At 34.9% G+C, this 115,343-nt stretch carries 103 protein-coding genes, 5 pseudogenes and 2 CRISPR repeat arrays (2 of these 110 cut by a window edge); of the genes and pseudogenes, 101 read left to right on the plus strand and 7 right to left on the minus strand.

What is annotated here, in order from left to right; genetic code table 11:
• From WMO38_RS03860 to WMO38_RS03890, 7 genes and pseudogenes are all read left to right on the plus strand, one after another.
• Positions 1 to 1,040: the 3' portion of an aldo/keto reductase gene (locus tag WMO38_RS03860; RefSeq protein ID WP_349161559.1), read on the plus strand. The gene continues 1 nt to the left of window position 1, outside the view; 1,040 of the gene's 1,041 nt are visible here — the last part of the coding sequence; its start codon straddles the left edge of the window (only 2 of its three bases are visible, at positions 1 to 2); its stop codon occupies positions 1,038 to 1,040.
• A gap of 12 nt (positions 1,041 to 1,052) precedes the next feature.
• Positions 1,053 to 1,817 carry a carboxymuconolactone decarboxylase family protein gene (locus WMO38_RS03865; protein WP_349161560.1) on the plus strand — a complete coding sequence of 255 codons (765 nt, stop codon included), beginning with the start codon at positions 1,053 to 1,055 and terminating at the stop codon, positions 1,815 to 1,817.
• Between the two features lie 120 nt (positions 1,818 to 1,937).
• On the plus strand, positions 1,938 to 2,144 hold the full coding sequence (locus WMO38_RS03870; protein WP_349161561.1) for an aldo/keto reductase: 207 nt from the start codon (positions 1,938 to 1,940) through the stop codon (positions 2,142 to 2,144).
• 62 nt (positions 2,145 to 2,206) lie between these two features.
• A complete protein-coding gene (locus WMO38_RS03875; protein WP_349161563.1) occupies positions 2,207 to 2,677 on the plus strand; it encodes a flavodoxin in 471 nt (156 codons plus the stop codon).
• A 10-nt stretch (positions 2,678 to 2,687) separates the two neighbouring features.
• Positions 2,688 to 3,359: a flavodoxin gene (locus WMO38_RS03880; protein WP_349161564.1), complete on the plus strand. Its 672-nt coding sequence runs from the start codon at positions 2,688 to 2,690 to the stop codon at positions 3,357 to 3,359.
• Positions 3,360 to 3,492: 133 nt separating this feature from the next.
• A complete protein-coding gene (locus tag WMO38_RS03885; RefSeq protein WP_349161565.1) occupies positions 3,493 to 3,804 on the plus strand; it encodes a hypothetical protein in 312 nt (103 codons plus the stop codon).
• Between the two features lie 31 nt (positions 3,805 to 3,835).
• Positions 3,836 to 3,934: pseudogene (locus WMO38_RS03890) on the plus strand (MmcQ/YjbR family DNA-binding protein); the annotation flags it as partial.
• 224 nt (positions 3,935 to 4,158) lie between these two features.
• On the opposite strand, the gene WMO38_RS03895 reads toward WMO38_RS03890, so the two are convergent.
• Positions 4,159 to 5,016, minus strand: a complete 858-nt coding sequence (locus WMO38_RS03895; protein WP_186836583.1) for a helix-turn-helix domain-containing protein — start codon at positions 5,014 to 5,016, stop codon at positions 4,159 to 4,161.
• A gap of 217 nt (positions 5,017 to 5,233) precedes the next feature.
• Here WMO38_RS03895 and WMO38_RS03900 point away from each other — a divergent pair, with 217 nt between their 5' ends.
• The 46 genes and pseudogenes from WMO38_RS03900 (at position 5,234) to WMO38_RS04125 (ending at position 46,278) form a co-directional block, all read left to right on the plus strand.
• The gene (locus tag WMO38_RS03900) at positions 5,234 to 6,604 is read left to right on the plus strand and encodes an MFS transporter (protein ID WP_349161567.1); all 1,371 of its coding nucleotides are present in this window, start codon (positions 5,234 to 5,236) and stop codon (positions 6,602 to 6,604) included.
• Positions 6,605 to 6,668: 64 nt separating this feature from the next.
• A complete protein-coding gene (locus tag WMO38_RS03905; protein ID WP_349161569.1) occupies positions 6,669 to 8,570 on the plus strand; it encodes a glycoside hydrolase family 2 TIM barrel-domain containing protein in 1,902 nt (633 codons plus the stop codon).
• Positions 8,554 to 9,507, plus strand: a complete 954-nt coding sequence (locus tag WMO38_RS03910; protein ID WP_349161570.1) for a beta-galactosidase small subunit — start codon at positions 8,554 to 8,556, stop codon at positions 9,505 to 9,507. The genes WMO38_RS03905 and WMO38_RS03910 overlap by 17 nt, the downstream gene beginning before the upstream one ends.
• A 26-nt stretch (positions 9,508 to 9,533) precedes the next feature.
• The gene (locus tag WMO38_RS03915) at positions 9,534 to 10,811 is read left to right on the plus strand and encodes a galactokinase (RefSeq protein WP_349161571.1); all 1,278 of its coding nucleotides are present in this window, start codon (positions 9,534 to 9,536) and stop codon (positions 10,809 to 10,811) included.
• A 190-nt stretch (positions 10,812 to 11,001) separates the two neighbouring features.
• Positions 11,002 to 11,802, plus strand: coding sequence for an AraC family transcriptional regulator (locus WMO38_RS03920; protein ID WP_349161572.1), 801 nt, complete (start codon positions 11,002 to 11,004; stop codon positions 11,800 to 11,802).
• A 19-nt stretch (positions 11,803 to 11,821) separates the two neighbouring features.
• A complete protein-coding gene (locus tag WMO38_RS03925; RefSeq protein WP_349161573.1) occupies positions 11,822 to 12,001 on the plus strand; it encodes a hypothetical protein in 180 nt (59 codons plus the stop codon).
• A gap of 249 nt (positions 12,002 to 12,250) precedes the next feature.
• Positions 12,251 to 12,460: a helix-turn-helix domain-containing protein gene (locus WMO38_RS03930; RefSeq protein ID WP_022262498.1), complete on the plus strand. Its 210-nt coding sequence runs from the start codon at positions 12,251 to 12,253 to the stop codon at positions 12,458 to 12,460.
• A gap of 39 nt (positions 12,461 to 12,499) precedes the next feature.
• Positions 12,500 to 12,859 (plus strand): hypothetical protein, encoded by a 360-nt coding sequence (locus WMO38_RS03935; RefSeq protein ID WP_349161575.1) that lies wholly within the window; start codon positions 12,500 to 12,502, stop codon positions 12,857 to 12,859.
• 99 nt (positions 12,860 to 12,958) lie between these two features.
• Positions 12,959 to 14,275 (plus strand): AAA family ATPase, encoded by a 1,317-nt coding sequence (locus tag WMO38_RS03940; protein ID WP_349161576.1) that lies wholly within the window; start codon positions 12,959 to 12,961, stop codon positions 14,273 to 14,275.
• Between the two features lie 3 nt (positions 14,276 to 14,278).
• Complete coding sequence (locus tag WMO38_RS03945; RefSeq protein WP_349161577.1) at positions 14,279 to 14,956, plus strand: HNH endonuclease family protein; 678 nt, start codon at positions 14,279 to 14,281, stop codon at positions 14,954 to 14,956.
• Between the two features lie 488 nt (positions 14,957 to 15,444).
• On the plus strand, positions 15,445 to 15,816 hold the full coding sequence (locus WMO38_RS03950) for a helix-turn-helix domain-containing protein (RefSeq protein WP_349161578.1): 372 nt from the start codon (positions 15,445 to 15,447) through the stop codon (positions 15,814 to 15,816).
• A 31-nt stretch (positions 15,817 to 15,847) separates the two neighbouring features.
• The gene (locus tag WMO38_RS03955) at positions 15,848 to 16,858 is read left to right on the plus strand and encodes a hypothetical protein (RefSeq protein ID WP_349161579.1); all 1,011 of its coding nucleotides are present in this window, start codon (positions 15,848 to 15,850) and stop codon (positions 16,856 to 16,858) included.
• Between the two features lie 23 nt (positions 16,859 to 16,881).
• On the plus strand, positions 16,882 to 19,212 hold the full coding sequence (locus WMO38_RS03960) for a hypothetical protein (protein ID WP_349161580.1): 2,331 nt from the start codon (positions 16,882 to 16,884) through the stop codon (positions 19,210 to 19,212).
• 76 nt (positions 19,213 to 19,288) lie between these two features.
• The gene (locus WMO38_RS03965; RefSeq protein WP_349161581.1) at positions 19,289 to 20,545 is read left to right on the plus strand and encodes a hypothetical protein; all 1,257 of its coding nucleotides are present in this window, start codon (positions 19,289 to 19,291) and stop codon (positions 20,543 to 20,545) included.
• Between the two features lie 15 nt (positions 20,546 to 20,560).
• Positions 20,561 to 21,070 (plus strand): hypothetical protein, encoded by a 510-nt coding sequence (locus WMO38_RS03970; protein WP_349161583.1) that lies wholly within the window; start codon positions 20,561 to 20,563, stop codon positions 21,068 to 21,070.
• Between the two features lie 276 nt (positions 21,071 to 21,346).
• The gene (locus WMO38_RS03975; protein ID WP_349161584.1) at positions 21,347 to 21,904 is read left to right on the plus strand and encodes a hypothetical protein; all 558 of its coding nucleotides are present in this window, start codon (positions 21,347 to 21,349) and stop codon (positions 21,902 to 21,904) included.
• Positions 21,905 to 21,925: 21 nt separating this feature from the next.
• On the plus strand, positions 21,926 to 22,300 hold the full coding sequence (locus tag WMO38_RS03980; protein ID WP_349161586.1) for a hypothetical protein: 375 nt from the start codon (positions 21,926 to 21,928) through the stop codon (positions 22,298 to 22,300).
• A gap of 49 nt (positions 22,301 to 22,349) precedes the next feature.
• Entirely contained in the window at positions 22,350 to 23,033 is a 684-nt protein-coding gene (locus WMO38_RS03985) for a metallophosphoesterase (protein WP_349161587.1), read from the plus strand.
• A gap of 86 nt (positions 23,034 to 23,119) precedes the next feature.
• The gene (locus WMO38_RS03990) at positions 23,120 to 24,325 is read left to right on the plus strand and encodes a WYL domain-containing protein (RefSeq protein WP_349161589.1); all 1,206 of its coding nucleotides are present in this window, start codon (positions 23,120 to 23,122) and stop codon (positions 24,323 to 24,325) included.
• Between the two features lie 35 nt (positions 24,326 to 24,360).
• The gene (locus WMO38_RS03995; RefSeq protein WP_349161590.1) at positions 24,361 to 25,269 is read left to right on the plus strand and encodes an AAA family ATPase; all 909 of its coding nucleotides are present in this window, start codon (positions 24,361 to 24,363) and stop codon (positions 25,267 to 25,269) included.
• A 36-nt stretch (positions 25,270 to 25,305) separates the two neighbouring features.
• Positions 25,306 to 26,346, plus strand: coding sequence for a hypothetical protein (locus WMO38_RS04000; protein ID WP_349161592.1), 1,041 nt, complete (start codon positions 25,306 to 25,308; stop codon positions 26,344 to 26,346).
• Complete coding sequence (locus tag WMO38_RS04005; RefSeq protein ID WP_349161594.1) at positions 26,328 to 26,582, plus strand: DNA gyrase subunit A; 255 nt, start codon at positions 26,328 to 26,330, stop codon at positions 26,580 to 26,582. Before WMO38_RS04000 ends, WMO38_RS04005 begins: the two co-directional genes overlap by 19 nt.
• 24 nt (positions 26,583 to 26,606) lie before the next feature.
• On the plus strand, positions 26,607 to 26,759 hold the full coding sequence (locus WMO38_RS04010) for a hypothetical protein (RefSeq protein ID WP_349161595.1): 153 nt from the start codon (positions 26,607 to 26,609) through the stop codon (positions 26,757 to 26,759).
• A 9-nt stretch (positions 26,760 to 26,768) separates the two neighbouring features.
• The gene (locus WMO38_RS04015) at positions 26,769 to 27,794 is read left to right on the plus strand and encodes a WYL domain-containing protein (protein WP_349161596.1); all 1,026 of its coding nucleotides are present in this window, start codon (positions 26,769 to 26,771) and stop codon (positions 27,792 to 27,794) included.
• A 17-nt stretch (positions 27,795 to 27,811) separates the two neighbouring features.
• Positions 27,812 to 28,402, plus strand: coding sequence for a metallophosphoesterase (locus tag WMO38_RS04020; protein WP_186836608.1), 591 nt, complete (start codon positions 27,812 to 27,814; stop codon positions 28,400 to 28,402).
• A 32-nt stretch (positions 28,403 to 28,434) separates the two neighbouring features.
• Positions 28,435 to 29,172, plus strand: coding sequence for a metallophosphoesterase (locus tag WMO38_RS04025; RefSeq protein ID WP_186836609.1), 738 nt, complete (start codon positions 28,435 to 28,437; stop codon positions 29,170 to 29,172).
• Positions 29,173 to 29,403: 231 nt separating this feature from the next.
• Entirely contained in the window at positions 29,404 to 30,396 is a 993-nt protein-coding gene (locus tag WMO38_RS04030; RefSeq protein ID WP_186836610.1) for a helix-turn-helix transcriptional regulator, read from the plus strand.
• Between the two features lie 151 nt (positions 30,397 to 30,547).
• Positions 30,548 to 31,840 carry a hypothetical protein gene (locus WMO38_RS04035; RefSeq protein ID WP_349161598.1) on the plus strand — a complete coding sequence of 431 codons (1,293 nt, stop codon included), beginning with the start codon at positions 30,548 to 30,550 and terminating at the stop codon, positions 31,838 to 31,840.
• Between the two features lie 212 nt (positions 31,841 to 32,052).
• The gene (locus WMO38_RS04040; RefSeq protein ID WP_186836771.1) at positions 32,053 to 32,322 is read left to right on the plus strand and encodes a hypothetical protein; all 270 of its coding nucleotides are present in this window, start codon (positions 32,053 to 32,055) and stop codon (positions 32,320 to 32,322) included.
• A 26-nt stretch (positions 32,323 to 32,348) separates the two neighbouring features.
• A complete protein-coding gene (locus WMO38_RS04045; protein ID WP_243204252.1) occupies positions 32,349 to 32,810 on the plus strand; it encodes a hypothetical protein in 462 nt (153 codons plus the stop codon).
• Between the two features lie 90 nt (positions 32,811 to 32,900).
• Positions 32,901 to 33,101, plus strand: a complete 201-nt coding sequence (locus WMO38_RS04050; protein ID WP_186836611.1) for a hypothetical protein — start codon at positions 32,901 to 32,903, stop codon at positions 33,099 to 33,101.
• A 331-nt stretch (positions 33,102 to 33,432) separates the two neighbouring features.
• Positions 33,433 to 34,155: a CRISPR-associated endoribonuclease Cas6 gene (gene cas6 / locus WMO38_RS04055; RefSeq protein ID WP_186836612.1), complete on the plus strand. Its 723-nt coding sequence runs from the start codon at positions 33,433 to 33,435 to the stop codon at positions 34,153 to 34,155.
• A gap of 88 nt (positions 34,156 to 34,243) precedes the next feature.
• Positions 34,244 to 36,022 (plus strand): Cas8a1 family CRISPR/Cas system-associated protein, encoded by a 1,779-nt coding sequence (locus WMO38_RS04060; RefSeq protein WP_186836613.1) that lies wholly within the window; start codon positions 34,244 to 34,246, stop codon positions 36,020 to 36,022.
• Positions 36,023 to 36,901 (plus strand): type I-B CRISPR-associated protein Cas7/Cst2/DevR, encoded by an 879-nt coding sequence (gene cas7i, locus WMO38_RS04065; RefSeq protein WP_186836614.1) that lies wholly within the window; start codon positions 36,023 to 36,025, stop codon positions 36,899 to 36,901. It begins immediately after the preceding gene.
• Positions 36,885 to 37,610, plus strand: a complete 726-nt coding sequence (gene cas5, locus WMO38_RS04070) for a CRISPR-associated protein Cas5 (protein WP_186836615.1) — start codon at positions 36,885 to 36,887, stop codon at positions 37,608 to 37,610. Before cas7i ends, cas5 begins: the two co-directional genes overlap by 17 nt.
• A gap of 78 nt (positions 37,611 to 37,688) precedes the next feature.
• Entirely contained in the window at positions 37,689 to 40,109 is a 2,421-nt protein-coding gene (gene cas3 / locus WMO38_RS04075; RefSeq protein ID WP_349161601.1) for a CRISPR-associated helicase Cas3', read from the plus strand.
• A gap of 76 nt (positions 40,110 to 40,185) precedes the next feature.
• Positions 40,186 to 40,655, plus strand: a pseudogene (cas4, locus tag WMO38_RS04080) (CRISPR-associated protein Cas4).
• Between the two features lie 26 nt (positions 40,656 to 40,681).
• Positions 40,682 to 41,674, plus strand: a complete 993-nt coding sequence (gene cas1b, locus WMO38_RS04085) for a type I-B CRISPR-associated endonuclease Cas1b (protein ID WP_186836617.1) — start codon at positions 40,682 to 40,684, stop codon at positions 41,672 to 41,674.
• Positions 41,675 to 41,757: 83 nt separating this feature from the next.
• A complete protein-coding gene (gene cas2, locus WMO38_RS04090; protein ID WP_186836618.1) occupies positions 41,758 to 42,036 on the plus strand; it encodes a CRISPR-associated endonuclease Cas2 in 279 nt (92 codons plus the stop codon).
• A gap of 193 nt (positions 42,037 to 42,229) precedes the next feature.
• A CRISPR array of direct repeats spans positions 42,230 to 43,571; the repeat unit is 30 nt; unit sequence GATTTAATAGAAACATAGTGGAATGTAAAT.
• A 113-nt stretch (positions 43,572 to 43,684) separates the two neighbouring features.
• Entirely contained in the window at positions 43,685 to 43,885 is a 201-nt protein-coding gene (locus tag WMO38_RS04095; protein ID WP_186836619.1) for a hypothetical protein, read from the plus strand.
• A gap of 19 nt (positions 43,886 to 43,904) precedes the next feature.
• On the plus strand, positions 43,905 to 44,297 hold the full coding sequence (locus WMO38_RS04100) for a pyridoxamine 5'-phosphate oxidase family protein (protein ID WP_186836620.1): 393 nt from the start codon (positions 43,905 to 43,907) through the stop codon (positions 44,295 to 44,297).
• Positions 44,297 to 44,677 (plus strand): DUF4186 domain-containing protein, encoded by a 381-nt coding sequence (locus WMO38_RS04105; protein WP_186836621.1) that lies wholly within the window; start codon positions 44,297 to 44,299, stop codon positions 44,675 to 44,677. Before WMO38_RS04100 ends, WMO38_RS04105 begins: the two co-directional genes overlap by 1 nt.
• Positions 44,674 to 45,045, plus strand: a complete 372-nt coding sequence (locus WMO38_RS04110) for a VOC family protein (protein WP_186836622.1) — start codon at positions 44,674 to 44,676, stop codon at positions 45,043 to 45,045. The genes WMO38_RS04105 and WMO38_RS04110 overlap by 4 nt, the downstream gene beginning before the upstream one ends.
• A gap of 23 nt (positions 45,046 to 45,068) precedes the next feature.
• Positions 45,069 to 45,542 carry a YaiI/YqxD family protein gene (locus tag WMO38_RS04115; protein WP_186836623.1) on the plus strand — a complete coding sequence of 158 codons (474 nt, stop codon included), beginning with the start codon at positions 45,069 to 45,071 and terminating at the stop codon, positions 45,540 to 45,542.
• Positions 45,529 to 45,747, plus strand: coding sequence for an aspartate dehydrogenase (locus WMO38_RS04120; protein ID WP_186836624.1), 219 nt, complete (start codon positions 45,529 to 45,531; stop codon positions 45,745 to 45,747). The genes WMO38_RS04115 and WMO38_RS04120 overlap by 14 nt, the downstream gene beginning before the upstream one ends.
• 3 nt (positions 45,748 to 45,750) lie before the next feature.
• Positions 45,751 to 46,278, plus strand: a complete 528-nt coding sequence (locus WMO38_RS04125; RefSeq protein ID WP_186836625.1) for an O-acetyl-ADP-ribose deacetylase — start codon at positions 45,751 to 45,753, stop codon at positions 46,276 to 46,278.
• A gap of 39 nt (positions 46,279 to 46,317) precedes the next feature.
• Here the strand turns inward: WMO38_RS04125 and WMO38_RS04130 are convergent.
• A pseudogene (locus tag WMO38_RS04130) lies at positions 46,318 to 46,500 on the minus strand (IS4 family transposase); the annotation flags it as partial.
• 195 nt (positions 46,501 to 46,695) lie between these two features.
• Between WMO38_RS04130 and WMO38_RS04135 the strand changes: the two are divergent.
• From WMO38_RS04135 to WMO38_RS04145, 3 genes and pseudogenes are all read left to right on the plus strand, one after another.
• Positions 46,696 to 46,959 (plus strand): annotated as a pseudogene (locus tag WMO38_RS04135) (GGDEF domain-containing protein); the annotation flags it as partial.
• A 234-nt stretch (positions 46,960 to 47,193) separates the two neighbouring features.
• Positions 47,194 to 48,912 (plus strand): methyl-accepting chemotaxis protein, encoded by a 1,719-nt coding sequence (locus WMO38_RS04140; RefSeq protein ID WP_349161604.1) that lies wholly within the window; start codon positions 47,194 to 47,196, stop codon positions 48,910 to 48,912.
• A gap of 46 nt (positions 48,913 to 48,958) precedes the next feature.
• Positions 48,959 to 50,650: an EAL domain-containing protein gene (locus WMO38_RS04145; RefSeq protein ID WP_349161606.1), complete on the plus strand. Its 1,692-nt coding sequence runs from the start codon at positions 48,959 to 48,961 to the stop codon at positions 50,648 to 50,650.
• Between the two features lie 51 nt (positions 50,651 to 50,701).
• Here WMO38_RS04145 and WMO38_RS04150 read toward each other — a convergent pair.
• Positions 50,702 to 50,833 (minus strand): annotated as a pseudogene (locus WMO38_RS04150) (flavodoxin family protein BilS); the annotation flags it as partial.
• Positions 50,814 to 51,116, minus strand: coding sequence for a hypothetical protein (locus WMO38_RS04155; RefSeq protein WP_186836629.1), 303 nt, complete (start codon positions 51,114 to 51,116; stop codon positions 50,814 to 50,816). The pseudogene WMO38_RS04150 and the gene WMO38_RS04155, both read right to left, overlap by 20 nt.
• A gap of 431 nt (positions 51,117 to 51,547) precedes the next feature.
• Between WMO38_RS04155 and WMO38_RS04160 the strand changes: the two genes are divergently transcribed.
• The 24 genes from WMO38_RS04160 to WMO38_RS04275 all read left to right on the plus strand — a co-directional run bounded on the left by WMO38_RS04160 (position 51,548) and on the right by WMO38_RS04275 (position 78,484).
• The gene (locus WMO38_RS04160; RefSeq protein ID WP_349161609.1) at positions 51,548 to 55,276 is read left to right on the plus strand and encodes a MucBP domain-containing protein; all 3,729 of its coding nucleotides are present in this window, start codon (positions 51,548 to 51,550) and stop codon (positions 55,274 to 55,276) included.
• A 194-nt stretch (positions 55,277 to 55,470) separates the two neighbouring features.
• On the plus strand, positions 55,471 to 57,378 hold the full coding sequence (locus WMO38_RS04165) for an OPT family oligopeptide transporter (protein ID WP_349161610.1): 1,908 nt from the start codon (positions 55,471 to 55,473) through the stop codon (positions 57,376 to 57,378).
• Positions 57,379 to 57,482: 104 nt separating this feature from the next.
• Positions 57,483 to 57,839, plus strand: a complete 357-nt coding sequence (locus WMO38_RS04170; protein WP_021866336.1) for a PqqD family protein — start codon at positions 57,483 to 57,485, stop codon at positions 57,837 to 57,839.
• A 31-nt stretch (positions 57,840 to 57,870) separates the two neighbouring features.
• On the plus strand, positions 57,871 to 59,316 hold the full coding sequence (locus tag WMO38_RS04175; RefSeq protein ID WP_349161613.1) for an aminoacyl-histidine dipeptidase: 1,446 nt from the start codon (positions 57,871 to 57,873) through the stop codon (positions 59,314 to 59,316).
• A 44-nt stretch (positions 59,317 to 59,360) separates the two neighbouring features.
• Entirely contained in the window at positions 59,361 to 59,825 is a 465-nt protein-coding gene (locus WMO38_RS04180; RefSeq protein ID WP_021866334.1) for a NanQ anomerase/TabA/YiaL family protein, read from the plus strand.
• A 121-nt stretch (positions 59,826 to 59,946) separates the two neighbouring features.
• Entirely contained in the window at positions 59,947 to 60,504 is a 558-nt protein-coding gene (locus WMO38_RS04185; RefSeq protein WP_349161615.1) for an NUDIX hydrolase, read from the plus strand.
• Positions 60,494 to 61,510 (plus strand): DUF3878 family protein, encoded by a 1,017-nt coding sequence (locus tag WMO38_RS04190; RefSeq protein ID WP_349161773.1) that lies wholly within the window; start codon positions 60,494 to 60,496, stop codon positions 61,508 to 61,510. Before WMO38_RS04185 ends, WMO38_RS04190 begins: the two co-directional genes overlap by 11 nt.
• A 67-nt stretch (positions 61,511 to 61,577) precedes the next feature.
• Entirely contained in the window at positions 61,578 to 61,871 is a 294-nt protein-coding gene (locus WMO38_RS04195; protein ID WP_349161774.1) for a UvrD-helicase domain-containing protein, read from the plus strand.
• A gap of 11 nt (positions 61,872 to 61,882) precedes the next feature.
• Complete coding sequence (locus WMO38_RS04200) at positions 61,883 to 62,230, plus strand: 3'-5' exonuclease (protein WP_349161616.1); 348 nt, start codon at positions 61,883 to 61,885, stop codon at positions 62,228 to 62,230.
• Positions 62,231 to 62,274: 44 nt separating this feature from the next.
• Entirely contained in the window at positions 62,275 to 62,841 is a 567-nt protein-coding gene (locus WMO38_RS04205; RefSeq protein WP_349161617.1) for a 2'-5' RNA ligase family protein, read from the plus strand.
• A gap of 78 nt (positions 62,842 to 62,919) precedes the next feature.
• On the plus strand, positions 62,920 to 63,639 hold the full coding sequence (locus WMO38_RS04210) for a phosphatase (RefSeq protein WP_349161618.1): 720 nt from the start codon (positions 62,920 to 62,922) through the stop codon (positions 63,637 to 63,639).
• A 14-nt stretch (positions 63,640 to 63,653) separates the two neighbouring features.
• On the plus strand, positions 63,654 to 64,064 hold the full coding sequence (locus WMO38_RS04215; RefSeq protein ID WP_349161620.1) for a peptide deformylase: 411 nt from the start codon (positions 63,654 to 63,656) through the stop codon (positions 64,062 to 64,064).
• Between the two features lie 127 nt (positions 64,065 to 64,191).
• Positions 64,192 to 64,677, plus strand: a complete 486-nt coding sequence (locus WMO38_RS04220; RefSeq protein ID WP_349161622.1) for a GNAT family N-acetyltransferase — start codon at positions 64,192 to 64,194, stop codon at positions 64,675 to 64,677.
• Positions 64,678 to 64,742: 65 nt separating this feature from the next.
• Entirely contained in the window at positions 64,743 to 65,282 is a 540-nt protein-coding gene (locus WMO38_RS04225; RefSeq protein ID WP_349161623.1) for a nitroreductase family protein, read from the plus strand.
• Positions 65,283 to 65,411: 129 nt separating this feature from the next.
• Positions 65,412 to 66,044 carry a methylated-DNA--[protein]-cysteine S-methyltransferase gene (locus tag WMO38_RS04230; RefSeq protein WP_349161624.1) on the plus strand — a complete coding sequence of 211 codons (633 nt, stop codon included), beginning with the start codon at positions 65,412 to 65,414 and terminating at the stop codon, positions 66,042 to 66,044.
• Positions 66,045 to 66,133: 89 nt separating this feature from the next.
• Positions 66,134 to 69,751 (plus strand): HD domain-containing phosphohydrolase, encoded by a 3,618-nt coding sequence (locus WMO38_RS04235; protein WP_349161625.1) that lies wholly within the window; start codon positions 66,134 to 66,136, stop codon positions 69,749 to 69,751.
• The gene (locus tag WMO38_RS04240; RefSeq protein WP_349161626.1) at positions 69,738 to 70,979 is read left to right on the plus strand and encodes a BMP family ABC transporter substrate-binding protein; all 1,242 of its coding nucleotides are present in this window, start codon (positions 69,738 to 69,740) and stop codon (positions 70,977 to 70,979) included. The genes WMO38_RS04235 and WMO38_RS04240 overlap by 14 nt, the downstream gene beginning before the upstream one ends.
• Before the next feature lie 319 nt (positions 70,980 to 71,298).
• Entirely contained in the window at positions 71,299 to 72,663 is a 1,365-nt protein-coding gene (locus tag WMO38_RS04245) for a site-specific integrase (RefSeq protein ID WP_349161628.1), read from the plus strand.
• Between the two features lie 120 nt (positions 72,664 to 72,783).
• Positions 72,784 to 72,906: a hypothetical protein gene (locus tag WMO38_RS04250; protein ID WP_349161629.1), complete on the plus strand. Its 123-nt coding sequence runs from the start codon at positions 72,784 to 72,786 to the stop codon at positions 72,904 to 72,906.
• 69 nt (positions 72,907 to 72,975) lie between these two features.
• The gene (locus WMO38_RS04255) at positions 72,976 to 74,511 is read left to right on the plus strand and encodes an RNA/DNA-binding domain-containing protein (protein WP_349161630.1); all 1,536 of its coding nucleotides are present in this window, start codon (positions 72,976 to 72,978) and stop codon (positions 74,509 to 74,511) included.
• Between the two features lie 331 nt (positions 74,512 to 74,842).
• The gene (locus WMO38_RS04260; protein WP_186836760.1) at positions 74,843 to 75,829 is read left to right on the plus strand and encodes a diaminopimelate dehydrogenase; all 987 of its coding nucleotides are present in this window, start codon (positions 74,843 to 74,845) and stop codon (positions 75,827 to 75,829) included.
• 35 nt (positions 75,830 to 75,864) lie between these two features.
• The gene (locus WMO38_RS04265) at positions 75,865 to 76,464 is read left to right on the plus strand and encodes a hydrolase (protein ID WP_349161631.1); all 600 of its coding nucleotides are present in this window, start codon (positions 75,865 to 75,867) and stop codon (positions 76,462 to 76,464) included.
• Positions 76,451 to 77,080 carry an MBL fold metallo-hydrolase gene (locus WMO38_RS04270; protein ID WP_349161633.1) on the plus strand — a complete coding sequence of 210 codons (630 nt, stop codon included), beginning with the start codon at positions 76,451 to 76,453 and terminating at the stop codon, positions 77,078 to 77,080. The genes WMO38_RS04265 and WMO38_RS04270 overlap by 14 nt, the downstream gene beginning before the upstream one ends.
• 123 nt (positions 77,081 to 77,203) lie before the next feature.
• Complete coding sequence (locus WMO38_RS04275) at positions 77,204 to 78,484, plus strand: O-acetylhomoserine aminocarboxypropyltransferase/cysteine synthase family protein (protein ID WP_186836642.1); 1,281 nt, start codon at positions 77,204 to 77,206, stop codon at positions 78,482 to 78,484.
• A gap of 112 nt (positions 78,485 to 78,596) precedes the next feature.
• Here WMO38_RS04275 and WMO38_RS04280 read toward each other — a convergent pair whose 3' ends face one another.
• Positions 78,597 to 79,631 (minus strand): FUSC family protein, encoded by a 1,035-nt coding sequence (locus WMO38_RS04280; RefSeq protein ID WP_349161634.1) that lies wholly within the window; start codon positions 79,629 to 79,631, stop codon positions 78,597 to 78,599.
• 384 nt (positions 79,632 to 80,015) lie between these two features.
• Between WMO38_RS04280 and WMO38_RS04285 the strand changes: the two genes are divergently transcribed.
• On the plus strand, positions 80,016 to 81,164 hold the full coding sequence (locus WMO38_RS04285) for a Gfo/Idh/MocA family protein (RefSeq protein WP_349161635.1): 1,149 nt from the start codon (positions 80,016 to 80,018) through the stop codon (positions 81,162 to 81,164).
• Positions 81,165 to 81,186: 22 nt separating this feature from the next.
• On the opposite strand, the gene WMO38_RS04290 is transcribed toward WMO38_RS04285, so the two are convergent.
• Complete coding sequence (locus tag WMO38_RS04290; RefSeq protein ID WP_349161637.1) at positions 81,187 to 82,581, minus strand: MATE family efflux transporter; 1,395 nt, start codon at positions 82,579 to 82,581, stop codon at positions 81,187 to 81,189.
• A gap of 31 nt (positions 82,582 to 82,612) precedes the next feature.
• Positions 82,613 to 84,022, minus strand: a complete 1,410-nt coding sequence (locus WMO38_RS04295) for a methyl-accepting chemotaxis protein (RefSeq protein WP_349161639.1) — start codon at positions 84,020 to 84,022, stop codon at positions 82,613 to 82,615.
• Positions 84,023 to 84,269: 247 nt separating this feature from the next.
• Between WMO38_RS04295 and WMO38_RS04300 the strand changes: the two genes are divergently transcribed.
• The 20 genes from WMO38_RS04300 to csn2 all read left to right on the plus strand — a co-directional run bounded on the left by WMO38_RS04300 (position 84,270) and on the right by csn2 (position 115,087).
• A complete protein-coding gene (locus WMO38_RS04300; RefSeq protein WP_349161640.1) occupies positions 84,270 to 85,031 on the plus strand; it encodes a formate/nitrite transporter family protein in 762 nt (253 codons plus the stop codon).
• 283 nt (positions 85,032 to 85,314) lie between these two features.
• Positions 85,315 to 86,652, plus strand: coding sequence for an ATP-binding protein (locus tag WMO38_RS04305; protein WP_349161641.1), 1,338 nt, complete (start codon positions 85,315 to 85,317; stop codon positions 86,650 to 86,652).
• Between the two features lie 75 nt (positions 86,653 to 86,727).
• Complete coding sequence (locus tag WMO38_RS04310) at positions 86,728 to 88,257, plus strand: GH25 family lysozyme (protein WP_349161643.1); 1,530 nt, start codon at positions 86,728 to 86,730, stop codon at positions 88,255 to 88,257.
• 83 nt (positions 88,258 to 88,340) lie between these two features.
• On the plus strand, positions 88,341 to 88,643 hold the full coding sequence (locus WMO38_RS04315; protein ID WP_021865140.1) for a Dabb family protein: 303 nt from the start codon (positions 88,341 to 88,343) through the stop codon (positions 88,641 to 88,643).
• A 4-nt stretch (positions 88,644 to 88,647) separates the two neighbouring features.
• Complete coding sequence (locus tag WMO38_RS04320) at positions 88,648 to 89,814, plus strand: VanZ family protein (protein WP_349161644.1); 1,167 nt, start codon at positions 88,648 to 88,650, stop codon at positions 89,812 to 89,814.
• Positions 89,815 to 89,833: 19 nt separating this feature from the next.
• Positions 89,834 to 91,090 (plus strand): extracellular solute-binding protein, encoded by a 1,257-nt coding sequence (locus WMO38_RS04325; protein ID WP_349161645.1) that lies wholly within the window; start codon positions 89,834 to 89,836, stop codon positions 91,088 to 91,090.
• Between the two features lie 54 nt (positions 91,091 to 91,144).
• Complete coding sequence (locus WMO38_RS04330; protein ID WP_349161646.1) at positions 91,145 to 92,878, plus strand: methyl-accepting chemotaxis protein; 1,734 nt, start codon at positions 91,145 to 91,147, stop codon at positions 92,876 to 92,878.
• A gap of 90 nt (positions 92,879 to 92,968) precedes the next feature.
• Entirely contained in the window at positions 92,969 to 94,375 is a 1,407-nt protein-coding gene (locus WMO38_RS04335) for a uracil-xanthine permease family protein (RefSeq protein ID WP_349161647.1), read from the plus strand.
• A gap of 50 nt (positions 94,376 to 94,425) precedes the next feature.
• On the plus strand, positions 94,426 to 95,073 hold the full coding sequence (gene upp / locus WMO38_RS04340) for a uracil phosphoribosyltransferase (RefSeq protein WP_349161648.1): 648 nt from the start codon (positions 94,426 to 94,428) through the stop codon (positions 95,071 to 95,073).
• 141 nt (positions 95,074 to 95,214) lie between these two features.
• On the plus strand, positions 95,215 to 97,275 hold the full coding sequence (locus tag WMO38_RS04345) for a putative bifunctional diguanylate cyclase/phosphodiesterase (RefSeq protein ID WP_349161650.1): 2,061 nt from the start codon (positions 95,215 to 95,217) through the stop codon (positions 97,273 to 97,275).
• A 177-nt stretch (positions 97,276 to 97,452) separates the two neighbouring features.
• Complete coding sequence (locus WMO38_RS04350; protein WP_349161651.1) at positions 97,453 to 97,860, plus strand: YbaN family protein; 408 nt, start codon at positions 97,453 to 97,455, stop codon at positions 97,858 to 97,860.
• Between the two features lie 340 nt (positions 97,861 to 98,200).
• A complete protein-coding gene (locus WMO38_RS04355; RefSeq protein WP_349161652.1) occupies positions 98,201 to 99,376 on the plus strand; it encodes a BMP family ABC transporter substrate-binding protein in 1,176 nt (391 codons plus the stop codon).
• A 23-nt stretch (positions 99,377 to 99,399) separates the two neighbouring features.
• Positions 99,400 to 101,100: a methyl-accepting chemotaxis protein gene (locus tag WMO38_RS04360; protein WP_349161653.1), complete on the plus strand. Its 1,701-nt coding sequence runs from the start codon at positions 99,400 to 99,402 to the stop codon at positions 101,098 to 101,100.
• Positions 101,101 to 101,322: 222 nt separating this feature from the next.
• Positions 101,323 to 102,693: an MATE family efflux transporter gene (locus WMO38_RS04365; protein ID WP_349161654.1), complete on the plus strand. Its 1,371-nt coding sequence runs from the start codon at positions 101,323 to 101,325 to the stop codon at positions 102,691 to 102,693.
• Between the two features lie 245 nt (positions 102,694 to 102,938).
• The gene (locus tag WMO38_RS04370; protein ID WP_349161655.1) at positions 102,939 to 106,349 is read left to right on the plus strand and encodes a pectinesterase family protein; all 3,411 of its coding nucleotides are present in this window, start codon (positions 102,939 to 102,941) and stop codon (positions 106,347 to 106,349) included.
• 482 nt (positions 106,350 to 106,831) lie between these two features.
• The gene (locus tag WMO38_RS04375; protein WP_349161657.1) at positions 106,832 to 108,895 is read left to right on the plus strand and encodes a hypothetical protein; all 2,064 of its coding nucleotides are present in this window, start codon (positions 106,832 to 106,834) and stop codon (positions 108,893 to 108,895) included.
• A gap of 22 nt (positions 108,896 to 108,917) precedes the next feature.
• On the plus strand, positions 108,918 to 113,234 hold the full coding sequence (gene cas9, locus WMO38_RS04380) for a type II CRISPR RNA-guided endonuclease Cas9 (RefSeq protein WP_349161658.1): 4,317 nt from the start codon (positions 108,918 to 108,920) through the stop codon (positions 113,232 to 113,234).
• A gap of 22 nt (positions 113,235 to 113,256) precedes the next feature.
• Positions 113,257 to 114,066, plus strand: coding sequence for a type II CRISPR-associated endonuclease Cas1 (gene cas1, locus WMO38_RS04385; protein ID WP_349161775.1), 810 nt, complete (start codon positions 113,257 to 113,259; stop codon positions 114,064 to 114,066).
• A gap of 11 nt (positions 114,067 to 114,077) precedes the next feature.
• The gene (gene cas2 / locus WMO38_RS04390; protein ID WP_186836667.1) at positions 114,078 to 114,383 is read left to right on the plus strand and encodes a CRISPR-associated endonuclease Cas2; all 306 of its coding nucleotides are present in this window, start codon (positions 114,078 to 114,080) and stop codon (positions 114,381 to 114,383) included.
• Positions 114,380 to 115,087 carry a type II-A CRISPR-associated protein Csn2 gene (gene csn2 / locus WMO38_RS04395; protein ID WP_349161660.1) on the plus strand — a complete coding sequence of 236 codons (708 nt, stop codon included), beginning with the start codon at positions 114,380 to 114,382 and terminating at the stop codon, positions 115,085 to 115,087. Before cas2 (WMO38_RS04390) ends, csn2 begins: the two co-directional genes overlap by 4 nt.
• Before the next feature lie 82 nt (positions 115,088 to 115,169).
• Positions 115,170 to 115,343: direct repeats of the CRISPR family, unit length 36 nt; unit sequence ATTTTAGGAGTATGTTATTTTGAATGGTAACAAAAC (it continues 126 nt past the right edge of the window).

Here is a 115,343-nt window from a genome sequence, read left to right on the forward strand (position 1 = left end):
TGGAATATGTGAATTTAGGAAAATCTGATTTAAAGGTTTCACGCATATGTATGGGTTGCATGGGCTTTGGAAATGCAGCAACAGGTCAGCATAGCTGGACAGTTGATGAAGAAATATCCAAATCTATTATTAAAAGAGGCCTGGAACTGGGAATCAATTTTTATGATACAGCAATTGCATATCAGGCCGGTACAAGCGAGGAATATCTTGGAAAGGCAATCAGAGAATATGCAAAAAGGGATGAAGTAGTCATTGCTACAAAGTTCCTTCCAAGATCACAGGAGGAAATCGCAAATGGAATTTCCGGAAAGGAACATGTGCACAGCAGTTTGGATGCAAGCCTTTCCCATTTGGGAATGGATTATGTAGATTTATATATCTATCATATGTGGGATTGGAATACTCCTGTAGAGGACTATCTTGCCGGTATGGCAGAAGGAGTAAAGGTCGGGAAAATCAGACAGATTGGTATCGCAAATTGTTTTGCATGGCAGTTGGCAGAGGCTAACGCAATTGCAAAAGAAAATGGATGGCCGGAATTTGTTTCCGTTCAGAATCACTACAATCTTATTATGCGTGAAGAAGAGCGGGAAATGAATGTATATGCAGCTGAAAGAAATATAGCACTCACGCCATATAGTGCCCTTGCAGCAGGTCGCTTATCTAAAAGACCGGGTGAGATATCAAAGCGCTTAGAGCAGGATGCATATGCAAAGCTAAAATATGATGCAACTTCTGATAAAGATGCAAAGGTAATTGCAAGAGTTTGTGAAATTGCGGATGTGCATGGTGTTTCCATGACAGAGGTTTCCTTGGCATGGCTGCTTACAAAAGTATCATCTCCTGTTGTAGGAGCGACAAAGATCAGCCATGTGGAAGGAGCTGCAAAAGCTGTGGAATTGAAACTATCTGATGATAAAATAAATGCGTTAGAAGAACTCTATGAACCACATTTCCTGTCAGGTGTCATGGCACAAAATACACCAGCGGCAAGAAATATTGAACAGGTATGGATTAAGAATGGAAAATACAGAAAGTAGTGAGGCGACAGAATGAAAATAGTACAGACAGCAGGCAGGGCTGCTCTTGGCGAATTTGCACCGGAGTTTGCTCATTTTAATGATGATGTTTTATTTGGTGAGAACTGGAACAATCAGGATATTGATGTAAAGACAAGAAGTATTATTACAGTAGTGGCACTCATGTCATCAGGAATTACAGATTCATCCCTTAAGTATCACTTACAGAATGCAAAAGCTCATGGTGTTACGCAGAAGGAAATTGCAGCAATCATTACACATGTTGCATTTTATGCAGGTTGGCCAAAGGGATGGGCAGTGTTTAACCTGGCCAAAGAGGTATGGAAGGCTGACGAAGGAGAACTTCCTTACGAAGACGAAGCAATGAAGGTGCATGCAAAGAAAATGGTATTTCCAATCGGAGAACCAAATAATGCCTATGCAAAGTATTTTGTTGGACAGTCATATCTTGCACCGGTATCTACAAATCAGGTGGGCATTTTTAATGTGACTTTTGAGCCGGGATGCAGAAATAACTGGCATATTCATCATGCCGATAAAGGTGGTGGACAGATTCTTGTCTGTGTTGCAGGAAGAGGATATTACCAGGAAGAAGGAAAAGAAGCTGTAGAAATGAAACCAGGGGACTGTATCAATATTCCGGCCGGCGTAAAACATTGGCATGGAGCAGCACCAGATAGCTGGTTTTCTCATCTTGCGATAGAAGTGCCGGGTGAAAATTGCTCAAATGAATGGCTGGAAGCAGTAAGTGATGATGAATATGGAAAATTAGAATAGGCAGGTGGATGAAATGTTAGATAAATATATTGTTTTAAATAATGGCGTAAAGATTCCACAGTTTGTACTTGGTTTATTGATGATGATAAGGCAGCTGACGCAGTAAAAGCTGCAGCAGAGATGGGTTATAGACATATTGATACAGCGCAGGCTTATGGGAACGAACGTGGAGTTGGAGAAGGCGTAAGGAATTGTGGGATTCCAAGAGAAGAAATGTTTGTTGTATCGAAGGTTGCTGCTGAGCATAAAACATATGAAGAAGCAATGGAAGGTATCAATGAAACACTTGAGAAGATATGGAGATACTTAAGAATTTTAAGAAAATAGAGAGCTATGGTGAAAGTGGAATTTTTCCGGTATACGGCGGAAAGATGTAGGAGGTAATTAAAATGTCAAAAATATTAGTAGCGTATTTTAGTGCAAGTGGAGTAACAAAAAAGGTAGCAGAAAAACTGGCAGCTCTAGTAAATGCAGATATTCATGAGATAAAACCGAAAGTCCCATACACGAAAGCAGATCTCAACTGGATGGATAAGAAATCCAGAAGCAGCGTAGAGATGAATGATAAGACTTTTCGCCCGGAGATTGTAAAAGAAGATTTGAATCTATCTTCATATGATACTATTCTGCTTGGTTTTCCAATTTGGTGGTATGTGGCACCTACAATTATCAATACTTTTCTTGAAAACTATGATTTTTCAGGTAAGAGAATTGTTCTCTTTGCCACATCGGGCGGTAGTGGTTTTGGTAATACAATCAAAGAGCTTAAACCTTCCGTAGCAGATGCAGAAATTGTAGAGGGAAAGATTTTAAACAGAGCATCCGATGATCAGCTTAAAGACTGGATTGCAGGTTTATAGGGGGGAAAACATGAAAAAGACAAGTATTCTTATAATTAGTGTGTTCATTATGGCTATACTAACAGCTTGTGGTTCATCTGCAGATAATTCACAAAAGCAGGAAACGATAGTAAAACAGCCTGAAGCAACAAGTATGACTGTGGAATCAGACGAAAATGTATCGGAAACAAATGATACAGCAGAAGATACTAAAATTGTAAATAATGAAACTGATAGTGTGAAAATAGCAGTTGTTTACTTTTCTGGCACAGGAAATACAAAGACTATTGCAGAGATGATCGCCGAGGAAACAGGAGCTGATATTTTTGAGATTATTCCTACCCAGGCTTATACAGAAGAAGATTTGAACTATAATGATGACAACTGTCGTACTAATAAGGAACAGAATGATGATACAGCTAGACCAGAGATTAGCAATGATCTAAGTGCAACTACTGAATATGATATTGTATATTTAGGACATCCAATTTGGTGGGGAACAGTTCCACGTATTATTCAGACTTATCTGGAAACTTACGACTTGAGCAATGCGACTATCTATACTTTCTGTACTTCAGGTGGAAGTAGCATTGACAGAAGTCTTTCTGATTTAAGAGCATGGTATCCTACACTAAATATTGTAGATGGAAAGAGATTAAATGATGCTAGTAAAAGTGAGATAGCTGGTTTTTGCTATCGTTAAGAAAATTAATATTTTATCGTAACAAAGGCAACAACAACTTTCAGTTTGTCTGACTCACAACAATTTAATATCAAACTAATACAAGCACTTTAGTCAATATGGTTAAGGTGCTTTTTTTGTGCCTTGAAAGGAGGTGGTTGAAGCATACCACATCGGGGAAAGAATAACGAAAGGTGCTAATGTATATACTATTCTAATTATTAACTCAGATGGGATTGATGAAGATGCCCGTATATATGCTGATGATATATATTATGTGAATAGAAAAGAGTATGTTGATTGGGCAATTAAAGCACTTACAGTCGTTCGAAGCGTATGGTGCACGTTTTCAGGTGAAGGAGAGAGCGAATGGAGAGAAGCGGTTCACAAAGAATTTATAATAGCAGGAATAACTCCTAAAGATTATTTGGATTTTGTATGTAGTAAGAATCTTAAGGATAAGTAGTATTTTACACATAAGCAGAAAAATAAAAATAATTCTTCTGGATGGGACAGTCCAGGAGGCGGAGATATTAGATTTTCTTGATATGAGTTATGATTTGACGGATGGGCGAATCGAGGAAAGTATTGACTGATATTTAAAAATGATAAAATCCTCTTGTGAAGAAAGTTGCATAAAAGCTAAGTATGTTTTCAATAAAGTTGTGGAATTTGTTTCTCATGAAAGTTCATCTCCTTTCTGTTTACGCTGTCATTATAAAACACAAAGAGGGATATTACTTGCCAAAATAAAAAAATAAATAGACAAAAATTGCAATGGGCAGAGAGTATGTAAATATTCTCTGTCCGTTGCAGTTTATTATATATTTTTGCGGTATTCTGAGGGAGATATGCCTTTTATCTTTTTGAACATTCGGCTGAAATATAAAGAATTATCATAGCCAACAATTTGTGCAATTTCGTTTATGTTATATTCCGTATTCAAGAGCAGGGCTTCTGCATTGCAAATGCGTTTTTGTAAAATGAATTGCATTGGTGTAGAACCAACATAAAGTTTGAAATTGCGTATAAACCAGCTTGTACTTACATGTGTTTTTTTAGCGTATTCTTCAATGCTGATTGATTCACTGTAATGTTCATTGAAATAGGCAATAGCCATGTCAATAGCTTCTGTAGCACGGGAATTATCTATCCTTATGCTGTTATTAAAGTGTCGCTGCAGTTTTATAAAAATTTGTCTTAAATACATTTCAAGCATTTCCTGATAACTATCATTACACATCTGTAATTCATTTATCATTGCACGAAAAAGATTCTGATAGGAGGAACCAGAACCACAGTAAAATACCTTTTTGCTATCGGTCAATCCATAAGAGCGTAATATATTTGTTACATCGCTACCTGTAAAATGAACCCAGTAGACTTCTGTCTGATCTTCGGCATAATATTCATATTTTTGAGCCTCCTTTGGACGATATAAAACCATATGTCCGGCATGAACAATAGTTTCTTCTTCACTATTAGGACCAAAATGAAAATGGGCTTTTCCGGCAGCAATATAAATCAACTGGAAATCAAGTCTGCCTCGAGGTCTCCAGGTAGGTAGTTTAGGGCGTGTGTAGAGCTTATATGTTCCACACATAGTTACAACAAGCGGCTTGGATTTATCTTTTCTATCAATCGTTGAGTGATTGAGATATGCATTATTTGTGTACATGTGTGCCTCCTTGTATTGAAATATAAAAAAACATATGTTAAAAATCACTAAAAATCTATCCAATATAATACTTATGTTCATTAATTTTATCATTTTGTGCATATTTTGTCCAATTTATGATATGTCATTTTTGGCTTATTTTTTATATACTGACCATAATAAAGTTGTGGGACAAAACGAGGCAAAAGAATAGGTATTTGTGGAAGGAGAAATTCTCATGGAAGAAAAAACATACCTGAAATGGTATAACAAAGTAGGTTACGGAACGGGAGATATTGCAGGAAATGTAGTATATGCTTTTTTATCATCATTTGTCATGATTTACCTGACAAATACAGTTGGGTTAAATTCGGGCATAGTAGGTACATTGATAGCAGTATCAAAATTATTTGATGGAGTTACGGATATATTTTTCGGTACAATGATAGACCATACAAAGAGTAAGATGGGGAAAGCAAGACCGTGGATGTTCTATGGATTTTTTGGCTGTGCCATCACGTTGTTTGGTGTATTTGCAATTCCTACAAGTCTTGGAAAAACAGCTCAGTATGCATGGTTTTTTATAGCATATACATTGCTTAATGCTGTATTTTATACTGCTAATAATATTGCGTATGCAGCGTTGACATCACTGGTAACAAAAAACAGTAAAGAGCGTGTTCAGATGGGTTCTTTCCGTTTCATGTTCTCATTTGGTACAAATCTAGTCATCCAGTCTGTTACTGTTGGTGCAGTAGAAATGTTTGGTGGCGGTGCAACTGCATGGAGAACTATCGCATTTATTTACTGTATTATAGGTATTATTACCAATACACTTGCTGTATTTTCAGTAAAAGAACTGTCAGATGAAGAATTAAAAGATGATAGTGTGGCAGGAGAGGAAGATGACAAACTTTCTTTTAAGCAGATAATAAAACTTCTCTTTAGTAATAAATATTTTTCAATGATTTGCGTGATTTACATTCTTCAGCAGCTTCGTGCTTCTATGGTGAATGTAGGAATCTTTTTTATGACATATGTATTACTGAATACGAATTTGTTTGGTGTATTTTCATGGGCGAATAATATTCCATTGATCATTGCACTTGCCATTACACCTACACTTGTTTCAAAAATGAAAGGAATGTATAAGTTAAACAAGTATAGTTATATGCTTGCTACAGTATGTCGTCTGATGGTTGCAGTGGCAGGTTATCTGGGAAGTGTTCCGTTGATGTTGTTATTTACAGTTCTTGCATCCCTTGGAGAAGGACCTTGGCAGGGAGACATGAGTGCAGTAATTGCACAATGTTCAGAACATACTTATTTAAAGAGTGGAAAGCGAATTGACGGTTCCATGTTCTCTTGTACTTCATTAGGCGTAAAACTCGGTGGAGGTATTGGTGTTGCACTTTCAGGCTGGATGCTAGATATAAGTGGATATATTAATCTTGACAACGCACTTCAGCCAGATAGCTGTATTAATATGATGTATTTTATGTATTTGTGGCTTCCGTTCATATTTGACATAATTATTACAGTCATTCTTTCATTCCTTAATGTAGAGAGTGCAAATATGAAATTAAAAGAAAATATGCAGAATCAGTAATGAAAATAGTCCCTGAAGTTTGTCTTTAGGGGCTGTATAGAAAAAAGAAAAAAGGAGAATTATTATGAATGCTGATATGAAATGGTTAGACGATCCGGAAGTGTTCCGTGTAAACCAGTTGGACGCACACAGCGACCATTGCTACTATATAGATTATGCAGATATGGAAAAATCGGAGAATCCATTGATGCAGTCATTAAATGGACAATGGGAGTTTGCTTTTAGCAAAAATGTAATGGATAGACCGGAAAATTTTTATGAGGAAAATTTTGATGCATCTTCATTTGCTAAGATTATGGTTCCGGGGCATATCGAACTGGCAGGCTATGACAAAATACGCTATATCAATACGATGTATCCGTGGGAGGGAAAAGAATATCACAGGGGTGCGTATAGTATGGAGAGTACCGGGGACGAGGCAGGAATGTTTTCCGAGGCAGAGTATAATCCTGTCGGATCTTATATCAAACGATTTGATTTGAGTGAGCAAATGCGTGAAAAGAAAATCTGTATCTGTTTTGAAGGTGTGGAAGAAGCAATGTATCTGTGGCTGAATGGTCAATTTGTAGGATATGCGGAGGATAGTTTTACACCGTCAGAATTTGATCTGACACCATTTATCAGAGAAAAAGGAAATGTGCTGGCAGTTCAGGTCCACAAAATGAGTACGGCAGCATTTTTGGAGGATCAGGATTTTTTCCGCTTTTTTGGAATTTTCAGAAATGTAACTTTAAAAGCAGTGCCAGAGGTGCATTTGGAAGATGTATGGTTACAGCCGACACTAAACAAGGATAATGTAAGCGGCAGGGTATTGGTAAAGATGAAAGTAACTGCTCCAGAAGGAAAGAAAGTAGCTGCCCATTTTGTTTTAAAAGACCGAGAAAATAATCAGGTGGCAGAGGACAATATCACCTTAGAGGAAAAGGATGGAAGTCGTGTAGGAGTGATTGATACTGAGGTTGGAAGTGTTAAGGCATGGGATAATCACTGCCCATATTTGTATCACGCATATGTAGAGCTTAGAAGCGAAGATGGAGAAATATTAGAGATAATTCCATATGACATAGGTTTTAGAAGACTTGAAATGATTGACAAGGTGATCTATTTAAATGGTAAACGTCTTGTCATTACGGGAGTGAACCGTCATGAGTGGAGTGCAAAGACAGGAAGAAGCATTAGTATGGATGAAATGACAGCAGACATTGATTGTATGATTAGAAATAATATCAATGCAGTACGCACCTGTCATTATCCGGATCAGATACCGTGGTATTACCTGTGTGATAAAGCTGGCATTTATGTAATGGCAGAAACGAATATGGAAAGTCATGGAACATTCCAGAAACTTGGTGCGATTGAACCATCGTGCAGCGTACCTTGTTCTATTCCGCAATGGCGGGAGGCTGTTGTTGACAGGGCTAGGAGTAATTTTGAAACTTTTAAAAACCATACAGCAATTCTTTTCTGGTCTTTAGGAAATGAATCTTATGCGGGTGATGATATAGAAGCAATGAATACTTACTTCAAGGAAAAGCAGGATGGCAGATTTGTTCATTATGAAAGCTCTTTCTATGACCGTAATTATGAGGAAACCATATCAGATATAGAGAGCAGAATGTATGCAAAGCCTTATGAAGTGGAGGAATATTTAAATAACAATCCAAAGAAACCTTATATTTTGTGTGAGTATATGCATGATATGGGTAATTCGATGGGAGGACTTGGTACTTATATGAAGTTAATAGATAAGTATGAGATGTACCACGGTGGATTTATCTGGGATTTCATTGATCAGGCACTTCTCGTGAAAGATGAAGTGACAGGAAAAGAAGTTTTGCGTTATGGCGGAGACTTTGATGATAAGCCTTCTGATTATGAGTTTTCAGGAAATGGAATCGTATTTGCAGACCGTAAGGAAAAACCAGCTATGCAGGAAGTGAGGTATTACTATGGCTTATACAGATAAGAATAAATTGAGAGTCGTATATGGAGATTATACACTTGGTGTACATGGAGAAGGGTTTGACTATATATTCTCTTATTCACAGGGCGGTCTGGAGTCTATAGTAAAAAAAGGTTATGAATGGCTGTATCGTTGTCCAAAGCCTACTTTTTGGAGAGCATTAACAGATAATGACAGAGGCAGCAGGTTTCATATTAAAAGTGGAAGCTGGCTCGCATCGGATATGTTCATTGACTGTAAAAAAACGGAAGTTATTATGGACGGTGAACGGCAAAAGCAGTACGCTCCGGACAATAACAGCTATGGCGGTGATGTGTCTGCCGGGGAAATAATTGTGAAATATACTTATGAGACTGTCGGCAATCCAATAACAACAGTCGTTGTATCTTATACAATTGATGTAATTGGAAATATCAAGGTGGATGTGGATTACACAGGAGTAAAGGGACTGCCAGAACTTCCGGTATTCGGAATGAGGTTTATTATGCCAACACTTGCAGATAAATATATGTACAAGGGATTATCGGGGGAAACCTATCCGGACAGAAAGGCAGGGGCAGAAAAAGGAGTTTATGAGGTATCAGATTTGAGACTGACACCATATCTGGTTCCACAGGAATGTGGTATGAGAATGGATACAGAGTGGCTGGAGATTACAAGACATACAAGTCTTGATAATAGCAGAACGGATAGTTCAGCACAGACATTAAGAATAGAGAAAAACGACAAGGCATTTGCTTTTTCATGCCTACCTTATACAGCATCAGAGATTGAAAACGCAACACACCATGAGGAACTGCCACCAGCAAGAAGAACAGTCCTTTGTGTCTATGGTGCAGTAAGAGGAGTTGGTGGAATTGATAGCTGGGGAAGTGATGTGGAAGATGATTATCGGATTAATGCAGAAAAAGACATTCACTATTCTTTCATTATCCGCTAAGTTTTGTTTGAAGTGAGGTGTTTGAGATGCAGATAGAGATATTGATTCGTAGTTTTCTGGATGGTGCATATGATGAAAGACTCTTAGACATTTATGCTGATGAGACAAAGATTTCTTACCAGAGGGAACGCTATATCAATGCAATAAAGAAATTTGAGCAGTGCTATAAGCCGGGAGATGTGGAATTGTTCAGTGCTCCGGGAAGAAGTGAGATTGGCGGCAACCATACGGATCATCAGAACGGAGAGGTTTTGGCAGCCTCAGTTAATCTTGATACTATTGGGATCGTAAAAAAGACGGATGATAATGTAATCAGATTAGTTTCTGATAACTATGATGAAATCATTATCCGGCTTGATGATGTATCTGTAAAGGAAAAAGAAAAGGAAACAACAAAGGCTTTGATAAAAGGTGTGGTTTCTGGATTCCTTGAGAGAAAATATGCAGTTGGAGGTTTTCAGGCATATATAACAAGTGATGTGCTGATTGGTGCGGGGCTTTCATCTTCGGCAGCATTTGAAACACTGATAGGAACGATTTTGTCTGGACTTTATAATTGTGAAAAAGTTTCAGCGACAGAGATAGCCATTATTGGACAGTATGCTGAAAATGTTTATTTCGGAAAGCCTTGTGGTCTGATGGATCAGATGGCAAGTTCTACGGGAAATCTTGTTCATATTGATTTTGCTAACCCGGAAAATCCACAGGTTGAAAAAATTGATTTTGATATGGAAAAGTATGGTTATAGACTATGTATTACGGATACAAAAGGCTCTCATGCTGATTTGACAGATGAATATGCGGCAGTTCCGAAGGAAATGAAACTTGTTGCAAAATATTTTGGAAAAGAAGTGCTGCGTGATGTATCTGCAAATGATGTACTGGAAAACATTCATAATTTAAGAGAAAGACTTGGGGATAGATGTGTCCTTCGTGCACTACACTTTATTTGTGAGAATGAAAGAGTACAGAAAGAAGTAAGAGCATTGAAGTCAGGAAATATAGGAGCATTTTTGGAGAATGTGAAAGATTCTGGTAATTCTTCTTTTAAATATTTGCAGAATGTTTATTCAAATCAAGATATAAAAAATCAGAATGTATCCGTTGCACTGCTTGTAAGTGAAATGCTTTTAGGAGAAAACGGTGTATGCAGGGTGCATGGCGGTGGTTTTGCTGGAACAATACAGGCATTTGTGAAGAATGAATATGTAGAGTCTTATAAATCCGGAATGGATAATGTATTTGGTAACGGTTCCTGTAAAGATTTGAGAATAAGAAAATATGGCGGCATAAAAGTGTTATGAAATAGAAAGAAGGTTTTATTATGAGGATTTTGGTTTTAGGAGGGGCTGGCTATATTGGTTCACATACAGTATACAGATATTGAGACCATTATTTCAACAGCTTGGAATTGGCATATAAATCATCATAAAGGTAACAAGTTAATGCCGGATTAGACAACTGACATTATAAATTAAAAGGAGTTGCTCGCGAGTGTTATTGGTATATGAGAACAAAACTGATGGAATAGCGGTTGAGTGGAAGAAAACAGTGCATTTTCCACCACATTTACACGAAGCAATAGAGGTAGTGTATGTAACTAATGGGAATATTGAGCTTGGAGTTGGACAAGAATTGTATCACATGGACGAGGGTGATTTTGCAATCGTGTTCCCAAATGTAATACATCATTATCAGGTGTTTGGGAAAAAAGAAAATAAGGTAATATACCTGTATCTTGATCCGACCCTGTTTCCTTCCTATTATAAAGAGTTGCAGATATACAGCCCGAGGAACCCGGTTGTAAAAAAAGAGCGAGTGCATCCTGATGTAGTAAATGCCATAAAATATCTGGCAGGAATAACAGAGGGGAATTCCATGCTGATACAGGCATATGTACAGATGATTCTTGCCCATGTTTTCGCAGAAATGCCAATGGTTGATAAAAGTACAGTAGGGAGTGATGACTTGATTTATAATGCGGTAGAATATGTAGCCCAAAATTTTAGAGAGAAAGTCAGTCTTGAAAAAATGGCATACGATTTGTGTGTAAGCAAATATGTGTTATCAAGAATGTTTGCAAAAACCTTTCACTGTAATTTTAGTAAATATGTGAATGGAGTCAGATTAAATTATGCAGCTGCGGCACTAGAAAATACAATAGATTCCATTACAAATATATGTCTTGATTGTGGGTTTGAAAGTCAAAGAACTTTTAACCGTGTTTTTAAGGATAGATACAAGATTACACCAAGAGAGTACAGAAAAAGAATGGAACACAATAATAAATGCTAATCGTATTATGTCTGTGAGAATGACTATTGAAGATAATCAGGATACAGTCAATGCATTGATGAAAAAATTGAAAAATCCACCAGATGAATACAAGGATGCATACGATGCCGTATCAGATTTATATGATGCATACATATCGCTTACTAACTGCACAACAGATCCGTCGGGCAGAGTGCAGGATAGGCACTCTGCCTTTTAACTATACATTTTGGCATTATTCAATGCCTAGATTAATGCAAAAATATTGACAGAAATACTCAAAAGCAAGGTTATGAATTTCTTTCTCACAAAAACCAATGACTTTTAAATGAAAATAATTAAAGCTCGCAAGAAAATGCGATTATTTTAATTGCAAGAATAAGCGTTTTGTACTATAATTTAAAAAGTGAGTTTTTACTCAATTGTGACAAATATAACATGTCTATAGAAGAAGCCACGAGGTGTGAGAATGAGAGTAAGTTACAATAAATTATGGAAGTTATTGGTAGACAAAAAGATGAGTAAAGCCGATTTGAGAAAGGCTGTAGATATTGCTCCGAATACTCTTACAAAGATGCGTAAGGATGGAGAAGTGTCTATGAGTGTATTACTCAAGATTGCTACATATCTGGATTGCGATATTAGCGATATCTGTGAGTTTGTGAAAGATGAAGAATAAACCTTGTTGGAGAGTGACAAATGGCAGAGTTAGTATATAGTGCAGGACTTACATCAAAATTATTTTGGCTACAGGAGTCCAGAAAGACCGCAGGATATATCCTGGCTGGATGGACGGATAAACAGTGCTTTACTAGAAGTGGTATATATTCCGGGAGCTGCTGATATAAGGAACACGATGGAGAGTGGTGAGACAGAGATAATAACAACTATGTCGAAAGAGGACAAAGTACTTGCTTATATCCGGCAAAATGGAAGTATTTCTATGCAAAAAGTAATGGAAACCTGTAACTACAGATCTAGAACTGGGACAAGAAAACTAATAGATAAAATGATAAATGCGGATTTGATAGAAAAAACTGGAAAAGGAAACAATACAATATATAAAATTAAAGAATAGCTTAGTGGTCACTTTAAATAACAGAGTGACCACCATTACCAATATCAAAAGTGATTTGTGCAGATTATCTGTACAAATGGATTAGAAGGTGAAATATAAATGAAATTGAAAAAAACAAGTATCACAAATTATAGATGCTTCAAAGAAGCAGAGATTGATTTTGATGAGCATACAACATTGATTGTCGGAAAGAATGGAGCTGGAAAGACTGCAATATTAGATGCAGTTGCTGTTGCAATCAGTACATTTTTACTAGGAATTGATGGTGGGGTAAGTAGAAGTATTTCAAAAGATGATGCCAGGTATGAGTTCTATGATCTTGATGGTACAGTTGATCCACAGCATCAGTTTCCTGTAAGTATTGAAAGTACAGGTGATTGCCTGGATAATCATGATGTAAAATGGGTGCGTTCTCTAAATTCTGAAAGTGGAAATACAACAGTCAAAGAAGCAAGAGAATTAACCAATATATCAAAGAACACACAGAAGCGAATTATGACAGGCGATAAGTCATTAATTCTTCCGTTAATATCTTATTATGGTACCGGGCGTTTGTATGCACAGAAGAAAGAAAAGAAAAACATAAAATCACTGACTGAATTTAAACGTCAGGTCGGTTATGTGGATTGTATGGCGGCTGAGTCAAATGAAAAGCTGATGCTTAATTGGTTTCAGATTCAGACTTTAAAAAGCCTTCAGGCACAGCAAAGGACAGGTAAGGTGGAAAAGCCTTTATTGTTAAAAACAGTAGAATCTGCTATTTGCAAGTGTTTTGAAAGAATTAGTGGTTCAAAAAATGCCGATATTGTATTTGAACTAGATACACATAGATTAGTTTTAAATTTTGAGAGTGCAGATGGAAGTTTACAGAAATTTGCAATGGATGAAATGAGTGATGGTTATAAAAATACACTTAGTATGATTGGTGATATTGCATATCGTATGGCTGTATTGAATCCGATGCTGGGTGACAAGGTGTTAGAAGATACATCTGGGGTTGTTGTGATTGATGAGATAGACTTGCATTTACATCCACAGTGGCAGCAGACTATTATAAGCGACTTAAATACTATTTTTCCTAAGATACAATTTATTGTCAGTTCACATGCACCGGCAGTAATTAATTCAGTAGCCAGAGAACAGATTCGCATTTTGGATAATGGAGAAATCTATATGCCGGCGGCACAAACTTATGGAAGAGATGCAAATTCTATATTAAGAGAAGTAACGAAGGTATCTGAACGCCCCACGGATATTAAGCAGCGTATGAATTTATTCTATTCATATATGGATGAAAATAATTACAAAGAAGCAAATAATGTATTGACAGAGATTGAAGCAATTGTTGGAACAACAGATCCTGATATTGCAGCAGCGAGAACATCACTGGACTTAGAAAAGATATTGGGAGAATAGCATATGATAGTTGTGAGAAGAGAAAAAGAACCAAATAGTCTATTACAATTTCGTAAGCAGTATCCTGATGCAGATTATGAGACTGACATACCTACAAATGTGCTTAAAGATATAAGAGAGCAGATGTGGGAGGAGCAAAGGCATCTGTGTGCATATTGTATGAGAAAAATTGACAGCCCAGTTATGGAAAGAATTGAGCATTGCAGACCAAGACATCCGCAAGATGAAGCGGAGCATGATAAGAAGGCAACTTTAGATTTTAAATGGATGCCTGGTGTATGTTATGGCAATAGTCTGACCAAAGGTGTAAATCCAGAGGATACAACTTGCGATGCTCATAGAGGAAACACAGAACTTGCAATAAACCCATTTGATGAATTGTCTGTCAGAAAGATAAAGTATAAAGCAAATGGAAGTATTTATTCAGATGATGAGAGTATTAACAAGGATGTCACAGAAACTTTGAATTTAAACTGTGAAGCAGTTTCTCTTCCTGAAACACGTAAAAGAGTTTTGATGGAAGAGAAAAGTAGAATTATGAGAAAATGCAAAGGAAAATCTCAGAATGCATTTATACGTGAATTAGAGCGTACATATGAAAGTCTGGTACAGAAACGGAATTTGACGCCGTATTGTGGAATAATTATTTCATGGCTTGAGACTAAATTGAAGATATCATGATGGAATAATTACATTTTTGATTATCGGACACTTTATTGAACAAATTTTGTCTATCGGATACAAAGTGATCAATAAGCATCCGATAGAGTTCGATTAATATTCAGCTGTGACCGATAGTGTCCGATTAGTATCCATTAGCAACTACTTACCGGATACTATTATCATATTCTGGTTTGATGATAAAGGTGAATACGAGGGAGAAGTGTATATTGAAGTTTAAAACATTTGCAATGAAGATGATAATGTAATAATTCAAGCGTGGAGAAAAAGAATTCCGAAAGGGATTCTTTTTTTTTCGGAAAAATTTAGAAATGTATTTTATTAACCTCTGAGGGAAATAGCAAATTGTATGATTATGACAAAAGAAGCCAGAATACATCAGATATGAAAATCACACGGACAATGTTTAACTATGAGTATTTAAAAATGTTGGCAATTCTTAAATTATTATATAATAATTGGGTACATGATGATAGGAAAAAACAGGAATGAGGACAGATAAGATAGGTATTAATATTTCAAAGTTAAGAATTGAGCGTGGAATTACGCAGGAACAGCTTGGCAGGGATATTGGGCTGACAGCTTCTGCCATTTCAAATATAGAGTGTGGCAGGAGTGTGCCATCAGTGGATACTTTGTGCAGATTTTCTGAGTTGTTTGGGGTTAAGGTAGACACCATATTGTCTGACGAATCAGATTCAGACCTGAACAAGCTTGAAATGGAAGAAAAACTTGTTACTGTTGACAGATATTTATCGGAAATAAAAGAAATGTCGGCTAATTACAGTATAGGTCATAGAAATTATGAGATTAGCAGGAAAGGGGGAGAAATAGTTTATAAAGCGTCATCAAAGGAATAGATAAAATGTTTAATATGAGGAGGAAAACAGAATGCACAGACTGAAAAGATGGATAAATGAAGCAGTCAGTTCTTATGAAGAACAATTAAAGGAGAATCCGATTGAAACAATAGCGATATCTCTTTCGTGGGTATTTGTAATCATTATTGGATTAATGGCAGTACTTGCATATATAAAATTTATTATTGATGGAGGATATTCGCTGAGTGTTGCCAGAATTAAAGAAAATGGAGCTTTTGCCAGTGCTAATTTTACAACTGGAACAATACATATAATATCTAATAATGTGGTTTGGATTATATTAGGAATAATTATTGGTGTACAGACCATAGTTTCAATTATTTTATTGTTTGCAGAAAAAGAAATATGGAAATGCATACTGTTTGTTATAGATTTAATTGCAATTGTATTTTGCTTTGTAAAAATGGTAACGGGTCAAAATAATTCAATGAGTGAGGAAATGAGATTAATATATAGTGTTGTTACGCTTATTGCAATTATAGTTTTCTTTAAGCTTCTTATAGATAGTGATGGCAGTTATGTATTTCTTGCAGAAGGATTAGGATTAGCAGCATATCTTATTATACTGGCATTAATTTTATTATTGGAAAATATATTGGCGATTGGTGCATTAGCAGGAGCGATTATAATCATAGGAATATTGGTTATCGTAGGAATATCTGGTAGTAGTTCAAAGGAGAGTGCAGGAAGTACATCTTCTGGCGGTGGAGGTTCGACCTCACATACAAGCGTATCAGGTAATGGTGGCGTAAAAAGCAGAAAGTCAGATAAAAATACAGCTAATACACCAGCTTATCAAAAAGATAGTAACCCTAACCATCATTATATTGCAGATTATAATGAAATATTGGGCAATAAGCTATATAAAGTTCATGGTGAAATGGGAGATTATGTTGAACTGCATAACGGAATGACAGAGAGAAAGATATGTAGTCTTGCAGAAGCAGAAAGTGGAAAACATAAATTTTATAGAGAAAAAACAGGAAAAGAAATAAGAGTTCAGGAAATTCCGTGGAAATAAGATAAAACATAAGGGGATACATTGTGAAGAAGAAAATTATAATTGGAGTATCAGCAACGGTAATAGTTATTGCAGCAATAGCTGCAGGCGTTATAACGGGTGTTTCATCAAAGAAGAAAAGCAGTAATGATATAAATATTTCGTGTAAGGCAGTGGTGACTAAAAATGATGATATAACATGCTATGACTGGCTTAAGAAGTTATGCAACAAGATGGGCATTGAAGCCGAGAATTACAGAAAAGCGGCTAAGGAAAATGGTTATATTACAGATAGTGATGAATTTAGTGATGATGACATAGCGTCAGGTGGATTTATTGCACTTACTTCAATGCGTGCAATGGGCGAAGGTAAAATGCAGATATATATTGGAACTGATGATGAAATATCAGACAATACCAACATAGAACTTGCAATTGGTAAAGACCTGATAGCAGAAGATTCACTTGATAAGGGATTCTCAGACGAAGAGGCTGATGGTATTCTTGATAAATTTGATGATTTGTATTATGGAGAATTTTGGCCTAATAATATTGAAAATGTTTCTTACAAGGAAAATGTATCACAGCTCGAATATTTCGACATTAAAGATTATAAGGAAGATGACAATATTATAACTTTAGATGACAGTGCAGCCAGAAATCTCAAAAAGGGTGATACATTTGTATTCGATTATAAGGGCGACAAGGTTTCAAAGAAAATCGGTGAGGATATGGGTAATGGCACATTTTCACTGGAAGACCCTGAGATTGAAGATGTCTTTGATACTCTGATAGTTTCAGATTCGGCAAGCATAGGCATTGACGATATTATTAGTTATTATGGACTTGATAATGTGGAGGTGTCAGCGGGAAATCCAGTAACTACGCTGGCATCAAATGTGTCTGGCAATATTCATTCCAAAGGATTTGCAATAGAAGCAGCGGTAAATGATGATAATGAACTGGAAGTTACATTGACAGATAATGACACACATACAAAGTACAAGCTTCCTGTTAAGCAGAAGCTTAATAAAAAATGTGAGAATTTTTCTATAAAATGGGATGTTAATAATATAAATGTAGGTGCACAGGTTAAATATACACTTAAGAACGGATTAAAATATGCCTCTGTCGGTGTTGATATTGATTCAGAGATTTCAGGAAAAATCGGAGTTGAAGGAGATTTTTCAGACGGAATCTTTTTATGTCAGACACCTGCACCGATTGGTAATCATCTTGTTGCAGTAAATGTAGCATTATATATTGTTCCAACAATAGACGGTTCAATTACTCTTAAAGTAGAAGTACCGTTTCATGCCGGAGTGTCATATGAAAAAGGCAAAGGTGTGAATGGAACAATGGGGCTTCGCTCGTCTATGCAGACATCAATTGAGGCAGAAGGAAAAATGGGCTTATATTTCAGGACAGCACCAATGCTGGTGACAATGAAATCCATACCGCTGTTAGACGCAGAACTTGATATGGGTGCAGAAGCGGATGCAAAACGAACAGGCAGACCAAATGGCCAGATATGTTCTGATGTCAATATCAACTTCCCTGTTTTTAAGCTTGGAGCTGGCAATGAGAGTGTCAAATATAAGAATAAGAAATCACTTCTTTGCACAATGAATATAAGTAAAGATTGTGAATTTGCATCATTTGCAAAAAGTAAATCACTTCATTATGAAAGATTTTCTGACGGCACGAAGCAGTTTGTGGATGAATGTACATATAATGAGCAGTCAGAAAATGATAAGCAAAAGGAAAGTGAGGCAAGTACAGAAGCACCGACACAGGAGCTGACGACGCAGGAAACTAATGCAAACCAGACAGGCTCACTTCATACATATAAGACAAGAATGGCTGAATATTTTCCAGAGCAGACGACATTTTATTTTGATTATCCGGATAATTGGACTGTTATTAAGGAAGAGGTCGGCAATGATGGGGAGTGCATCATATTACAGAATGAAAATGGGGCAAAAGTATGTTATGATGCATTGCCATATATAATTTATAAATATATGTATGATTTTGGAACTCAGTACACAAGTGCAGCTATGAGCAGGATATCTAAGTCAAGATATAATCCGGGGAAAGATTTCTGGATCATCAAAATTAAGGATACAAGTAATTTTGATTCATTGCATGATCAGACAATAACATTTGATGATGGTGCAGAGATGTATGCAGTGACAACTGCTGAAAAATCAATAGGAGATACATTTGATTATAGAAGTGGTGGCTGTGTTATGGCGTTTATGTTTGAATGCCCTAATTCAGCAGGATTCAGGTCAGAGCCAAGTGATAAACTTACAGATAAAGACAGGGAGGAAATAATTGCAATATTAAAGTCATTTAGAGATACTCCTTAAAGACAATTTGTGATATAATCAACCTATATTATCAGGTCGTGAAAACTAAAGAAAAAGACTTGAGGGAAGGGGGATTATGAACGAATTTAATGACAACAGACAGGTGTATTCTGATTCGATAAGGGGAACATATGTAATATTTCCTTTAAAGTATGACAGCAGTCTTAACCTAACAGAGCTTACTATTGATGGAGTAGAAAATGCGGATTTTTCATCATATGATATGTCAGATATTCTTGCAAGAAGATGTAGGAAAGAAAACGGTTTTGTCAGAAGATACATTTTAAATTCATGCATTGATGATGTACATTTTTTAAATGGTAAAATATTGGCAGTTAATGAGAGCCAGTTATATGTATTTAATAACAAAATAGCATTTTTCACGGTGCTTGTTACATATGACAATGCTGACGCGGGTTACATTGATAAGCTGATTAATCCTGGCTATGTACAGAATTACAACCGCAGTTTTGAAGAAAATGTAATTAAAACTGTAAGTAATATTTCAATAGGCGGGGTCAGTAATATATTCAGATTGTATGTTGATGATATGAAACTGGCGGTGAAAGAGACATATCTTTTTAATGTGGCACTTGTAAGCAGGCGTTTTAATGAGTTGGAAACTATTGAAAGAATTACATTTAACGAACATAAATTAATAGACATTTCGCGTGATTTTTCGGATCCTTCAGAAAAGGATGTAGCATATACATACGGCACGAAGGATACTAATATGTGTTCATACAGATGGGGAGCATGCATTACATCACAGTCAATATCATATGTGTACGCAACAGATGTTATGACAGCGGCAAATGTTGCAGAGCAGTCAAGAGATGATGTATTTCTTACAATGCTGGTTTTACACCAGAAAAGTACATGCATGCTGGTTAATGAAGGAATTCAGAATACTCTGATTGACAATAAACGTCAGAGTCTTAAGTATTTCAGAAAAGTGAAAATGCTTAAAAAAGAAGCACTGGAATTTCGTGCTTCAGGTACGCTTGCACCATCGCAGGTATCACGCTGGAATAATGTCTGCGAAACATACAGATGTCTGTTAGCCGTTAATGGAATTGATGAAGCACTTGAAGAAATCGAGCAGAAGGTTGAACTCATAAGAGACGAACAGGAGAGAAAATCTTCTGACATGCAGAATTATGTGGCAACTGTCATAGCAGTATTTGGCTTGATTTCGATTGTTGCGTCTGTATTATCGATAGTTGATCTGGTAAATAGCGGTTCAACAGACATAGTAGCAGCTCTTGGCGTTTCGTGCATAGGAGTTGTGTTGTTTGTGTTCTCGTGGCTGATTTTGATGTTGAAGAAATAATGGAGGGATTAAAACATGCAAAATTATAATAAAGATATATTTGAGAGCATTAGAAAAACTTATGAAATTGCAAGAGAATCAGAAAGAAAAAGAATAATTGATTATATAGCAAAACAAAAAGATGAAAAAGGAAAACCGTTGTTTTGTAAAGTAAATGGAAATAACTATGAATCAGATTTATATAGAGGTGGGAAAGGTGTAACATATTATGGCAAAAATAGATTTAAAAATAAATATGATTTGTCTAATTGGAAGTATATAGAAACTAAATATAAAAACAAATATGTTTTTATATCTTTACAGAGTTTTGATATAGACCCCAAGGAAAAAAATATTCATGTTTTATATGACAGAATAGGGATATTTATAGGAGAAAAAGAACCTAAAAGTATTAAGTTAGGAAATATAGCGGTTTCTCCTATGTTTAAAGAAATGATAGTTACTGAATATCAATTGCCTTTGTCTGATAATGACATTCAATCATTAATTATGGATATAAAAAATCAAATAGATAGTACAATTTAACATTCCCAAAAGGCGAAAAAACCCGACCTCTCCGACATTATAATAAATAATAGAAGAGAGGTCATCTTGTCTGAACACAAAACACCATATAAAAGAGAGAAGAACAGCCAGACGAAAGGAGCTTATTAATGAAAAGAAGAAATCAATACATAAGCCAGCTCGGAGTATTGAAAAGAATTTATGGCGATAATTTTATTAAGGCAGGAGGACTATTTATTGAGATAATGCAATATTGCTGGTTGTAGGAAATAATGTCTATAGATAAGGAGAATCACAATGGCAATTAAATTTAAAGAGATAAGAAGATTTCTGGCAAGAAACATAAGATTATCAATCTGCTTTTTAGATGGGCATTATCATAATTATCTGTTGGTATCCGATATTCTGTCTTCGGAATATGATGAGTTCTATGTGTACGGAGTAGGTATGACTGATGTGGAATTTTCATTGGATATTTATTCAGAACCAGATGAAATAAATGGGGAAGTAAATATATTTGGTAGGAATTTTACAATACAGCCGGCGATAGAGATAGTATTGTCTGATAGGCCACGGGATATTGAAAGAAACATTTGTGATAATCTGACATTTAAAGATTTAAAGTCGTATTTACAGGTTGTTGGTGAGTTCAATATTGTTAATAAGCTGGGCTGGTCAGATGAACCATATAAGTACAGAGAAAAGATACCAGAAAAATATGACAATATGTATGTGTATGGCATAGGAATGGAGGATAACCCTGGTTTAGAAGAAACATATACAGAATTAAAACATGACACTCACCTTAAGAAAAGAATGGTGCTGGTGCTTTCGGACAACCCAAGACAGAACTAAATGAAAAAAGAGGCGGATAAATTGAAGTGTAAAAATTGTAAATACAAAACCAATATAGCAAATACAAGTGAAACAGGTTCGGCAATATGCTCATATCCAAGCTCGTGGTTTCCTGTAAATATTGAAGATAACTGTCATTTTATTCCAGAAAAAAAGGAAATTACTTGTAGTGATTGTTCCAGATTGCATAAAGATATGGCGTGTTTTAGCTGCTCTGAAGATGACAGTGCAATATTTAATGGGCAGTTGTGTAGAGGATTTATAGATAAAAGAAAAGAAGAATTGAATCGTATTCTTATGTTTTGGAAAGTACAGGGATTTTATGACCGTGAAAAAATAAATGAATTAATCGACGAATTTGAACAGTTTTATGATAGTTTTTTTAAGCAGGAGTAATACATTTGAAGATAGTAGATAAATGTGAAAAAGAGGCAGACATATATTTATGGATATTACAATAGATGATAATAGAAATGTATATGTGGTTTCGGATATTCATAATTATGCGGATGGATTTAAAAGGCTGTTAAAGAAGATACAGTTTAATGAGAGTGATTTGCTGATTATTGATGGAGATATATTTGACCGTGGAGATAAGCCTGTAGAGCTGTATTTTGAAATATTAAAATATCCCAATATACAGGTGATACAGGGCAATCATGATGTCTGGGTTGCAAGGCAGATTATTGAACAATTCGGACATAGAAAAACTGGAGAATATATTTCTTATAATACAGTGGCTATTATGGAGAAGCGGCTGACACCTGTTGATATGCTAAGACTTGCTGAATGGATACAGGAAAAGCCATATTATATTAATCTGACCATTAATGGCAGGAAATATCAGATAGCACATGCACAGACATTTTTGACGCCTGAGCGTATGTTTGATAAAAGAAAGATATATATGGGAGACGGGCATTATGAGTATTTTATCAGAGGTATGGAGGAACAAGAGCAGTTTATATCGGTTGTGGGACATACTGTAACTGATAACAGGAGAATATGGGTGTCTCCTTCAGGACGGACTATACGCATAGATTGTGGAGCTGGTTATAAATGTTATGGTAAAGAGGGAACACTGGGGGCAATAAGGTTAAATGACATGAAAGAATTTTATATTAATTAATAAATTTTGATAAATGGTGGAAAAAACCGACCTAAATGTTATTATAATAGAGAATACAATATATTATGATTAACACGAGGTGACATATGGCAAAGAGAAAGATTCAGAAACCAACACGTTTTGAGCGTATGTATAAGGTGTGGGATTATCTGAGAAAGAATACAGACAGAAGACATCCTACCAGTATTGCTAAGATGAGGAAAGATGAAAATATAAATGCGTATATTGGTGATAAGGAGACTATTAACAGGCTTTTAAAAGATATGGCAAATATTATGAATCTGGAAGATGGAGGAAGTGATTATAAGCCAGAGGCTGAGTGGCGGCTGTATTTTGATGATTTTAAGAAGTTTTACGGTGATAAGGAAAGATATGAAAGGGATGATTCTGATGAAGATGATTCTTATATTGCAAATGTAATGCGAATAAAGAACCTTTACTATAACAGAACATTTTCTGAGAAGGAGGTTGATTCAATTATTGAGGGTATTATGGCAACAAGGACACTGGATTCCAAGTCGGCGCAGGAGCTTGTCAGGAAGGTTGAGGACAATATGACTACGGTATTTTACAAGAGAACGCCGAGACATATATGTAAGGTTCAGGAGCCGGAGCTTGCAGACAGGGAACTGCTGAAGGACAATCTTGCCATTATACAGAAAGCAATTGATGATAATGTGAGAATACAATTCAGATTCAATGTCTATTCTTATGAGAAAAAGCTGGAGCCGGTCAGGGAAGAGTCGGACGAGCTTAGCCCATACTATATTGTTGCGAGTGGTGGAAAATACTATCTGCTGGCGGCTAAAGAGTATGAGGGTTACAAGCCCAATATGTCTATATGGCGGATTGACCTTATGACGGATATAGAGATTCCGGGAAGAAATGACAGGCTTCATATTAAGGGAATACCACGTATTCCAAAGAAAAATGTTTCAAATCTTCCAGAAAAATGGTCAGAAGATTTTCAGTTGAAACATCTTAATATGTCGTTTGATAAGCCGGTTCCGGTAACACTAAGGATTAAGAGTGAAAAATGTGAAGATAATCCGAAAAAGAGAGTCCGTCCCGGATATACATTTTTGCATGACTGGTTCGGAGATTCATTCACATACATAAGAACAGAAAAAGAGCCACCATATGACGATATCGTCAGGGTGGAGTGTTCACCTTATGGTATGGCACACTGGGCATTGCAATACAGTGAACTTGTGGAAGTTCTTGAGCCGGAAAGTCTGCGGGAAGATATAAAAATTAAGATAAAGGCGTTGAATGAAAAGTATTCATTGTGAAAAGAAGTTAGATTAATAGGAGGGAAGTGGAGTTTATGTCAAAAGTATCTTTTGTGATTGGAGCGATGGCTTCTGGTAAAACATATTTCATAAAACATTTTTTTGCTGATAAGGATGTTGATGTTTTAAATATTTTTGACTATCAACAAAAGGCATATAAAGAATCTGGATTTGGAGAAATGATGCCTATAGGAGTTCAATTCAGATGTTTGATGAAAGCTAATGATATGCTTCTTAACGATATCATAGAAAAACTGAAATGTGGAAGAGATGTTGTAGTAGAACAGACATTTTTTAAAGCAAAGCGTCGAATTGTTTATGTTGATGCGATACGTGAATCTGTTGATGCAGAAATGGAAATATATGTTATGTGCCCAAGTGATGAGAGATGGCAGAAAAATATTAGAATAAGAAATTTGGAAGAGGGGTGTGGCTCTTTTAAGATGAATACTTCAGAGATAGAATTTCCGAATCCGATTGAAGGATTTGATTCCATTTATGAGGTGTCAGAAGACGGCATCAAATTAAGATTAGATCCGCCTTTGGATGAGCAGTTCCTGATAAATGCAAGAAAACAGATTACAGACGAAAAAGAGAGAATAGAAAAAGAAGATGATAAATCAAGGAAATATAAAGCGTTATTGGAGAGTATGAAAACACGACCGTTTTGGCACTATTGTGAAGTGTGTGGAAAGAAGGAGTTTTTGACTGACGAAGATGCATTCAATAGAGGATGGGATTACCCGCCTAAAATGGGTTCCTTTGGGCTGCTTGGACCTCGGACATGTGGAAATTGCCAAATGAGGGATACTTTGTACTGGAAGATACAGACATCTGGGAAGCTTCCGATAGTCATAGAAGGAGATTTGAACGATAAAGATCTTATTACTTGGAGACGTATAAAAGGAGAACCGGAGAGCCTCCTTAACGAAGAAAATCAGTAATGGGAGAACTTTACATTAATCAATGGAGGAATGTTGATGATTGATATAACTATGTCAGATGATTATAGGAAGTTTTTAGAAGAACAAAATTATAAGTTTACAGATTTCCAGACAGCAACTCTTGTCTGGAATGACCCCATGAAAAGCAGACAGCAGAAGCTCACGGCATTGGCTTTATTAAGAGACACTACTAAAGATATTGTACTTAAGAAGCAGCTTACCGAAAGAATTGAATATGAAAATAAATTGTTTGATACATTTAAAGATAATTCTAAAGGCAGGTATGTGTATTTTGTAGAAGACAAAGAAGGGGACAGCAGAGGTTTTTTCGGTGATTATGAAAGAGCTGTTCGTTATATTACTAAATGCATAGCAGAAGATGAAATGCATAACAATAAGTATATGGAAGAAAATAAAAAAGAAATAATAAATAGTGAATTGTTATATGAAATACATAAGCAGATAATTGTGAAATCAGATGATGATGAGAAGAATCTGGTAAGGTGTACGGGAAGACCCGGTTCAAAATTTAATTATGAAAAATATGAGGATTATGATGGTCTGCCAGTGGGAACTTATACATTAAATAACAAAGGGAATATAGTTCATTGGTGGAGTGATGAACTGTCAAAAGAGGAAGCAGACATAGTAAATCCGTTCAGACCGGAAAGATTTGAAGGTGCATTTTTTGAAATCCCATTTTGTTATAAGTCAGCAGGTACTCCAGTGAAGGATATAGTAGATGGAACATATGGTATACTTTCATTTGGAGAAGATGACTGGAATGATTATCTTCAAGAGATTAAAGACAGAAAATGGGAAGTTGATTATTCAGATATTCAGGCTGTGGTTTTATATCCAATAAAGTCGGAGTACTGGGATCATATGCATTGTAATCCATTGCATCTTCAGATGGAACTGCCGCCACATATGGAGAACAAAGAGGAAGATGTAGCTTATAGGAGAGCCATGGAGGCACTCAGTGATTATTGCTTTTACAAAGGAGAGCACAATACAGAGGAAACAGCTAAACGGTGTATGAGGGAGTATGGAGAGATATGTGCAAAGAAAAAATAAAACAACGAATCCACATTTTGTCTGCCGTTATGTGGGCACAGGAACATCATAACCAAATTATGTATCTGGTGGATAGTGCAAAGGATAAAGCTTGTTTTCAGGAGATGCTGATGGAACATTATTATTTTGACAGAGAACAGGCATGTGCTATTTCGGATATGAGAATGAGTGTGTATACAGCATTAGAAAAAGATAGAACAAAAAAGGAAATACAGGAATTATTAATGAAAATGTAATTATAAGAAAATGGAGGGCGTCAGATGGAATTAAAACAATCAGATACGATAAACAGATATGATAAAGAAATGAAATCACAAGAGGAGTTAAAACATTTTCAGGAATCAGCGGCACTTTTTTATAAAGACGCACAGGAATTATACAAAGAAGATGTTGAAAGAAGAAAGAATAATTAAAGGTGAAGTATGAGTATTGAGTATAATGTGCTTAATATATTAAAGGAACACAGTTCCAAAGAGGCTGCAATAACGCTGAAGGTTACTGATATCGTTACTTATATGCATAGGGAATATGATAAAAGCATTACAGATAAACAGGTCAGGAAAGCATTAAAGGATTTGACGGACTCAGAACTTAATCTGCCTGATGAACAGAAGGTAATCAGATACAGGACATATGACAATGAACGCCGCAAGACAGATTATTATTATAACAACATTATAACCGATGTAGAGTTTAAATTCCTAATTGATTCTGTGTTGTACAGTAACATTTTTAATAATGAAAGAGCATTGGATTTAGCTGGGCGGATTCAGACTTTATCAGGGAAGAATCTGAAAGATATAACACCTTATGCAAATGCTTCTTTCGGGCGGACCAGATATGCACAGAATACAGATGTTCTGGCAAACTGCCAGCTTATAATTGAAGCCATTAAAAATAACAATTACATAGAATTTGACTGGAATGTATATGATGTTAAGAATAAAAATGTTTATCTGCATTTTCGGGGAAGAAGAACGGTGATTCCTATAAGACTTATGCTCAATAATGGAAGATATTTCTGTCTGGTAAGATACAGGGACAGCAGGAAAGTGTATACATACAGTGTTGACCTTATGACCGGATTAAGAGTAAAGGAACAGAGGAAAAGTGATGGAATAGGCTTTCATAACCTTAATATACCATTAGAGAGAGCAGTATATATTCTGAATCACCCTTACATGATGGGCGGTGAATTAAGGCCTTATATTGTCAGGATAGACAGGGAGTATTTTTCAAGACTGATAGATGATTTTTCATATGAGATAAATGTTTTGAAAGAAACGGATACAACAGTTGATATCCGTGTAAATGCGTCATGCAAGGGAATGGCATACTGGCTGTGTCATCATTATGATATAGCTTCAATTGTTGATAATAAGGATAAAGAGCTGAATAAAGAATTAAAGAAGGCAGCAGAGTCTATATTAAGACAGGTACATGATTGAAAAAAGGAGGAACACGAATGAACTACTATATTAGTGATATGCATTTCTTCCATAAAAATGTGACAAAGGAAGGCAATAATTTTGATAACCGTCCATTTAATTCATTAGCTGAAATGCACCAGTATATGAAAGAAAAATGGAACAGTAAGATTACAAATGGTGATACAGTTTATATTCTTGGAGATATTGCCATGCGGGGTACAAACGAGGAGCTGATAGCCTTAGTTGCACAGTTAAAGGGCAGGAAAGTTCTTATTAAAGGAAATCATGATGATGTTTCTGATATGAGGTATAAGAATATTTTTGAAGAGATATATGATTATAAGGAAATTACTGACTATGTAAACCAAGATGCATACAAGCTTGTATTAAGCCATTATCCTATACTTATGTGGAATGGACAGCACAGGGGGACAATACATTTGTATGGACATACTCATAATACTTATGAAAATGAATTCTATCAGGAATGTTTACGCAAGCTGAATATGGAAATGCTTATGCGGTCAGAGAAGTGTTATGATATAGCAAGGGCTTACAATGTAGGCTGTATGATGCCTTATATGAATTATGAGCCACGTACACTGAAGGAAATACTTAATAAATAACATACTTAATAAATAGCATACGGAGGGAATATATGGCGACATATGTGATATCGGATATTCATGGTGAATACGGGAAGTTTATGGAACTGCTGGATATAATACATTTTTCAGATGAAGATATATTGTATGTGCTGGGAGATGTTGTTGACAGAGGAAAGAATCCGGTGAAGACGCTTCTTAAGATGATGGAAATGCCAAATGTTATACCTATAGCAGGTAACCATGAACAGATGATGCTGGAATGTATGTCGGTTCTTATTAATGAAGTAAAAGATGAGAATTCCATCAAAGAATTTGCAGAAAAGTTTAGTGACGATATGTTCCAGAAGCTTTATGCATGGCAGAGAAATGGTGGGATTGCAACCACTGATGAGCTGAGTAAGCTGGATAATGAGACAAGAAAAGATGTGCTTGATTATGTGGCAGATTTTTCATGGTACGAGAAGGTAGCGGTTAATGGACAGAAGTATCTTCTTGTGCATGGAGGGCTTGGCAATTTCGATATTAAGAGGGATATTGATGATTATTCGCTTGATGAGCTTGTATGGTCAAGGGTGGATTATGATGTCAGATATTTTGATGATGTAATAACTGTTACAGGGCATACACCAACAAGATATATTGAGGACAATCCCAGACCAGGCTATGTGTACAGAAAGAATAATCACATTGATATTGACTGTGGTGCATATCTGCCGGGTGGAAGGCTTGCGGCAATATGTCTGGACACAGGTGAAGAATTTTATTCTGGTGGCAATGATAAAGACTGAGAATTTATGGAGGAATGTACATGAAAATATATTGCATGAGTGATATTCATCATCACATGATTGGATTTGGGTCGTGGTATACATGGTAATAGGACTTATATGTCCGCCGCTTGGAGCAATCATAATGTTTATTTGGTTATTTCATTAATGAATGAACTTCTTTTATATGATTATTTATGCTATCATATATAAAGAAGTTTTTTGCATTATCGTGGAGTTTGGAGGTGCAATATGCCTAAATCATCAAATCAGAAATTGAAGCTTATATATCTTATGAAGATTTTTCTGGAGAGAACGGATGAAACTCACAGTATTACTATGCCGGAGATTATTGATGCACTCGCTGCGTATGATATAAGTGCGGAACGCAAAAGTTTGTATAATGATATTGAAAATCTCAGGGTGTATGGTCTGGATGTTATAGGAACGCAGGAAGACAGGACATATTCCTATCATATTGGGAACAGACAGTTTGAACTTGCAGAATTAAAATTATTGGTTGATTCTGTGCAGTCTGCAAAGTTTATAACAGCTAAGAAGTCAAATGAGCTTATAAAAAAGATAGAAGGGCTTGCCAGTAAGTACGAAGCATCACAGTTACACAGGCAGGTATTTGTGGCTGGTCGTGTAAAGACGATGAATGAGAGCATTTATTACAATGTTGACAGGATACATACAGCAATAGCAGAGAATTCGAAAATAACATTCCAATATTTTCAGTGGAACGTAGATAAGAAGATGGAACTACGCCATGATGGAGCACTTTATGAGGTCAGTCCATGGTCATTATCCTGGGATGATGAAAATTATTACTTAATTGCGTATGACAGCAATGATGGGATAATAAAGCACTTTCGTGTAGATAAAATGCTTTATATCAAGTCAAATGGCAAGGGAAGAGAAGGGCGACAGGCATTTAAGTCTTTTGATATGGCTGCATATGCCAGAAAAATGTTTGGCATGTACGGAGGCAAAGAAGAATGGGTGCACATTGAGTGCGACAATTCTTTTGCAGGTGTAATGATAGACCGTTTTGGCAAAGATGTATCTATGATTAGGTTGGATGATAAACGCTTTGTAGTCAATGTGGAAGTTGCAGTCAGCAGACAGTTTCTGGCGTGGATTATAGGTCTTGGTGAGGGGGTAACACTTGCCGGACCTCAAAATGTGGTTGAAATGATGAATGCTGAAATTGACAGACTGGTAAAACAATATAAAAAATAAGAACAAAAATTCGACATGCAAGGTATGTTTATTGGACACCTTAGTATTTATAATAAGAATCAGATAAGAGATAAACTCTTACTGGTTCTTATTTTTTTTGAAATATTTTGAAGTGTGTAAAAATGGTTGGACATTAGAATAGGAGGTGCCTATGGGAACGGAATCTTTATATTACATAATGGATTATAGTGGTCATTATTATAGAACTGATAAATCAGATCAGTTGGTAGCTGTGGCAGGAGAACAGGATGCAACAGTATTTACATTTGCACAGGCTAACAGCCGTATATGTGTAGGAAAGAAGGCATCATTTTATTGTATGGTTCCGATTGAAGAAACAGAGGAAGATATGAGCACAGGAGTATCAGGCAGTAATGAAATAGACGATAATTCCGGTGCATTACCCGCTGGAGAACAGAAAGAAAATAATGATGATGAATACATTTCACCTATAAAAGAACTAACATATGATGAGGTAACAGAACCAATAGAGAAAAATGTTGCATCATATGACCTGTCGGAAATGGACTGGGCAGAATATCTTACCCATTTTACATATCTTGTAGAGGGGCTGAAAGACTATAGGGAGGAGTTGTCGAAAAAGCATTCAGATATAGACCAGAAGATATGCGATATTCTTCACTATATTGAATTATGTGAGACTGATGATAATGAAGCCGCTGATCTGGTTGAACTGCTGAGAGTGTGTAGGGAAAACAGAAGGGATATCAAGGATGAACTGCAAAAAATTGAATATTTTCAAACCGGTTTTGGGACGAATGCCAATGTCACCAGAGCGAAGCAGGCATTAAAAAGTATTAAAGGTTTGGAAACAAGAAAGTATAAACCTAGAAAATACGAAGAGTTGTTTGAAAATTGCGTGCTCAAAGACAGGCGGTTGCAAAGAGACGATATACATACAACAGCTCCTGTTGGTTCAAATGCAAAGCAAAGATACAGCGTTGAACCAACATTTGATGAAAAGGATGGTGAAGAAACAATGGCAGAAGAAAGAAATTACACTCCGTTTGACGGAAAAGAGAATGACTGGGTTTCATTTGCAAGGCAGCAGTCGGAGTTTTATAGAAATGCCGGGCAGTATATAACAAATCTACAGATAGACATCAAAGAGATAGATGCGGATATTGAAAACATCCTTATGGAAACAGAAGATGCTAATTGCAACGTAGCTCAGGGATATAAGATATTTAAGAGACTTAAAGAGCTGAGACTTGAAAAGAAAGCAAAAATGAAAGAACTTAACTGTCTGTATGCATTAACAGATTACATTGACTGTGAATCCCTGGCTGATACCTGTGAAGATAATCTGGCGGAAATTGAAGATATAATGGAAGTTCCAGAACATAGTGAAGTGACCAAAATGCAGCCTGTAGATAACGGGCAGGAAGAAAATATGCATATAGTAGAAGATATGGTTGGTTGAAAATAAGGAGGATAATTCCCATGACAAATAAGACAATATTAAGAGAAATTCATAGAGAAAATAGAACAGTAACTTGAAGAATATGATGAATAATCAGGTAAAAGAACAAAGATTCGATATACAAGGGATGATTATAGGACAGCTTAAGTAGTACTATATAATCAGAAAGAAACAAATAACCTTGATAATTCTTGATTACAGGAGGTATGGCAATGAAAAATTGGATGGATTTAAATGGCGATGGCAAAATAGATGGTGCGGAAATGATGTTTGCAGGAGAAATGCTTTGCACCAGCAGGGAAGAACATGAAGCATTATTTGGAGATGCCGGAGACTTTGAGGATGACACAAAGGATGATTTTGAGATTGATGCAATGGCAGCAGGACTTGATGTTGATGAATTAGAACTTATGGATCCTGATGACAGGGCAGAGGCATTGGAAGAAGCAGGGTTAGACCCGGATGATTATGACTTTGACTGAGTTTTTTGAAAAGGAGGCTGATTTGTATGAAAAGAGATTCATTTGGACTTGGATTGGCAGTAGCGTTTGTAATGGTATGTGTTGTGCTTGTGATTGGTTCAATAGGTGTGGCAAGTGAACCTAAGTGCATTAAGGCTGGATGTGATAATAAACAGGCAAGCGGAAGCAGTTATTGTTATCTGCACAAACCATATACGGGCAGTCGTACATCTAATAGCAGTTCGACACATAGCAATAAATCATCCAGCAGTAATTCTAAAAGTAGTGCAAGCAGTTCTGGTTCAAGCAGTAGTTACAATAGTAAATCAAATTCAACAAATAAGTCATCATATAGCAGCGGCACAAAAAAGAGTACATATGATTCTTATGATGATGGCTATGATGATATCTATATGGATGGCGATTATGACTATGACAGATATGACAGAGATAGAGATTATGCCGATGGTGTAGATGATGCAATGGATGAGTTGGGTGAAGATTGGTAAAGATGATTAGAAGTGCAGTATAATTGAAATATAGATAAAATATAGATATGATAATTTTTGACTTCTTATAGAATAATGGAGGCAATTAAAATGAGATTTGGAATGAGAACACCGAGTTTAAAGAAATCAATTAAAGCAAGAACAACAGGAAAAGCCAAGCGAGCTGTTAAGAAAGCTTTAATTCCAGGTTATGGAAAGAAAGGCATAGGGTGGATAAAAAATCCAAAGAAAGCAGCTTACAATAAGGTTTATAAAAAGACAAGTTTTGGTATTATGGATTTATTTAAGTAAAACATTAGAGAAATATATTAATGAAAATATTTATGAGATTTTAAAACAATCATAAATATATTTTTGCGAGAGCTAAATTAATATTAGATAATAATTCCAATATGTTGATATTAATATAAATTATATAATAATTATCTAATATTTACATTCCAATATGGTAAGTACTTGCAAGTTAAAAGTATACAATAATAAGTAAAAAAAATCAATCCCAAATAAAAGTTACAGGCTGATACATAAAATTACACCTATTAGATAATTTTTATATTGACATATATAATAATTAGTGATATATAAAACATGAATAGATAATTAAAGAAAGGAGGTGTGAACAATGATTCAGTTAACATTGGAATTTCAATTAGAAAAGCCTGAGCTACCAGTTGAATATGAAAGAGTGGTTGTAAGTTTTTTAAAAGCAGCAAGTAGCAATTACTCAAAGGAAATGTTTGAAAGATTATACGATAAGAGCAAGTCGATAATAAAAACATTTACGTACAGTGTTTATTTGCCGGGAGCATTTTTTGATAAGAATGTTATAAGACTTGGAGAAAAAAGATTTAAAATATTTTTTTCAGATGCAGATATGAGACAGACTATCGAGTGGTTTAATTCATTTCAGTTGATGCGGATGAAAAAATATCCGTTAAATAATAACTCAATGCAACTTATTTCGGTGAAATCACAGAATAGAAAAGATATAGTTGATAGTGAGCTTGTTATTAAAATGCAAAGTCCGCTTATCGTAAGACAGCATAATTCAGATACTAACAGAGATGAATACTATACATATGATAGTAAGGAGTTTGCTGATAAGGTAAAGGAGAATGTTTCAGTATTTTTACAAAGGGTTAATATAGATGTATCTATGGATGGATTTTCTTTACTACCTGTAAAAGGTAAAAAGGTTGTGGTTAACTGCTTTGGGAGAAAGATAGATGCTAATATAGGCATCTACAAAATAACAGGAAATCCTGAATTGCTTAATATACTTTATCAGTCAGGAATTGGTAGCAGGCGCAGCGAAGGACATGGAAAGTGGGAAGTATTGATGTAGGATAGTATATGTATTATGTATATTTTTATGAAATGTATCAGAACAAAAGATATAGAAATGATATCATAAAAGCGAGAGGAGGTAAAAAATGGGCAAATATCTTATAACGACAGGAGATTTTCTTAAAAATGCCGGTATTGTTGGCTTGTATTATATACTTAAAGAATATAAATTTAATGTTATTGAAGGCAGGGAGTACGGTATAAAAGAGCAAGGGGGCAAAGAATATGACTTTGAAGCATATGAGAGTGGATTGTGGTTGGATGAAGATTTTATAGAAAATGCCGATTGGACAGATATGTTTTTTAAAGCATGTGTTTCCTGTTACAGAGATAGTACGGTGTATGCAAGAGTTTTAGATAATATTGATGTTATCATTGATAAAATTAATAATGGCACATGGCAAAAAAATACAGAAGATAAAGAAATGCTTGATTTTATAAGTGATAAGCTTTTGTCAAATAGTTATAAATCGGGTTTTGATAATATAAAGAATGAGGTAGAGAATGTTTCTGTATATGAGAATTTACAGAAAGAAAAATTAAGCTTTAAGTTAAATCCACAAGAGCTAAAAAAGCGTTTAGAAGAATTAAATGAATTTTTAAAACAACCTTTATGTGAAGAAACTTTTGTTATGAAGAGTGTTATATATAATTATATTAATCGCTTTTGGGATGGAAAATGTTTCTTATTAAGAGCTAATGCAAGGAAAAATATGCGAGAATTGTTTGAACAGGATTTTATTGAGCCTTTCAAAGCGTATGTAAAGAAATCACATATTAAGGATAAAGATATGTGCATTGACTGTGGAAAAATGATGGGAAGCAAGGATAAGGTTTCAATAGCATTTATGAAGGATATGGCGGATGACCTTTCAAGAAAAAAATCAGCTTTCTGGAACTGTAAAGTAGATGCTTTTTTGTGTCCTGTGTGTGCATTTGTTTATGCATTATGTCCGTTGGGATTTAATCTTTTGGGCAATAGATTTGTGTTTCTTAACACGAATGTTTCTATTGACGGATTAATACAGGCTAATAAAAAGAATAATTATGTTTACAAAAAAAATAATATACATTCAGATAATACGGAAAAACAGGATAAAGGGAGTTATTCACAATGGTTATCAAAGATGTTAAATAAGTTGATGGAGCATGAGCTTAAAGGATTATCAAGTGTTCAGGTAATCATCAGAGGTACGAGACAGAATGACAAGTATATTTTTTCGGTTGTAAGTAATGATGCATTGAAAATTATCAAAGAAAGAACGGTTCAGAACGCTTTAAAGTATATGGAGATGTCACCGTATATTATGTTAGAAAGTGAATATGTTAATATTCATGAACAGGTTATTTTTAATATACTGAACTTTAAATGTCAGGAAATGATTCTTAACAAGGTGTTAAGGGAATCAATAGAGTCGTCAGCTTATAATGCATCTGCTTATTGGATTTATAATGTGCTTTTGTGGACAAATATAGTGAAGAGTGGTAAAGAAAATGGAGGTAAGATAGCTATGAATAGGTTGGCAGTAATGAATAGTGGTTATTCACTTCGTATAGCTTTATTGGCATCGAAGGGGGCTGCAGACGATGAATGTATCAGAGGAACATTGTATCAGCTTATGAATGCTCTTTCTACAAAGAATACAGGAAAATATCTTGAAATAGTTATGAGATTATATAGTTCATGCAAAGTTCCTGCAAATGAGGAACAGGCAAGTAAGCTGATAGTTCCATGTGAATTAATAAATATGTTTAATAATCAAGGACTATTTGAAGAGTATGGATATGCATTTTACATGGGATTAAAGGGATGCAATTCAAATTTCCAAAAAGAAGATAATAAAATAGTTAAGGAGGGTATATAGATGAAAAAGAATGGATTAACATTAACAATGGTATTTTTGGCGGAGAGTGCTAATTATGGTGAGGGTGTAGGTAATATAACAGCTTTAAAAAAAATGACAAGAGGAGATTTTCAGCAGTATTCATATATATCAAGACAAGCTATAAGATATAATATTATTCAGCAACTTAATTGGGATAATACTCCTGTAGACGGGAAGAGTGGAGTGGTTCAGTTTGCACCTTCTGCTACAATAGAAGATTATCCTGAGATAGATTTATTTGGTTATATGAAGACAACTTCAAAAGATGATAGTATTAAGGGAGGAGCAACAACAAGAAGTGCTGTTGCAAGACTTAGTAATGCAATATCTCTTGAACCATATCAAGGAGAATTAGAATTTCTTACTAATATGGGACTTGCAAAACGACAGAATCTTGGTAATGCTATTGCACAAAGCGAGATACACAGGGCTTATTATACATATACATTGTCTATAGATCTTGACAGGGTCGGTGAAGATGGTGATATTAGCATATCATCAGAACAAAAAAAAGAAAGAGTAGATGCATTATTAGATGTTGTACAGTATTTATACAGAGATATCAAAGGAAGAAGAGAGAATCTTTCACCGTTGTTTGTCATTGGTGGTAACTATGCAAGAAAAAATCCATTCTTTGAAAATTGTGTGCGTATAAAGAATAACAGTATAAATACAGGTGCATTTCTTGATGTGCTGCAGGGTGATGACAGTATAAAGGATAATACTGTTGTTGGTGTTGTATCAGATATATTTGATAATGACGCTGAACTGAAAGAAAAGATGCATGCAGTAACAGTTGCAAAGGCATTTAGTCAGTTAAAGGAGAAAGTGAGCGAGTATTATGATGAAAGCAATTAAGTTGCACTGTTTTCAGAATCTTGTTAATTATAAGAAGCCAAGCAGCTTTATTATAAAAGAAACATATCCGCTTCCACCATATTCAACAGTTATAGGAATGATACATGCAGCATGTGGGTTTAAGAGATATCATAGAATGAAATTAAGTATACAGGGAAATAATCAGGGAATGGTTTCTGAATTGTATGCAAGATATTCTTTTTCATCGGGTGCAAAATATGAAGAAGGAAGACATAATATATGCATTGAAGATGGTGAAAAATATGGAATATTTAAAGGTGTGGCTAATGTAGAATTAGTTTGCGAAAATGACATAATTATTCATATTTTGCCTGAAGAAGATGAAGATATGCAGATTATATATGAAGCACTTAAAAATCCACCAATGTATTTGTCACTTGGCAGATATGAGGATTTGATAGATATAAAAAGTGTTGATATAGTGAATCTGAGAATGGAAGATGAGGCCGCAACAAAGCATAATATATATATTCCGGTGTCTTATATTATGGAAAGAGGATACGAAAATATTAATTCTACTGTATATACCATAAATAAAGAATATGAAATAACCAAACAGGGAATTCGAAGATGGAAGTCAGAGAAAGAAGGCGGACGTATCAAGGCTTTTTATTATCCAAGTGGGATAGTGATAGAGAATATTTTAGTAGATGACTCAAAAGCAGAAGATGTTGTTGTTTTTGCATAAATAAAATTAATAGATACATATTGGAATGTAATTTGTTGATAATGGCACTAAGGGTTTGTAGAAATAGAAGGAGAAAATATGGAATGTTATGCAAAGTCAGCAACAAAAAGTTTGTCTGATAATGAAAAAAATGAAATTATAGAAAAGATTAATTCTGTAATAGAAGAAGTACAGGATAAGCTTACATTAAGCGAAAAAACAGCTATAGATAATTCTATTAACGAATTTATTAATACGACAGAAAAGGGGCAGGTTACATTAAAACAGCATCTTGAAGAAATAGTAATATGTGCAGAGAATTTTTTTGAGATTTATGGCAGATATTTTACTGAAAAAGAAAAAAGTCTTGTTATTGAAGCATGTCGTATACATGATATTGGTAAAGTTAACAGAGTGTTTCAGGCTAAAATAGGTAATAGGAATTCAAATTCAGATGAAAAGTTTAATTATGAAATTCCTCACGGATATTTAAGTGCGGTAAGTATATCAAAAGATGAACTAAGTAGTTTAGTGCCGGATTGTACATTAGAGGATTTTAAGATATTTATAACGGCTGTTTATCATCACCATGATAGGGAAGATAAGTGGGAAAGTGCGGAAATAAAGCAATATTGTAATAAATATTATCTTGATAATCTAAAAGATTATTACAAAAATGAAAATAAAAAAATAATGTCAGCTAACGTTAATAAACTTTTATTTAGAAATAATAAAACATCTGTAAATTTGAGGATAAAGAATGAAATATGGGAGAAATATGCTTTAATTAAGGGGCTTTTAAATAAGTTTGATTATACAGTAAGCTCAGGTTATGAAGAGGCAGAGGTGGCTTCGGATATTGATGATAAAATATTAGTGAAAAATATTTATGAATATTTTAAATTACATAATATGAAATTTAATTCTATTCAAATATATATGAAAAATAATATCAATAAGAATCTTGTAGTAGTAGCACCAACCGGAATGGGAAAAACAGAAGCAGCTTTAATATGGGCTGATGGTGAAAAATGTTTTTATACATTACCGTATATGGTTTCATCCAATGCTATATATGACAGAATAAAGAGGACGTATAATTATGGCAATGTAACATTATTACATTCAGGAAGTATGCAGTATTTTATAGATGAGAGCAAAAGAGGAGATGAAAGTGCTTATAATGCGTATCAAAGGTCAAAGTTGCTTTCATTCCCATTGACTGTGTGTATTGTTGATCAGATATTTAAGTTTGTATATAAAGCGTTGGGAACGGAAATATTTGCTGCAACACTTAAATATTCTAAGGTCATAATAGATGAAATACAGTCGTATAATTCAGAGATTATTGCTGCAATTATATATGGGTTAAAAATTATATCAGATATGGGAGGCCATTTTGCCATTATAACAGCAACATTTCCACCGGTATTAAAAAGCCTAATGGAAAAATATGGCCTTATAGAGAATGTAGACTATGAATATAAAGATTTTTCAACATCAGCAGGAATTGTAAGACATTGGCTTGATGAAGATTATGGAGATATTGATGTGGATAAGGTTATTAAATCAGCTAAAAATAAAAAGGTATTGGTTATATGTAATACTATTGGCAGTGCACAGAAGTTATATGAAAAAATATATGATATATACGATTCAGGTTTGGTTGAAGAAACAGAAATACATCTTTTACATTCACATTTTATAAAATGTCATAGAAGAATATTGGAAGAAAATATAATGAGATTTTCAAAAGATGAATTATCTGCCGGTATATGGATAACAACACAAATTGTAGAAGCCAGCCTTGATATAGATTTTGATGTATTGTATACAGAAATGAGTACTGTTGATAGTTTATTGCAGCGTTTGGGAAGGTGTAACAGACATGCACGTTATATTCCTACAGAGGCTAATGTTCATATATATGTTACGAAAAATATTGATTATATATACGATAAAGATATATATAAACGGTCAGTTGATATATTGAAGGATTATACAGGAAGACCTTTGGTTGAAAGAGAAAAAAACGAATATATAAACAGAGTGTATTGTACAGAAGATTTGATTGATACAGCCTATTACAAAAATATTGAGAGTGCCTTGGAGAATTTCAAAAAAATTAATCAGGCAGAATATAGTAAAGCAGAAGTTGATAAGCAGTTTAGAGATATAAATAGTGTTACAGTGATACCTGATAATATATATAATCAAAATATTGACTTTATAGATAATTGTTTAAATATTATTAATAATAGATATATAAAAAAAGATATTAGGAGCATTATTATGTCTAAAATATCTGACATGACGTTATCGTTACCAATATACAATAGATACAAATTACCGGAATTGGTTGACGAATGTGTTATTAAAACAAGAGGTAAAGATATAGATTATATAAAACAGGTGGAGATGAATATTCATAGAACAAGAAGAATGTACGAATTTGATATGGAAAAATGTATGGGAAGAGGGTTAATGAAAAAGGAAGCACAGAATTCTATATTTATATAGTAGTTGTGAAGAACATTGGGCATCATATATTGTATTTATTGGAGCTGTAATTATGGAAGATAAAGTAGCGGGTGTAATGGTATATTATTATTTTATATGCAAAAGAAAACTATGGTATTTTTGTCATCAGATTACAATGGAAGAGAGTAATGAAAATGTACAGATGGGTAAGTTGCTTGATGAGAATAGTTATGCACGGGATGATAAGCATATTAATATTGATGATGTTATAAATATTGATTTTATACGTGAAAAGAGAGAATTGCACGAAGTAAAAAAAGTAAGGCAATAGATGAAGCCGGAATATGGCAATTAAAATATTATCTTTATTATTTAAATAAAAAAGGAGTGGAGGGGATTAGTGGTAAAATTGATTATCCTTTGACTAAAAGAAATATAGATGTGGAACTGACAGATAAAGATTGTAGGGAACTTGATAAGATTATTGATGATATTAATAAAATAAAAGAACATGAATTGCCTCTAGAGTTAAGTGAAACTAAAATATGTAAAAAATGTGCTTATTTTGATATGTGTTTTATATAATTTTAGATGATAGTTGGAGAAATAAAATGAAACAGAGTTTTTATATATACAATAATGGGGATTTAAAGAGAAAAGATAATACATTGAGATTTACATCATATGAAGGCGAGAAAAGAGATATACCTATAGAACGTATATCAGATATATATGTTATGTCAGAAATGTCTTTTAATACAACATTTTTAAATTATATATCCAAGTATGGAATACCAATACATTTTTTCAACTATTATAATTTTTATACAGGGAGTTTTTATCCTAAGGAGAGTAATCTTGCGGGGCAATTATTGGTTAGTCAAGTACAGCATTATACAGAATATGATAAGAGACTTTTATTAGCTAGAAAGTTTATTCAAGCGGCGGCAGATAATATATATAGAAATTTGAGGTATTATAATGGACGTGATAAAGATGTATCAGAATATATGAAGGATATAGATTCTTTGTGTGCGGGATTATCAGATGTAAAATCAGTACAGGAAATCATGGGAATAGAGGGGAATATACGAAAAAGGTACTATTCAGCGTGGAGTATAATTATTAATCAGGAAATAGAATTTGATAAACGTGTAATGCACCCACCTGATAATATGATTAATTCGTTAATTTCATTTGTTAATTCTCTTATATATACAAGAACATTAAGCGAAATATACCATACACAATTGAATCCTACTATAAGTTATTTGCATGAGCCGGGCGTGCGAAGATATTCTTTTTGTCTTGATATATCTGAGGTGTTTAAACCCTTGATTGGAGATAGATTAATATTTTCATTACTTAATAGGAAACAGATAACAGAAAATAGCTTTACTAAAGAATTGAATTATTTGCACTTAAAAAAGGAAGCTTCACAATTAATTGTTTCGGAATTTGAAAACAGAATGAAACAGACAATAATGCATAGGGAATTAGGTCGACAGGTGTCATATCAATATTTAATAAGATTAGAGGTATATAAGCTTATTAAGCATCTAATAGGTGAAAAGGAATATGAGGGATTCAGAATATGGTGGTAAATCGTAGATCGTGTGAGCTTACTATGTAATATAAGTTATTATGATAATGATATAAAGTGTATTAACTTGAAAGCGGGGAAAATATGTATGTTGTTTTAGTATATGATGTAAGTAAAGATGAAAATGGAAGAAAAAGGTGGTCACATATTTTTAAAATATGCAAGAAATATATGTCACACATACAAAACTCTGTTTTTGAAGGTGAACTATCAAAGGTACAGTTAATAAAAATGCAGAATGAATTAAAACCTTATATTAATAGTGAATTGGATTCTGTCATTTTATTTAAAAGCAGACAACAGAAGTGGCTTGATAAGGAATGGTGGGGAAAGCAGGCAGATGTAACAAGTTTTATAATTTAATGTGATTGTATATTGTGTATAATTTGTCTGTCGACCGATGATAATGTAAAAATGCGGGGAGATCGACAATGCTGAAATTATTATATATTTGATGTTATTGTAAAAAAATTTACAAGATGATAATATATAAATATTGAGAGTCGACAGAAAATAGATTGGTAGTACCTGAAAATAGGCGACTTTTGTGTTACGGGATTTAATAGAAACATAGTGGAATGTAAATCAAAGTCAGTAAACAAGCGGATTGTAGCGTTTTTGATTTAATAGAAACATAGTGGAATGTAAATATTTATAGCGATATTAACAAAAAAGAGAACAGCAAGATTTAATAGAAACATAGTGGAATGTAAATCAATTTACCCTTGAGATTATTTCGGGTATCATTTCGATTTAATAGAAACATAGTGGAATGTAAATAGGTATACATTTATTTTAGAATCTGCTCCCGCTGGGATTTAATAGAAACATAGTGGAATGTAAATTTAACTTTAAGTGAAGCAAGTGCTGAACTGAACGCTGATTTAATAGAAACATAGTGGAATGTAAATATCATAGACCTGATTCCACTTACAAGTCCTTCTACGGATTTAATAGAAACATAGTGGAATGTAAATTATTTTCCTCTTTCAAATTTTCTTTAAAAGGGGCTTGATTTAATAGAAACATAGTGGAATGTAAATACAGTATACATTCATTTACTGTCAGCAGTAGAACAGATTTAATAGAAACATAGTGGAATGTAAATTAATCACACACAATATAGTTATATCCACCTGAAACAGATTTAATAGAAACATAGTGGAATGTAAATATAGTTGAGCCGCTTGCAATTAATTACGATTACACAGATTTAATAGAAACATAGTGGAATGTAAATGAGATTACAGCTAAGATGCTTCAGAGATTTTTCAAGATTTAATAGAAACATAGTGGAATGTAAATTAAGTTCAGATATGAATTTATGTGTCTGCAGTGCTCGATTTAATAGAAACATAGTGGAATGTAAATCTGTTTAAAAGGAATACTGTTCCTGTGTGCTACATGGATTTAATAGAAACATAGTGGAATGTAAATTAAAAAACCAATAAAAGCTCCTGCTATTGCAAGAGCGATTTAATAGAAACATAGTGGAATGTAAATAAATATAACTCGTATAGAACAATAGAAATTGACGATGATTTAATAGAAACATAGTGGAATGTAAATGTTATTAAGTATCTGTGGAATTACTACAAGGGCGACGATTTAATAGAAACATAGTGGAATGTAAATATAGTAAACGGAGTAACTATTGCAATCAAAAGATTAGATTTAATAGAAACATAGTGGAATGTAAATATGCACAGGCTTAAAAGACAAGAACTGTAATCTGAGATTTAATAGAAACATAGTGGAATGTAAATGATATTGCTGCCACATTGCTCATTGCACTTTCATAGGATTTAATAGAAACATAGTGGAATGTAAATATATATTGCAAATCCGAAATATTGCTTAAAACAACTGATTTAATAGAAACATAGTGGAATGTAAATGTCTTTCAATTTATTTAATATATCAAGTTGAAGAGGGGTAAATGGTGGTATAATCCTATTATTGATAGATAGTAATAATAGGTGATTTTTATGGAACAACGGAGGCAATTAAAATGAGATTTGGAATGAGAACACCCAGTATAAAGAAATCAATAAAGGCAAGAACAACAGGGAAAGCTAAGCGTGCTATTAAGAAAGCTGTAATTCCAGGTTATGGAAAGAATGGCATAGGGTGGATAAAAAATCCAAAGAAAGCAGCTTACAATAAGGTTTATAAGAAGACGAGCTTTGGCATTATGGATTTATTTAAGTAACTATCAGGAGGATTAAATAATGGAACGAGTAGCTAAATTTTTAAAAGAAGCAGAGACATATTATCTGGCAACAGTGGAAGGCGACCAGCCAAGAGTTAGACCTTTTGGAACAGTACACATTTTTGAAGGAAAGCTGTATATTCAAACTGGCAAGGTAAAGGATGTTTCAAAGCAGATTCACGCAAACCCGAAGGTAGAAATCTGTGCGTTTAAAAATGGTGAGTGGCTTCGTGTAGCCGGAGAACTTGTAGAAGATGACAGAAGAGAAGCAAGACAGTCTATGCTTGATGCTTATCCATCTTTACAGAATATGTACTCAGCAGATGATGGAAATACCGAGGTGTTCTATTTTACAAATGCGACAGCTACATTTTCATCATTTACACATGAGCCGGAAGTAGTGAAGTTTTAATGACTAAGGATGAATGGTACAAGCAGTTATTTGAGCGACTGGATAAGTCCAAGTTCCGAAGCAGTTTTCATTTGAAACAGAAAGATATTGATTATATAAATGAAAAGGGACTTGCTGTTATCAGACAACATGCAAAGGATTTTATTGCAAAGAGAGAAGCTCCGGCATATATAGCAAATGATGGCAAACAGACACCAATGCGTGGACATCCAGTATTTATTGCCCAGCACGCAACAGCAACATGCTGCAGGGAGTGCATCCGAAAGTGGCATAAAATGCAGCCGGGCAAGGAACTAAGTCAGGTGCAGCAGGATTATCTTGTAGATGTAATTATGACATGGATTCAAAAAGAAATGGAGAGGCAGGAACATAAAATATGAGTTTGAAAAATGTATTGATTATTGTTGATAACATTGACGAATCAATTGATTTTTATGAAGAACTGTTTGGACTGCGTGTGATTACAAGGCAGGAAGGTAATGTGATAATGTCAGAGGGGCTTGTATTGCAGGATGTAGATGTATGGTATGATAGTACAAAAATACATACAACTCCACATAACAATATGACCGAACTTTATTTTGAAGATAATGATATAGAAGGTATTATTGAAAAACTGGAGTCTGGCAAGTATGTTGTAAGTTATGTTACGGATTTAATGGAACTTGAATGTGGACAGAAGCTTGTAAGATTTTATGATCCATCAGGAAATCTTATAGAAGTACGAACACCAATTAACTATAACTGATATGAAATGGATTTAAGGAGAAAATGCAGATATTTGTAGATGCAGATGCGTGTCCGGTAGTGGACATTGTCGAGACAATAGCAGAGAAATATAATATTCCAACCACCTTGTTGTGTGATACGAATCATATTTTGTATTCTGATTACAGCGAGGTAATTATAGTAGGTGCAGGAGCAGATGCAGTAGATTATAAGCTGATTAGCATATGTCATAAAGGGGATGTTGTAGTATCGCAGGATTATGGTGTCGCTGCTATGGCTTTAGGTAAGGGTGCGTATGCTATTCATCAATCCGGTAAGTGGTATACGAATGAAAATATAGATCAGATGCTTATGGAGAGGCATCTTAATAAAAAGGCAAGACGCAGCTCTCATAAGAATCATATGAAAGGACCGAGAAAGCGTACAGAAGAAGATGATGTACGCTTTGCACAGTCCTTTGAAAAACTAATACTTATAGCAAAGTCAAAAGAAGGTGCTCAGAGTGGGACTATTTAAGAAAAAGACAGTTACAAAGACATATGATAAAGAAAATAAGAAACCAGTTATCAAGGCGAGCATATGTAATGGCGAGCAGGTTGCAGGCTTTAAGGACAATCATACAGGTAAGATAGAAGAGGTTATGCTGATTAAGAACCAGGCAGACCTTGATGCATTCAAGAAAATGTATGGAATAGATGATGAGATAGACAAGGAATATTAAACAATGTATTTGATTAAGACGATAAAAGGTGACATAACAAAAGTAACAGATGTGCAGGCAATCGTAAATGCAGCAAACAACTCCCTTCTTGGCGGAGGTGGTGTAGATGGTGCGATTCACAGAGCAGCAGGACCGGAACTTCTGACAGAGTGCATGACACTTCACGGATGTGAGACTGGAGAAGCAAAGATAACAAAAGCCTATAATCTGCCATGCGATTATGTTATTCATACTGTGGGACCGATATGGAATGGTGGAAGAAATAAAGAAGAGGAACTTCTTGCAAACTGTTATTTTTATTCTATGAAGCTGGCAATGGATAATGGAATCAGGTCCATTGCATTTCCTTCCATATCAACGGGAGTATATAGTTTCCCGGTTGAGTTGGCAGCAAAGATTGCAGTACATACAGTAAACAGGTTCTTGCAAGATAATCCGGACAGCTTCGATTTGGTGGAGTGGGTGCTGTTTGATACTCATACTGAATCAGTATATGAAGCTGAGGTTGATCAACTGTATAAAATGATATAATAAGATTCTGGATGCAAGGATTGTAGTAAAACGCATCTAGTTAATTTGAACCATCTTCATGAAACGATACACGGTATCTTTTGCAAAATTAGGAGTGCCTTTCCTTTTATAGGCATTGGCAGCTTTCAAGGCTGAGTAAATATGAAACCTTGTAAGAAATCGTTTGATAGATTTAGGAATCTGCTTATCATTTTGAGTCGCTTGTGTTATACGTTTATTCATAACATGAGCCTCCGGTTTGTAATTGTTTTTTGACAACCCAATTATACCAAAACCATTGATTTCATACTATTTTTATGCCAGTTATTATTGAATTTTCAAGGTGCATAGGCACATTTTAATGTGCGAAGTTTGAGTTATTATGCAGACGCTGACAGCTATGAAGATGGCAATGAAAAATAAGCTGTTAGAACAGAGGGAAGATATGGCGGCGATGAGTTCATGGCTGTGATTTATCATACAGGCAAAACAGAGATTGAGGAACTGCTACAAAGCTTATGCAGAGAAAAAGACAGATTAAATAGTAATGAAGCTCAAATCCCGATCGACTATGCATGCGGATGGGCAATTTCAACTGATGAAGGAACCTACACGCTGCAGATGTTACTGGATAAGGCAGATTCCGATATGTATGAAAATAAACAACTATGCAAGAAGCGTAATTTAGGTTCACGTCAATAAACTAAAAATAGAATAAAAATCAGCATTGTGAAAAGTGTTCATCCAGGAGACAGAATTTAGGTTGATTTTCACCAGTTTCTAGCAATAGAACCACTAATATTTAGTAGAAAATAATTTAATAATTTAATAATTTTTTTAATAGATTTTCCCAATAGAGTATGCTATATTATAATTGTTTATGGATAAACAAATTTGATAAAAGATCAATAATTTACAAAGGAAGGGAAAACTTTCATGGAAAAGATCAAAAAGCGTATAGCTAACTTAAAAGTTGCAGGAAAATTAAAAGTATATCGAATGACAGTGCTTGTTATGACATTATTTTTAGTGTTGGTGGCACTGATCTCGACATTAGTGATCCGTTTAAATATAGAGAAGATCACTGAGGTCTGGTCTCCGTCATTGGAATATCTGCAGGATTTAGAGACAATGACTGCGAAATACAGAATCAAACAGTATCAGCATCTGGTAGAATCAGATGCAGCAATCATGAACTCTTGCGAAGAAGAAATTCAGAAGCTGGAGAGTCAGATCCAGGATACCGATGCGAATCTGGATGCAATCATGTCTGCAGACAGTGATGCTCGAAAAGGACAGGACCATTACGAAGTAGCAAAAGCTGCATGGGAAGAATACAGGGCTGCTTCAGATGAAATCCTGAAGTTGAGCCGTGCGGGTAAACAGCAGGAAGCATCAAAGCTGATGACCGGAAAGGTGTATGAAGAATATAAAGCTTTGGCTGAAAAATTAACGATATTAAGTGACGAGTTCCAGGCAGAATTAGACCGGGCAAAGACCATGGCTAATGTATGCATTATAATCATATTTATTGTGATCGTGGCAGCGGGTCTTGCGATTGCTGTAGTGACGACACAGATCGGAAAGATCATTACCAATTCCATTACCGAGCCGGTAGAACAGATAGATGCAGCAGTTGCCAGCCTGCGTAAGGGCGAACTGTCTAATGTAGAAATGCTTACCTATGAGTCTGAGGATGAGTTTGGCGATACCATCAGGAATCTGAAAGAAGCCATGGGTATTCTGGCAGATTATGTCAGCGAGATCTCTGTGGAGGTAAAGGCAATAGCACAGGGTGACCTGACCAGAAATGGTAATGATATTACAGATTTCCTAGGCGATTTCTCGGAGTTGAAGGTATCACTGGTGTATATTCTGAAACGGTTTAACAGTACCCTGACCGAGATCAGCAATCTGGCAGAACAGGTATCATCGAATGCATCCGAGGTGGAAAATGCATCAAGATCCCTGGCGGACGGTGCAACAGAGCAGGCAGGAGTCATCGAGGAATTGAATGCCACCGTTGATACGGTCGTGGATTTGGCGGCAGATACAGCGAAGGAAACACAGAGTGCATCTGCACGTGTAAAAGCCTCTGCAAATAAAGCGAACGAAGAAAAAGAAAAAATGAACGATTTACTGATGGAAATGGGGCACATTACAGAAATCTCCAAGGAGATCGGTAATATTATCACAGATATCGAGGATATTGCATCCCAGACCAACCTGTTATCCCTGAATGCTTCTATTGAAGCTGCCAGAGCAGGAGAAGCAGGAAAAGGCTTTGCAGTAGTGGCAGATCAGATCGGCAAGCTGGCAGCGGATAGTGCGAAGTCGGCTGTGAATACGAGAGATTTGATCGATAAGACCTTAGTGGAAATCGAAAAGGGCAATACGATCACAAGAACAACAGCAGACGCATTTAATCAGATCATTGCAGATATGGAGTCCTTTGCAGAGATTGCACAGAACACCATGGAGAAAGCGAACTCCCAGGCAGAGTCCTTGGGACAGATCGGTCAGGGAATTGAACAGCTGTCCAGTGTGGTACAGGGCAATGCAGCATCCTCAGAAGAGAATACTGCGATCAGTATTAATCTGGCAGAGGGAGCAGCCAAGATGCGTGACCGCGTGAATATCTTTAAGCTATTCTAGAAAATGGCAGGAATAGAGTGAAGTTGTCGGAAGGAAGGTTCTTGTTGTGATTAATGATATATTTAGTGTGTTTGGAGAGCAGACAGCAGAAATATTATTTGAGATCATTACAGAATGTATGGATGATTACCTGTATATATTTGATCTGCAGAATAATATCTTTGAGATTTCACAGTCAGCTGTGAAACGGTTTAATATGTCGAAAAATGTTCTGACAGATGCTGCAAATGAAGTTATGAAGGTAGTATATGAGGAAGACCGCAGGATGCTTGCAAAGCATCTTGCGGATATATGCGAAGGAGGAGAAAAGGTACATAATCTTCATTATAGGTGGCTTGATAAAGAAGGTATGCCGGTTTGGATTAACTGCCGTGGTATCGTGATCAATGATCAGCAGGGAAAGGCAGAGTATCTGGTCGGGTGTCTGAATGAGACCGGCAACAGGAGAAGAGCCGATAATGTCACAGGACTGCTTGGCGGTCCGGAATTCCTTGCTTACCTGCGTGCACAAAAAGAACCCATTACCAAGGGATTTTTTATGCATATAGGAATTGATGATTTTGGAGCGATTAATAGCTCCAGGGGAGCTGATTATGGTAATTATATCCTGAAAAGCGTAGCCGGCTGTATGAAGGAATGCCTTTCAGACAAGCAGAGAATTTACCATCTGGTAGCGGATCAGTATGTGATCGTGGATCTAGAAGCTTCCTCCGCAGAAGACGCTGTGGCACTGAAAGAAAAGATTACAGATAAACTTCATAATTTCATAATAGCCGAAAATTATGAAGCTATATTTTCTATTTCTATTGGTGTTATAAATGCAGCAATATTTTGCGAGGGAACCGAAGAATGCCGCAAAAAGTTTGAATTTGCCTTGAAACAGGCAAAAAGCATGGGTAAAAATGGATTCTATATTTTTGACCAGGATGACTATGAGGTCTTTTTACGAAAAGGAAGAATCATAGCAAAACTTCGTAATGCTATTGTGAACCATTATGATGGCTTTGAAGTATACTACCAGCCGATTGTGGACTGTCAGTCCGAACAGATCATTGGAGCAGAGGCACTGATGCGTTTTTCCATGATAACGGAAGAAGGGCGGGAGTTTGTTTCACCGATGGAGTTTATCCCATTGTTGGAAGAGACCGGATTGATCATTCCCGCTGGAAGATATATTTTGAACGAAGCTGCAGCAATGTGCTGTGAAATGCAGAAATATATTCCTGACTTCCGGATGAATGTAAATGTATCCTATGTTCAGATCCTGCAAGGCAATGTGGAGCGGGATATTCTGAATGCAATTCAAAAATATTCATTACAGCCGGAATGCTTATGTGTTGAAATGACAGAAAGCGGATTTATGGATATGACACCTTCGTTCTGTAAATTCCGTAAAACTCTGGACAAGAACGGGATTCCCTTTGTGATCGATGATTTTGGAACAGGATATTCGAATCTTCATTGTATCCGTGATATGAATCCGAGTTACGTGAAAATGGATAGGGATTTTACTGCCAAGGCGATGAACAGTGACAGGGATTATGAATTATATAAAAATATCATCCCCATGGTACATAGTATTAACGTCAGGATATGTGCAGAAGGCATCGAGGAAAAAGAATGGCTTCTGAAAATGAAAGAAATGAAGGTTGATTATCTGCAGGGATATTATTTTGGAAGACCATGTGGAAAGAAACAGTTTTTGCAGCAATATGCCAGTGGCATCAACGTTAAATAAAGAGAGTAAGGCAGACTCAGCTATGTGGGGCTGCCTTATTTTATGGTCTTATCAGAAGGATGGATCCATAACGGCTTCTTTCAGTTTTTCCAGGTCATTGGCATAAGGGTGAGACAATGCACAGTCAAAATTCTGGATCAATACATCAAGATTTGCCGGATGATCAGGAGTTTCCTTCATTTTCTATTTCTTGCATCATTGCTTCAAACATTTTTTCCGGGGTGTCATAGTCTAATATCGAAAATTGGTCTCCATCATCTGCTAAATTTCTGCTTCTTTCACTTGAGTTTTCGGCATATTCAATCACCAGCGAATTATAGCCACTTAAAAGTTCAACTATATGAATTGCTTGATTGTCTGGCAAGATGAACCATTGTTCATCTTCCAAAATTACATTGTCAAATATCTCCATCAACTTCTCGGAAATATGAAGTCTATATTCTCTTAATAATTTTTCTGGGTTCATTAATTCCATCTCCATTCACATTATATAATTTATTTCATATATTATTTTCTTCAGCTGATTTAGTATATACCACCAAATTATACTATTTTCAGATATTTTGCAAATTCTCTTTTTAACAGCATGATAATCTAAGCCTTAGACGGCAGATTGGGTCGTGAAAAGGATGGCACATTGAATGAGAAGTATTGTAAATGGTGTTAAGCAGATATTTTAATTGAGAATGAGCCGGAACTTTTTAAATAAATTGTGATTAAAAAGTGAAAAATAAACATTCATTTTAATATCGTTCGTGTCGAAAAAATGTCATTTCGTGTAAATGGCATTTTTTTTGATGCCTTTTATTGTATAATACCGCTAAGATAGAATGTATTTTTGTAATGCTTTATGGTATTGCATAGATACATTGAGTACAATAAAAGGAGGGAGAGTTTATGAAGTATTTAAACTTAAAAAAGATTACTGCGGTGGTATTGTCAATCGGAATGGTATTTTCAAGCAGTGCCGTTACCGGGTTTGCGGCAGATAACAGTAAAAAGATAGCTACGATTCCTAACAGCTATATTAATAAAGTGGCAGAAGATATTGATAATGAATATTTTTATGATGGAACATATGTTGATGATTGGGGGCATACACGTAAGGGCAGGCAGCTTGGAGCGACATATACAAAGGAGTCAACTGAATTTTTGTTATGGGCACCTGCGGCAACATATGTAAAAGTTAATATTTATGCAACAGGTGATGATAATGACAGCAATGCATGTAATATAGGAGCTTATACATTAGAGAAAATGCTTGTAAATGGGGAATGGAATGGAATCTGGACTATAACGCTTGTTGGTGAGTGGGGCGGATTGTATTATGACTATACGATTACCACAACAGATATTACCCATATTGGCAGCGACAGAACAACAAAATATAAAATTCAGGACCCATATTCGGTTGCGGTAAGCAAAGACGGAAAGCGTTCGTATATAACAGATACATCTTCAGTATCTCCTGAGGGTTGGGACAGCGACAGACATGTGTATGTTGATTCGACAAAAGCAAATACTGTTTATAAAATAAGTGTTAAGGATTTCTCATCAGATACCGCATCGGGCATGACTGCAGGCGGAAAGTACAGTGCTTTTACGGAAAAGGGTGCAAAAGTAAACAGTGCGGGAGAGCTTGTATCTGGTATTGATTATCTGAAGGAACTTGGCGTTACGACAGTACAGCTTGCACCGTTTGCGGATTTTGATGGCGACAGTGAGTATGAGATTTTAAATTATAATGTACCTGAGGCAAGCTATGCTTCCAATCCGTCAGACAGCAAGACTGTTATAAAAGAATGTAAAGAGATGATTCAGGCACTTCACAGTGCTGGATTTTCTGTTGTGATGGAGATGCCGTATACGCATGCCTCAGAGGAAAATCCTCTTGAAAAGTCGGTTCCGCGGTTTTATTACAGATTGAATACTGACGGTACAAGGTATACAACAAATACGGGATATGACAATGAGCTTGCCACAGAGCGGAAGATGTATCGTAGTTATATGGTTAATTCCATGAAATATTGGGCAGAGGAATATCATGTTGATGGATTTTCACTGGATTTGATTGACTGTGTCAATGTGAAGTACAAAGGTTCTTCGCATGTATATAAATGGCTGGATGAGATAAAGACATCATTGGCAAAGGAAGATGCCAATCTGGTTATCTGGGGAGATAATTATACAAAGGAAGAAAGACAGAATAAAACTTCCTCTTATGATGAAATAATCGGCAGCACAGGTGGCACTTATGGCGAAAGAAACGAAAAAGCCGTAAAAATATACAAGCAGAAAGCAGCAATGAAATATGCTAAGCCGGGAACATTGTTTATGGATGGCGGAGAAGAAATGTGTAACAGCGTTGAGGGAACAACTCTTGCAGACAGCAGTTACGTTGAATGGAAGGATTCAGCAGAGTATGCAGATGTAGTCTCATATTACAGAGGACTTATGGAGATACGAAAAGCATTTTCACCGCTTGCGAAAAGCCAGACAATAAAAAATTCTGAAGCTTATGTGCTTGCAGGTACAAAAGACGGCGAGTGGAATACTATGGCAGTATTAAATAATGAGTCAGATGTGTCAAAAGAAATTACAATTCCTGTTCAAGGAAGAGCTGCTACGGACTGGGTTGTTATTGCAAATGGTGAAAGTGCGGGAGTTGTATCACTTGGTGAAGTCGCAGGCTCCGTTATAACTGTACCTGCGTATACTACAATGATTCTTGTAGATAAGGAAAGCTTTGATGATGTGGCTGTAACATCAGGCAAAGGAAAAGTAATTGTTAATTATGTGATAAAAGACAGTGAGCAGAAGTTACGTGAATCGATTACACTTCAGGGTACATCGGGAACGAATTATGCGGTACCTGAAAATATTAAGATTCCATCAGGATATACTTTTTTAAGCAAGACAGGCGATGAAAAGGGTGTGTATACATCAGAAACACAGACAGTTACATATTATTATAATGCGATTAATCCGGATACAGTGGTAGACGGTATTAAAAATAATGGAGTATACTGCGAGAAGGCACAGTTTAAAGTAACTTCTTCCGATTATACACAGGTAATGGCAGGAAATAAAACGCTTACACCTGATGTGGACGGTATTTATACTGTATCTGCAGCAGATGGCACACAGACAATAACATTGACGGATAATGAAGGATACAGCATTTATCTGTCTGTTACCGTAAATGCGAATCATACAATGGATAACAGCGACTGTACGAAAGAATCAATATGCTCTGTCTGCGGAAAAATATTTCTGGCACAGGCAAATCATAAGTTCAGCGACACATGGACAAAAGACGATACTTATCATTGGAAAGTGTGTGAGAATGACGGCTGTACGGTAACAACAACAAAGACAAAACATAGTGGTACAGATGATGGTGATTGTACAACACCTGTAATTTGTGAATGTGGTGAGATTGTTACAGCAGCAAAGTCAGAACATATATATGGTGAATGGAAGTCAAATGGTAACGGCACACATACCCACAAATGTACAACGGCAGGCTGTACTATAGAAGAAACAGAAAGCTGTGTAGGCGGAGAGGCAACATGTAAAAAGAGAGCCGTCTGCACGGATTGTAATGCTGAATATGGTACTTTAAATCCTGCAAACCACAGTGGAAATCAGGTATGGGTACAGACAGAAAAAACTCATCAGAAAAAATATGACTGTTGTGGTGCAGAGGTAACTAATATAGCAGATCATATCTGGGAGAATGGACACTGCACGGTATGTGGATACGATTGTATTCATACAGGCGGAGAAGCAACCTGTACGCAGAAAGCGGTTTGCGATACCTGCCATAGTGAATATGGAGAAATAAATGCAGACAATCATTCGGGTGTGGAAAAATGGATACAGACAGCAACAACACATGAAAAGAGATATGATTGCTGCGGTAAAGTGACGATAGAACAAGAAAATCATAAGTGGAAAGATGGTGCTTGTGAAACATGTGGTTATGTATGTGTACACAGCGGAGGAGAAGCAACATGTACAAAGGGTGCAGTTTGCGAAACCTGCGGCAAGGAGTATACAGATAAAGATATGGCAAATCACAGTGGAAAGGTAGTATGGGTACAGACAGAAAAAACTCATAAACAGGCATATGATTGCTGTGATAAGGAAGTATCGACAAGTGAAGCACATGGTTGGAAAAACGGTGTATGCACGGTTTGTGATTATCAGTGTAAACATGCAGGCGGAAGTGCAACATGTGTGAAGAAAGCGGTGTGTACAATCTGCAGTGAAGAATATGGCACTTACAATATGAGTATACATGAAGGCTTGAAGTCAGTAGCGGCAAAGGCGGCTACCAGAACAGATGAAGGAAATATTGAATACTGGTATTGTAAAGATTGTGACAGATATTACATCAAGCAGGATGGGCTTGTAGAAATTGAAAAATCACAGACTGTGGTTGCAAAGATTACAGATACAACATCATCGGACGATACGGGTAAAGGCGGTAAGACAGAGACAGTAAAAGAACAGACGCCTGATACAGGAGATAATAAACGTGTATTTGCATGGCTTCTTATGTTTATAATAGGAGGGGCGGCAGCAGGATTAACGATTAAAGGTAAAAAGACAGAAAATTAATATTTTAAAATGCCGGAATTTTGCTCCCCGTGCGGGGCGGGATTCCGGTTTTTACATGTTTTGGTTTTATTTATTGGATTTTTATAATTTTTTATATATTGATAGTTAAATGTTTGACATAATAACAGTTTCTTAATATAATATTAAGAATATGATGCATTTTGCATTAAATATTTAAGAAAGAGAGAAAAATTATGAACGAAAAACAAGAGTTCAAGCCGTATATTCCGGCTGATAAGGTGATGCCTGAACTTACAGTTACATCTGTAATCATAGGTGTTTTATTAGCTGTATTATTTGGCGGTGCCAACGCATATTTAGGTCTGCGTGTTGGTATGACAGTTTCGGCTTCTATTCCTGCGGCCGTTATCTCTATGGGAATTATTCGCTTTATTTTAAGAAGAGATTCTATTTTAGAGAATAATATGGTTCAGACAATCGGTTCTGCAGGTGAATCTGTTGCGGCAGGTGCAATCTTTACACTTCCTGCATTATTTATGTGGGCTCAGGAGGGCGGCACATCTATGCCTTCTTTGATAGAGATAGCACTTATTGCATTAATTGGTGGTTTCCTCGGAGTATTATTCATGATTCCACTTCGTAGTGCATTAATTGTTCAGGAGCATGGCGTGTTACCTTATCCTGAAGGACAGGCATGTGCTGAGGTATTAGTTGCCGGAGAAGAAGGCGGTGCTAAGGCAAGTACAGTATTTGCGGGTCTTGGTATTGCAGCTGTTTATAAGTTTATCGCTGATGGACTTAAAGTATTCCCTAGCGAGGTTGATTTTACTATCAAGCCATACAAGGGTTCGGCTGTTGGTGCAGATGTACTGCCAGCACTCCTCGGTGTCGGTTATATCTGTGGACCTAAGGTATCTTCATACCTCTTGGCAGGTGGTTCCGTAGCGTGGTTTATGATTATGCCGTTAATCGCTTTGTTTGGTGGAGACAACATTATCGGACCTGCTACAATTCCAATATCACAGATGGGTCCATCACAGATATGGTCTAATTATGTGCGTTATATCGGTGCAGGTGCGGTTGCTGCCGGTGGTATTATAAGCTTAATTAAGTCATTACCGCTTATTGTAAAAACATTTAAGCAGGCAATGAAAGGCTATGGCAAGAAAGCAGACGGTGAGGAGACAAGATCAACTAAGGATCTTCCTATGACTTTGGTTGTATTGGGTATTGGCGTGCTTGCAATTATCATGTGGTTAATCCCGGCGATTCCTGTTAATCTTCTCAGTGCGATTATTATTATTATCTTTGGTTTCTTCTTTGCAACTGTATCATCACGTATGGTTGGTTTAGTAGGAAGCTCAAATAACCCTGTATCAGGTATGGCTATTGCGACACTTCTTATTTCGTCAGCAATTCTTAAAGCTACAGGTACAATAGGTATGAATGGCATGGTAGCCGCTATAAGTATCGGCTCTGTAATTTGTATTATCGCAGCTATTGCAGGTGATACATCACAGGATTTGAAGACAGGCTATATAGTAGGTGCAACACCTTATAAGCAGCAGATTGGTGAGCTTATCGGTGTGGCTGTATCTGCTGTTACAGTAGGCGGAGTTCTTTATTTGCTTAATGCAGCATGGGGATACGGTTCTAAAGAATTACCTGCACCACAGGCTACTCTTATGAAAATGGTAGTTGAAGGCGTAATGGGAAACAGCCTTCCGTGGGCACTTGTATTTGCAGGTGTAGCCATTGCTATAGTTGTTGAAATTCTTCAGATTCCTGTACTTCCTTTCGCAGTAGGTCTTTACCTTCCGATTTATTTAAGTACACCGATTATGGCAGGTGGACTTGTAAGACTTTACTTCGATAAGAAGAAAGGTCTTTCAGAGGAAGAACGTAAAATTAAGGTTAATCAGGGAATCCTTTACTCATCAGGTCTTATTGCAGGTGAAGGTCTTGTTGGTATTCTTTTAGCTGTATTTGCTATTATTCCTGTAGGAACAGAAACTCTCGGAGATGCTATCAATTTATCAAAGGTTATTAATATTGGTAACATTGGCGGTCTTGTATTCTTTGTGGCACTTATTGCAACATTAATAGCATTTATTAATAAAAAAGAAAAAAAGACAAATTAAAAAAAATGTGATATAATAAATCTGTTGGCTTTCATGCCGACAGATTTATTATTTTTACGAAAAATTCTGCTTTTTTGATAAAGAGTTTTATTTAAGGAGGTTTCATGGCTAAGCAAAAGGAGAATTACTTAGACTATGTTCCAAAACATAATTCATTATTTGAATTTAGGGATAACAAGAAAGGGCATGTTGAAATTAAAGTTCATAATAAAGGTCTTTTTAACAGAATAGCACAGCTTATTGCGAAAAAGCCCAAGTACAGTTATATTGAATTAGATGAATTTGGTACATATATATGGCGTCAGATAGACGGAGTACGAAGTATTTATGACATCGGACAGCTTGTAAAACAACATTTTGGAGAAAAGGCAGAACCTTTGTATGAGCGTTTATGCCAGTTTACAAAGATACTTCATAAAAATCAGTTTATTGTTTATACTAATAAGATTAAACAAAAATAATATTAATAAAATGTTTTAAAGGAGTTAAGACATGAGAGTATTATCCGAATTAGAACCTAAGAATGTGTTTTCATTTTTTGAGGATATTTGCAATATTCCGCATCCATCTTATAAAGAAGAGAAGATTAGCAATTATCTCGTTGAATTTGCCAAGGCAAGAAATCTTGAATATTATCAGGATTCACTTTACAACGTGATTATAATAAAGGAAGCATCAAAAGGATATGAAGATGTTGCACCTATTATTCTTCAGGGACACATGGATATGGTATGTGAAAAGACACCTGACTGTGATAAGAATATGGACGAAGAAGGACTTGATCTTGAAGTTAATGGGGATTTTGTTTCTGCCAAGGGAACAACACTTGGCGGTGATGACGGAATTGCGGTTGCCTATGCACTTGCGATATTAGATGATGACAGCATTGCACACCCACGTCTTGAATTTGTGTGTACCGTATCAGAAGAAGTAGGCATGGAAGGTGCTGCAGGCATTGATGTGTCAATGTTAAAAGGAAAGAAGCTTCTCAATATGGACAGCGAAGATGAGGGAATCATGCTTGCAAGTTGTGCCGGAGGATGTAGTGCACAGGTTAAACTCAGATTAAACAGAACAGAAATGACAGGAACAAAACTTCGTATTTCTATATCGGGACTTACGGGAGGACATTCAGGCGTTGAGATTGACAAGGGAAGAGGAAATGCAAATGTTCTCATGTCAAGAATTCTTCGTGATGCTGCCAAGAAAGCACCAATATTTATTGTATCTGTTGAGGGAGGCAAAAAAGACAATGCCATTCCGAGAGAATGTTTATCCGAAATTATCGTTGAAGCAGATAAAGCTGAGGCAGTTAAAGCTGCTGTTGAAGAAACTGCAAATGAGATAAGAGAAGAATTTGCGACATCTGATGCGGATTTTAATGTTACAACAGAATTATCAGATGGATGCAGCGTTAAAGCTGTTACAAAGGAAGACAGTGCCAAAGCGGTTGCACTTATACAGTCACTTCCTAACGGAATAATGAGAATGAGTCAGGATATTGATAATCTTGTTGAAACTTCACTTAATCTTGGTATAATTTCATTAGATGAATCAGGTATCTGTCTCAGATTTGCCCTTAGAAGTTCAGTCGGAGCTGCATTGAAAAATCTTAAAAACCAGATTGCATGTGTAAGTAAAACATACGGTGGAAGTGTTGAATTTACAGGAGAATACCCGGCTTGGGAATATAAGAAAGATTCAAAACTCCGTGATGATATGGTTAATATATTTGAACAGATGTATGGTAAAAAACCTACTATTGAGGCAATTCATGCAGGCGTCGAATGTGGTATACTTGCAGGAAAGATTGAAGACCTTGACTGCATATCTATGGGACCGGATATTTTTAATATTCATACAACTGAAGAGCATTTAAGCATTTCTTCTGCAAAGAGAATGTATGAGTATATACTCAATGTAATAGCATGCAAATAATATGCAATAGATAAAAAATTTTTAAAACGAAAGGATGAATTATTATGATTTACGCTTCACTTAATGCAAAAAAAGGTAACTATGAGTATCCGGCAGCAATTGCCACAGCTTTGGAATTTCTTGCAAAGCCTGAAACAAAGGAACTTCCTGTAGGAAGATATGAACTTGACGGAGATAACATTTATGTTCTCATTCAGGATCAGACAACTGCACCTGTAGAAAAGAAGCGTGCAGAAAGCCACAGAAACTATATTGACATTCAGTATCTTTTTACAGGAAAGGAAGTACAGGGATACGCACCTCTTCTTCCGGGCGTAAAAGGTGAAGAGCCTGCCGGAAAGGACAATATTTATTATGATGAAGTAGCTGACGAACAGTTCGTTACATTACATCCGGGTGAATTTACAGTATATTTTACTAACGATATTCATCGCCCTAACTGCACAATGGACGAACCTGTTAATATTCATAAAGCAGTTGTAAAGATTAAGGAAAGCCTTATTAAGTAATAAATTTATATAAGGTTTGTAATATAAGTTGCTTTTTTGAAAGGAGACGTGATGATTGTTTTATGTCTCCTTTTTGCTATATGATTTTTTATACGCTGTTTATAATGGAGTCAGATTAAACATGGAATTATTGGATATAGTTGATGAAAATGGGATACCAACAGGAAAAACCATTGAGAGAAAGATTGCACATAGTGAGGGAATAAGGCACAGGACTGCACATGTGTGGATTATAAGAAAGACGGATAATGGAGCAGAGGTTCTTCTTCAGAAGCGTGCGATGGGTAAGGATTCATTTCCGGGAAGATATGATACTTCTTCGGCAGGTCATATACAGGCTGGTGATGAACCTGAAGAATCTGCAATAAGAGAGATGAAAGAAGAACTTGGAATAGATGCATCCGTCAGTGATTTGCATTTTGTTGATAAATTTGTAATTAATTATAAAAAAGAATTCTATGGAAAGATGTTTAAGGACAGCGAGATAGCTTTTGTTTATGTATATATCGGATCTGTGGATATCGACAAGCTTACATTACAAAAAGAAGAGCTGGACAGAGTGGATTGGTTTAACTTGGAATATGTTTATGAGGAATGTAAGAAGCATAATCAGAAGTTTTGTGCACCGATTGATGGTTTAGAGATTGCGAGAAAATATGTCTGTGAATATGGAATCTGAGATGGATTTTGATGATAAGAAGTTTTATATGAATTATCTTGACGGATTAACGGATGATATGCCGGATGAATTTTTCAGGCTGGCACAGGTATTTGAACTGAATTTGTTTGAACCTGTGAGGATTGATGGCAGCAGTGACATTTATGCGGCATATATTATGAATGATGCAGTTGAAAGCTTTTTTGTGTTTGAACAGCCGGTAATCACAGGTACATACAAAGATATTGAATCTGAGCAGATTGCGGGAGTGGAAAAGCTTGAAGATGGTTATATGCTTATAGTAAATCAGGGTGGAGAGAATGTATTTACAATAAAGTTTGTAAAGCTTAGTATTACATCGACATATTTTAATTATGGCTGTATGGGACATTTCTGGGTAAAAGGATATGAATATTTAAGGCAGCTTGAATACCAGTTTGCAGTTATACGCGATAAATACCGTTTTCTTGGAAGTTCATCCTGCAATGAAAAAGAACTTGTGTTTATGAGGCTGGCAGATTTTCCACCGGTTAAAAAGTACAGGTCAGTTCCAAAAGCATATTATGTGCCTTATCCCGATTCAATATATCCTGAAGCTGTCAGTTATCTCATGGAAGCCGCAAGAAGTGTCGGTGATAGAAATATGGAACGGATGCTTAAAATTTATCAAAAAAAGCCGGACAGCTTAAAATGTAACATTATTGCATCTATGTTTCATAAAAAATCGCATGGACGATTTATAGATAAGATTATCAACGATATGAGGGATGCTGCATCTTCATATGACAGAAGAAAGTTTGACAAAGAAGAGGAAATACAGAACTGGAAAATACATGAAAAAGCTTTAAAAATTATGAATAACTTTAAGCAAAAAGGGTATGAATGCTTTCTTTACAGAGAAGAGCCGTTTGTATATTTGAAAGATACGATTACATACAAAGAGCATGTGCTTGTATTTAAAAACCATGGACTTAATCGAAAGTGTGATATATATACCATAACCAATGATGAAATGTTATATAAATGAGAAAAATAATAAAATAAAAAGTATACTTAAAGGCGTGGGAGAGATTCCGCGTCTTTTTTCTGAAAATATGTTGGAAAGGGTTTATATAAATGAACATACCAGAAAGAGCGACGAAAGAACAGGTATATTTCACGGATATTGCAATATGTTTCTTAAAGAAGAGATTCACAGAATGTCATTTCCTAAGACTTTTACGATTCTTGATAAAAAAGTAGAACTTGATATGATTAAGAATGTAGCTGAGGATATGGGTATTTCACTTAAAGATAATACTGCAAAAAAGATAATGAGTGATATAGATATGTCAAAGCAGGATATGTTATATGTTGAGCTTATGTCTGGAATTGATAGGAAAAGGTAGAACTGGCAGATTTGCTAAGCCATTTTGCACTGTTTTCGGCACAGGATGAAGATGGTGAATATAACGTTGTTAAGGTTATGACTATTCACACGTCAAAAGGACTTGAATTCGATACTGTATTTGTACCGGTTGATTGTATTAATAACAGCAGAATATTAATTAAAGGGGAAACTGAGCAGATGCTGCCTAAGTTAAAGTTTGATGTTGGAGATATTGTCAGACACAAAGTATTTGGTGTCGGTGAGATTATTAAAATTGATAATATAACGCAGACATATGAAATTCAGTTCAGGAATATAAGAGGAACAAGAAGAATAATGTTTCGTGCAGAGCTTGAAAAAATCAGTCAGCCGGATTAATTCGTATAATTGATATGAATTTTTGTTTTGACGGATAAAAACATATGGAATTTCCTAACATTGTGGAGACAAAGAGTAAAGGAGAAAAAATGTATCTGATTTCGGCTTATTTTGATGAACATACAACAAGGCAGTTACAGCGGTTTATTGATGCAGTTGCACAAAATACGGGAAATACTTATATGATTGACAATAATGTGCCACCGCATCTTACAATATCAAGTTTTGAGACAAGAAATCTACAAAATCTCTGCGATGATTTTGTGAAGCTGTCGGAATTGGAATCCCATGATATAAATATATTTTCTGTAGGCGAATTTTTGCCATATGTTATTTATGTGACGCCCGTATTGGATTTGCATTTGCAGCAAACAGCAGAAAAGGTTTATAATATTTTAGCAGTGCGTGAGGATGTGACAATTAACCGTTGTTATAAGCCGTATAGTTGGTTTCCGCATATTACGTTGGGAAAGAAACTTGAAAAAGAGCAAATGATTGCGGCTGTAAGAGCAATGCAGACACATTTTATACCGCTTAAAGGTAAAATTGTGAGATTGGGGCTTGCACAGACGAATCCACACAGAGATATTTGCACGGTTGATTTGAAGTGATTGATTGTTGAGAGATATGATGATATATGAAGTGATTGATTGCTGAAATATATAAAAATATTTAATGGAGACAATATTATGAAATTTACGATAGATACACATACACATACGTTAGTTAGTGGACATGCTTATAACACAATAGATGAGATGGCGGCTTTCGCCTTTCAAAAAGGCGTTACACATCTTGCTATAACAGATCATGCACCAAAGATGCCAGGAAGTACAGGTGTTTTTTATTTTTCAAATATGGGAATAATCCCAAGGATGAAAAACGGCGTGAAAATATATATGGGGTGTGAGGCTAATATTATGGATTATGAAGGAAATATTGACCTTAGCGAATATGGGCTTAAAGGCTGTGATGTTGTTATTGCAAGTCTTCACATTCCTTGCATCAAACCCGGAAGCATAGAGGAAAATACAAATGCTTTAATAAAAGTAATGGATAATCCGTATGTCAATATAATAGGGCACCCTGACGATTCAAGATACCCTGTGGATTATGAGCGTCTTGTAAAAGCGGCAAAGGAAAAGCATGTTCTTCTCGAGTTAAATAATACATCATTAAATCCCGACGGTCCGAGACAGGGAGCATATGATAATGATGTCAAAATGCTCAATCTTTGCAAGGAAATGGGTGTCTGTATTTCAATTGGAAGTGATGCTCACATAAAAGAAAGCATATGCGGATTTGACAGGGCATATCAGGTTATTAAAGATACAGAATTCCCGGAAAAACTGATAGTGAACAGCGATTATAAGTTGTATGAATCGTATATTGGGAAGAGGAAATTATAGGCGGTTAAAAAGTTATGATAAAAAATATCGTAAAAGGAAAACACATTTTTTCAAGAAAGGCAAAACCTGCAACGGAAGCTGACAAGCAGGTTGTAACAGATTTGATTGACACATTGCGTGCCAACCGTGAAATTTGCGTCGGCATGGCTGCAAATATGATAGGTGTAAACAAATCAATAATAGTTGTTTCGGCGGGACCGTTTCAATTTGCAATGGTTAATCCTGTGATAACAAAAAAGTCAGGTGAATATAAGACAGAAGAGGGATGCCTGTCACTGGACGGAGTAAGACCATGCATAAGATATGAAGAGATAGAAGTTGATTATCTTGACAGTAATTTTAAGCCACAGCATGGAAAATACAGCGGATTTACGGCACAGATAATACAGCATGAGGTGGACCATTGTAATGGAGTGGTGATATAATATTGTGAACAAAATAGGTCTGAATTTAGAAGTAGAATGTTATTACTAAAATTTGTACAATGTACAGAAATAAGGAGTGACAATATGGAGATTAAAAGAAATGCATAATTTGCAGGAGGAATAAAGTATGATTATAAAATATGCCTCAAAAGAAGATGTTGAGGCGATTTCTGCTGTTGAGAGGGAATGTTTTCCTCAGTCAGAAGCAGCTACTGAAAAAGAGTTTGTTGAAAGGGTAAAGCATTACGGAAATCATTTTTGGCTGATGTATGAAGCTGAAAAGCTGATTGCGTTCGTTGATGGATTTGTTACTGATGAATATGATTTAACCGATGAGATGTATGAAAATGCAGCCATGCACAATGAAAATGGTGCTTGGCAGATGATTTTCGGAGTGAATACACTGCCGGATTATCGCAAACACGGATACGCCGCACAATTGATTTGTCGTGCGGTTGACGATGCAAAGCAGCAAGGCCGCAAAGGGCTTGTTTTGACATGCAAGGAGCGGCTTATTCCGTATTATGAAAAATTTGGCTTTAAAGATGAAGGTGTGACGGATAAGTCTATACACGGAAATGTTGAGTGGCATCAAATGCGGCTGACTTTCTGATGAAATTTTTATGAATGAAAATTATATAATAAACGAATATAAAAATGCGAAAAGAGGTACATATCATGGAGTTACAGGACGTATTAAATGAAAGAAGAAGTATCAGAAATTATGATGCTGATAAAAAAGTTACAAAAGAGCAGCTTGAAATTATTATAAATGCAGCTATATTGGCTCCTTCATGGAAAAATTTACAGACGTCAAGATATTACTGCATTTTATCGGATGAAATGATTAAAGAATTCTCTGATAAATGTCTGCCGGAATTCAATCAGAAAAATTCAGAAGGAGCGGCACTTGTCGTAACAACATTTGTAAAAGATTGTGTTGGATTTGACAGATTATCGAAAGAGCCTGTCAATGAATGTGCCAATGGCTGGGGATATTATGATTTGGGGCTGCAAAATGAAAATTTTGTCCTTAAAGCAAAAGAATCGGGGCTTGACACATTGATTATGGGAATTCGTGATGGTGAGGCAATAAGAGAATTTCTTAACGTACCCGAAGCTGAACAGGTTGTTTCTGTAATTGCGGTTGGATATGCCGCTAAGGATTCACATATGCCAAAACGAAAAAGTGTTTCGGACATAGCAAAATTTTATTAAATAATATGGTAACAAAGTGCTATAATAGATTAAATACAGGTAGTGACATTAAATGAATTTGTCAATAAATTTGAATTAAAATAAAGTTTTAATATTAAATAGGTATTATTAAGGTGATGGAATGGTATTATGAAAACAAGAGAAGAAGCACTGGCATATGGCCTATCATTTAAGGATACATATATAGAAGCTCCGTTTCATGATGAAAACTGGCAGCTTGTGAGAGTAAAAAGTAACAAAAAAGTTTTTTTGTGGACTTATGAACGGAATGGTTATATTAATCTTAATGTAAAAGTTTCACCTGAGTGGAGAGATTTCTGGCGAAGTGCCTATGCATCTGTAGTTGCGGGATATCATCAGAATAAGGAACATTGGAACACTATTATCCTTGACGGTTCAATACCGGATAAAGATATTAAAAGAATGATAGCGGAAAGCTATGACCTTGTATCTGACAGCCCGACAAAAAGAATATACAGTGCGGTTAAAAAGATTCCGAGAGGATGCGTAGCCACATATGGACAGATTGCTGAACTTGCAGGTGACAGAAAAATGGCACGTGCGGTTGGCAATGCATTGCATAAAAATCCTGATCCTGAAAATATTCCGTGCTACAGGGTTGTGAATTCCAAGGGAGAACTTTCGGGGGAGTTTGCGTTCGGAGGAGCAGGAAAACAGGCAGAACTGCTTGAAGCTGACGGAGTAGAAGTTATAAATGGAAAAGTTGATTTAAAGAAGTATGGCATGAATATTTATTTATAAAATTAAATCGACAATTTATATTTTATATGATAGACTTAAAAAGTAGCTTATATTAATGATTTATACGTTTTTTGGATAAGGGACAGAATATGGAGAAGAACAAGAGATATAGTACAAGTTTATTTGTTATATTATGCCTATTGCTCAATCTTTCGGGCAAGTGTCTGGCACAATGGCTTAAGCTTCCTATATGGATGGATTCTTTCGGAACTATAGCCGCCACATATGTGCTTGGGCCTGTATGTGGTGTTATTGTCGGAGTTACCCTTAATACATTATATTCTATAATTTATTCCTGGACATATATTTGTTATGCTGTTGTAAGTGCTTTAATTGCAGTAATTGCAGGAGTGTGTATCAAAAAAGATTACATGAAAACACTTCTCGGAGCACTGACGGCAAGCTTCTATATTGCATTTGTATCTTGTGTAGTGTCTTTAATTTTCAATTATATTTTTTTCAATGGTTATACAAATAATATTTGGGGAGACGGAGTTATTGATTCCCTTATAAGCATAGGTTTTAATAATATTATAAGTTACGCTGCGGGAGAATTTTATGTTGATTTTCTTGATAAGGTTATAGCGGTATTAATTCTGTTTGTTTTTGTGAAATTTGACAAAGGATGGAAAAGATTCGATAAAAGAGTAATATCGGTGTGTCTGATGTTTGCGTTGGCATCATCGGTTATAGCCAGGATTGGGCAAAATATGAATCTGTCAATAGAAGCACAGGCAAAAACCCAGAATGAACAACAAAAAGATGCTGATGTAATGGTACAATCAGATAACGATAAAATACAGGATTACAGTTCTTATCTTCAGACGGTGTACGGAAGAGAAAACGGAATACCGGGCGGCTGTGCCAATGATATTGTGCAGACGAATGACGGAATATTGTGGATAGGTACATACGGCGGACTTTATAGATATAACGGAAAAGAATTCGTATGGATTGATGAGTATGATTCGATAAAAAGCGTTAATTGTATGTATCTTGATGAAGAGGGCAGATTATGGATAGGAACCAATGATAATGGCTTGTCTATTATGATAAACGAACAGGTTGCCAATGTTGTATCGGAAAAAGATGGTTTATCTGATGATGCTGTAAAATGTATAACACAGGGAACAGATGGCTGTTATTACGTCGGAACAACAGGCAAGATGTCGGTATTATCCATGGCGGGCGGACTTTCCGTAAAAAAGGTAATAGATGACGTCACATATGCTGTAAGCATTGATGCCGACAAGAGTGGAAATGTTGCAGCGGTAAGTGATAGCGGAAAATTAAGCGTAATAAGGGATACGGATGTAATATCGCAATATATTCCGGCTGACGGAAGTACATATACAACCTGTACATTTGATGAAGATGGTATATTGTATGCAGGAACATCTGCAGATAGTATTGATGTATACAGAGTTGACGAAGGTATTCTTACGTTAATTGATAATCACAAATGTAATGAATTAAAAAATATAAAAAGCCTGAAATTTGTTGATAATATATCGTCAAGAGAAGAAATTTTGTTTGTGTGTGCGGATAACGGAATAGGATATTATAACAACATCGGTGATTTTGTAAAACTTAATACGGGAAATTTTAACAGCTCAATAGATAACATGACTTATGATTATCAGGGAAATCTTTGGTTTGTATCATCGCGTCAGGGGATTTTAAGGCTCAGTAAATCAGCATTTACACAGCTCTACAATACATATAATACAGACAGCTCGGTAGTTAATACCGTTACATGGTGGAATGATGGATTTTACATAGGAACCGACAATGGATTATATGTTTCTAAAGATGAGAACACGAATACAAAGGGAAGATGTATCACACCTGTTATTGATGCGTTAAATGGCGTTAGAATTCGCTGCATAAAAGAGGACAGCAAAGGAAATCTGTGGATATGTACATCGGGTGCTGGTGTATATAAGCTGACAATTGACGGTGGTGTAAAAAAATATGATAAAAGCAACGGACTTAACGGCGAACTCTACAGAACGGTAACGGAATTGTCCGATAATACAATACTTGTTGCCGGGGATTCGGGAATGAGTTTTATAAAAGATGATGATTCAGTCTATAACATAGGAACACAGATGATAAACAGCAAGGTGCTGTGTACTTTGCAGGCAGATGATAAGACAATATTTGCGGGTACGGATGGAAATGGAATAGAAGTCATACGTGATGGTGTTATTGTGGGTAATTTCGGCAAAAATGAAGGACTTAGCTCGGAAGTTATTTTAAGAATGGTTGAGGACAGTTACGGTGATGGCATATTTATTGTTACAAGCAACAGTATATGCTATATGGATAAGACACAAAATATACGTGTGCTTAAAAATTTTCCGTACTATAACAATTATGATATTGTCAATGGAAAAGATGACATGCTGTTTGTTTTGAGTTCTGCGGGGATTTTTGTGGTAGATGAGAAAAAGCTGCTGTCAGGCGATGATGTGGAATATCGTTTGCTTAATAATCAGTCGGGACTTCAAAATACAATTACGCCTAATTCATGGAATTACCAGGATAAAAATAACAATCTTTATATTTCAACGGAAGATGGCGTAATAGTTATAAACCTGGAAAATTACACCTCTAATATCAGGTCATACCGAATACAGATGAAATCGATTCAGGTAGATGATGAACTTATCAGAGTAAGAAGAGGGGAAGATATATATATTAACAGCGGGGCACATGTTCTGGAAATGTTTCCGGAGATAGTTAATTATTCGGTAAATGTTCCGTATGTCAGTATATATTTGGAAGGTTATGACAGCGAGCCGAGGGTTATGCTTCAAAGTGAAATGAATAATATAGTATACAGAAATATACCTGTCGGAACATACAAATTTCATCTTGCAGTGCTTGATGATAAGGGAAAAGTGACGGTAACAGAAAATATATATACTATTATTAAAAAAGCCGAAATGTATGACAACTGGTGGTTTAAAATATATATGGTTGCTGTATTTGCAATTATAGTAGCATATATTACTTGGATAATATTTCATACACAGGTTAAAAGAACTCTTGATTTTCAGAAAAAAGAGCTTGAATTTGTCAAGAAACAGCTTGAAATGGGTAACGAAACCGTTATGACAATAGCGAGGACCGTAGATGCAAAAGATATAAATACAAGCCAGCATTCATTAAGAGTTTCCGAATATTCCGTGCTTATAGCGAAAGAATTGGGCTACAACGAGGACGAATGTGAAAACTTGAAAAAAGCGGCACTTTTGCATGATATAGGAAAGATAGGTATTCCTGACAGAATTCTTAATAAGCCCGACAGACTTACTGATGAGGAATATGCACTTATGAAATCGCATGTTGAAAAAGGTGCACAGATACTTAAAAATTTCACGCTTATAAATCATGTTGAGGAAGGTGCGTTATATCACCATGAAAGATATGACGGAAGCGGTTATATGTATGGTCTTAAAGGTGAAGAAATACCGCTTAATGCAAGAATTATCGGAATTGCAGACGCTTTTGACGCGATGACGGCAAACAGAGTATACAGGAAAAAACTTGATAAGGATTATGTTATCAGAGAAATTAAACGTGGAAGCGGTACACAGTTTGACCCTAAACTTGTAGAAATAATGCTTGGTCTTATTGAAAAAGGCCTTATTGATATAGACAATCTGTATAAGGATGGTGAAAATCATGGGGAACAATGATATTAAAGAAAAGATAAAAAAAACACTGTCATATACAGCAAAAAGAGACTGCATAATAACATTGATAACATGTATAGTGGTAAGTATAGTTATAGGTGCATTTATTGTTTATTTAAGGCGTGGTGAAGATAAAACCATAAAAGTAGGAGTTGTCTACGTCGGAGATGCAAGTACAATGTATACAAATAATTTTATAGAGGCATTGTCTGATATAGAACAGGAATATAATGGTAAAGTTGAAATTGTTTCTATGTATAATGTTGCCGAGGGAACCGAGAGGGACTATCTTGAGAGGCTGGTCAGTGATGGTTGTAATATGATTTTTTCGACAAGTTATAATTATGGTGTGACTACAAAAGAATTGGCACAGAAATACCCCGAGGTGCAATTTTGCATGGCAACATGTTCCAATGCCAATGAAGAACCGTATCTGAAAAATTATCATACATTTATGGGAGCAATATATCAGGGTAGATATGCCGCAGGTGTGGCCGCAGGAATGAAGCTTAAAGAACTTATAGATGACGGCATAATTTCGGAGTCCGAGGCAAAAATAGGATATGTCGGTGCGTATCCTTACGCCGAGGTTATATCGGGATATACGGCATTTCTTCTCGGTGCAAGGTCTGTTGTGCCGCAGGCGGTTATGACCGTTAAGTATACAAATTCATGGAATGATTACCGTACCGAAAAGAAGTATGCTAGGGAATTAATAGACGAGCATTGTATAATTATATCGCAACATTCCGATACGGCAGGTCCGGCTACCGCATGCGAAGAAACATCTTCAGATGTACCAGTATACAATGTGAGTTATAATCAGAGCATGCTCGACATTGCACCTACAACATATCTGACAGGCTGCAAAATTAACTGGAAACCGTATATGAAATCAGCTATAGATGCAGTTCTTAATGATAAAGTGATAGAGAAGCATGTTAAAGGCAATGTAAACGGAAATGATGTCGGTGCGGGATTTGACGAGGAATGGGTATCAATGCTGGAATTCAATGATATAGCTGTTGCAAACGGCACCAAAGAGAGGGTGAAAAAGGTTATTGAACAGTTTAAAAAGGGCAATATAAATGTATTTCAGGGTGACTATATCGGAGTAAATCCCGATAATCCGTCAGAGCAGATAGATTTAAAAGAAGGATATATTGAAAATGAGTACAGTTCAGCCCCGACATTTAAGTATATATTAAAGGATATAATTACTGTTGAGTAATCGCTTTTATTATTGGCTTGGGGTAAAAATCCAATATTGTAGTGGTCTGTCGCAGCCTGCATTGCAGGCATAGAGTAATTATATAAAATGTTGTGGTCAATATATACATTCAAAATGATATAAAAATGTATAGAAGATTATAAATGGAAAATTTTCCTATAATATATCCTTTAAAAAGGGCACGCCGTGATAGGTGTGCCCTTTTTTGTGTTGAGGTTTTATGGTGGATGGAGATGAAAATTATAAACTTGAATTATGTAATAATAAGCATTATAATTATAGAAACAAATTTCAATACTATTATAAAAGGGGAAATATTATGTCAGAAGTAATAGAAGAATTGAGCAAAATACTAGTGAAAGACATAAATATATCTGAGAAAGAATTTGCAGATGTAATATATATTTTTAATGAAAGAATTTTTGGGTTTCATAATATAAATTTATTTAAAAAGTATATAGAATATAAAAAATATAAATATATAATAGAAAATATATCGATAATTTATTATTGTAATAAAAATATTATGCAAGCCGTAGAGGATATATACCATGACACTATGGATAAAACAGAATGGATTATTTTATTCAGTAAAGAGGGGATATCTCTTATAAATAATGATGTTGAAACAAGAGATACAGAGTTTGCATCAGGAAAAATAATTTTTAATATTTTATTTGGTAGTAAAATTGGTTTAGAATATTTAAAATATTTTTCTTATGAAAATTTATCAATCAATAAAACAACATATTATTTTAAAGATATTATTACATATAAAAATCTTATGTATCATAAAAAAGAGAAAAATTGGTATCAATATAATAATGCTTTAAAAAGCTTTTTTAATTATTATATATGTATTGGGCATAGTAAAAGAGACGAAACATATAGTTGTTATAACGAAATAGGATTGCATGATTTTATTGGGTATTTAAAAAATGATTGTAAAATCAAATCAAATAATTCTATAAAGAATAAATTCTTTTATGTAAAGGATTTTTTTAATAACATGACAGATAATACTAATTTTAATGTGAGTAGTAATACAGTAATAGAGTTTTGTAAGGAACAGTTAATTGAAAAAAATAATTGTTTAGAGGAAACAGATGCTGATAAAATTAAAAATATAATACATTATTTAGAAGACCGAAAAAATGGTACGAGAGATGTATTGGTTTTTTTGTTTTTACTTTGTTATGGTATAGAAAGAAGAAAAATATGTGAGTTAATGTGGGAGAATATTGATAAAAATTGTAACAACATAAAAATAAATGGTAAGTGGGTGAATTTACCGGATGTAATTAAAAAAAGATTAAAGATATTAAAAAGTCATACACCTATTAATGCTATTTATATAATAACTAATTCAACTACAAATTATATGACACCTGTAAGAGTAGGATTTATAAATGAAATAATGAAAGGGATAGATAAAATTGATGTCAATGATAAATTTTATAAAATGATGTATCCAGCTAATATTAGAAAATGGCTATTTAGATATATGTTAAAAAGACAAATTCCTCTTCAAAATATATTGAAAATGATGAATATTTCAATTAATAATATTAGTAATTATGTTAGAGATGAAGAATTATGGGAATGTGTAACAGATGAGTTTAGAAATGAAGATGAAACTTATAAATATTTGTTGGATGATTTTATGAAAGATATATATGAATAAAATATTGAATACACTAGCTGAAAAAATGAAATGATAAATTGGTAGAATATTTTAATAAAAGGAATCTGTGAGTTTTGTATTTATTGATTTATATTATTATGTAAAGAGGAGAATTATCATATGGCTAGTGTATCAGTTGCAGAAGAAGACAGAATTATTTATATATCATCGGATATGTTTAAAATTTATGAGCATGGATTGAATGAGTCAGATGGTATAAGACTACAAAAGAAAATTTTTTAAATATTTAGAAATGATGAGAAAGGTTACAAATTTTTTACTGATTTGATTATGATAACTGGAAATTATATTATGAATGGAGATGACGCTATGGAACTTGAAATGGGTGTAGAAGATTTATTAAACAAAAGAAAACTAGAATCAGACCGAATAGAGTTTAAAACTGGGTGGAATCCTGATGATATCTACCATAGTGTCTGTGCATTTGCAAATGATTATAATAATGATGGCGGCGGTTATATTGTTGTAGGTGTTGAGGAAGAAAATGGTGTTGCCAAGCGTCCGGTAAAAGGCTTACCTGAATATATGTTGGATTCAATACAGAAAGATATGTTGGGGTATAATAATTTGATTTCTCCACCCTACTTTCCTCAGGGTATACCTGCAGAAGTGGATGGAAAATGGATTTTTGTAATTGTTGTCAGAACAGGACAGCAGCGACCTTATAAATCACCAGAGCATGTAACAAGTAAGAAAGAGAAGAAGTACAATTATTATATTCGTTATCAGACAAGTTCTGTTAAGGCAAATAGTGAACAGGAGAGGGAACTGATTAATATGTCAGATCAAACCCCATTTGATTGTAGAGCAAACCATAAGGCAACATTTGAGGATATTTCACCGGTGCTGTTAGAAGATCATTTGAGAAAAACCGGTAGTAAGCTTGCTAAACAGGTAAGGGAACGAGGTGTTGAGGAAATACTTAATGATATGCAGTTATTGGTTGGTCCACCAGAACTCAGATATATTCAGAATGTGGCAATTATGATGTTTTGTGAGCATCCCGAAAAATTCTTTGGATATACTTATGTACAGATGACCTCTTTTCCTAAAGGAAGCATTGAAAATCCAAGTATTAGTGAAGATTTCCCTAATATTACAGGTTCGGTGCCTCAGATGATTCAGGCAACAATGGAAAGATTTCGTAATTTGATTATTCGAGAAAAGGTAATTAAAGTACCAAATCAGATGGAGGCATTAAGGATATTCAATTATCCATATCAGGCAATTGAGGAGGCTGTGGTAAATGCCTTTTATCACAGAGATTATATGTCCTTTGAACCAATAACTATAGAGATAGAGCCGGATTGCATAAATATTATGAATTTTCCGGGGATAGACAGATCTATTTCAGAAAAGACGATAGCTGAGGGAAAGAGATTTGTTTCGAGATATTATAGAAATAGACGACTTGGAGAGTTTTTAAAAGAACTGGATTTATCAGAGGGGCATTCTTCTGGCATCCCAACAATACAGGAAGAACTTGAAAAGAATGGCTCACCAAGAGCGGAGTTCTTTACGGATGAAGATAGACGAGCTATGAGAATAAGAATTCCAATCCATCCGGCGTTTTTGGAAGCGGATGATCAAGTTTCGCTATCAGATAGCTATGAAAAAGCGACGAAAAAATTATCAAAGAAAAAGATAGAACAATATGATAAAATCTTAAAATTATTAAATGATGGAGAATGGCACAAAACAGCTGAAATAGCTGAAAATCTTGGACTAAAGGATACTAGGACAAAAGAATTGTTAAAGGAATTAATTGTACTTGATAAACTCATCGATAATGGGAAAACAAAAGGCAAGTTGTATAGATTAAAATAATTCGTCGCTTTTTTCGTTGAAAAAACGACGAAAAAAGCGACGAAAAAGTGTCGGAAAATTATTTTATCATTTTGTTAGGGCAAGACTCTGTTTTATGCTTGAAGTTTTTCGCGTTACGAAAAATGGAATGCGTAAAACAAATAAACCAGCTGCTATAAAAAAGAAGGTATCGAAAAATCAATAAAAGTCACAGGTGCAACATTTACTTGGGGTGCTGACAAATTTGAAGATTTAAAAGATATTGCGGTAGAATTTAAAAAAGTAGGACAGTTTTTATATGGAAATTTGCTGCTTTTTCTGATAAAATAAGAGAAAAATTTATACGAGGAGAATTTTAATGAAAATAGGTATTTTAGGATATGGAAATCTTGGAAGAGGTGTAGAATGTGCAATTAAGCAGAATCCTGATATGGAACTTGCGGCCGTTTTTACGAGACGTGCACCGGAAACAGTTTCAATTCTTACAGAGAGTGCAGCAGTTTGTTCTGTTGATGACATTGCACAGTGGAAAGATAAAATTGATGTTATGATTCTTTGTGGCGGAAGTGCCACAGATTTGCCGGTTCAGACACCTGAGTATGCAAAGATGTTTAATGTTGTTGACAGTTTTGATACACATGCAAGAATTCCTGAACATTTTGCGAATGTTGACGCATCTGCAAAGGAAAGCGGACATGTCGGAATTATTTCCGTTGGCTGGGACCCGGGAATGTTTTCTTTAAACCGTATGTATGCAAATGCAATTTTACCTGAGGGACGTGATTATACATTCTGGGGAAAAGGTGTAAGTCAGGGCCATTCAGATGCAATCCGCCGAGTTGAAGGTGTTAAGGACGGAAAGCAGTATACAATTCCTGTAGAATCAGCTCTTGAGGCTGTAAGAAATGGTGAGAATCCTGAACTTACTACAAGGCAGAAACATACAAGAGAGTGTTTTGTTGTTCTTGAAGAGGGGGCTGATGCAAAAAAGGTTGAAGAAGAAATTAAGAATATGCCAAACTATTTCGCAGAATACGATACCACAGTGCATTTTATCAGCGAAGAGGAATTAAAGAAGAACCACAGCGGAATTCCACACGGTGGATTTGTTATCCGTTCAGGTAAGACGGGCTGGAATCAGGAAAATAATCATGTTATTGAGTATAGCTTAAAGCTTGATTCAAATCCTGAATTTACATCATGTGTCATTGTGGCATATGCAAGAGCTGCATATCGTCTTTACAAAGAAGGTCAGAGCGGCTGTAAGACTGTATTTGATATTGCACCTGCATATCTGAGTGCAAAGGACGGAGCAGAACTTAGGAAGACACTCCTGTAATTATAATCATAGCAATTTAAGGAGAGAACTTTAAGATGGAACATATATCAAGAAATGCTGCATTTGAATTACTAAAAAAATATAACAAAGATCCTTTTCACATTCAGCATGCACTTACTGTTGAGGCAGTGATGAAATGGTATGCCAATGAATTAGACTATGGTGATGATGCACAATATTGGGGAATTGTAGGACTTCTACATGATATTGATTTTGAACTTTATCCCGACCAGCATTGTATAAAGGCACCTGAATTGTTAAGAGAGGGCGGTGTGTCAGAAGATATTATTCATGGAGTTGTTTCCCATGGTTATGGGATAACAGTTGATGTTGCACCGGAACATGAAATGGAAAAAGTGCTTTTTGCGGCAGACGAGCTAACAGGTCTTATATGGGCAGCAGCTCTTATGCGTCCGTCAAAGAGCACAAAAGACATGGAACTTAAATCATTAAAAAAGAAATATAAGAGCAAAGGTTTTGCAGCAGGCTGTTCAAGAGAAGTTATTGAACGCGGTGCACAACAGCTCGGCTGGGAACTTGAAAAACTTCTTACAATGACACTTGCAGCAATGGCTGCATCAGAGGATACAATTAATGAAGAAATTGAGAGCATGAATGCAAATGGCAGTAATTGAACTGAAAAAAAACATTTCATATATAGAGCCGACGCAAAATCCATTGTCGGCAAATGTAGTGATGATTGAAGGAGAAAATAATCTGTGGCTGTACGATGTCGGAAATAATCCGTGTGTGCCACAGATTATATCTGCTTTTAACACTTCAAATAAGAAGATAAATGTGATTTTGTCTCATTTTCATGCTGACCATATAGGTAATCTTGATAAAATCAACTATTCAAATGTGTATCAGGGCAGATTGACTTATAAATATACGAAAACAGGTGAAATACTGGAAAATGATTTGTATTTTCGTGATGGTAATATGAATCTTCATATTTTTCCACTCCCGTCAAGTCATGCCAAAGGTTCTCTGGCATTGGAAATAAATGAAAAATACTGTTTTTTGGGGGATGGTGTTTATGCAATGCAAAAAGGTGAAAAAAGGCTTTATAATGCAGGAATTCTTAAAGAAGAAATTGAAATTCTAAAAAATATAAAAGCACAACATTTTATGCTTAGCCACAGGAATCCTTTTGATAATTCAAAGGATTCGGTTATAAGGCTGCTTGATGGGATATATGCCAAAAGAAAAAGCGGAGAGCCGTATATTTCCGGCATTGATGGGGAATGAGAGGTATTAAGTTAGTCGTATCAGAAAGTATGCAGAGTATATTTATGTAATCTGCACACTTTACATTTACACAAAATAGGTATACTATATAATTAAAATTCCACTATATACAGGAGGAGAATTATGAATTATTCTATTAATACAAAATGCGTACAGGCAGGTTATACACCGGGCAATGGCGAACCAAGACAGATTCCTATTATCCAGTCAACAACATTTAAGTATGATACAAGCGAAGATATGGGAAAGCTTTTTGACCTTGAGGCATCAGGATATTTTTATACAAGATTGCAGAATCCGACCAATGATTATGTAGCTTCAAAGATTGCAGCACTTGAGGGTGGTACAGCGGCAATGCTTACTTCATCAGGTCAGGCAGCCAATTTTTTTGCGTTGTTTAATATATGCGAAGCAGGAAGCCACATTGTTTCTTCATCATCTATTTATGGTGGAACATTTAATCTTATTGAAGTAACTATGAAAAAAATGGGCATAGATGTGACATTTGTAGACCCTGATTGCACAGATGAGGAACTTAATGCTGCATTTAAGGATAATACAAGAGCTGTTTTTGGAGAGTCAATAGCCAATCCAGCACTTACAGTTCTTGATATAGAGAAATTTGCAAAAGCAGCACATGAACATGGTGTACCGCTTATTGTAGATAATACATTCCCTACTCCAGTTAATTTAAGACCTATAGAATGGGGAGCTGATATTGTTACACATTCTACAACAAAATATATGGACGGACATGGTGCAGCTGTAGGCGGTGCGATTGTAGACAGTGGTAAGTTTGACTGGATGGCACATGCTGACAAATTTCCGGGACTTTGTACTCCTGATGAGTCATATCATGGAATTACATATGCAGAGAAGTTTGGTAAAGAGGGTGCGTTTATAACTAAGTGTACTTCACAGCTTATGAGGGATTTGGGCTGCATTCAGTCACCTCAGAATGCTTTTATTTTAAATCTCGGTCTGGAGTCACTTCATGTGCGTATGCCAAGACATGTGGAGAACGGACAGGCTGTTGCAGAATTTCTTGAGAAGCAGGATAAGGTTGAATTTGTCAATTATCCGGGACTTCCATCGAATAAATATTATGAAATAGCAAAGAAATATATGCCAAACGGAGGTTGTGGTGTAGTTTCCTTTGAATTAAAAGGTGGAAGAGAAGCAGCAGAAAAGTTCATGAAGAATCTTAAACTTGCAGCAATTGAGACTCATGTAGCTGATGCGAGAACATGCTGCCTCAATCCTGCAACATCAACACACAGACAGATGAATGATGAACAGCTTGCAGCGGCAGGAATTCCGGCTGGACTTATACGTATATCATGTGGTCTTGAAGATAAGAATGATTTGATTGCCGATATCAAGCAGGCACTTGATGCTATTTAATAAAAATTTAATAAACATCTTCAAATAAGCTTGAAGAGCATGTTAATTAAGTAATATTTCAAAAGGAGAAGCTCACGGGCTTCTCCTTTTTGGACTCAGGTTATTCATTATATTAAAATCTTGCAAGCATACGGCTTAGGATTTTATCGCATATAAATGTATAAGCAGAACTAAAGATATTTGCACTTATTCTTAAAATAACAGCGTATTGGGCACCGAAAAGCCCTGCTGCAATAGATAATGCACCAAATGTATTAAAAGCTGTCTGCCATGCATATCCTGCTGAATATCCAACACCGATACCACCGATTATTCCTATATAAGGGTACATTGATGAAGGCAGTACATAGTAAAGGATAAGGAAAAGAAGGCATCCGACTATATTAAAAAGTCCTCTTTTCACAGCTCTTGGCTTTATGTCATTTGAAAATGGAAGGCAGACTGACATACAGGCGATACCTGCCCACATGGCACGAGGGAGGTTGAGCAGTGACATTGCAAGTATTGAACTTGATACAATAAAAGTTAGTTTAATATACCATTTTGTGCGTGATGAAGTAATATTAAATTCTGAAAATAAATTTTTAAAAGTACGATGGTAAGGTCTGTTTTTCTGATTTTTGTAAAAAACAATCATGCATATAAGCATGCCTGCTGACAAACCTGCAATTCGCATAAGATAATCGTGTCCGCTTACATCATATCCCAGAAGCAGGAGATAACTGAGAACAAATGTTGAATGGTTATACATAATGACATTATGGCAGCTGAAAATCATAAGGAGCATTATACATAAGAAATTAATAAAAAATGCCGGTATGGCAGGCACCATATTTGCAAGACGTGGACCGGCAGCTAATATTACAAATATACCTGCAATTGAAATAAGTCCGTGATTTGTCTGAATACCAAAATCAGCTTGTCTGAGTACAAGTACAGAAAGCAGAACGCATACACCAACGACGCTGTTACTGTTTCCTGTCAACATACTGAAAATAGTTACAATTGCAACGCAGAATATCATTACAAGATAAACCTTGAAATTATATATTAAAATATGTCTGAATTTTTCTTTTTTGTCATGTGTATTTTTGATTAACTGCTTAGAACCTGCAGAACTAAGCTGTAATTCCTGATAAAATGTCATAGAAATCTCCTTGTGATGATGTAAAAATAATCCCCACAATAGATAGGGTTGAATAATATAACATTAATGACGGATTATGTCAAATAATTTTAATTTTACATGTAAAATTTTAGATGCAAATTTAAATAATAAGTACCAATGCAAAAATAAAAGTTATATAATAAAATTATAGGGAAGAGGGGGAATGACAGCTGCCTGACAAAAAAGGGAGAGAGTATCAGGACAGCTATCGGAGTTTATGAAAAGGTTTTATCTAATGTCTTTCGACATTGTTTATATTACAGATAAAATGTGATTAATAATTGTTGATTTTATGAAAAAATTGTGAAAAACATGAAGTGTCTCGAAGAAAACAAAAAAACAGGATACAGAAAGGCGGTTAATATGAAAGTTGGAATTATAGGAATGGGAAATATGGGTGCAAAATATGCCCTGATGATAGCAAAAGGTGATGTCAAAGGCATGGAACTTGCTGCGATAACAAGAGTTACTGATGAAAGATGGGATATGATTAGACAATATGTTTCACCTGAACTTATGAAGTTTAATTCGGGTGACGATATGTATGCTGCCATAGATGACAACAGTCTGTCAGTGGATGCAGTAATAATAGTAACACCACATTATTCACATGAAGAACTTGTTAAGAAAGCGTTTGAACGTGGAATAAGTGTACTTTGTGATAAACCTGCAGGAGTTTATTCAAGACAGGCAAGAAGTATGTGGGAGGCATATCAGAGTGCAAAAAAAAGCTGTCCGAAACTTCAATACGGATTCATTTTCCATCAGAGAACATTTCCTGTTTATAGAAAAATAAAAGAAATAATCGATAATAAAACGTATGGTAATATTAAAAGGGTAAACTGGGTTATTACAGACTGGTACAGACCTGATGCATATTATGAATCTGGTAAATGGAGAGCAACGTGGAAATATGACGGAGGAGGAACTCTGCTTAACCAGTGTCCTCATAATCTTGATTTATTGTCATGGATATGTGGAAATCCTTCAGATGTTGCCGGATTTTGCAGTGAAGGCAAGTATCATCCGATAGAGGTAGAAGATGATGTTACAGCATATATGGAATGGGAGAATGGTGCAAGCGGAGTGTTCATTGCATCAACAGGCGAGGCACCCGGTGTCAACAGGCTGGAGATAAGTCTTGATAATGCTCTTCTTGTATGTGACAAAGGCCAGCTTCGTGTATGTGAACTTGACAAGCCGGAAATAGAATACAGAAGAGGAAATGGTGATTTATTTGCTAGGCCAAAGTATGAGTGGAAAGATATAAAGACAGAGCCAAATGATGGTGCATATGAAAAACTACTGACAGAATATGCAGCGGGAAGGTGTGTTGCAAATGGAGACGAAGCTATTAACAGTCTTTATTTATCCAATGCAATATACCTTTCATCATGGAAAAACAGAAAAGTTGCATTGCCTGTAAGTGGCAGCAGATATGAACTTATGTTTGAAAAACAGTTTGAAAAAGAACTTGAAAAAAAGATTAATAAAGCTATAAGACGTAAGTGATAGAATAGCAGAAGCCGCGGTTTTATATAACTGCGGCTTCTAAAGATTTTTCGAGATTTTTCAATTCTTTTAATTCTCTTATTGTAAAATATCCACATACAATGGCGGCGGCTGCATCGGCGATAGGACCTGCATACATTACGCCATCAATTCCCATAAAAATAGGGAAAATAATTATAAGCGGAAGCAGGAACAATATCTGTCTTGTAAGTGACATAAATACACCAAGTCTTGATTTACCTATAGAATTAAAGAAATTTGATGTTACAGGCTGTATTCCGTTGATGATTGTCAAAAACATATATATTCTGAAATACCTTTCAGAAAACTTGAAATATAATTCACTTCCGTTACCGAATATACTGATAATCTGGCGTGGAAATACCTGAAAACATACAAATGCAATAAGCGATAAACCGGAAGCTGCAGCAAGTGCCAGCAGATATGTTTTACGTACACGTTTATATTTTTTGGCTCCGTAATTAAAGCCGATAACAGGCTGTGTTCCCTGAGATATTCCGATTACAAATGACATAAATATCATATTTACTTTTGTGATAATTCCGGCACATGCGAGAGGAATATCACCGCCATATACAGACATTGCACCATAATGTGCAAGTGTGTTATTCATTACAATCTGAACGACTGTCATTGCAATCTGGTTGAAACATGCACTTGCTCCGAGGATAAAAATATTTTTCCAATGATGCATTGAAACTGTAAAGCTGCTTTTGCTTAATTTTATATTTTTAAAATGAAACATATAGCGTAAACTTATGCAAAATGAAATTATCTGTCCAATAATAGTTGCAAGCGCAGCACCTGTCATTCCCATCTTAAATACAAATATGAAGACAGGATCAAGAATTGTATTTACAATTGCACCGATAAGCATTGATGTCATTGAATAGTTTGGACTACCATCTGCGAGAATCAGCTTGCTCATCCCTGTATTGGCTATCAGAAATGGAAAGCCTATAGCAGTAATACGTGTATATGCTTCTGCATATGGAAGTACATCAGGTGTTGCACCGAAAAATTTAAGCAGTGGTGTAAGGAATATAGTGGTTATAAGAAATAAAAGTATTCCCATTATAGTCATAAGAATTATTCCATTGCCGGCATATTTTTCTGATTCTTTCTTTTCACCTGCACCAAGATGCAGTGAGTAATTGGTTGCACAACCAATTCCGAGCAGGAGTGATATAGCCGTGCATGTTGTTGATAGTGGAAATGCAATATTTGTTGCTGCATTTCCAAGCATACCGATACCCTGACCGATAAAAATCTGATCGACGATGTTGTATAACGCAGTAACAAGCATTGATATAATACATGGAATTGCAAATCCTACAAGAAGTTTTCCCTCGTTTTTGTACCCGAGTGGATTTTCATTTTCATTATTGATGCTCATTGTGTGTTATCCTTTCTGATAAAATAATCAATTATTCTTCAAATGAAACAATCTGTGTTGCATTATTATAACCAAGCTGCTGCATTTTTTTCTGGAGATTATTAAGAGCTTTATCATATTTTAAGAAAGCATCATATGTATCGTTAAAATATGAGAGAGCTTTTTTGTCATCCCCATCTTCTTTTGCCTGCCATGACAGAGTGGCAAAGTGATGAAGAACTTCATGCGTTTTGACAAGCTGACCAAATTCCGGACTTTCAGTAAGACGGCTGTCAGTCTGGCTGTTCAGCCATTTTCCAAGCTTGCATCCCAAAGGGTTATCAACCTGTTTTTTCTTTAAGTGTTCAAATCCGACAATATTGTTGTATACACGCCATGTAAGAACATAGTGATCTACTTCAAATACACGCATCCAGTCCTGCTGTGTGATATTAGAACATCCACGAACCAGGTCACTTCTGGTCTTGTCAAGATAACGTCCTAATTTAAATACACGTTGTCCTGATTGTATACATTCATCAGATAAAATGTTATAACTTTGAGAAATATTTTCAATTTGTTTTGCAAATGATTTTGTTACACCGGTTTGCGTATCAATGTCGTTAAATATACTGTCAACGCTTACGCTTATGTTGTCCATCTGGTCATTCATCTGCTGTATAGCGGCAAGCGACTGCTCAACTTTCTTATTTCCTTCTCCAAGTGTGAGAGTTGTCTCATCCATTGCAGAGGCAAGTGAGTCAATGCTTTCTCTTAATTCAGCAACATATTTTACAATATCTTCGGCTGATTGTGAAGTGTTTGAAGATAAAATTCTTACCTGTTCGGCAACGACAGAAAAGCCTTTTCCGGCTTCACCTGCTCTTGCAGCTTCAATAGAAGCATTTAAAGCAAGAAGATTACTCTGGCTTGCGACATTTTGGACAATGTCAACAATTTCTTCTATTTTATTGATTTTTCCTTTGAAATCCTGGACATTCTGATTGATAGTGCTGATTTTTTCAGATGATTTATTGACAGCTTTAATACTGTCATTCATGTCTGTAGTTATATTTTGTGAAACTGATAGAATTTTGTGAGTGTTTGTGCGGATATCTCCCATTGCATCAGAAATGTTTTCAATAGAGCTTTCGAGATGCTGGCTCGAATTTTCCATGTGCTGTATTGATTTTGTCTGTGATTCGACCTGTTCCAGAGTATTCTTTATAAGAGTGTTGTCACCGATAACACCCATTGTTTCATTGAGACGCATTACAACAGGGTTATTTACTTCTGTAAAAACCTGCAGCATTTTATTGAGCTTTTCACCATATTCGGGGTTGTTAAAGTCAACAGGATTAACACCGCTGAAGTTACCTGCAATAATTTTATCAATAGTATCAAGTATCTGTACCGCATCATGGTCAGACAAAATCTCATCCTTTTTTTTTCTTTTAAACATGTAAAATCTCCCTATATATTATATTAAATTGTTCACTGAGTTACTTTGTAAACTATTATAACATGTAATTGGTAATAAAGTATTATTTTTTAAAAATTTGATAAAAGTGTCAATATTTTCTGTAATAATTACGTATTTTTTTGTTTTATTGGTTGACTTTAAAGAATCATAGGATTAAAATATCTCCGTTTGGCCTGTGTCTTGATGCAGGTGTTTAATATACAAAAAGGATGAAAGAGGAAAAAATATGCTTGACAGTGATTTGGAAATTATGAAAAAAGCGGCTTTTAACAAGGCTGATATTTGTAATAATCATTTGGGAAAATATTTTATAAGGGCGATTGTAGCAGGATTTTTCATAGTTGTTGCAACTATGCTTTCTAATGTGACAGCAGCGGTTTTGTTAAAAACATATCCGCAGTTTGGCAAACTTATAAGTTCAATATTTTTCTCAATTGCGATAATTCTCGTTGTTTTTATCGGAGGAGAACTTTTTACCGGAAATAATATGGTAATGGCGATGGGTGTGTATACAAAGACATGTAAAGTGTCAGATATGATAAAGACTTGGGTTATAAGTTATATAGGTAATTTTGTGGGTTCATTTATATTAGGCGGACTTTTTGTATGGAGTAATGCCTCACATCAGATTCTTGTTGATTATTACAGAAGTTTTATATATACAAAACTTGATGCGACACCGATGGAATTGTTTATACGTGGCGTTTTGTGTAATTTTCTTGTATGTCTTGCTGTCTATACAGGTATGAAATTAAAGAGTGAGAGCGGTAAGATGATAATGATGTTTTGTATTATTACGGCGTTTGTTCTGGCAGGGTTTGAGCACTGCGTTGCCAATATGGGAACATTTACAATAGGGTATATGCTTCTTGGTGATATTGGAACGGCAGCAGTAATAAAAAGCCAGTTTTTTGTTACACTTGGAAATATAGTTGGTGGTGCAGTTCTTCTGGCATTTCCGTTAAAGCAGATGAGTGCAGAGCACTAGAAAAAGCCGGAATTACGGAATATAAAAATAAATATCAAAATAAAAATATACAAAAGCGGATACCATACGAATAACGTATAGGTATCCGTTTTTTACGTGTATAATAAAATGAATTTACATGAAATGTGTAAAAAGCTTTAAAAGTCGCTCATAAAATGTGATAAAAACATAAAAAGTGGCTCATGAAATGTGTAAAATTATCAAAAAGTGGCTCATGAAACGTGATGAAGTGTGTACTTTTGATTGAAATGGTGCTAAAATAGGGATATGAGGAGGTGCGGTTATGTATTTAAAAAGAAAGATTGACGATTATCTTATAAAATGGAAACAAAATGACGAAAGGTTACCATTGATAATAAAAGGGGCGAGACAGATTGGAAAAACTGAATCTATAAATAATTTTGCAAAATCAAATTATAACAATGTTGTTTATATTAATTTTGTATTAGAACCTAAGTATAAAGTGATTCTGGGTGATGGATATGATGTTGAAAGCATAATAAAAAATATAACATTGTTATCACCTGAAAAAAAGTTTATAGCATATGAGACATTGATGATATTTGATGAAATACAGGATTATCCTGACATAGCAACATCTTTGAAAGCATTTAAAATTGACGGAAGATTTGATGTAATATGTAGCGGTTCACTATTAGGGGTTAATTATAAAAAAATTCACAGTAACAGTGTTGGCTACAAAACCGATTATGAAATGTTTTCAATGGATTTTGAGGAATTTCTGTGGGCAAAAGGATATGGCAGTGATGTGATTGAAGATATATTTAATCATATGAAAGAATTAAAGTCGTTTAGCGAGACACAGCTTACAGTATTTAAGAAAACATTTCTTGATTATTGTATTCTTGGAGGAATGCCAGCAGTTGTAAAACGGTATATTAAGACAAACAGTTTTTCTGACACATTGGATATACAGAATCAGATAAGACTTGATTACGAGGAGGATATAAGAAAATATGCAGAAGGGCTTGACCAGACTAAAATTGTAAGTGTTTACAGAAATGTACCTGCCCAGCTTGCAAAAGAAAATAAAAAATTCCAATACAGCATGATAAGTAAAAATGCAAGAGGACGTGAATATACAGGATGTATAGATTGGCTGAAAGATGCAGGCGTTGTCTCAATATGCTATTGCCTTAATTATCCTGAACTTCCGCTGAAAGGTAACTATGATGAAACAAAATTTAAGCTATATTATCCTGATACAGGTTTGCTTATATCAACAATGGACGAAGAGGCTCAGGATGATTTGAGAGCAAATAAAAATCTTGGAATATATAAAGGTGCACTGTATGAAAATTTTGTTGCGGAAGCTTTTATAAAACAAGGATTAGGATTATACTATTATAAGAAAGATAATTCAACATTAGAAGAGGATTTTCTTGCGAGAACAAAAAATTGTCTTGTTCCTATAGAAGTGAAATCAAATAATAACAGTTCAAAATCACTGCGTCAGCTTATAAAAAACAAAAGTTATTCTGATATTCAATTTGGTATTAAGCTTGCCGATAGTAATATAGGATACAGTGATAATGTGTACACATTTCCGTATTTTTGTGCATTTATGATTAAGAGATATTTATCCGATTTCAGCAGTTAATGAGTCAGAGTCAATACACATGTATGTGCACATTTGGTGGTGGCAGCAGATTATGAAATATTGGGAGATTATGTTATGATTAAATTTATAAAATTATTTAAGAAAGACAAAGACGAGTTCGGATATCTTACAGACGAGCCGTTTGACATAAGAAAAATCATTCCTGTTGCGGCATTGCTTGCAGTGGCAATAATTGCAGTTGTTATAGTTGTTGTGATAAATTCCGGCAAAAAGAATAAGACAGCCGGAACGGTTGATGTTGTAACAGAGACTACAACTGCACAGAGTGTGACGCAGACAGGCTGTGCTTCTGATACGGCAACACTTTCTTCTGATGAAGAAAAGCAGGAAGACCCTCAGTATGAAGCCGACATGGGAATGTCAGATGGAGGAAGCGGTGCTTCGGTCACTCTTTCGGCGGGAGGCAATGAAACGGCAGATACGACAATCGGCATAGATGTTTCTAAATATCAGGGAACTATAGACTGGGCGGAAGTAGCATCATCCGGTGTTGATTTTGCAATGATACGAGTCGGTTACAGAACACAGAAAACCGGTGTAATATATGCTGATACTAATGCAAAATATAACATGCAGCAGGCAGCAGCCAACGGAATAAAAGTCGGAGTATATTTTTTCTCATCAGCGGTAAATGAGAGTGAAGCAATTGAAGAAGCTGGCTGGGTTGCAGATTATATTGCAAATTATAATATAACTTATCCTGTGGCATTTGATTGTGAGGGCTTTGACTCGGCGGACAGCAGGCAGAATGGTATGTCTAATGATGACAGGACTAATGTTGCAGATGCATTTTTACAGGAAATATATTCAAGAGGTTACACGCCGATGTTTTATGCTTCAGCATCGCATCTTACAGGAAACAGCAGATGGAATACATCAACACTTGAAAATAATTATAAAATGTGGGTTGCACAATATCCGTCAGTTCCGTATCCGGATACATCCTCAACATCTTATTCGGGAGCATGTGCAATGTGGCAGTATACAAGTAATGGAAATGTAAGCGGAATAAGCACAAATGTTGATATAAATGTTGCATATTTCGGATACAGCCAGAGTGCGGGAACGATGAGCGGTGAGACGGCTGCGGCTGCAAGTGCAGATGTTGAAGCAAATATGAATTTTACATCGGTAAATGATACTGTTACAGCAAAAGAATATGTAAGATTAAGAAATAAACCTAGTCAGGACACTGATTCAACAATAATTGCGACATTAAATAACGGTGAGACGGTGACAAGAACAGGAATCAGTGACAGCGGCTGGTCAAGGCTTAGCTATAACGGTCAGAATGTTTATGCTGTATCGAGCTATCTTACAACCGATTTGTCCGCACCGACGCAGACAGAAACACAGCAGTTTATGACTCAGTTTATAAGCTGCGATGATGAGGTAACTCCGAAAGATGAAGTTAATCTGAGGTCGAAGCCAAGTTATACGGATTCGGATTCGATTGTTGTTGCGTCGGTTAAAAATGGAACGATTCTTACAAGGACAGGTTATAACAATGAAGTTGGCTGGTCGCGTGTTGTATACAATGGACAGACGCTTTATTGCATTACAAGTTATCTGATTGTGAAATAAAAATATTGATATTTCTGCCAAAACAGCTCGAAATATAGTATAATATTAGAATATCAGTAAAAAACAGATTGGAGATAAAAGGTATGATTAAACACGTAATTTTATGGAAATTAAAAGATGAACTTGGTAAAGAAGAAAAAGAAAGTGTCAAAAAAGGTATAAAGGAAGGACTTGAGGGACTTGCAGGCCAGATTCCGGGACTTATTGATGTTCATGTAAATATTAACGGGCTTGAGTCATCGACAGCTGATGTAATGCTTGATACAACATTTGAGAGTGTTGATGCATTAAAAGCATATGCTGTTAATCCTAAGCATGTTGCGGTTGCAGACGGTAAAGTAAGACCATATACAGCAATAAGATCATGCCTTGATTACGAAGTTTAAAAAAATGCAGATATATTTAAAACCTATAATATCAGCGTGTTATGTTTTTCCGGTTCTTGCATTGCTTTTTACAATACCATATATTTTGTATGAATATCACAAATATGGTTCTATACTTGTGTTGAGAACCGGAATTATATATACGTTTATATTTTATATGCTGACGTCATATTTTATGACAATACTGCCGCTCCCACCGCTTGATTCTGTATCACCTGACTCAGCGTGCATGCTGCTTGTGCCGTTTGATGCGGTTAAAAGAGTGATTGTAAATTCACATATTAATTTTAAAAGTCCGGCAACATATATTAATATATTCAGCTGTGCTGATTTCTGGCAGATAATATTTAATATACTTTTATTACTGCCATTTGGAGTGTATCTGAGATATTATTTCAGAAGGAAATGGTGGCAGGTGCTTATAATGTCATTTGCGTACAGCCTCTTTTTTGAGCTTACACAGTTATCTGGTCTGTATGGAATATATAGATATCCATACAGATTTTTTGAGATTGATGACCTTATATGTAATACTCTTGGTGGAATGACTGGATATTTAATCACGCCGCTTTTTGTATTTTTTATACCAAAAAGAGAAAGATTGGATGAGATGGCATACAGTCGTGGTGAGATTGTATCAGAATTCAGAAGAACTGTTGCGTGGATTATTGATATTGCATTGATAATTGCACCTGTTGTGGGCTTTTTTGTATTTAACAAAGAAATAATTATTAATATAATATATGATTCACGTTATATCATGTGCATTTCGGCGTATGTAACAATTGTGTTTACTGTTGTTACAGCTGCATCAAAAGGCCGGACTGTTGGAAAAGCACTTGTTAATATAAGGCTTGTGAATGGCACAAATGAAAATATTATGGCTGACCGCACCAATTTTAAAGAAGCCGGGATTTTCAGGTTGTTTTTCAGATACATCATATTATATATGATAGAGCTTCCTTCACTTATATATGCATATGGCTTATATAAACTGACAGAAACAGCCACCGGCTGGGAATATGTGTTTTATGGCATCGGATGCGGGATATTTATAATAATAGCGGCATATTTTGTCGTTGACCTGGTATTATGCCTTTTCAGCGATACCAGAAATATGATTTACGACAGAATCACGGGAATAACGCACATGAATATGGTAAAAAAATAAAAAAAGGAGAAATTTTGTTATGCAAAAAAAAATAAGGAAAGTTATGTCAGTTTTTATGGTATCTGCACTTCTGTTTTCAGGGTGTGGTATACATGGAACAGATAACGTTAAAAAAGAAGAGGACAACGAAAATAATAATATTGTAAAGCTTACTGTATGGAGCGAGAAAGATAATGTTGATACAACATCAAAAATGGTGGAGAGTTTTAAAGAACATTATAAAGATGAGGCACAATTTGATATTACAATTGATGTTCAGGCAGATGCTAAAGTAAGAGATGTAATGCTTACAGATGTACATAATGGTGCAGATGTTTTTTCATTTCCTGATGATCAGCTTACATCACTTGTTGCAGGTGGTGTTCTGGTTGAGATACCTGATGCTGAAAAAGTAAAATCTGCTAATATTGAAGAATCGGTGAAAGCGGCTACGTTAGATGATAAAATATATGCATATCCTATGACAGCTGATAACGGTTATTTTATGTACTATGATAAAAATTATTTTTCGGCTGATGATGTAAAGTCATTGGATAAAATGATGTCGGTAGCGGCATCATCAGGAAAGAAGTTTGCCATGGAATTTAATTCGGGGTGGTACATGTATACATTTTTTGGTAATACAGGTCTTAATTTATCAATTAATCCTGATGGCGTAACTAATAAATGTAATTGGAATTCTGAATCTGGTGATATTAAAGGAACGGATATTAAATCAGCACTTTCAGCTATAGCATCAAATCCTGGATTTGTAAGCATGCCTAATGGAGATATTGCGGCTGCAATGAAGTCAGGGGATGTTATAGCAGGTATAAGCGGTGTATGGGATGTTATGAATGTAAAAGCAATATATGGCGAAAATTATGGTGCATGTAAACTTCCGACATATACTGTTGCAGGCAAGGAAGTACAGATGTCTTCTTTTACCGGATATAAGATGATGGGGGTTAATGCATATTCAGAGAATAGGGACTGGGCATGCAGACTTGCGGACTGGATGACTAATGAAGATAATCAAAAACTGAGATTTAAAGAGCGTAATCAGGGATCGTCAAACATAAATGTGGCAGCTTCAGATGAAGTGAAAAAAGTTCCAGCAATACAAGCTGTAATTGAACAGTCTAAATATGGAACATTGCAGCGAGTTGGCAACAGTTTCTGGGATGCATGCAAGGATTTTGGCGATACGATATTGAGTGGAACTAATAATGGAATGACAGACCAGGAGATTATGGATAAACTTGTTAATGGTATTACAGCATCAACTATTAAGTGATGGCTTTTATGATATTGCATTGCTTATATTAAGATAAGCAGAATGGAGACTTTTATGGTAAATAAAAAAAGAACAAGCTTAAAGGTACTGATACTTATTCCCGTATTTATTCTTGGAATATTATCTGTGGTATCCAATATAATGGCTATTAATAATATAAGAATGGTTAATTCAAATGCATCTGATATTACGGATGATTGTATGAATAGTATATCAGAACTAGGTGAAATCCAGAGTGCAACACAGTCAATACATAAGCTGGGGTTGTCTCATATTATTGCAACTGACCTTAATACAATGATTTCTGTAGTGGAAAATATAAGGAAGGAACAGTCAGAACTTGAAAATAATCTTGAAGATTATAAGAAGTATGTCAGTGATTCTGATCAGGAAGTTTATAATTCACTTGTACAGAATTATGAAATTATGAAAAAAGAGCTTGGAAGTATTATGGCATATAGTGCACTTGGTAAGAAAGAAGAGGCATATGCATTGGCAAACGGAGTAGTAAGCGATAGCAGCAGTGCAATACAGGAAAATATAAATGTATTAAAAGAACATGCTAATTCTACAGCTTCAACTGCAAGAGAAAGACTTTCGGCAGTATATACAGGTTCTCTTATATGTAGTATTGTTATTATTGCAATAAGTATATTGTTACTGCTTACAGCATTGTATTGTGTTATGAAATATATTATAAAACCGATACTTGCAACGAATAAAGATATTAGGGAAATTATAAGTGGAATAGATAATGGAGAAGGTGATCTTACTAAGAGAGTTACAATACTGTCTAATGATGAGATTGCTGATCTCGGTAATGGAATTAATATTTTTATGGAAAAACTTCAGGGAATACTTAAACTGATTATTGAGAATACAAACCTGATGGAAGGCGTTGTAGAGGCCGTAGATAAAAGTGTGGCTGCCTCTAATGATAGTGCTTCTGATTTATCAGCAATGACAGAAGAATTATCTGCAACTATGCAGGATGTAGGACAATCAGTTAATGTTATTAATGACAGTGCGAATAATGTACGTGAAGACGTTGATATAATAGCATCAAAGTCAAATGAAATTAATACATTTTCTAAGCAGATGAAAGAAGATGCTGATAATATGGAAAGTAATGCCAGAAACAATATGGAACAGACAAGTGAAAAGGTTGGTGAGATACTGGAAGTACTAAATAATGCGATTGAAGACAGCAAAAGTGTTGACCAGGTTAATAATCTGACTAATGATATTTTAAGTATATCAAGCCAGACCAATCTTCTTGCATTGAATGCATCGATTGAGGCAGCGAGGGCTGGAGAAGCAGGAAAAGGATTTGCGGTTGTTGCAGAAGAGATACGCCAGCTTGCAGATTCAAGCAGAGAAACAGCAAACAGAATACAGCAGATAAATTCGGTTGTAGTTAAAGCAGTATCTAATTTATCAGATAACGCTAACAATCTTGTTAAATATATGCAGCAGACGATACTCCCTGAATTTGAAAGGTTTGTTGATAGTGGTGCTTCATATAAAAATAATGCATCATATATTGAGGATGCTATGAATGAGTTTGTATTAAAAACTGACGCTTTAAAGAAAAACATTGATGAGATAGCAGGTTCTATTAACACTATTACGGCTGCGGTTGATGAAGGTGCGGAGGGTGTCAACAGCACGGCAGAAAATACACAGAACCTTGTTGAAGATATAGTTAATATCAGTAGCAAAATGAAAGAAAATAAGGCTATAGCAAAGACACTTCAAGAAAGTACAGATATATTTGCTATTTTTTAAATTGCTGTTTTTTAAATGAAAAAGCATGTTTAAAAACTGGGTAAAATATGTTATCATTATGTAAATTATTTTTAACAGGGAGAAAAACTAATGAACGAGAAAAATCAAGAAGCTGTTCGTGATGCACGACAGCTCGGAATTCCGAAAATGCTGATTCTTGGAATACAGCATATGTTTGCCATGTTTGGAGCTACGATTCTGGTACCTATTCTTGTAGCAGGATATTTTCAGAATTCATGTGGCGAACCAATAACAAGAGGTCTTACAGTATCTGTTACACTGTTTTGTGCCGGTATTGGAACATTAATTTTCCATGTCTGCTCAAAATTTAAAGTTCCTGCATTTCTTGGCTCATCATTCGCATTTCTTGGTGGATTTTATACAGTAGCCAATCTCAATACAGGAGTTTATGCCGATATGGGTGCTAACGAGAAAGCTGCATATGCATGTGGCGGTATCGTTGTAGCAGGTCTGTTATATCTTGTTATAGCTTTAATTTTTAAGCTTGTCGGTGTGAACAGAGTTATGAGATTCCTTCCACCGGTAGTTACAGGACCAATTATTATTTGTATTGGTCTTTCACTTGCTTCATCAGCAATATCTAATGCTTCAACTAACTGGTTTCTTGCCGTAGTTGCACTTGCCGTAATAATAATATTTAATATCTGGGGCAAGGGAATGTTTAAGATTATTCCTATTCTTATGGGTGTAATCATTTCATATGCTTTTGCATTGATTCTTAATGCATTTGGAGTTACAAATCCTGATGGTTCAGCAATACTTAATTTTGCATCTGTTTCATCAGCAAGCTGGATTGGTTTTCCAAAATTCCAGATTTGCAAGTTTGATATTACAGCAATTCTTGTAATGGCACCTATCGCTATTGCAACAATGATGGAACATGTTGGAGATATGTCAGCTATATCAGCTACTGTTGATGAGAATTTTATAGCAGATCCGGGCCTTCACAGAACAATAATGGGTGATGGACTTGCTACAGCGTTTGCAGGTCTTATTGGTGGACCGGCTAATACTACATATGGTGAAAATACAGGTGTTCTTGAACTTTCAAAGGTATATGACCCAAGAGTAATAAGAATTGCTGCAGGCCTCGCAGTGATACTTTCATTTATACCTAAGTTTTCAGAGATTATTTCAACAATGCCGGCAGCCATAATCGGTGGTGTATCATTTATGCTTTATGGTATGATTTCAGCTATTGGTGTAAGAAATGTTGTTGAAAATAAGGTAGACCTTACAAAGTCACGTAACCTTATAATTGCCGGTGTAATCTTTGTATGTGGTCTTGGTTTTTCAAATGGACTTACATTCACAATAGCTGGAACTCATATTACACTCACAGCACTTGCTATCGCAGCTATTGCAGGTATTATCCTTAATGCTGTTTTACCGGGTAATGATTATAGGTTTGGTGTAAATCCAAGCGGAGACCAAAGCCGTGGTGTATATGTAAGCAACACAGATGATGAAAAATAGTTAAAAAGCAAATAATACATCTATATAGATGGAAAAACAGAGGTTAAGTTATGATTAATTTTAAAGAAGAAAAAAATATTACAATTTTTGAACATCCGTTGATTCAGCACAAAATTTCAATTTTGAGAGATAAGGAAACAGGAACTAATGAATTCAGAAAGCTTGTAGAAGAGATTGCTATGCTTGAAGGTTTTGAGGCAATGGGAGATCTTGAACTTGAAGATGTAGAGATTGAAACTCCAATTGAAAAATGCATGACTCCTATGATTTCTGGACGTAAACTTGCGGTTGTTCCGATTCTTAGAGCTGGTCTTGGTATGGTTTCAGGTATTCTTGCCCTTGTACCGACTGCAAAAGTAGGTCATATCGGTATGTATAGAGATGAGGAAACTCATGAACCACATGAATATTATTGCAAACTTCCAAGCCCTATTGAAGAAAGGCTTATTATTGTAACAGACCCAATGCTTGCAACAGGCGGCTCAGCAGTAGATGCAATTGATCAGATTAAAAAGCATGGTGGCAAGAAAATTAAATTTATGTGTATTATAGCTGCACCGGAAGGTCTTGAGAAGCTTCATAAGGCTCATCCTGATGTTCAGATTTATGTAGGACATCTGGACAGACAGCTCAATGAAAATGCATATATATGTCCGGGTCTTGGCGATGCTGGAGACAGAATTTTTGGTACAAAATAATAATAGACTTGTTTTCTAAATAAAAAAAATGGTTTTATGCCGGAAATCTTTATTGAAAATTAATATTGATTTCCGGCTTTTTTATGTTATCATTATTAATATGAAATATATTAGACGTGTAAAATTTGGTAGGTAATGCATATGGATAAATCATTGAGTATTGATACAGGGCATCATGAAAAGCTATATCAGGAAAGAATGAACTTTCTGCTGACGGGAGAAAAGGATAGGGTTTGTTCTATATATATAGATGTTACGGATGATAAGATGCTTGCTCTTATAACACGTAAGCATAAGTATAATGACAATGAATTAAATAATATTTCTGTGAGATGCTGGCTTGATAAATACATATATCCTAATATTTCTGATGGATATAATCTGGAAGAGTTTAAGAACGGTTTCACCAGAAAAGCTCTGTTGGAAGACTTTGAAAAAGGTGAACGTAATATACAATTTTATCATAGTTATTATGGTGAAAATGGCAATTTGAAATTATACAAAGTGCGTGTCAGTCTTATAAAAAATCCGTACAACGGTCATATTGAAGCATATGCGGTCTGGAAAGACAGAACATTAAAATATATTGACAAAGAGATAAGTAAAATTCTGTATAACAATGATTATATAGGAATCGGAATTATAGACAGTTGTAAAGGAAATCTGTATATGCGTGCTGCTCACTTTGAGGGCATGGAATTTGAAGAACAGAAGTCATATGTATATGATGATATAGTAAAGCAGATGAGTGAGATAAGAATTGCCAATGAAAGTAAAGAGCAGTTCTTAAAATGTACGGCACTTGATTACCTTAATGATAACATGAATATAGCTGGAGTGTATTCATTTAATGTTTATAATATAAAAAATAAAGTTGAAAGATACAGCTATCATTGGTTTGATAAGAAAAAAGGTATTATTCTTGTTGTTGTTGAAGATATGACAAAAGAACTCGAGACTGATAGTGTTACGGGTGCATTAAACCGTGAAGGATTTGTTCATAAAGCAGAAAATATAATTAAAAATAATCCTGACAAAGATTTTGCACTTTTATATTTTAATATCCAGAAGTTTAAGGCGATTAATGATTTATATGGTTATGCAGCAGGAGATACGGTGTTACATCAGGCTGTTAATACTTTACAGACTTCATTTTTGAAACCGCTTGCAATATCAAGGATAGAAGCAGACCGATTTGTTGTGCTGGTTGATAAGAACAATCTGGATTTTGAAAAGCTCACATTAATACTTCATCGTGTTTATGATAAAGATGGGATGAAAGTAGATATATATGTAAGATGTGGCATTTATTATATACCGAAAGACACGGATTTGAGTGTTTCTGATATGTGTGACAGGGCAAAGCTTGCAAAATTATATATACCTAATCAGTATGTACAGCCGTATGCTATATTTAATGAAGACATGAAATATGATTATGAGCAAAGAAGTCTTGCTCTGATTCAGCTGGATGATGCTATAAAAAATAGTGAGATAAAAGTGTTTTATCAGCCTATATATGATGCAAAAACGAAGCAGATATCATCGGCGGAAGCTCTTGTGCGCTGGGTTTCACCAAAAGGCGTAATACTACCGGGTAAATTTATTCCTGCACTTGAAGAAAGCGGGCACATAACAAAGCTTGATACATATGTACATAAAAGTGTCCGTAGATTTATGGAAAATAGATATAAAAACGGAAAAAAGATTGTTCGTGTCGCAGTCAATTTATCAAGAATGGACCTGATGGATGATGAAATCATGGATTTGATTATTGATGATGTAAAAGATGAACACTATTCAAAACAGATGGTTAATTATGAAGTAACTGAGTCGGCATATGCAGATGTTTCCGGTAAAGGTACCAATTTTCTTATGCAGCTTCACGATAACGGTGTAAAGCTTCTTATTGATGATTTCGGAAGTGGTATGTCATCATTCAGCACATTAAGAGATTACGATTTTGATATAATAAAGCTTGATATGGGGTTTGTGCAAAAACTTGGTGAAAATAAAAAATATAATAATATAGTAATGTCAATTATTGAGCTCGCACACAGACTTGATATGAAAGTGGTCGCAGAAGGAGTGGAGACAAAAGAGCAGGCAGACTGTCTTAAAGAATATGGATGCGATTATCTTCAGGGATTTTATTTTTCAAAACCGCTGCCTGAAGAAGAATTCGCAAAACTTCTTGATTAATAATAATTATATTTGATATGATAATTTTAATGAGTAAAATACATATGTCAGATGAGTAGTATAATTTATCATTTGACATATGTATATTTTTTTGTTTATAATGCCAATAGTTAGTTGTAGCTAATACAACTTAGATATGCATAACAATATTATAAATGAAAGGTATTATAATTATAAATGAAAAATATTATAAAAAATCCAATTAAAATTCTTTGGCTTGCAGCGGCATTTATCTCAATGGCACTTGGTGCGATTGGTGTTATTCTGCCGGTATTGCCAACTACGCCATTTCTTTTACTTTCTTCCTTTTGTTTTGCAAAAGGGTCAGAGCGTTTTCATAAGTGGTTTACAAAAACAAAGCTTTATAAAAAGCATTTGGATAGTTTTGTGAAAAATCGTGCAATGACGCTTAAAACAAAGTTTTGTATATTGATACCTGCATCATGTATGCTTGTTCTTGCAATGATTGCAATGTCGAACATATATGGAAGAGTGTTTATCATATTTCTTATAATATTCAAATATGTATATTTCTTTACAAAGATACAGACAATACCATCTCCAGCAAAAATAGAAACCGAATAGGGCAGAAAAGATTATTTCGTATCAACAGTTTCGTATGTACAGACATTTTCATAAAGTTCGACGCCGATAATTTCAAGTGCTGTGTGAGATACTGCTTCTTTAATTTTGTCAAGTGCAGCTGCAAGAGCCTTTTTTCCGCCGATTATAAGAACCGTTCTGCCAAATTTGAAATTTTTTTAAAATTGTGTATTTTTGAGCAATTTTATCTATATTTTTTGAAAATGTAATATATTACAAAAATTTTATTGTTTTCTATTGTAAAAATAAACATGTGTATGATATTATCAAACTAAATTATATATTGTTTTAGTGAATGATAATTGAATATGAGGTGATGCGAATGAAAAAAATTAAATCATTTTTTAAAATATTGTGCATGTTTGTTTTATGTGCTTCGTTTACAGGCTGCGGTGTGAACGGCAATGTCGATGATTATGCGGTTAATACGGGCTACGGGGATTCTGATACGGTAAAAAGCTCTTCGGGAGTATCAAAGGACAGCATAAAGGTTGGGGTAATTCATTTGTCTGATCCCGCCGATGGCAGCGGATATACATATACTCATGATATTGGGATTATGGGTATGCAGCAGAATCTCGGATTGTCGGACAGTCAGATTATAAGAAAGATTAATGTTAATGATTCGGACAAGGAGGCTACGAGAAAAGCGATAAAAGAATGTATTGACGAAGGCTGTAACATAATATTTTCAACAAGCTGGGGCTATATGGAGACAACGGCACAGATGGCAGAAGAATATCCTGATGTTTATTTTTCTCACGGAACGGGTTACATGAGCAATGGAAAGAATTTTAACAATTATTTCGGAAGAATATATCAGCCGAGATATCTTAGCGGAATAGTTGCAGGAATGAATACAAAGACGAATAAAATAGGTTATGTTGCCGCAATGGGTTCGGAAAATTCAGAGGTTACGGGTGGAATTGATGCTTTTGCTTTGGGAGTTTATTCTGTGAATCCTTCAGCTCAGATATATGTAAAGGTGACAAACAGTTGGTATGACCCAGCAGCTGAGAAAGCTGCGGCATCTACGCTTCTTAACATGAACTGCGATGTTATAGCACAGCATTGTGATACCACATATCCGCAGCTTCTTGCACAGCAGAAAAATGTATATAGTATAGGATACAATTCCGATATGAGTAAAGATGCACCCGATGCCTGCCTTTGCAGCGTTATATGGAACTGGAGTGCATATTATACGGCGGCTGTACAGAGTGTTATTGACGGAACGTGGGACGGAAGCAATTATTACGGCGGTATGAATGAAAATATTGTCGGCATAACACAGCTTGCTGATTTCTGCAAATCGGGAACACAGCAAAAGGTTGATGAGGCAAAGAAGGATATTATATCGGGAAAACTCGGAATATTTGACGGAGTTATAGAGACCAATACGGGAACGACAGTCGGAGAGAGCGGAAAAACACTCAAAGATTCGGATATTACGGGAAATATTAACTGGTATTTCAAAACTGTGACATTAGTACAGTAAGAGAATAATGGGAGGAATATAGCATGAATCTTAAAAAGAAAATATTGGCGGTTACAATCATTCCTGTACTTGTTTTGGGTATAGTTTCCATAATCCTTACTGTAACTATGGTAAAAAGTTCTGTTATGGAACAGGTTGAGGAAGCTTTAAAAGGAACCGCATCGTCTACTTTGGCGGCATATGACCAAAATGCGGGAGATTACATTGTAACCACAAGCGGAGATATATGGAAAGGAAGTTACAATGTATCCAAGTCGGAAAATCTAGTTGACAGAATAAAAGAAAATACAGGTATGGACGTTACATTTTTCTACGGAACAAAAAGAGTGATGACATCGGCACTTGACGCAAATGGGGAAAGAATTCTTGGTTCGCCTGCGGGAGATGTCATAACGCAGAAGGTGTTAAATGATGGAGAAGAATATTTTACAAGCCGTGTTTCGCTGGATGGAGTTATGAATTATGGCTATTATATGCCTGTATATCAGAACGGAAGCAATGATGAGATAATCGGAATGGTGTTTGTCGGAACAAACAAGGCGGACAAGGACGCTGTTTTAAACAGAATTATTGCAATGATATGCACCGCTGTTGTCATTGTTATGGCTATATGTATCGGCATAAGCATGAAGATTGCATATTCTATAAGTTCAGATATAAAGAGAAGTGTAGGAATCGTGGAACAGGTTGCGGGAGGCAGTCTTAATATAGACGTTGACAAAAAGCTGTTAAACCGCAAAGATGAAATAGGTGATTTGGCACGAGGCACAGTATCGCTTAGCAATGCGATGAACTCGGTAATTAACGAAATATCGAGTAATTCAAAGCTTTTGCTTGAAACTTCTGGTGTTCTCGGCGAGGCGGCGGACAATACCGACAAGACAATGAATGAAGTAAGTGCAACCGTTAATCAGATGGTTGAAAATTCATCAATACAGTCAGCCAATTCCAAAGCTGCGTTTGACCATATGAAGATTATGGAAAACAACATCAGCGAGACTACATCAGAGGCGGCTCTTCTTAACGAATCAGCCGTGTCTATGCAGAAGTCAGGAACAAAGGTTTCTGAGACGCTTTTTAAATTGTGCAATATCAATGATAATGTAAAAGATATAATTGAAGAAGTAAAAGAGCAGACAAATCGCACAAATGAGTCTGTAAACAAAATTAATTCGGCAATCTCATTTATTTCGGCGGTTGCTGAAGAGACTAATCTTTTGAGCCTTAATGCGTCTATAGAGGCGGCAAGAGCAGGTGAAGCCGGAAAAGGCTTTGCTGTTGTTGCACAGCAGATAAAGAAGCTCGCGGAGCAGTCTAATGATTCAAGTAAGCAGATTGACGATATAACAAAGGTTCTTATGCAGGATTCGTATAAATCTGTCGAGATTATGCAGAAAATGCAGGATATAGTTATAAGTCAGAGCGAAAGCATGGAAGAGACCCGTATTATTGTGGGACAGGTTCTTAATGATATACGCAGTTCAAAGGACAGCATAGAATTAATAATGAACAGTACGGTTAAACTTGAAGGTTCAAGAAATAAGGTGTCTGGTGCCGTTGAAGAACTTGCAGAAATTGCGGGACAAAATATGGAAAGCACTCAGAGAACATTTGAGGAGACGCAGAAGGTTACAGATACGTTCAAGGAAGTGTATTCAGGAGCCGTCAAGCTTAGGGAGATTGCTGACAAGCTGGCTGAGAGTGTGTCATATTTTAAGATGTAATAAAAACTGCTTACAGTTCATAAGGCAGATTATTATAGTGATACGTTATTATATTGAAATTAAAACTTTAAATTAATAATATTAAAAATTAATATAAGATATGTTGCATTTTCTCATATCAGGTGTTAGTATAATTAACTGCTGCGTAGATTTGGCGTGATTTAAAGGCCGGATTACGTGCAAAAACTAAAGTTAATTATACCTGATATGAGGAAATTTTTTATGAGTGGAATAAAAACAGAAAATACGTCCTGTGGAATGGATATGACAAGCGGTTCTTTGTGGAAAAAGATAGTTCTTTTCAGTATACCGCTTATGATGTCGCAGGTTCTTGAGGTTCTTTTTAATATGTCCGATGTGGCAGTTGTCGGTAAATTTGCAAGCTATGAGGCACTTGGGGCGGTTGGTTCGACTACAATTTTAGTGACGCTTTTTACAGGATTTCTTATAGGAATGGGTTGTGGTGTCAATGTAATAGTGGCAAGGCAGCTTGGTGCAAGACAGCACAAAGATTTGAAAGATACAATTCAAACAGCATTTATTCTGTGCCTGATTGTTGGAATTATTGTAAGCATTATATGTATTTCATGTGCACATTTATTGCTGAATCTATTAAATACAAAAGAAGAACTTATAGACGGTGCGATGCTTTATTTCAGAATATATGCACTTGGTATGCCTGCCATGGCAGTATACAACTTCGGTAATGCTGTTATGAGTGCCGGAGGAGATACAAAGCGTCCGTTACTCTATCTTTTTATAGCAGGAATAGTAAATGTATGCCTTAATCTTATATTTGTTATCGGATTTCGTCTGGCAGAACAGGGTGTAGCAATGGCTAGTATTATTTCGCAGTATATTTCAGCTACACTTATTATGACTAATCTTTTGCGAAGAAATGATGTGTGCAAGCTTCGTCTTTCGCAGGTAAGAATAAACAAGAATGCAGCGAAAGCGATTCTTATGCTTGGAATCCCGGCAGGAATCCAGAACGCAATATTTGCGATTGCAAACCTTTTTATCCAGAAAGGTGTGAATTCATTTGATTCTGTTATGGTTTCGGGCAATTCCGCAGCTGCCAATTTTGATGCACTTATATATAATGTAATGTCAGCGTTTTATACAGCGTGTTCAAGTTTTATGGGGCAGAACATGGGTGCTGGAAATAAAAAGAGAATGCTTCACAGCTATTTTATAAGCATTGTATATTCATTTTGTGCGGCAGGAATTCTTGGAACTGTACTTTTTGTGTTTGGACGCCAGTTGTTGTCGTTGTTTACTAGTGAGCCGGCTGTTATAGACGCCGGGATGGCAAGAATAAAGATTATGGCTTTTTCGTATGCGGTATCTGCATTTATGGATGCATCAATTGCTGCATCGAGGGGTATAGGAAAGAGTGTTGGACCTACAATTATTGTTATAAGCGGTTCGTGTGTATTCAGGGTTGCATGGGTATATACAATATTTGCATATTTTCACTCTATACCTTCATTGTATCTTGTCTATGTATTTTCGTGGACAATTACAGCTATAGCAGAAATAGCATATTTTGCATACAGTTTCAAACATTTGAATGTAAGAGGAAGATATTAGTAAAAATCCGACACAGGTATTTGTAAAAAATTAACAAAAAAATATAATAATCGGTAAAATTCATTGACATATTTATGATATAAGTATATTATTTATACATACTTTAATAAAACACATACGCAAAAGTCTTTTCTTATGGGTATTTTTAGTTATTAGTTCACTGCGTGTTTTATTAATGGTAAGCGTGATAATGAAAGGAAGTGTGTGGTAAAAAATATAATTTAGTAAAATGTTCGGAGGGTTTTATGCGATTTAACAAATTATTTAGAAAGGTATTTGCGGCAGTTTCTGCGGTTACTTTGATTGTATCGGGGATGCCTGTAGGATTAGGTGTTACGGCATTTGCAGCAGATACACAGACACGAAAAATTACGTATTCGTTTTCAGCGAATTCAAGTAAGAAAGCACCTGCAGCAGGGGAAATTCTTGATGGAACAGCCGGAGAGTCCGGCGGCATTTTGTATGTGTCACAGGATGCGGGAAACAGTGGCGTTACATATGATAGTGACAAACTTCGTTTCAGACAGGGAAGCGTATTATATCTCCCGGTAAAAGATGACACAACAAAAGTAAAATATGAGCAGTTATGTTCAAATGCTGCAACTGACAGACCTGTATATATCGGCAGTGCTGACAGCGGATATTCTGTTCAGATGAAGACAACAACACAGTCTGTAACAGTGGATGATATTACGGGTTATATTGTTGAAAAAGAAGGGCAGAAGTATCTTCCTGTTATATCAGGCGGAGATGTTAAGATCAGAACAATGGCTTTGACAGAATATAATCCGATTATAAATGTCACAGTTACAGGTACAGTGGCAAATGCAGCAGAAAATGGAATTACAGAGATTAAGTTTGACAGTCTTACAGACAGTTCTGCAAAGACGGTTACTGCACAGGTTGACAGCAACGGCAAGTATTCCGTTGTATTAAAGAGAGTAAACGGCAGTGCCAAGTACGAAGTATCAATAAGTGCTGTAGGATTTAAGATTAATGATACCGATAACGGCAATATTCTCGAACTTACAGGTGAAAATGCTACGGCTGTTAAAGACTTTGAAGCAGTTGCCGATGCAGTTGCAACAGTTTCAGGAAGTATTATGGGAATTCCGGCAGATGCTGTAAAAGGAACAGTTTCAGTTAAATTTGTACCTGATAATTCAAAGCTTTCAACGATTGCTGTTGATGTAAAAGCACAGACAGACGGTTCTTACAGTTTTTCAAATGTAAGTATTAATTCGAGCTCAAATTATTCAGTAGTATTAGGCGGCGTTGACGATTATGAAGTTACAGAAAAGTTAAACAAGGCAGCAGGAGATTATACAGATGTACAAATCGCTGCAACACAGAGAGTAAAGGTTAATGTTTCAGGTAAGTTCGTAACCTCAGATGACAAAGCTTCAGATGTTACAAAGATTACATTTACAAACAAATCTGACAGTAACTATTCTTATTCATTTGATGTAACAGGTGACGGATACAAAGCACAGTTAAGAGCAGGCGAGTACGATACATCAGTTGTATCTGAAAAGTATACTGCATATGACCATGTAAGTGTCGGCAGTTCAGATGTTTTGAATGATGTTTATCTTGAAACAGAAGCAGATACATCACCTGTTAAATATCAATCTGAAGTAAAAGTGGGTAAGGGCCAGCAGTTTGAGACTATAACAGATGCAGTTAAGTATATAGGCAGAATGGCAAGAACAACAGAGAGAGTAACAATTACTCTTACAGATGCTTTATACAGAGAGCAGGTTATGGTTGATACTCCTTATGTTACTATTTCAAGTGAAGCAGGCTCAACAATAACATGGTATTACGGTTCGGGTTATACTTATTACAGTGCAGATATGAATGGTTATTACAGTGAAGCAAGAGCTGTTGATAAGTATGAAAAAGGCGTTGCAATTGGAATGGGAACAGGCCACTGGGGAGCAACAGTTAATGTACTTCCTACAGCTACAGCTTTCCGTTCAGAAGGTGTTATATATGAAAGTTCATTTAACAGATATATGACAACAGAAGAAGTTGAGGATGGCGTAGGCAAAGGTGGAGATAACTCTAAGGTTGACCGTTCTAAAGCAACAGATGCCGATATCAAACTTTATAAAAATAAGGAAAGAGCTTGTGTTATTTTCATTGAAGCAGACCAGAGCGAATTCAAGGACTGCCAGTTCTTAAGCTCACAGGATACAATGTTTACAGGAAATAATACAGAGCATACATATTTTAAGAATTGTGTCATCGAAGGTACAACAGATTATATCTGCGGTGACGGTAGTGCGGTATTCGATGGCTGTACATTAAGCATGTATGGATATGGTGACAAAGCGGCTTCAGGAAGTATCATTGTTGCGTCAAAGGCACTTTCACAGTTAGGTTATCTTTTCAACAACTGTAAAGTTGTAAAGACTTCTTATCCGGGAATTAACAAAGGTATAACAAAGACATATTTTGCAAGACCATGGAGAGCAGATTCAAAGGTTGTATTTTTAAATACAGAAGTTGAAGATGCTAATACTATCGCTCCTGCAGGATTTACTTCAATGAGTAATGTAACACCTGCAAAGGCTAAGTATTATGAATATAATACACATCTTGCAGACGGAACAAAGGTAAGCACTTCAAGCAGAGCTGCAGGCGTTAATAAGATGACTGATGAAGAAGCATCAGCAGTAAAACTTGAAGATTACTTTGAGGGTTGGACACCTACATACTATACATCAGGAGATGTTAAGCCGGAACCGGTTGCTGCAGACTACACAGCAGTAGATGAAGCTATCAAAGCTGCGGAAGCTCTCAACAAAGATGATTATGAGGATTTCTCAGCAGTAACAAAAGCAATCGAAGCGGTAGACAGAACACTTACGTCAGAAGACCAGGCAAAGGTAGATGCAATGGCAAAGGCAATAACAGATGCAATTAATGGTCTTGTTAAAAAGCAGCCTGTTGTTGAACCTGATGATCCGGGTAAGACAGACATCAAAGTTGACATTGATAGAAATGAAGATGCTGCTGATTTCAAGGATATTGCATCAGTAGGTGACGTAAAGGTTAAAGATGAAGAAGGCAAAGACCTTACAGTAAGTGAAATTAAGTTAAATGTTGAGAAAGCAGCAGCTTCAATATCTGAAAAGATTGATGCGGCTATTGCTGACAAGAATATCAATGGATTCGATTCAAAGAATGCGGATTATTATGATATTTCACTTAAAACAACAGACGGAAAAGTTGTTAAGCTTTCAAACGGTAAGATTAAGATTACTATGTCATACAAGAAAGGAATCAATGCAGCAGATTACAATCTGTATGTATTCCATATGAATAACAACGGAGTTCTTGAAAGTGTAGCAGTTACAGCGGATGAAAATGGTTTCTCATTCGAGGCAGAGTCATTCAGCCCATATGCTGTAGTATACGCAGTAAAGGATTCGGGAAGCGATATAACACCGTCAACACCTGAAAATCCAGGAAATGATGAGACACCGGGTACAACAGAGACACCGGGTACACCAGGTACAACAGAGACACCGGATTCATCAGTTTCAACAGGTGACAGCTTAGGTATGTTCATGTATATGATAATTCTTGCTGCTGCATTGGCAGGAATGGCAGGAGTAGTCGTAAACGACAGAAAAAGAGCAAAATAAAAACTGTTTGTAAAAACAGGTAATAAAAATTAAAATTCCATAACAGGGTAAACACCCCCTCACGATATTGAATCTGCGAAAGCAGACAGATGTCGGGAGAGGGTGTTTTTGTTTTTCTTGGGGGACAAATTGGTATAAAAAAAGGGCTGCCATACGCAGCCGCTGTCATTTGGTTTAAAAATTTATTTTAACCTGCTATGTTATTTTGAATGGTAATAACAATAGTATAATAATATTTATTATTATAAATGTCAATAGTAAATAACATAATTCCTAAAATTATAAAATGACAAATGTCAAACAATAACTTAAAAGAGAATATACATGATTCAAACTGAAATGTCAAATCGATATAAAAAATAATGTCATTTTATATGGGTAAAAATATTGACAATATATGTTTGATAGAATAATATATAGAATATAAAAATGTAATATTATAAATTAAATTTTAGTCATATAAAACATAGGAAGGAATGAGAATGGAATTTTTAAAACAAAATATCTTAGAACTTGGAAAATATTTTCAGACTAATTGTATTGAGATTGATAAATCTACATATTTTACAGTTATTATTGGACAGATAACTATTTATGGTATTTTAGTAACATTTTATCAATTTGTTGTTTCGTATAATGGTAATAACGAATTAGTAAAAAAATATTTAGGAGTTAATGTAGTTGAATATTACGTGAAAAAGAAAGTGGTAGTTTTTGATAAATTTATCTCAAAAAGAATTTTTTCTTTTCTTTTTATTTTGGAAATATTATATAAACCAGTTTCGGTTTTACTGGGTAATAAAATAGATAAATGTATATATTATATGTTGAATTCCATTTGGTATACCATTTCGGTTTTGTATTTTATTGTGTTTACAATTATGCTAAAAGAATTTATAAGTTGTACTTTAACAATAAAAAATTTTTCAAATATAAATCAAAATATATGCTTAAAAAAAGATATTGATAATTTGAGATTTAAAAACTCAATAAAAGATAAGATATATATGGAGAATATTGAGTTATTGATTCGAAAATTTGAATGTTTATTTATATATATAAAAGAAGATAACAATGATACGATTGAAATTTATTATGATGTGATAAAAACGATGTTAGATAACTATGTTGATAATAAAAAGAATGGAAGTACATTGTTTTATAAATATACGTATAGAGTAATAAAAAAAGATAGAAGAGATTGGATTATAGATAGTAATAAAGAAATATACTTGCTGAATGAAATTTTAAATAATAAACGTATTTTGGAAAGTAAAAAAATTTTAATTTGTATTTATAATATTTACATTTCTTTGATTGACCTAAATTTAAAATATGCAGAAATAGATGATTACAAATACATACAAGATGATAATTATTTTAATGAATATAATAATGAAAATATACTTGATGTTAGTGAATGGAAAAATTTTTTATACAATATTTATATAAATTCTGATGATAATATAAAAAAATATATAATAAAACGTTTATTTAGGAATATTAATAATAGCAATAAACTTTATCAACAATATTATAATCGGTGTATATATGAATTGGTAAGATACGAAATAAATAATATATTCAATGGAAGAAGACAAGAAAAATCTTTTTTAGATGTGTTTGGTGATATTATAGGACAAGAAAAAGTTAATTATTATTGTGCTAAAATAATTGGAAATAATTTACTTCAATATAATAAGATTAATATAATTAAAGATGTTAATTATTTAAGTGAGTTGAACTGTACATATTTATTTGCATATATAATGTTATATTATTCCCTTTATAAAAATAGGTATAATCAAATGTATTTAGACATAAATATTTTGAAAATATTATGGAGACACCATGGTGATTTTAAAGACAAAAATAATATTATAAAACAACTAAAAGATTCAAATATTGGTCATAGAATAGATGATAATATATATAATAGATTCATTGAATATATGTATGAAAAAAATGAAAAAATGATATTTGCTAAGAGTAGAAATGAAAGCACCTTAGATATGTTTTGTATATGGACAATGAAAATATGTGTTATTAATAATGAGATTCCCATGTACTCTTTATATAAATTGGAAGATTATAAAAAATATGAACACGAAATTATAAAATTAATAAATGAAATTTCGAAACATAATGAATTGTTAGAAAATAATAACATTAAGCAATGGATATATAATGTTAGATATAATTTTTTTAATAGAGAAAAGGAAATTCCTCAAAATTTATTAATTGAATTAAGAACTTTATTACTTTCAAATATTAACATTGATGCTGTTTTGAAAAAAATAAATGATACAAATATTTTGTATTATAATGACTTTGGAAAATATTTGTTGGTTAAAATTGATGATATACCGTCTCAAATAAAGCAACAGGACAGGATTAAAGAAACAATTAAAAAAGCATTTACTATGAGTAATATGGATATAGAAACATTTTTAAACGAATTAGTAAAAGAAAGTGAAATATGTGGATGCGAAATTGATTATTATCAAAAAGAGATAATGCGTTCATTTTTATTAAATGTAGATTAGTATTAATGTGGAGGTAAAATTAATGAGTTTTAACAGAAAGTGCAGTGCTAATTATTGTTTAGGTCTTGACGTTGGAACGGCAAGTGTGGGGTATTGTGTTATAGATGAAAATGGGAAATTGTTTAAAATTAACCGAAAAGGTGATACCGGAAATAATAAAAGGAACAGTTTATGGGGAGTACGGACATTCAAGTCAGGTGAGACTGCAAAAGGATGCCGTATAAACAGAAGTGCTAGACGAAGATATTCAAGAACACATACACGAATTTTAGAGTTAAGAAAAATAATGTCAGATATGGTATGCAAAGTTGATGAAAATTTCTTTGCAAGATTGGATGAATCATTTTTGTGGAAAGAGGATAAAAGTGATAAGGCAAAATCTGATTATATATTATTTGCAGACAAGGATTATACAGATAAAGAATATTACAAGAAATATCAAACTATATATCATTTAAGAAAACATTTATTAGAGACAACAGAAAAAGCTGATGCAAGATTTATATATCTTGCATTGCATCACATGCTCAAGTATAGAGGAAACTTCTTATATGAAGGCCAAAAATTTACGGAACTTGATGATTTTAAAATCATTTATGAACAGTTTGTAACTTCATTAAAGGAATATTTAGAGATAGAGTGTAATTATGATGAGATTTCTTGTGAGGAAATTGAAAAAAAATTAAAAGAAAAAAAATCTAAAAAAGAAAAAAATGATGAAGTATCAGAAATATTAAAAAAACTTGGATTAAATAAAAAGTATGCGGGAGCAGTAGCAAATGCGATTATAGGATATAAATTCAATGTTGCAGCAATTATGAATGATAAGAATTTGTGTGATGAAAATGGTAAAGAGATGAGTGTTAGTTTTGCATCAGCAGATTATGAAGAGGAAGAACAAAAATTATCAGATGAACTTGGTGAAAAATTTTCTGTTATAGAAAACTTGAAAAGATTGTATAGCTGGTATGTGATAAAACAGATTATGCAGGGAAGTGACAAAAATCGTGTAAATTATTTATCAGAAGCAATGGTCGCAAAATACGAAAAACATCATGCAGAATTGAAAGAACTAAAAGAATTATTCAGAGATTATAAAACACAGAAAGAATATAGTGAATTCTTTCATAAAGAATTAAAAGCAGAACAAAAAGACGGTAAAATGAGTCCGGCATTTTTAAAAAGTTTTGGAAAGATTAAAAAAGGAGAGTATGTGCCTAATTATGCCAATTATATTAAGGGAATGAAACGATGCGGTGATACGCAATCAAAGGCAAGAGAAAATTTGTATAAATGTATTAAGGCACTATTAGGTGATGTTGCAAAAGATGATGAAAGATATATAAGAATATGTGCTGAAATGGAAAATGATTCATATTTAGAAAAGATAAATGATGTAAGTAATTCAGTTATACCATACCAGTTGAACGAAATGGAAATGGAAAAAATATTGGATGTTCAGGGGAGATTTTATCCTGAATTAAATGACAATAAAGAGTTAATTTTGAAAATGCTTACTTCAAAGATACCGTATTTTGTGGGACCGCTAAATTCCGGTAGCAGGTTTGCATGGATGAGTAAAAAAGCCGGAATGGAAAATATATCAGTATACCCATGGAATGTAGAAGAGGTTGTTGATGTTGATAAAACAGCAGAAAAATTTATAACAAGAATGACTAATTATTGTACCTATTTGCCGTGTGAAAAGGTACTTCCGAAACATTCGATAATTTATCAGTGGTATGAGGTTTTGACGGAACTTTCTCAAATAAATATTGATAAGATAAAGTTAGGAAAAGAAATGAGAGATGATATAATACAGAATCTTTTTTTGAAGAAAGTTTCTGTATCGGAAAAAAATTTAATAGAACATTTAAAAAAATCTGGTACATATAGTGATATTGATAACAGGGTTATAAGGGGATATCAGGGTGGAGATAATTTTGCAAGCTCTATGAGCAGTTATATAACATTTAAAAAGATATTCGGTGAAATAAATATGTCTAATATAGATATGATTGAACAGATTATCTACTGGCTTACAATATTTGATGACAAAAAAATCATCAAAAGAAAGATTGAGCAGAATTACAGAGAAAGAATAAATGATTCTCAGTTAAAGAGAATAGTGAAAATTAAATATACAGGATGGGGACAGTTATCTAAAAAATTCCTTACAGGAATTAAAGGTGATACAGGACATACAATTATAGAAATGCTTGAAGAAGGCGATCCAAGGTGGAAAGAACTTCCTAATCTGATTCAGATTATAAATAAGGATGAAAAAATAAAAACTGTTATTGAGGAAAACAGATTAAGGTACAATGGTGAAGATGATTTGCCGGATATTATTGATAAATTGCATACGTCGCCTGCAAACAAACGCGGAATAAAGCAATGTATGAAAGTTATTGAAGAAATAATAGAATATATGGGCAGAAAACCTGAACAGATATTTATTGAATTTGCAAGGGAAGAGGGGGAAAAAGTAGAGACTAAAAAGGTAAAGGATAAGATAGATAAAGCTATAGGTAAGTTAAAACAGGAATTTAAAAATTATTATAATAATGATATTAAGCAAGAATTAAAAGATAATGAGAAAAGACTTGATGAAGAAAAGGTAAGATTATATTTCTCACAGAACGGTAAGAGTTTGTATTCTGCTCCAAGTGCAAGTAATCAATTAAGTCTTGATAATCTCAATCAGTATGATGTAGACCATATTATACCTTATTCAATCAGTCAAGATGACAGTATGGATAACAAAGTTCTAGTTAAAAAGATTGAAAATCAGAACAAAGGAAATAGGATTGTTTCAGACGCATTTGGAAATAAAGCTGATTATAAGGAAATGCAAAATTATTGGGAGATGTTATATAAAGCAGGACTAATATCTGGGAAAAAATATAATAATCTTAATAAATCACTTGATGAAGTATTTTCTAAAGGATTTATTAACAGACAGCTTGTAGAGACAAGACAGATTGTAAAAAATGTGGCAAATTTAATAAGTGATTATTATGATGATAAGATTGAAGTAATAGAGGTAAAAGCACAATTAAGTTCATATATACGCAACAAATTTACGCAAGAAAAAAAGGATGATGATGGATTTTGGATTGAGAATACAGAAAATGCAATGTTTTTTAAGAATCGAGGATTAAATGATTATCATCATGCACATGATGCGTATCTTGCGTGCATAATAGGTCTTTATATACAGAAAGTATATCCGGGATGGAAAAATGAATTGAATTTCAAAAAGTACAGACGAGAATTTGAAAAGTATTATGAAGAACAAAAGAAATATAATACCAAATCAAAAAAGGAAATATATATTTCAATGCTTAGCAGATTTACAAAGAATTATGAAAAAGCAGGGTGGAACGGTGAAGAAATTATTGAGTATATGAGAAAAATCTTTTGTTACAGAGATGTAATGATTTCTAAAAAAACAGAAGAAAATACCGGTAGTTTTTATAATCAGACAAGATATCCAAAAGAGAAATTGGATGGAAATAAGAAAGAAACTAAACTTATTCCATTAAAGAGTGGAAATAATCTAAGAGGAAAAGAGGGACTTAAAGAACTTTCGGTAGAAAAATATGGCGGATACCAGGGTGGCGAATGTGCATATTTTGTTCTTGTAAAATATTATACTGTTAAAAAGAAAAAGAAAACAGAAGAAAAGCAGTGGAAAATGGAGTTTGTCGGTATTCCTACATATATTTCGTATGAGATTAATAAAGGAAATATCAATTTAAAACAATATGTATGTGATAAATTAAAAAATGATACCGTAGAAATATTAAGAGGTAAAATTTGCAAATATCAAGAACTTATGGATGAAGAAGGTAATAGATATTTTCTTGTTGGACCTACAGAAGTTGCTAATGCAAAACAATTTGTTCTTGGAAGCAGGTATCAGAAATTTAACAGATTATATTCATATATTAATAGCGAAAACTGGCACTATATAAGAACTGATGAACTTGAAAAAGAAATAGATGAGTTCTTTAAGCTGCTACAGAATAAGATACATAACGAGTTTAAAGGCTATATCAAGGATATAGATAAAGTTATAGGAGCAAATACATCAAAGCTGGATATAGATAAAAAAATAGATTACTTTAACGAAATATATAAAATAGTACAGGCTAACAGTAGCCGTCCGGCTGTATCAAAATTCAATATTGCCGGCATAAGCGATGGGCTCGGAAGGAAAAGAAGCCTTCCTTTTAAGGATAAAATAATAATAGTTGACAAGTCAGTGACAGGAATTTACGAAAGGAGAACATGCTTTGAGTTGGAGAACGGTGGTAATACAAAGTCATGTTAAGTTGAGTTATAAAAATGATTTTATGATTGTTCGGGGTGATGAGGTTAAAATGATACATCTGAGTGAAATTAATACGGTGATTATTGATTCCACTCAGGTGTCATTGACATCATATTTGTTGTGTGAATTTGTAAAAAGAAAAATTAAGGTGATTTTTTGCGATGAAAAGAGAAATCCAAATAGCGAATTAGTTCCATATTATGGTGCTTATAATTCAAGTAAAAAAATTAAAAAACAGATTGCATGGAATGAAGAATATGCACAGGGGGTATGGACACAGATTGTTTGTCAAAAGATATTAAATCAGGCAAATCTTTTGAAAAAATATAAATTCGATTCTTACGAAAAGTTATCAGGATATGTACGAGAAATGGAATTTTTTGATTCGACAAACCGTGAAGGGCATGCTGCAAAAGTATATTTTAACAGTCTGTTCGGAAAGGGATTTTCAAGAGATGATATGAGCTCCGTAAATGCGGCATTAAATTATGGGTATGGGATTTTACTTTCCAATTTTAATAAAGAAATAGTTGCGGATGGTTATCTTACGCAGCTTGGAATAAAGCATATTAATGAATACAATCCTTTTAATCTGACGTGTGATTTAATGGAGCCTTTTCGTGTTCTTGTTGATGAAATTGTATATAATAATATAGAAAAAACATTTGATAAAGATTTTAAACTGTTGTTGGTTGATGTTCTTAATAGTAAAGTTATGTATTGTGGGCGTGAATACTATCTTACAAATGCAATTCAGATTTATCTTGATAAGATATTTGATGCTATTGAACATGAAAGTTTTGATACATCAATATTATATGAATTTGCATGAGTTTAAGATTTATGAGAGTTATGGTACTTTTTGATTTGCCCACAATTACAGAAAAGAATCGTGCCGAGTATAGAAAATTTCACAAGTTTCTGATACAGGAAGGATTTATTATGATGCAGGAATCTGTGTATACAAAACTTGCACTTAATGGAACAGTAGCCGAACTGATAAGAAAGAAAGTTAGAAAGAACAAACCGCCTGAAGGCTTAATTGAAATGCTTATTATAACTGAAAAGCAATTTAGCGGAATAGAATACATATCTGGTGAAGAACAGAACTGTGTTATAGATGGAGAGGAGCGACTGATTGTAATATGATAATGAGAATACCTTCATTTGAAAATGATATTGTTTTTTCTGAAAATTATATAAGTGTGCTTCATATACAAAACGGTACATTGTTTGCAAGAATAATAGGAAGCATTAACAGTTTTATAAACGGAGTTGAGGAGCTAAACGAAAAAATTATTTTTATCGATGAGGATGAAAAAATAATGAAAGCTTCCAAAGATATTATGCTTGTTACTGATATATGGAATTTTGATTTTAATCAAAAGAAAATACAAAGTGCTTTGTTTCAGAAAATAGAAAAAATATATCAGCAAGAGTATGAAAGATTGAGTGATTTTCAGACACATTTTCAAAGTTTGCAGATAAATGCTATGGATGTATGGGAAGATTTACCGTTCGAATTTGAATACAAAGACAGTATCGGAGTGCAGGAATATCTTAAACTTCTAGGTTTAAAAATTGCAATGAGTGACAGAGATTCTAAAATCATAGATATTGTATTGATGATAATTGATGTTGTTGAATATTTTGGAATAGCAAAATTAGTTGTTTTTACTAATTTAAAACTTTATTTATCGCAAAAAGAATTGGAAGAGGTTTATAAATATATCATGTATAAAAAAGTAATGGTTCTTTTGTTAGAAACAGGAGATGAGAAAGAATGTGTTAAAAATGAAAAAATTCTGTTTTTAGATAGTGATTATGATGAACTTATGATGTATAATGACTAAATAATAGTTGACATTCAGAGTAGAGATTAGTTGCTATAGTCCCAAAAACTCCTTGTATAATGTTATAATATACGAATTTGACATTTTAGGAGTATGTTATTTTGAATGGTAACAAAACAGAGCATGTTTTCTATGCTCCTCAAAATCCATTTTAGGAGTATGTTATTTTGAATGGTAACAAAACTAAATAATATTTAGATAATTCATCTATTTGATTTTAGGAGTATGTTATTTTGAATGGTAACAAAACCTTCGG

Source organism: Lachnospira hominis (ex Hitch et al. 2025) (assembly GCF_040096395.1).
Classification (GTDB): Bacteria; Bacillota; Clostridia; order Lachnospirales; family Lachnospiraceae; genus Lachnospira; species Lachnospira hominis.

Bases quoted from the DNA above. Each gene is read 5' to 3' on its own strand.
- WMO38_RS04315 (WP_021865140.1), top strand. From the start codon at position 88,341: ATGATTAAACACGTAATTTTATGGAAATTAAAAGATGAACTTGGTAAA.
- WMO38_RS04300 (WP_349161640.1), top strand. From the start codon at position 84,270: ATGCTTGACAGTGATTTGGAAATTATGAAAAAAGCGGCTTTTAACAAG.
- WMO38_RS04110 (WP_186836622.1), top strand. From the start codon at position 44,674: ATGAGTTTGAAAAATGTATTGATTATTGTTGATAACATTGACGAATCA.
- WMO38_RS04115 (WP_186836623.1), top strand. From the start codon at position 45,069: ATGCAGATATTTGTAGATGCAGATGCGTGTCCGGTAGTGGACATTGTC.
- WMO38_RS04320 (WP_349161644.1), top strand. From the start codon at position 88,648: ATGCAGATATATTTAAAACCTATAATATCAGCGTGTTATGTTTTTCCG.
- WMO38_RS04165 (WP_349161610.1), top strand. From the start codon at position 55,471: ATGAACGAAAAACAAGAGTTCAAGCCGTATATTCCGGCTGATAAGGTG.
- WMO38_RS04305 (WP_349161641.1), top strand. From the start codon at position 85,315: ATGTATTTAAAAAGAAAGATTGACGATTATCTTATAAAATGGAAACAA.
- WMO38_RS04245 (WP_349161628.1), top strand. From the start codon at position 71,299: ATGTCAGAAGTAATAGAAGAATTGAGCAAAATACTAGTGAAAGACATA.
- WMO38_RS03995 (WP_349161590.1), top strand. From the start codon at position 24,361: ATGTCAAAAGTATCTTTTGTGATTGGAGCGATGGCTTCTGGTAAAACA.
- cas1b (WP_186836617.1), top strand. From the start codon at position 40,682: ATGAAACAGAGTTTTTATATATACAATAATGGGGATTTAAAGAGAAAA.
- csn2 (WP_349161660.1), top strand. From the start codon at position 114,380: ATGATAATGAGAATACCTTCATTTGAAAATGATATTGTTTTTTCTGAA.
- WMO38_RS04205 (WP_349161617.1), top strand. From the start codon at position 62,275: ATGGAATTTCCTAACATTGTGGAGACAAAGAGTAAAGGAGAAAAAATG.
- WMO38_RS04355 (WP_349161652.1), top strand. From the start codon at position 98,201: ATGAAAAAAATTAAATCATTTTTTAAAATATTGTGCATGTTTGTTTTA.
- WMO38_RS04295 (WP_349161639.1), bottom strand. From the start codon at position 84,022: ATGTTTAAAAGAAAAAAAAAGGATGAGATTTTGTCTGACCATGATGCG.
- WMO38_RS04265 (WP_349161631.1), top strand. From the start codon at position 75,865: ATGGAACATATATCAAGAAATGCTGCATTTGAATTACTAAAAAAATAT.
- WMO38_RS04140 (WP_349161604.1), top strand. From the start codon at position 47,194: ATGGAAAAGATCAAAAAGCGTATAGCTAACTTAAAAGTTGCAGGAAAA.
- WMO38_RS04360 (WP_349161653.1), top strand. From the start codon at position 99,400: ATGAATCTTAAAAAGAAAATATTGGCGGTTACAATCATTCCTGTACTT.
- cas3 (WP_349161601.1), top strand. From the start codon at position 37,689: ATGGAATGTTATGCAAAGTCAGCAACAAAAAGTTTGTCTGATAATGAA.
- WMO38_RS04170 (WP_021866336.1), top strand. From the start codon at position 57,483: ATGGCTAAGCAAAAGGAGAATTACTTAGACTATGTTCCAAAACATAAT.
- WMO38_RS04060 (WP_186836613.1), top strand. From the start codon at position 34,244: ATGGGCAAATATCTTATAACGACAGGAGATTTTCTTAAAAATGCCGGT.
- WMO38_RS03990 (WP_349161589.1), top strand. From the start codon at position 23,120: ATGGCAAAGAGAAAGATTCAGAAACCAACACGTTTTGAGCGTATGTAT.
- WMO38_RS04275 (WP_186836642.1), top strand. From the start codon at position 77,204: ATGAATTATTCTATTAATACAAAATGCGTACAGGCAGGTTATACACCG.
- WMO38_RS03930 (WP_022262498.1), top strand. From the start codon at position 12,251: ATGAGAGTAAGTTACAATAAATTATGGAAGTTATTGGTAGACAAAAAG.
- WMO38_RS04375 (WP_349161657.1), top strand. From the start codon at position 106,832: ATGGAATTTTTAAAACAAAATATCTTAGAACTTGGAAAATATTTTCAG.
- WMO38_RS04155 (WP_186836629.1), bottom strand. From the start codon at position 51,116: ATGAACCCAGAAAAATTATTAAGAGAATATAGACTTCATATTTCCGAG.
- WMO38_RS04350 (WP_349161651.1), top strand. From the start codon at position 97,453: ATGAAAAATATTATAAAAAATCCAATTAAAATTCTTTGGCTTGCAGCG.
- WMO38_RS03985 (WP_349161587.1), top strand. From the start codon at position 22,350: ATGGATATTACAATAGATGATAATAGAAATGTATATGTGGTTTCGGAT.
- WMO38_RS04020 (WP_186836608.1), top strand. From the start codon at position 27,812: ATGAACTACTATATTAGTGATATGCATTTCTTCCATAAAAATGTGACA.
- cas2 (WP_186836618.1), top strand. From the start codon at position 41,758: ATGTATGTTGTTTTAGTATATGATGTAAGTAAAGATGAAAATGGAAGA.
- WMO38_RS04280 (WP_349161634.1), bottom strand. From the start codon at position 79,631: ATGACATTTTATCAGGAATTACAGCTTAGTTCTGCAGGTTCTAAGCAG.
- WMO38_RS04345 (WP_349161650.1), top strand. From the start codon at position 95,215: ATGGATAAATCATTGAGTATTGATACAGGGCATCATGAAAAGCTATAT.
- WMO38_RS03950 (WP_349161578.1), top strand. From the start codon at position 15,445: ATGAGGACAGATAAGATAGGTATTAATATTTCAAAGTTAAGAATTGAG.
- cas6 (WP_186836612.1), top strand. From the start codon at position 33,433: ATGATTCAGTTAACATTGGAATTTCAATTAGAAAAGCCTGAGCTACCA.
- WMO38_RS04325 (WP_349161645.1), top strand. From the start codon at position 89,834: ATGCAAAAAAAAATAAGGAAAGTTATGTCAGTTTTTATGGTATCTGCA.
- WMO38_RS03975 (WP_349161584.1), top strand. From the start codon at position 21,347: ATGGCAATTAAATTTAAAGAGATAAGAAGATTTCTGGCAAGAAACATA.
- WMO38_RS03880 (WP_349161564.1), top strand. From the start codon at position 2,688: ATGAAAAAGACAAGTATTCTTATAATTAGTGTGTTCATTATGGCTATA.
- WMO38_RS04175 (WP_349161613.1), top strand. From the start codon at position 57,871: ATGAGAGTATTATCCGAATTAGAACCTAAGAATGTGTTTTCATTTTTT.
- WMO38_RS03955 (WP_349161579.1), top strand. From the start codon at position 15,848: ATGCACAGACTGAAAAGATGGATAAATGAAGCAGTCAGTTCTTATGAA.
- WMO38_RS03875 (WP_349161563.1), top strand. From the start codon at position 2,207: ATGTCAAAAATATTAGTAGCGTATTTTAGTGCAAGTGGAGTAACAAAA.
- WMO38_RS04235 (WP_349161625.1), top strand. From the start codon at position 66,134: ATGGAGAAGAACAAGAGATATAGTACAAGTTTATTTGTTATATTATGC.
- WMO38_RS04210 (WP_349161618.1), top strand. From the start codon at position 62,920: ATGAAATTTACGATAGATACACATACACATACGTTAGTTAGTGGACAT.
- WMO38_RS03915 (WP_349161571.1), top strand. From the start codon at position 9,534: ATGCAGATAGAGATATTGATTCGTAGTTTTCTGGATGGTGCATATGAT.
- cas1 (WP_349161775.1), top strand. From the start codon at position 113,257: ATGATTGTTCGGGGTGATGAGGTTAAAATGATACATCTGAGTGAAATT.
- WMO38_RS04125 (WP_186836625.1), top strand. From the start codon at position 45,751: ATGTATTTGATTAAGACGATAAAAGGTGACATAACAAAAGTAACAGAT.
- WMO38_RS04050 (WP_186836611.1), top strand. From the start codon at position 32,901: ATGAGATTTGGAATGAGAACACCGAGTTTAAAGAAATCAATTAAAGCA.
- WMO38_RS04160 (WP_349161609.1), top strand. From the start codon at position 51,548: ATGAAGTATTTAAACTTAAAAAAGATTACTGCGGTGGTATTGTCAATC.
- WMO38_RS04225 (WP_349161623.1), top strand. From the start codon at position 64,743: ATGGAGTTACAGGACGTATTAAATGAAAGAAGAAGTATCAGAAATTAT.
- WMO38_RS04035 (WP_349161598.1), top strand. From the start codon at position 30,548: ATGGGAACGGAATCTTTATATTACATAATGGATTATAGTGGTCATTAT.
- WMO38_RS04190 (WP_349161773.1), top strand. From the start codon at position 60,494: ATGGAATCTGAGATGGATTTTGATGATAAGAAGTTTTATATGAATTAT.
- WMO38_RS03900 (WP_349161567.1), top strand. From the start codon at position 5,234: ATGGAAGAAAAAACATACCTGAAATGGTATAACAAAGTAGGTTACGGA.
- WMO38_RS04045 (WP_243204252.1), top strand. From the start codon at position 32,349: ATGAAAAGAGATTCATTTGGACTTGGATTGGCAGTAGCGTTTGTAATG.
- cas5 (WP_186836615.1), top strand. From the start codon at position 36,885: ATGATGAAAGCAATTAAGTTGCACTGTTTTCAGAATCTTGTTAATTAT.
- WMO38_RS04330 (WP_349161646.1), top strand. From the start codon at position 91,145: ATGGTAAATAAAAAAAGAACAAGCTTAAAGGTACTGATACTTATTCCC.
- WMO38_RS04180 (WP_021866334.1), top strand. From the start codon at position 59,361: ATGATTTACGCTTCACTTAATGCAAAAAAAGGTAACTATGAGTATCCG.
- WMO38_RS04285 (WP_349161635.1), top strand. From the start codon at position 80,016: ATGAAAGTTGGAATTATAGGAATGGGAAATATGGGTGCAAAATATGCC.
- WMO38_RS03865 (WP_349161560.1), top strand. From the start codon at position 1,053: ATGAAAATAGTACAGACAGCAGGCAGGGCTGCTCTTGGCGAATTTGCA.
- WMO38_RS04215 (WP_349161620.1), top strand. From the start codon at position 63,654: ATGATAAAAAATATCGTAAAAGGAAAACACATTTTTTCAAGAAAGGCA.
- WMO38_RS04255 (WP_349161630.1), top strand. From the start codon at position 72,976: ATGAATGGAGATGACGCTATGGAACTTGAAATGGGTGTAGAAGATTTA.
- WMO38_RS04010 (WP_349161595.1), top strand. From the start codon at position 26,607: ATGGAATTAAAACAATCAGATACGATAAACAGATATGATAAAGAAATG.
- WMO38_RS03905 (WP_349161569.1), top strand. From the start codon at position 6,669: ATGAATGCTGATATGAAATGGTTAGACGATCCGGAAGTGTTCCGTGTA.
- cas9 (WP_349161658.1), top strand. From the start codon at position 108,918: ATGAGTTTTAACAGAAAGTGCAGTGCTAATTATTGTTTAGGTCTTGAC.
- WMO38_RS03910 (WP_349161570.1), top strand. From the start codon at position 8,554: ATGGCTTATACAGATAAGAATAAATTGAGAGTCGTATATGGAGATTAT.
- WMO38_RS03895 (WP_186836583.1), bottom strand. From the start codon at position 5,016: ATGTACACAAATAATGCATATCTCAATCACTCAACGATTGATAGAAAA.
- WMO38_RS04195 (WP_349161774.1), top strand. From the start codon at position 61,578: ATGTTGGAAAGGGTTTATATAAATGAACATACCAGAAAGAGCGACGAA.
- WMO38_RS04240 (WP_349161626.1), top strand. From the start codon at position 69,738: ATGGGGAACAATGATATTAAAGAAAAGATAAAAAAAACACTGTCATAT.
- WMO38_RS04310 (WP_349161643.1), top strand. From the start codon at position 86,728: ATGATTAAATTTATAAAATTATTTAAGAAAGACAAAGACGAGTTCGGA.
- WMO38_RS03945 (WP_349161577.1), top strand. From the start codon at position 14,279: ATGATAGTTGTGAGAAGAGAAAAAGAACCAAATAGTCTATTACAATTT.
- WMO38_RS04370 (WP_349161655.1), top strand. From the start codon at position 102,939: ATGCGATTTAACAAATTATTTAGAAAGGTATTTGCGGCAGTTTCTGCG.
- WMO38_RS03965 (WP_349161581.1), top strand. From the start codon at position 19,289: ATGAACGAATTTAATGACAACAGACAGGTGTATTCTGATTCGATAAGG.
- WMO38_RS04030 (WP_186836610.1), top strand. From the start codon at position 29,404: ATGCCTAAATCATCAAATCAGAAATTGAAGCTTATATATCTTATGAAG.
- WMO38_RS04040 (WP_186836771.1), top strand. From the start codon at position 32,053: ATGAAAAATTGGATGGATTTAAATGGCGATGGCAAAATAGATGGTGCG.
- WMO38_RS04365 (WP_349161654.1), top strand. From the start codon at position 101,323: ATGAGTGGAATAAAAACAGAAAATACGTCCTGTGGAATGGATATGACA.
- cas7i (WP_186836614.1), top strand. From the start codon at position 36,023: ATGAAAAAGAATGGATTAACATTAACAATGGTATTTTTGGCGGAGAGT.
- WMO38_RS04105 (WP_186836621.1), top strand. From the start codon at position 44,297: ATGACTAAGGATGAATGGTACAAGCAGTTATTTGAGCGACTGGATAAG.
- WMO38_RS03925 (WP_349161573.1), top strand. From the start codon at position 11,822: ATGACTATTGAAGATAATCAGGATACAGTCAATGCATTGATGAAAAAA.
- WMO38_RS03940 (WP_349161576.1), top strand. From the start codon at position 12,959: ATGAAATTGAAAAAAACAAGTATCACAAATTATAGATGCTTCAAAGAA.
- WMO38_RS04095 (WP_186836619.1), top strand. From the start codon at position 43,685: ATGAGATTTGGAATGAGAACACCCAGTATAAAGAAATCAATAAAGGCA.
- WMO38_RS04250 (WP_349161629.1), top strand. From the start codon at position 72,784: ATGGCTAGTGTATCAGTTGCAGAAGAAGACAGAATTATTTATATATCA.
- WMO38_RS04230 (WP_349161624.1), top strand. From the start codon at position 65,412: ATGAAAACAAGAGAAGAAGCACTGGCATATGGCCTATCATTTAAGGAT.
- WMO38_RS04000 (WP_349161592.1), top strand. From the start codon at position 25,306: ATGATTGATATAACTATGTCAGATGATTATAGGAAGTTTTTAGAAGAA.
- WMO38_RS04220 (WP_349161622.1), top strand. From the start codon at position 64,192: ATGATTATAAAATATGCCTCAAAAGAAGATGTTGAGGCGATTTCTGCT.
- WMO38_RS04025 (WP_186836609.1), top strand. From the start codon at position 28,435: ATGGCGACATATGTGATATCGGATATTCATGGTGAATACGGGAAGTTT.
- upp (WP_349161648.1), top strand. From the start codon at position 94,426: ATGATTAATTTTAAAGAAGAAAAAAATATTACAATTTTTGAACATCCG.
- WMO38_RS03870 (WP_349161561.1), top strand. From the start codon at position 1,938: ATGGGTTATAGACATATTGATACAGCGCAGGCTTATGGGAACGAACGT.
- WMO38_RS04185 (WP_349161615.1), top strand. From the start codon at position 59,947: ATGGAATTATTGGATATAGTTGATGAAAATGGGATACCAACAGGAAAA.
- WMO38_RS04290 (WP_349161637.1), bottom strand. From the start codon at position 82,581: ATGAGCATCAATAATGAAAATGAAAATCCACTCGGGTACAAAAACGAG.
- WMO38_RS04335 (WP_349161647.1), top strand. From the start codon at position 92,969: ATGAACGAGAAAAATCAAGAAGCTGTTCGTGATGCACGACAGCTCGGA.
- WMO38_RS03970 (WP_349161583.1), top strand. From the start codon at position 20,561: ATGCAAAATTATAATAAAGATATATTTGAGAGCATTAGAAAAACTTAT.
- WMO38_RS04005 (WP_349161594.1), top strand. From the start codon at position 26,328: ATGTGCAAAGAAAAAATAAAACAACGAATCCACATTTTGTCTGCCGTT.
- WMO38_RS04100 (WP_186836620.1), top strand. From the start codon at position 43,905: ATGGAACGAGTAGCTAAATTTTTAAAAGAAGCAGAGACATATTATCTG.
- cas2 (WP_186836667.1), top strand. From the start codon at position 114,078: ATGAGAGTTATGGTACTTTTTGATTTGCCCACAATTACAGAAAAGAAT.
- WMO38_RS04015 (WP_349161596.1), top strand. From the start codon at position 26,769: ATGAGTATTGAGTATAATGTGCTTAATATATTAAAGGAACACAGTTCC.
- WMO38_RS04270 (WP_349161633.1), top strand. From the start codon at position 76,451: ATGGCAGTAATTGAACTGAAAAAAAACATTTCATATATAGAGCCGACG.